Annotated in this window: 109 protein-coding genes, 2 tRNA genes and 1 riboswitch (1 of these 112 running past the window's edge); of the genes, 85 read left to right on the top strand and 26 right to left on the bottom strand. The window is 38.0% G+C overall.

Annotation, left to right across the window (positions count from 1 at the left end):
* Positions 1-1,762 carry the start of a PAS domain-containing hybrid sensor histidine kinase/response regulator gene (locus N7931_RS05105; RefSeq protein WP_262792409.1) on the bottom strand. Its footprint begins 2,150 nt before the window's first position, so only the first 1,762 of its 3,912 coding nucleotides appear in the window; its start codon is at positions 1,760-1,762; its stop codon lies beyond the left edge, outside the window.
* A gap of 316 nt (positions 1,763-2,078) precedes the next feature.
* On the opposite strand from N7931_RS05105, the gene gshA reads away from it, so the two are divergent.
* The 3 genes from gshA to N7931_RS05090 all read left to right on the top strand — a co-directional run bounded on the left by gshA (position 2,079) and on the right by N7931_RS05090 (position 5,115).
* Positions 2,079-3,641: a glutamate--cysteine ligase gene (gshA, locus tag N7931_RS05100; RefSeq protein WP_262792408.1), complete on the top strand. Its 1,563-nt coding sequence runs from the start codon at positions 2,079-2,081 to the stop codon at positions 3,639-3,641.
* Between the two features lie 11 nt (positions 3,642-3,652).
* Positions 3,653-4,267, top strand: a complete 615-nt coding sequence (locus N7931_RS05095; protein ID WP_262792407.1) for a hypothetical protein — start codon at positions 3,653-3,655, stop codon at positions 4,265-4,267.
* A 404-nt stretch (positions 4,268-4,671) separates the two neighbouring features.
* Positions 4,672-5,115 (top strand): hypothetical protein, encoded by a 444-nt coding sequence (locus N7931_RS05090; RefSeq protein WP_262792406.1) that lies wholly within the window; start codon positions 4,672-4,674, stop codon positions 5,113-5,115.
* Positions 5,116-5,146: 31 nt separating this feature from the next.
* Here N7931_RS05090 and N7931_RS05085 read toward each other — a convergent pair whose 3' ends face one another.
* Positions 5,147-6,796, bottom strand: a complete 1,650-nt coding sequence (locus N7931_RS05085) for a response regulator (RefSeq protein ID WP_262792405.1) — start codon at positions 6,794-6,796, stop codon at positions 5,147-5,149.
* 271 nt (positions 6,797-7,067) lie between these two features.
* A riboswitch (TPP riboswitch) is annotated at positions 7,068-7,167 on the top strand.
* 260 nt (positions 7,168-7,427) lie between these two features.
* On the opposite strand from N7931_RS05085, the gene thiC reads away from it, so the two are divergent.
* The 34 genes from thiC (at position 7,428) to N7931_RS04915 (ending at position 40,848) form a co-directional block, all read left to right on the top strand.
* Positions 7,428-9,347 carry a phosphomethylpyrimidine synthase ThiC gene (gene thiC / locus N7931_RS05080; protein WP_262792404.1) on the top strand — a complete coding sequence of 640 codons (1,920 nt, stop codon included), beginning with the start codon at positions 7,428-7,430 and terminating at the stop codon, positions 9,345-9,347.
* A gap of 139 nt (positions 9,348-9,486) precedes the next feature.
* Positions 9,487-10,575 (top strand): FAD-dependent oxidoreductase, encoded by a 1,089-nt coding sequence (locus N7931_RS05075; protein ID WP_262792402.1) that lies wholly within the window; start codon positions 9,487-9,489, stop codon positions 10,573-10,575.
* Between the two features lie 15 nt (positions 10,576-10,590).
* Positions 10,591-10,788, top strand: a complete 198-nt coding sequence (gene thiS / locus N7931_RS05070) for a sulfur carrier protein ThiS (protein ID WP_262792401.1) — start codon at positions 10,591-10,593, stop codon at positions 10,786-10,788.
* Position 10,789: 1 nt separating this feature from the next.
* Positions 10,790-11,587: a thiazole synthase gene (locus N7931_RS05065; RefSeq protein ID WP_262792399.1), complete on the top strand. Its 798-nt coding sequence runs from the start codon at positions 10,790-10,792 to the stop codon at positions 11,585-11,587.
* 68 nt (positions 11,588-11,655) lie between these two features.
* Positions 11,656-13,206: a thiamine phosphate synthase gene (thiE, locus tag N7931_RS05060; RefSeq protein ID WP_262792397.1), complete on the top strand. Its 1,551-nt coding sequence runs from the start codon at positions 11,656-11,658 to the stop codon at positions 13,204-13,206.
* Between the two features lie 75 nt (positions 13,207-13,281).
* A complete protein-coding gene (locus N7931_RS05055; RefSeq protein WP_262792395.1) occupies positions 13,282-14,037 on the top strand; it encodes a HesA/MoeB/ThiF family protein in 756 nt (251 codons plus the stop codon).
* A gap of 120 nt (positions 14,038-14,157) precedes the next feature.
* Positions 14,158-14,234 (top strand) — tRNA-Trp (locus N7931_RS05050).
* Between the two features lie 30 nt (positions 14,235-14,264).
* Entirely contained in the window at positions 14,265-15,071 is an 807-nt protein-coding gene (locus N7931_RS05045) for a hypothetical protein (protein ID WP_262792394.1), read from the top strand.
* Between the two features lie 16 nt (positions 15,072-15,087).
* On the top strand, positions 15,088-15,537 hold the full coding sequence (rimI, locus tag N7931_RS05040; protein WP_262792392.1) for a ribosomal protein S18-alanine N-acetyltransferase: 450 nt from the start codon (positions 15,088-15,090) through the stop codon (positions 15,535-15,537).
* A 102-nt stretch (positions 15,538-15,639) separates the two neighbouring features.
* Positions 15,640-17,613, top strand: a complete 1,974-nt coding sequence (locus tag N7931_RS05035; protein ID WP_262792390.1) for a CASTOR/POLLUX-related putative ion channel — start codon at positions 15,640-15,642, stop codon at positions 17,611-17,613.
* 206 nt (positions 17,614-17,819) lie between these two features.
* Complete coding sequence (gene prfC / locus N7931_RS05030; RefSeq protein ID WP_262792389.1) at positions 17,820-19,400, top strand: peptide chain release factor 3; 1,581 nt, start codon at positions 17,820-17,822, stop codon at positions 19,398-19,400.
* Positions 19,401-19,425: 25 nt separating this feature from the next.
* Positions 19,426-21,165, top strand: coding sequence for an arginine--tRNA ligase (argS, locus tag N7931_RS05025; protein WP_262792387.1), 1,740 nt, complete (start codon positions 19,426-19,428; stop codon positions 21,163-21,165).
* A gap of 485 nt (positions 21,166-21,650) precedes the next feature.
* Positions 21,651-22,412 carry a DUF3450 domain-containing protein gene (locus N7931_RS05020; RefSeq protein WP_262792385.1) on the top strand — a complete coding sequence of 254 codons (762 nt, stop codon included), beginning with the start codon at positions 21,651-21,653 and terminating at the stop codon, positions 22,410-22,412.
* On the top strand, positions 22,412-23,773 hold the full coding sequence (locus N7931_RS05015; protein WP_262792384.1) for a MotA/TolQ/ExbB proton channel family protein: 1,362 nt from the start codon (positions 22,412-22,414) through the stop codon (positions 23,771-23,773). The genes N7931_RS05020 and N7931_RS05015 overlap by 1 nt, the downstream gene beginning before the upstream one ends.
* Position 23,774: 1 nt before the next feature.
* Positions 23,775-24,299, top strand: coding sequence for a MotA/TolQ/ExbB proton channel family protein (locus N7931_RS05010; protein ID WP_262792383.1), 525 nt, complete (start codon positions 23,775-23,777; stop codon positions 24,297-24,299).
* A 12-nt stretch (positions 24,300-24,311) separates the two neighbouring features.
* Positions 24,312-24,710 carry an ExbD/TolR family protein gene (locus tag N7931_RS05005; protein ID WP_262792382.1) on the top strand — a complete coding sequence of 133 codons (399 nt, stop codon included), beginning with the start codon at positions 24,312-24,314 and terminating at the stop codon, positions 24,708-24,710.
* A gap of 1 nt (position 24,711) precedes the next feature.
* Positions 24,712-25,329: an energy transducer TonB gene (locus N7931_RS05000; RefSeq protein WP_262792380.1), complete on the top strand. Its 618-nt coding sequence runs from the start codon at positions 24,712-24,714 to the stop codon at positions 25,327-25,329.
* An 84-nt stretch (positions 25,330-25,413) separates the two neighbouring features.
* Positions 25,414-26,697 (top strand): tetratricopeptide repeat protein, encoded by a 1,284-nt coding sequence (locus N7931_RS04995; protein WP_262792378.1) that lies wholly within the window; start codon positions 25,414-25,416, stop codon positions 26,695-26,697.
* 145 nt (positions 26,698-26,842) lie between these two features.
* Positions 26,843-27,166 carry a hypothetical protein gene (locus N7931_RS04990; RefSeq protein WP_262792376.1) on the top strand — a complete coding sequence of 108 codons (324 nt, stop codon included), beginning with the start codon at positions 26,843-26,845 and terminating at the stop codon, positions 27,164-27,166.
* Between the two features lie 71 nt (positions 27,167-27,237).
* Positions 27,238-28,080 carry a DUF692 domain-containing protein gene (locus N7931_RS04985; RefSeq protein WP_262792375.1) on the top strand — a complete coding sequence of 281 codons (843 nt, stop codon included), beginning with the start codon at positions 27,238-27,240 and terminating at the stop codon, positions 28,078-28,080.
* Entirely contained in the window at positions 28,067-28,816 is a 750-nt protein-coding gene (locus N7931_RS04980; protein ID WP_262792373.1) for a DUF2063 domain-containing protein, read from the top strand. The genes N7931_RS04985 and N7931_RS04980 overlap by 14 nt, the downstream gene beginning before the upstream one ends.
* Positions 28,817-28,872: 56 nt before the next feature.
* Positions 28,873-29,004 carry a hypothetical protein gene (locus N7931_RS04975; RefSeq protein WP_262792371.1) on the top strand — a complete coding sequence of 44 codons (132 nt, stop codon included), beginning with the start codon at positions 28,873-28,875 and terminating at the stop codon, positions 29,002-29,004.
* A gap of 187 nt (positions 29,005-29,191) precedes the next feature.
* Positions 29,192-29,560, top strand: coding sequence for a response regulator (locus N7931_RS04970; protein WP_262792370.1), 369 nt, complete (start codon positions 29,192-29,194; stop codon positions 29,558-29,560).
* A 93-nt stretch (positions 29,561-29,653) separates the two neighbouring features.
* Positions 29,654-30,202, top strand: a complete 549-nt coding sequence (gene apt / locus N7931_RS04965; protein ID WP_262792368.1) for an adenine phosphoribosyltransferase — start codon at positions 29,654-29,656, stop codon at positions 30,200-30,202.
* A 9-nt stretch (positions 30,203-30,211) separates the two neighbouring features.
* Positions 30,212-32,917 (top strand): DNA polymerase III subunit gamma/tau, encoded by a 2,706-nt coding sequence (gene dnaX / locus N7931_RS04960; RefSeq protein ID WP_262792367.1) that lies wholly within the window; start codon positions 30,212-30,214, stop codon positions 32,915-32,917.
* Between the two features lie 39 nt (positions 32,918-32,956).
* A complete protein-coding gene (locus N7931_RS04955) occupies positions 32,957-33,289 on the top strand; it encodes a YbaB/EbfC family nucleoid-associated protein (RefSeq protein ID WP_262792365.1) in 333 nt (110 codons plus the stop codon).
* A gap of 67 nt (positions 33,290-33,356) precedes the next feature.
* Positions 33,357-33,959 carry a recombination mediator RecR gene (recR, locus tag N7931_RS04950; RefSeq protein WP_262792363.1) on the top strand — a complete coding sequence of 201 codons (603 nt, stop codon included), beginning with the start codon at positions 33,357-33,359 and terminating at the stop codon, positions 33,957-33,959.
* A gap of 255 nt (positions 33,960-34,214) precedes the next feature.
* Positions 34,215-36,134, top strand: a complete 1,920-nt coding sequence (gene htpG, locus N7931_RS04945; protein WP_262792362.1) for a molecular chaperone HtpG — start codon at positions 34,215-34,217, stop codon at positions 36,132-36,134.
* 167 nt (positions 36,135-36,301) lie between these two features.
* Entirely contained in the window at positions 36,302-36,946 is a 645-nt protein-coding gene (gene adk, locus N7931_RS04940) for an adenylate kinase (protein WP_262792360.1), read from the top strand.
* 149 nt (positions 36,947-37,095) lie between these two features.
* Positions 37,096-37,425 (top strand): DUF1904 domain-containing protein, encoded by a 330-nt coding sequence (locus N7931_RS04935; protein ID WP_262792359.1) that lies wholly within the window; start codon positions 37,096-37,098, stop codon positions 37,423-37,425.
* A gap of 93 nt (positions 37,426-37,518) precedes the next feature.
* Complete coding sequence (locus tag N7931_RS04930; RefSeq protein WP_262792358.1) at positions 37,519-38,439, top strand: MipA/OmpV family protein; 921 nt, start codon at positions 37,519-37,521, stop codon at positions 38,437-38,439.
* A gap of 67 nt (positions 38,440-38,506) precedes the next feature.
* Positions 38,507-38,863, top strand: a complete 357-nt coding sequence (locus tag N7931_RS04925) for a DUF3019 domain-containing protein (protein ID WP_262792357.1) — start codon at positions 38,507-38,509, stop codon at positions 38,861-38,863.
* Entirely contained in the window at positions 38,863-39,558 is a 696-nt protein-coding gene (locus tag N7931_RS04920; protein ID WP_262792355.1) for a response regulator, read from the top strand. Before N7931_RS04925 ends, N7931_RS04920 begins: the two co-directional genes overlap by 1 nt.
* A gap of 6 nt (positions 39,559-39,564) precedes the next feature.
* On the top strand, positions 39,565-40,848 hold the full coding sequence (locus tag N7931_RS04915; RefSeq protein WP_262792354.1) for an ATP-binding protein: 1,284 nt from the start codon (positions 39,565-39,567) through the stop codon (positions 40,846-40,848).
* Position 40,849: 1 nt separating this feature from the next.
* Here N7931_RS04915 and N7931_RS04910 read toward each other — a convergent pair whose 3' ends face one another.
* On the bottom strand, positions 40,850-41,179 hold the full coding sequence (locus N7931_RS04910; RefSeq protein ID WP_262792353.1) for a DUF6170 family protein: 330 nt from the start codon (positions 41,177-41,179) through the stop codon (positions 40,850-40,852).
* Between the two features lie 99 nt (positions 41,180-41,278).
* Between N7931_RS04910 and pdxH the strand changes: the two genes are divergently transcribed.
* From pdxH to ung, 8 genes are all read left to right on the top strand, one after another.
* Complete coding sequence (gene pdxH, locus N7931_RS04905) at positions 41,279-41,920, top strand: pyridoxamine 5'-phosphate oxidase (RefSeq protein WP_262792352.1); 642 nt, start codon at positions 41,279-41,281, stop codon at positions 41,918-41,920.
* A 179-nt stretch (positions 41,921-42,099) separates the two neighbouring features.
* Positions 42,100-42,465 (top strand): response regulator, encoded by a 366-nt coding sequence (locus N7931_RS04900; protein ID WP_262792350.1) that lies wholly within the window; start codon positions 42,100-42,102, stop codon positions 42,463-42,465.
* Positions 42,462-43,076, top strand: coding sequence for a chemotaxis protein (locus N7931_RS04895; protein ID WP_262792348.1), 615 nt, complete (start codon positions 42,462-42,464; stop codon positions 43,074-43,076). The genes N7931_RS04900 and N7931_RS04895 overlap by 4 nt, the downstream gene beginning before the upstream one ends.
* A gap of 20 nt (positions 43,077-43,096) precedes the next feature.
* Positions 43,097-44,029 (top strand): diguanylate cyclase, encoded by a 933-nt coding sequence (locus N7931_RS04890; protein WP_262792346.1) that lies wholly within the window; start codon positions 43,097-43,099, stop codon positions 44,027-44,029.
* Positions 44,030-44,306: 277 nt separating this feature from the next.
* Entirely contained in the window at positions 44,307-46,766 is a 2,460-nt protein-coding gene (gene thrA / locus N7931_RS04885) for a bifunctional aspartate kinase/homoserine dehydrogenase I (protein WP_262792344.1), read from the top strand.
* Position 46,767: 1 nt separating this feature from the next.
* The gene (gene thrB / locus N7931_RS04880) at positions 46,768-47,721 is read left to right on the top strand and encodes a homoserine kinase (RefSeq protein WP_262792343.1); all 954 of its coding nucleotides are present in this window, start codon (positions 46,768-46,770) and stop codon (positions 47,719-47,721) included.
* On the top strand, positions 47,722-49,008 hold the full coding sequence (gene thrC / locus N7931_RS04875) for a threonine synthase (protein ID WP_262792341.1): 1,287 nt from the start codon (positions 47,722-47,724) through the stop codon (positions 49,006-49,008). It abuts the gene before it with no gap.
* Positions 49,009-49,090: 82 nt separating this feature from the next.
* A complete protein-coding gene (gene ung / locus N7931_RS04870; RefSeq protein WP_262792339.1) occupies positions 49,091-49,750 on the top strand; it encodes a uracil-DNA glycosylase in 660 nt (219 codons plus the stop codon).
* Between the two features lie 50 nt (positions 49,751-49,800).
* Here the strand turns inward: ung and N7931_RS04865 are convergent, their stop codons facing one another.
* A complete protein-coding gene (locus tag N7931_RS04865) occupies positions 49,801-49,971 on the bottom strand; it encodes a DUF3545 family protein (protein ID WP_262792337.1) in 171 nt (56 codons plus the stop codon).
* A gap of 241 nt (positions 49,972-50,212) precedes the next feature.
* On the opposite strand from N7931_RS04865, the gene mpl reads away from it, so the two are divergent.
* From mpl to msrA, 8 genes are all read left to right on the top strand, one after another.
* The gene (mpl, locus tag N7931_RS04860; RefSeq protein ID WP_262792336.1) at positions 50,213-51,568 is read left to right on the top strand and encodes a UDP-N-acetylmuramate:L-alanyl-gamma-D-glutamyl-meso-diaminopimelate ligase; all 1,356 of its coding nucleotides are present in this window, start codon (positions 50,213-50,215) and stop codon (positions 51,566-51,568) included.
* A gap of 57 nt (positions 51,569-51,625) precedes the next feature.
* Positions 51,626-52,252 (top strand): flavin prenyltransferase UbiX, encoded by a 627-nt coding sequence (locus N7931_RS04855; RefSeq protein WP_262792335.1) that lies wholly within the window; start codon positions 51,626-51,628, stop codon positions 52,250-52,252.
* 16 nt (positions 52,253-52,268) lie between these two features.
* Entirely contained in the window at positions 52,269-53,183 is a 915-nt protein-coding gene (locus tag N7931_RS04850; protein ID WP_262792334.1) for an ABC transporter ATP-binding protein, read from the top strand.
* A 1-nt stretch (position 53,184) separates the two neighbouring features.
* Positions 53,185-53,955, top strand: coding sequence for an ABC transporter permease (locus tag N7931_RS04845; protein WP_262792333.1), 771 nt, complete (start codon positions 53,185-53,187; stop codon positions 53,953-53,955).
* A complete protein-coding gene (locus N7931_RS04840; protein ID WP_262792332.1) occupies positions 53,955-54,614 on the top strand; it encodes a tRNA (guanine(46)-N(7))-methyltransferase TrmB in 660 nt (219 codons plus the stop codon). The genes N7931_RS04845 and N7931_RS04840 overlap by 1 nt, the downstream gene beginning before the upstream one ends.
* Before the next feature lie 72 nt (positions 54,615-54,686).
* Positions 54,687-55,478 (top strand): substrate-binding periplasmic protein, encoded by a 792-nt coding sequence (locus N7931_RS04835; RefSeq protein WP_262792330.1) that lies wholly within the window; start codon positions 54,687-54,689, stop codon positions 55,476-55,478.
* 35 nt (positions 55,479-55,513) lie between these two features.
* The gene (locus N7931_RS04830; protein ID WP_262792329.1) at positions 55,514-57,130 is read left to right on the top strand and encodes a methyl-accepting chemotaxis protein; all 1,617 of its coding nucleotides are present in this window, start codon (positions 55,514-55,516) and stop codon (positions 57,128-57,130) included.
* Positions 57,131-57,153: 23 nt separating this feature from the next.
* Entirely contained in the window at positions 57,154-57,687 is a 534-nt protein-coding gene (gene msrA / locus N7931_RS04825) for a peptide-methionine (S)-S-oxide reductase MsrA (RefSeq protein ID WP_262792327.1), read from the top strand.
* A 213-nt stretch (positions 57,688-57,900) separates the two neighbouring features.
* On the opposite strand, the gene N7931_RS04820 is transcribed toward msrA, so the two are convergent.
* From N7931_RS04820 to N7931_RS04810, 3 genes are all read right to left on the bottom strand, one after another.
* Complete coding sequence (locus tag N7931_RS04820) at positions 57,901-58,890, bottom strand: pentapeptide repeat-containing protein (RefSeq protein ID WP_262792325.1); 990 nt, start codon at positions 58,888-58,890, stop codon at positions 57,901-57,903.
* 44 nt (positions 58,891-58,934) lie between these two features.
* Complete coding sequence (locus N7931_RS04815; RefSeq protein WP_262792324.1) at positions 58,935-60,602, bottom strand: response regulator; 1,668 nt, start codon at positions 60,600-60,602, stop codon at positions 58,935-58,937.
* Positions 60,603-60,756: 154 nt separating this feature from the next.
* Positions 60,757-60,841, bottom strand: a tRNA-Tyr gene (locus N7931_RS04810).
* Between the two features lie 118 nt (positions 60,842-60,959).
* On the opposite strand from N7931_RS04810, the gene N7931_RS04805 reads away from it, so the two are divergent.
* The 14 genes from N7931_RS04805 to N7931_RS04740 all read left to right on the top strand — a co-directional run bounded on the left by N7931_RS04805 (position 60,960) and on the right by N7931_RS04740 (position 75,496).
* Positions 60,960-61,451 (top strand): VC2046/SO_2500 family protein, encoded by a 492-nt coding sequence (locus tag N7931_RS04805; protein WP_262792322.1) that lies wholly within the window; start codon positions 60,960-60,962, stop codon positions 61,449-61,451.
* A 117-nt stretch (positions 61,452-61,568) separates the two neighbouring features.
* Positions 61,569-63,716 carry a flagellar biosynthesis protein FlhA gene (gene flhA / locus N7931_RS04800; protein ID WP_262792321.1) on the top strand — a complete coding sequence of 716 codons (2,148 nt, stop codon included), beginning with the start codon at positions 61,569-61,571 and terminating at the stop codon, positions 63,714-63,716.
* A gap of 50 nt (positions 63,717-63,766) precedes the next feature.
* On the top strand, positions 63,767-65,182 hold the full coding sequence (gene flhF / locus N7931_RS04795) for a flagellar biosynthesis protein FlhF (RefSeq protein ID WP_262792319.1): 1,416 nt from the start codon (positions 63,767-63,769) through the stop codon (positions 65,180-65,182).
* Positions 65,183-65,186: 4 nt separating this feature from the next.
* Positions 65,187-66,056, top strand: a complete 870-nt coding sequence (locus N7931_RS04790; RefSeq protein ID WP_316250565.1) for a MinD/ParA family protein — start codon at positions 65,187-65,189, stop codon at positions 66,054-66,056.
* 3 nt (positions 66,057-66,059) lie between these two features.
* Positions 66,060-66,785, top strand: coding sequence for an RNA polymerase sigma factor FliA (locus tag N7931_RS04785; protein WP_262792429.1), 726 nt, complete (start codon positions 66,060-66,062; stop codon positions 66,783-66,785).
* A 42-nt stretch (positions 66,786-66,827) separates the two neighbouring features.
* Entirely contained in the window at positions 66,828-67,211 is a 384-nt protein-coding gene (cheY, locus tag N7931_RS04780; protein WP_262792318.1) for a chemotaxis response regulator CheY, read from the top strand.
* Between the two features lie 24 nt (positions 67,212-67,235).
* A complete protein-coding gene (locus tag N7931_RS04775) occupies positions 67,236-67,979 on the top strand; it encodes a protein phosphatase CheZ (RefSeq protein ID WP_262792317.1) in 744 nt (247 codons plus the stop codon).
* Between the two features lie 15 nt (positions 67,980-67,994).
* Positions 67,995-70,271 carry a chemotaxis protein CheA gene (locus tag N7931_RS04770; RefSeq protein ID WP_262792316.1) on the top strand — a complete coding sequence of 759 codons (2,277 nt, stop codon included), beginning with the start codon at positions 67,995-67,997 and terminating at the stop codon, positions 70,269-70,271.
* A 20-nt stretch (positions 70,272-70,291) separates the two neighbouring features.
* Positions 70,292-71,449: a chemotaxis response regulator protein-glutamate methylesterase gene (locus tag N7931_RS04765; RefSeq protein ID WP_262792314.1), complete on the top strand. Its 1,158-nt coding sequence runs from the start codon at positions 70,292-70,294 to the stop codon at positions 71,447-71,449.
* Between the two features lie 13 nt (positions 71,450-71,462).
* On the top strand, positions 71,463-72,236 hold the full coding sequence (locus tag N7931_RS04760) for a ParA family protein (RefSeq protein WP_262792313.1): 774 nt from the start codon (positions 71,463-71,465) through the stop codon (positions 72,234-72,236).
* Positions 72,237-72,238: 2 nt separating this feature from the next.
* Positions 72,239-73,078, top strand: a complete 840-nt coding sequence (locus N7931_RS04755) for a chemotaxis protein CheW (RefSeq protein ID WP_262792312.1) — start codon at positions 72,239-72,241, stop codon at positions 73,076-73,078.
* A 26-nt stretch (positions 73,079-73,104) separates the two neighbouring features.
* Entirely contained in the window at positions 73,105-73,596 is a 492-nt protein-coding gene (locus tag N7931_RS04750; protein WP_262792310.1) for a chemotaxis protein CheW, read from the top strand.
* A gap of 105 nt (positions 73,597-73,701) precedes the next feature.
* Positions 73,702-74,004: a DUF2802 domain-containing protein gene (locus N7931_RS04745; RefSeq protein WP_262792309.1), complete on the top strand. Its 303-nt coding sequence runs from the start codon at positions 73,702-73,704 to the stop codon at positions 74,002-74,004.
* A 61-nt stretch (positions 74,005-74,065) separates the two neighbouring features.
* Positions 74,066-75,496 carry a PQQ-dependent sugar dehydrogenase gene (locus N7931_RS04740; RefSeq protein ID WP_262792307.1) on the top strand — a complete coding sequence of 477 codons (1,431 nt, stop codon included), beginning with the start codon at positions 74,066-74,068 and terminating at the stop codon, positions 75,494-75,496.
* Positions 75,497-75,615: 119 nt separating this feature from the next.
* Here N7931_RS04740 and N7931_RS04735 read toward each other — a convergent pair whose 3' ends face one another.
* The 3 genes from N7931_RS04735 to nadK form a co-directional block, all read right to left on the bottom strand.
* Positions 75,616-76,608 (bottom strand): two-component system response regulator, encoded by a 993-nt coding sequence (locus N7931_RS04735; protein ID WP_262792306.1) that lies wholly within the window; start codon positions 76,606-76,608, stop codon positions 75,616-75,618.
* The gene (locus N7931_RS04730; protein WP_262792304.1) at positions 76,608-79,922 is read right to left on the bottom strand and encodes an MHYT domain-containing protein; all 3,315 of its coding nucleotides are present in this window, start codon (positions 79,920-79,922) and stop codon (positions 76,608-76,610) included. The genes N7931_RS04735 and N7931_RS04730 overlap by 1 nt, the downstream gene beginning before the upstream one ends.
* Before the next feature lie 126 nt (positions 79,923-80,048).
* Positions 80,049-80,930, bottom strand: a complete 882-nt coding sequence (gene nadK / locus N7931_RS04725) for an NAD(+) kinase (protein WP_262792303.1) — start codon at positions 80,928-80,930, stop codon at positions 80,049-80,051.
* 131 nt (positions 80,931-81,061) lie between these two features.
* Here nadK and hrcA point away from each other — a divergent pair, with 131 nt between their 5' ends.
* Both hrcA and grpE read left to right on the top strand, forming a co-directional pair.
* Positions 81,062-82,105 (top strand): heat-inducible transcriptional repressor HrcA, encoded by a 1,044-nt coding sequence (gene hrcA / locus N7931_RS04720; RefSeq protein ID WP_262792301.1) that lies wholly within the window; start codon positions 81,062-81,064, stop codon positions 82,103-82,105.
* A 53-nt stretch (positions 82,106-82,158) separates the two neighbouring features.
* Entirely contained in the window at positions 82,159-82,761 is a 603-nt protein-coding gene (gene grpE / locus N7931_RS04715; RefSeq protein WP_262792300.1) for a nucleotide exchange factor GrpE, read from the top strand.
* A gap of 69 nt (positions 82,762-82,830) precedes the next feature.
* Here the strand turns inward: grpE and N7931_RS04710 are convergent, their stop codons facing one another.
* Both N7931_RS04710 and ettA read right to left on the bottom strand, forming a co-directional pair.
* Positions 82,831-83,211, bottom strand: coding sequence for a PilZ domain-containing protein (locus tag N7931_RS04710; RefSeq protein ID WP_262792299.1), 381 nt, complete (start codon positions 83,209-83,211; stop codon positions 82,831-82,833).
* 161 nt (positions 83,212-83,372) lie between these two features.
* A complete protein-coding gene (gene ettA / locus N7931_RS04705) occupies positions 83,373-85,040 on the bottom strand; it encodes an energy-dependent translational throttle protein EttA (protein ID WP_262792297.1) in 1,668 nt (555 codons plus the stop codon).
* Positions 85,041-85,502: 462 nt separating this feature from the next.
* Here ettA and N7931_RS04700 point away from each other — a divergent pair, with 462 nt between their 5' ends.
* On the top strand, positions 85,503-88,505 hold the full coding sequence (locus tag N7931_RS04700) for an EAL domain-containing protein (protein WP_262792295.1): 3,003 nt from the start codon (positions 85,503-85,505) through the stop codon (positions 88,503-88,505).
* A 92-nt stretch (positions 88,506-88,597) separates the two neighbouring features.
* On the opposite strand, the gene N7931_RS04695 is transcribed toward N7931_RS04700, so the two are convergent.
* From N7931_RS04695 to N7931_RS04650, 10 genes are all read right to left on the bottom strand, one after another.
* Positions 88,598-89,926, bottom strand: a complete 1,329-nt coding sequence (locus N7931_RS04695; protein ID WP_262792294.1) for an ATP-binding protein — start codon at positions 89,924-89,926, stop codon at positions 88,598-88,600.
* The gene (locus tag N7931_RS04690) at positions 89,926-90,597 is read right to left on the bottom strand and encodes a response regulator transcription factor (protein WP_262792293.1); all 672 of its coding nucleotides are present in this window, start codon (positions 90,595-90,597) and stop codon (positions 89,926-89,928) included. Before N7931_RS04690 ends, N7931_RS04695 begins: the two co-directional genes overlap by 1 nt.
* A 2-nt stretch (positions 90,598-90,599) precedes the next feature.
* Complete coding sequence (locus tag N7931_RS04685) at positions 90,600-90,869, bottom strand: PepSY domain-containing protein (protein ID WP_262792291.1); 270 nt, start codon at positions 90,867-90,869, stop codon at positions 90,600-90,602.
* Positions 90,870-90,954: 85 nt separating this feature from the next.
* Positions 90,955-91,590, bottom strand: a complete 636-nt coding sequence (locus tag N7931_RS04680) for a glycine zipper 2TM domain-containing protein (RefSeq protein ID WP_262792290.1) — start codon at positions 91,588-91,590, stop codon at positions 90,955-90,957.
* A gap of 387 nt (positions 91,591-91,977) precedes the next feature.
* The gene (locus N7931_RS04675) at positions 91,978-92,862 is read right to left on the bottom strand and encodes a carbon-nitrogen hydrolase (RefSeq protein WP_262792288.1); all 885 of its coding nucleotides are present in this window, start codon (positions 92,860-92,862) and stop codon (positions 91,978-91,980) included.
* A gap of 22 nt (positions 92,863-92,884) precedes the next feature.
* Positions 92,885-93,937, bottom strand: coding sequence for an agmatine/peptidylarginine deiminase (locus tag N7931_RS04670; RefSeq protein ID WP_262792286.1), 1,053 nt, complete (start codon positions 93,935-93,937; stop codon positions 92,885-92,887).
* Positions 93,938-93,958: 21 nt separating this feature from the next.
* Positions 93,959-94,555: a PilZ domain-containing protein gene (locus N7931_RS04665; protein WP_262792285.1), complete on the bottom strand. Its 597-nt coding sequence runs from the start codon at positions 94,553-94,555 to the stop codon at positions 93,959-93,961.
* Positions 94,556-94,578: 23 nt separating this feature from the next.
* Complete coding sequence (locus tag N7931_RS04660; RefSeq protein WP_262792284.1) at positions 94,579-95,601, bottom strand: hypothetical protein; 1,023 nt, start codon at positions 95,599-95,601, stop codon at positions 94,579-94,581.
* Between the two features lie 55 nt (positions 95,602-95,656).
* Positions 95,657-96,490 carry a CZB domain-containing protein gene (locus N7931_RS04655; protein ID WP_262792283.1) on the bottom strand — a complete coding sequence of 278 codons (834 nt, stop codon included), beginning with the start codon at positions 96,488-96,490 and terminating at the stop codon, positions 95,657-95,659.
* A 129-nt stretch (positions 96,491-96,619) separates the two neighbouring features.
* Entirely contained in the window at positions 96,620-97,960 is a 1,341-nt protein-coding gene (locus N7931_RS04650) for an alkaline phosphatase (protein ID WP_262792282.1), read from the bottom strand.
* Positions 97,961-98,359: 399 nt separating this feature from the next.
* Here N7931_RS04650 and N7931_RS04645 point away from each other — a divergent pair, with 399 nt between their 5' ends.
* Complete coding sequence (locus N7931_RS04645) at positions 98,360-98,491, top strand: hypothetical protein (protein WP_262792280.1); 132 nt, start codon at positions 98,360-98,362, stop codon at positions 98,489-98,491.
* A gap of 242 nt (positions 98,492-98,733) precedes the next feature.
* Here the strand turns inward: N7931_RS04645 and N7931_RS04640 are convergent, their stop codons facing one another.
* The 4 genes from N7931_RS04640 to N7931_RS04625 are packed head-to-tail and all read right to left on the bottom strand — an operon-like array spanning position 98,734 to position 102,232.
* Positions 98,734-100,038 (bottom strand): AmpG family muropeptide MFS transporter, encoded by a 1,305-nt coding sequence (locus N7931_RS04640; RefSeq protein ID WP_262792278.1) that lies wholly within the window; start codon positions 100,036-100,038, stop codon positions 98,734-98,736.
* 47 nt (positions 100,039-100,085) lie between these two features.
* Entirely contained in the window at positions 100,086-100,409 is a 324-nt protein-coding gene (locus N7931_RS04635; RefSeq protein ID WP_262792276.1) for a hypothetical protein, read from the bottom strand.
* A gap of 45 nt (positions 100,410-100,454) precedes the next feature.
* Positions 100,455-101,051, bottom strand: coding sequence for a peptidylprolyl isomerase (locus tag N7931_RS04630; RefSeq protein ID WP_262792274.1), 597 nt, complete (start codon positions 101,049-101,051; stop codon positions 100,455-100,457).
* 50 nt (positions 101,052-101,101) lie between these two features.
* The gene (locus tag N7931_RS04625; protein ID WP_262792272.1) at positions 101,102-102,232 is read right to left on the bottom strand and encodes a methyltransferase; all 1,131 of its coding nucleotides are present in this window, start codon (positions 102,230-102,232) and stop codon (positions 101,102-101,104) included.
* A gap of 150 nt (positions 102,233-102,382) precedes the next feature.
* Here N7931_RS04625 and N7931_RS04620 point away from each other — a divergent pair, with 150 nt between their 5' ends.
* From N7931_RS04620 to nqrM, 14 genes are all read left to right on the top strand, one after another.
* Positions 102,383-103,000 (top strand): alpha-ketoglutarate-dependent dioxygenase AlkB family protein, encoded by a 618-nt coding sequence (locus N7931_RS04620; RefSeq protein ID WP_262792271.1) that lies wholly within the window; start codon positions 102,383-102,385, stop codon positions 102,998-103,000.
* A 27-nt stretch (positions 103,001-103,027) separates the two neighbouring features.
* On the top strand, positions 103,028-103,351 hold the full coding sequence (locus N7931_RS04615) for a BolA family protein (RefSeq protein WP_262792270.1): 324 nt from the start codon (positions 103,028-103,030) through the stop codon (positions 103,349-103,351).
* Positions 103,352-103,369: 18 nt separating this feature from the next.
* On the top strand, positions 103,370-103,900 hold the full coding sequence (locus N7931_RS04610; protein ID WP_262792268.1) for a TRAP transporter small permease subunit: 531 nt from the start codon (positions 103,370-103,372) through the stop codon (positions 103,898-103,900).
* Positions 103,900-105,270 carry a TRAP transporter large permease subunit gene (locus N7931_RS04605; RefSeq protein WP_262792266.1) on the top strand — a complete coding sequence of 457 codons (1,371 nt, stop codon included), beginning with the start codon at positions 103,900-103,902 and terminating at the stop codon, positions 105,268-105,270. Before N7931_RS04610 ends, N7931_RS04605 begins: the two co-directional genes overlap by 1 nt.
* A gap of 33 nt (positions 105,271-105,303) precedes the next feature.
* Positions 105,304-106,419 carry a TRAP transporter substrate-binding protein gene (locus N7931_RS04600; RefSeq protein ID WP_262792264.1) on the top strand — a complete coding sequence of 372 codons (1,116 nt, stop codon included), beginning with the start codon at positions 105,304-105,306 and terminating at the stop codon, positions 106,417-106,419.
* Between the two features lie 62 nt (positions 106,420-106,481).
* On the top strand, positions 106,482-107,666 hold the full coding sequence (gene fabV, locus N7931_RS04595) for an enoyl-ACP reductase FabV (protein WP_262792262.1): 1,185 nt from the start codon (positions 106,482-106,484) through the stop codon (positions 107,664-107,666).
* A gap of 327 nt (positions 107,667-107,993) precedes the next feature.
* A complete protein-coding gene (locus N7931_RS04590) occupies positions 107,994-109,328 on the top strand; it encodes a Na(+)-translocating NADH-quinone reductase subunit A (RefSeq protein ID WP_262792261.1) in 1,335 nt (444 codons plus the stop codon).
* Position 109,329: 1 nt separating this feature from the next.
* Entirely contained in the window at positions 109,330-110,535 is a 1,206-nt protein-coding gene (locus N7931_RS04585) for an NADH:ubiquinone reductase (Na(+)-transporting) subunit B (protein ID WP_262792259.1), read from the top strand.
* Complete coding sequence (locus N7931_RS04580) at positions 110,528-111,307, top strand: Na(+)-translocating NADH-quinone reductase subunit C (protein WP_262792257.1); 780 nt, start codon at positions 110,528-110,530, stop codon at positions 111,305-111,307. Before N7931_RS04585 ends, N7931_RS04580 begins: the two co-directional genes overlap by 8 nt.
* A 2-nt stretch (positions 111,308-111,309) precedes the next feature.
* Positions 111,310-111,936, top strand: a complete 627-nt coding sequence (locus N7931_RS04575) for an NADH:ubiquinone reductase (Na(+)-transporting) subunit D (RefSeq protein ID WP_262792256.1) — start codon at positions 111,310-111,312, stop codon at positions 111,934-111,936.
* 9 nt (positions 111,937-111,945) lie between these two features.
* Positions 111,946-112,554 carry an NADH:ubiquinone reductase (Na(+)-transporting) subunit E gene (nqrE, locus tag N7931_RS04570; RefSeq protein WP_262792254.1) on the top strand — a complete coding sequence of 203 codons (609 nt, stop codon included), beginning with the start codon at positions 111,946-111,948 and terminating at the stop codon, positions 112,552-112,554.
* Between the two features lie 26 nt (positions 112,555-112,580).
* On the top strand, positions 112,581-113,807 hold the full coding sequence (nqrF, locus tag N7931_RS04565) for an NADH:ubiquinone reductase (Na(+)-transporting) subunit F (protein WP_262792253.1): 1,227 nt from the start codon (positions 112,581-112,583) through the stop codon (positions 113,805-113,807).
* Positions 113,808-113,818: 11 nt separating this feature from the next.
* A complete protein-coding gene (locus N7931_RS04560) occupies positions 113,819-114,835 on the top strand; it encodes an FAD:protein FMN transferase (RefSeq protein WP_410369333.1) in 1,017 nt (338 codons plus the stop codon).
* An 8-nt stretch (positions 114,836-114,843) separates the two neighbouring features.
* Positions 114,844-115,068 carry a (Na+)-NQR maturation NqrM gene (gene nqrM / locus N7931_RS04555; protein WP_262792252.1) on the top strand — a complete coding sequence of 75 codons (225 nt, stop codon included), beginning with the start codon at positions 114,844-114,846 and terminating at the stop codon, positions 115,066-115,068.
* Positions 115,069-115,343: the final 275 nt, after the last annotated feature.

Genomic DNA, 115,343 nt, shown 5'->3' with positions numbered 1-115,343 from the left:
TCATATTCGCTAAAAATTCACTTTTTATGCGGTTTGCTTCCTCCGCTTTATCTTTTTCGAGTATTAAAGCTGTATTACTTTGTTTTAGCTGCTCTGTACGTTTGTCTACTCTTTGCTCTAGGTCTTCATTAAGTTGTCTGAGTTTTTGCTCTGTAAGCTTACGTTTGGTTATATCTGTATTTGAACCAATTATTCTAAGTGGTGCACCATGGATATCATAAGAAACTACTTTTGCTCGGCTAAGAACCCAAATAAAATTTCCACTTTTGTGTTTCATTCTGAACTCTTCAATAAACTCAGAACGTTCTCCATTCATAATAAATTCTAATAGCTGACGCAGCTCTGCCATATCTGGTTCATAAACCATAGCTTGAACACTGGCTAATTCATTACTGACTTCATTTTCTTTATAACCAAGCATTTCACACCATCTAGGGCTTAAATAGACTTGATTATTTGGAATATCCCAATCCCATAAGCCATCATTGGTTGCTTCTTGAGCATAAGCTAAACGCTCTAAACTCAAGGCTAAGCTTTGCTGGGTTTGTTTTAAGTCCGTAATATCATTAAAACAACCTAAAATAATATTTGGATCATTCGGTAATTTTTCTAAACGAATATATAAATACTTTTTTTGATTGTTTTGAGTTAAAAAAACACAATCGAAAAATTCTGTAGCGGAATTGGTTTTAGCTGTGATGAGTTTATTTAAAGCATCAGTTGCAAAGCTGGCATAAGTAGGTTCAAGTTTACTGAATAGCTCTTGAATTTGAGGTTTGTCTGTCAATTCAAGAATATCGAGTAAAGCATCAGTACAGTATAGTTTGAGGGTATTACAATGTAGCTCGAACGTTCCTATTTTAGCAATATTTTGTGCTCTATCGATTTGTTGTTTCTGATTATCTATTAAGTGTTTTTTTCTGGCTAGACGCTTGGCGATAAAATAAAGTGTTTTATTTAAAACCGTTAAGCTTGCCGGTAAGTTTTTTGGACCGGAGTTTAATTCTGGTAATGAATTAGTAAACTCGCTTTTTGTCAGAATGAGTGCATGCTTGGTAACTTGCTTAATTGCAATAAAATATCGGAATACACAATACAAAAGAATCAGAATAAAAGTTGCAAATACTAAAATGATAGATTGAATCGTCTCAGTATGGATTAACAACTCCTCATAGGCTTCAATTAGGTCTGGACTGGCAGCAAAATACCAACCATTTAGTTCGTCATTGAATAATGCAAGTTTAATTTCAGGTTGCATTGGGTATTTTAAGTTAGGTGGGTAAATTTGGTCGTGTTGTTGATTAAATAGGTAAATACCGTCCTTTAAATAATTATCCAGCCATTGTTTATTGAGTACTAAATATAAATAGGTTGTGTCAGGTTGTACTTTTGAACTGATTAATATCTGGCTTGTTTGAATTTCAATAAAATGATTATCATCGAGAGCTGAAAATTGTAATGAGCTGGAATTTAAAAAGCTGATAATGGGTTGTTTTTTATCAACTAAAACAAGGTCAATAAAGTTTTTTGGATATTGAGCTTGAAAAACTTCGGCGATAGCTTGAAATTGAGCAACTGAAGCATCATTGTAAGGAGATTGGATAATGGCCCGAGTGGTTGGTTGTTGAATTAAATAATTTAAATTTTGAGTAATATTTTTAGTTTGAGTCAAAAGTTTTTGTTGTTGGCGTTCAAGTTGACTATTAATTTGCTTTGTTAATGTTGAATTGGCCGATTGAATGATAAACGGCAGGCAGGCCACAAACAAAATAATGCTAATAAAAATAATTATTTTAATTACAAGTTTCCATTTTGCCCCGAGCAACATCTGTGATTTATTCCTATGATTCTTATTGGTTATTTGGTTTTTTGTGATTTGAGTATAGCGCTAATTCGCCTTAAAATACGAGTTAAACTCAAATTATCCACTTAGTGTCTAAATCATGTAAATTAGCAATACTTTTGCTACTCATCGCATTGATTGTTTTTATTATTGTAGTTAATAAGACAAGATTGCAATTTAAAATAATAACTGCTGGTCTGTTAGAGCTTAGCGGATGTTATAAGGAAACTTTTAGGTGAATGTAAATACTAACCTGTTTAACTTTTTGAAAAGCCAACCTGCTGCATATTTTAGCCAATTTAGCCGAGGCATAGAAAAAGAAGCATTAAGAATTCAAGCGAGTGGCAAGCTTGCTAAAACGTCTCATCCTAAAGGTTTAGGCTCTGCTTTGACTCATGAATTTATTACAACGGATTATGCTGAAAGCCTGCTAGAGTTTATTACACCAGTTGAGCAAAGTGTTGAAAAAAGCGTTAGACAATTATTAGATTTACATAAATTTGCTTATCAGAAGCAAGGAGATGAATTGCTTTGGCCGATGAGTATGCCTTGTTTTGTTGGGTGTGAAGATGATATTGAAATTGCCAAGTATGGTTGTTCCAATATAGGCAAAATGAAAACTTTATACCGTCAGGGATTAAAAAACCGTTACGGTAGCTATATGCAGGCGATTTCTGGAGTTCACTTTAACTTTTCTTTTCCTGAAAGTTTTTGGCAAGCGTGGGCTGAAAGCCACAATACCGAATTTAATCAAGCCGCTATTTCAGCTGGCTATTTAGCTTTATTACGTAACTTAAAACGTAATTTATGGTTGTTAGCTTATTTATTTGGGGCATCACCTGCATTATGTAGCTCATTTTTAAATGGCAAACCAACTAAATACCCAATGCAAAAAGTAGGTAAAGGTACACTTTACTTGCCTTATGCTACCGCGCTTAGATTAAGTGATTTAGGCTATACCAATAAAGCCCAAGCCGCATTAAATATTCGATATAACTGTCTACACGATTATATTGCCGGGCTTCGCCGCGCAATTAAAATGCCGTCGGCTGATTTTGCACATATTCCGGCTGGTGAAAATGGTGAATATCAGCAATTAAATAAAAATGTTTTACAGATAGAAAATGAATATTATTCGCCAGTTCGCCCAAAAAGAGTGACTCAGTCAGGCGAAAAGCCAACCGATGCATTGGAGCGTGGTGGTATTCAGTATATTGAATTAAGAGCTTTGGATATCGATCCGTTTGCTGCCGCTGGCATATCAGAAGAACAGGTTAGATTTTTAGATTTATTTATTACTTGGTGTGCAATCACTGATTCACCCAAAATTGAGTGTGAAGATGAAGCTGAACTTGGCGATAATTTACAGCAAGTGATTTTATACGGACGTAAACCTGAATTAAGTTTAAACAAACAAGGCGTTAAGGTTAGTTTAAAAACTTGGGCAAGCGATATTATTAAATCGCTGGGGGAATTAGCTAGGTTATTTGATAATGAAACCGGCACTAACTTGTATCAACAAGCGCTAGCCGCCCAGCAGGCAAAGGTAGATGATTCCGATTTAACGCCATCGGCTAAAATTCTAAACTATTTATTGGAACATAATTTAGATAATGGCGCGTTTGGTTTAGAACTGGCTAAACAGTATCGACAAGCCAGTTTTGAACGTGACTTTTATCAATTTGGTGAGCAGGCTTTAAATGAAGAAAGTCAAGCCAGTATAAAACGTCAGCAAAGTGTAGAACAAAATGATAAAGTGGACTTTACAGCGTTTTTGAATCAGTATTTTTCCAGTTAAATAAAGATGTTATGAAAAAAAGTATCCTCACTGTTTTAGTTTGTATTTTATCGCTATCGGGTTGTGCAACTCCGCCACCTCAGCGTCCTGATAATTTGTGTGAAATCTTTTTTGAACACAGAGATTGGTATGATGATGCGAAAGATGCAGAAGAAAGATGGGGAACGCCGATTCATGTTTCTATGGCAATTATGTATCAGGAAAGCTCATTTAAACATGATGCAGCGCCGCCAATGGAATATTTTTTATGGATTATTCCAATTGGCCGTGCCAGCTCCGCGTATGGTTATTCGCAAGCTAAAACGCCTACTTGGGATGATTATATGCGTGAAACCGACAGTTATGGCGCTGACAGAGATGACTTTGATGATGCTATCGACTTTATGGCATGGTTTATTTATAAAACCAATAAAGTGAATAAGATCTCTAAGTGGGATGCTTACAATCAATACTTAAATTACCATGAAGGTTGGGGCGGTTTTCGTAAAAAAACCTACAATAAAAAAGCATGGCTAAAAAAAGTAGCGGCTAAAGTACAGCGCCGAGCCGAAATTTACGGTGCTCAGCTAAAAGGTTGTGAAGAAGAATTGAGCCATGGGTGGTTGTGGCGATTATTTTTTGGTTAAGCTTGTAATTTTAATTTTGGCTATTTTTAAAGCTTGTTTTAGCTGGCTAATTTGAGTTAAAACAAGCGGTTTATTTTAAATGACTTTTACTCACTTATAATACTCTAACGGATATACCTCTAAAATTTAAATTTTTATATTCTATTTTGTTATACATATATTCCTCAATTTTCTTCTTAATTTAAACTATTCATGTTTTAAGCGTATCTATTTACTTATGAATTTTTAGTTACGTTCTTTCTGCTTTAAAGTGGCTGTTGGTCATTTAAAGCGTTTGGTTTATAAGCCCTTATGTAGCTTATTTTTTATTCTATACTTGAGTGAACTTAGCCTTATAAGGTTGGGTGATGAGCAATAAATAACCTCAAATTTTAATGGTATGTTTTGAGGGATCCGGGGGAATTATGTTTAAAGCTCAAGCTATGTGTGAAAAACATTTGATGATTAAAACATTAAACGGACATTTTTTATCTGTTCTGAGAGGGCAGATAGGGCTTACCAAAAACTTTAGTAACGAAGATGTTCTTTGGCAGTTTAAGCCGACTAAAGAGATAGGTCGATTTTATATTGAGCATGTGAAAAGTGGAGAGCGTTTGGTTGATGAGGTTAATGGCGGCTATGACAGTTGGAGTGTAGAAGAAGAATATACTGGGTGTTTTGCATTTATAAGCCAAGGTGGTCTATATCGTCATTTTGATTACTTGTTAGAGCATAACGCAGATAAATCCATAGCAGAAATAGGACTTAATTATTTAAAAAATAAATCTAATCGCAAACCCCGTCAACTCAATAATGCCTCATCCCCCAAAAAACTGGCAGAGTATTACTATTGGTTAATTGAATCGTAATAGTTTGTAGATGTTTGAGTTAAATTTTCCGTTAAGCTGTATGTTGATTTTTTTGGCTATCATACAACTCACTTCGTGCTATTAGGCTTTCATAACGAGTTTGTTGCTGATTATCAAGGCTTTGCTCGGTAATCACCTGGATTGATTTCCAATACAAAGTTTCCTGGTAATCAGATAATTCATTTTTATGTTTTTGTTCAACTAATGCCTGTAATAAGTTAAGCGCAATCCGCACATTTTTCGGCATTAATTTTAGTGAATCGCCAAAAGCTTGCATTGCGGGTTCAATTTGTTTTTGATTATACAGTTGTACCGCAATATTATTAAGTTGTCTTGGTGAAAACGGAATATCTCGTTTTTCCTGCTTCTCTTGAGCAATAAATCTGTTCAAAATTTTTTCACCGACTTCATCAGATTCAAAGGTGTAAGGTATATCTTCTAACAGTCCAACAGCTTTATCCTGAAAACCCAGCTCATGAAACGCTTTAGCTCGGTCTAAATAATCTTCAAAATTATTCGCTTCGTATTGATCAAATTTCAGAGATTCAATAAGTTGCTTGGCTTTATCTTGTTCGTCTTTAATATAATGCAGGCGTGCTTGGACAATAGCTATTTTGTTTTTTGATTCGGCTGATGGATTAAATTCGCGGCGCAAAGTATTGAGGTATTTTTCCGTTTGTCTGGCAATAGAGACTGATTCTTGCTCTGTTAGTGTTAAAGCATAATCTATACTAGCCCGCGCGACAGTTAGGTATAAATCTTCATTATCGTGTAATGAATGTTTTGCGACCCGTAACATGGTTTTTGCGGCTTCATATTGCCCACCATGGTCATGTAGCATTCTAGCTAAATTAATCACACATTGGTGTCGCTTGATATTACGCGGAGATAGTGCTTTAGCGTCTTTAAATTGCTGGTAAGCTAAATCAAATTCATCATGATTAATGTAATATTGAGCTAATAAATCGAGTGCTGCTAAACGAGTTTCAGGCTTCTTGACTAATTTATCTAAGATTGCTTTGCCTGCATCTTCTTTATTTAAACCTAAATAAGCTTTGGCTAAACCTATCATTGCCCAAGTAAATTTTTGCACATTTATAATGTCAAAATAAAATCTTGCGGCAGTACTATAATCTTTTTGTAATAATAAAATATCGCCTTTAAGGCGCATTATTAAAGGGTATAAACTTGCTTGTTTTGGATTAGCTAGCATGTCATCTAGTTGTTTTAGTGCGTTATTTAAATCTTTATTTTCAAGTGCTTGATAAACTTTTTTAAGTTTTTGTTTGCGTTTTAAAACTTTAACTAGTCGTTCACTTAACTCTCTTGCAGTGAAAGGTTTTGCTAGAAAATCATCAGGCTGTAGTTCAATAACACTGTTAACTAAAGCTGCGTCTGTTTCTGCACTGGTAAAAATAAAAGTGGTATCTAAACGAACCGCGCCTTTATTTTTTAGTTCTTCAAATAAGTGATACCCATCTCTGTCACGGCTGAGGTTAAATGAACAAATAATTAAATCAAAACTACGTTCTTCAGTTAAACGTAGGGCATGTTTAGCACTTTCAGCAATTTGAATTATTTCAAAGCCAATTTTTTCAAGCGATTGTTTTAAGAATGCCTGAGCAAGAGCTTGATCATCAATTATCAGTACTTTTGAATATTTTACAAAATCTTGAATCATATAACAGGCTATGAGGTTGGTTGCATTTCGACTTATTCTTAGATTTGATTATTGATTTAAATTTCCTGAATTACAAGTCCGGCTAAGCTTTGGGGGGATTTTAGTTAGCATAAAAATGGAATATGAAACGTCAATAAATTTTAGATAACTTGTTTTTTAAGATATAGGTGGTTTAACTTTTTATGTTTAATATTCAATGGGTTATTGTTTTTAATAAGATGATCAATAAAATTTAGTTTTAAAATTTTTTCTAATCAGTATAATCAGCTTTGAAAACTTGTCGGAGTGCCTGTAAGGCTGAGATCGCGTAAGTGGGATCCGTCGAACCTGATCTGGTTAACACCAGCGTAGGGAACAAGAGTAAACGTCTTTTTATACTCTCCACTATAGATCCATTCGATAATCTTCAATTTTGTGTTATTTACGCAGTGTATTGTTATGCCTGTTGCAAATTGAATTTTATAGTTTGGTTTATACATTTAACTTTATTTAAGCAAAACCGTGCTGTTTTAAAGTTAAATGGTTGATAATTAATGATTATCAACTTGGGTATAGCATTTTTATATCTTGTCCAGATTTGCATTCCGTCTTTACTTTAGTGAAATTTTAACCACAGAGATAAAGGCATTTTATGGCTATTAGCAACAGAAGAGAAAACCGGGCTGCCGCTCAGGAATTTATTAATAATTTAACCGGTCAACCTTACCCAAATTCAGAAAAAGTTTACATAGAAGGGTCAGACCCAAGCATTAAAGTTGGGATGCGTGAAATTAGTTTAGCTGACACATTTGTTGGCGGAACCAAAGAAAACCCTGAGTATGAAAAAAACGAATCAATCCGTGTATACGATACATCCGGCCCTTATACCGACCCTAATATTTCAATTGATGTGCACAAAGGCTTACCTAAATTACGCGAAAGCTGGATTGAGCAGCGTGGCGATACCGAATCTTTAGATTCGGTGACTTCACGCTTTAGCCAGAAAAGATTAGCGGATGAAGGTTTAGATCATATTCGGTTTGAACATTTGCCTAAAATTCGCCGGGCAAAAGCGGGTAAAAATGTGACGCAAATGCATTATGCCCGTCAGGGAATTATTACCCCTGAGATGGAATATATTGCGATCCGTGAAAATATGCAGCGTGCTCAAGCCGAGATATTAACTCAGCAGCATAAAGGGCAAGCGTGGGGCGCTAAAATTCCGCAACAAATCACCGCTGAATTTGTCCGTCAGGAAGTAGCCGAAGGTCGTGCGATTATTCCTAATAATATTAATCACCCTGAATCAGAGCCAATGATTATTGGCCGTAACTTTTTAGTTAAAGTAAACGCAAATATTGGTAACTCTGCGGTGACTTCATCTATTGAAGAAGAAGTTGAAAAACTGGTTTGGTCAACACGTTGGGGCGGTGATACCGTGATGGATTTATCGACCGGACGTTATATTCATGAAACCCGTGAGTGGATTATTCGTAATTCGCCAGTGCCAATCGGGACTGTGCCAATTTATCAGGCGCTTGAAAAAGTAAATGGCGTGGCAGAAGATTTAACTTGGGAAATTTTCCGCGATACGTTAATTGAACAAGCCGAGCAAGGGGTCGATTATTTTACCATTCATGCCGGGGTGCTATTACGTTATGTGCCACTTACAGCTAAACGCTTAACCGGTATTGTTTCGCGCGGTGGTTCAATTATGGCGAAATGGTGTTTAGCACATCATAAAGAAAACTTTTTATATACTCACTTTGAAGATATTTGTGAGATTTTAAAACAGTATGATGTTGCGTTTTCTTTAGGTGATGGTTTACGCCCAGGCTCAATTGCCGATGCAAATGACGAAGCTCAATTTAGCGAATTACGAACTTTGGGTGAGCTGACTAAAATTGCTTGGAAGCACGATGTTCAAGTTATGATTGAAGGACCGGGGCATGTACCTATGCACATGATCCACGAAAATATGACCGAGCAGTTAAAACATTGTGATGAAGCGCCATTTTATACTTTAGGCCCATTAACTACAGATATTGCGCCGGGATATGATCATATCACTTCAGGGATTGGGGCGGCTCAAATTGGTTGGTATGGTTGTGCAATGCTTTGTTATGTAACACCAAAAGAGCATTTAGGTTTACCGAATAAAGAAGACGTAAAAGAAGGTTTAATTACCTACAAAATTGCAGCACATGCAGCTGATTTAGCCAAAGGACATCCGGGTGCGCAAATTCGCGACAATGCACTGTCTAAAGCGCGTTTTGAATTCAGGTGGCATGATCAGTTTAATCTTGGTTTAGATCCACAGCGTGCCCGTGAATATCATGATGAAACCTTGCCACAAGAATCTGGCAAGGTTGCTCATTTTTGCTCTATGTGCGGTCCTAAATTCTGCTCAATGAAAATCACTCAAGAAGTTCGTGATTATGCGGCTGATTTAGAAGCGAAAAAAATAGAAATAGGTGCACTTGAACCGCAATTAAATCCTGACCAAGGCATGGCAGAAAAATCAGCTGAGTTCAGAGAAAAAGGTTCTGAGATTTATCATCAGGCTAAATAACCTGATCAACTCAAGCTAAATAGCTTAAATCAGCCAACTGCTGATTTAAGTTAAACTAAACCGTTTATCATTTTTGTATTGAGTGGTAGGCGGTTTGCTTCTGTCTTGAATTTCCTCGGATATTATTGTGGTAGCCTAAATGAAAATAGCGGTTGTGGGGGCAGGTCTAGTTGGTCGGTTATTAGCCGTTCAGTTAGCCAAACATTATCAAATTACCTTGTATGATAAAGATTTTAACTCGGCGCAATATAGCGCCGGTAAAATCGCTGCGGCTATGTTAGCGCCGGTGGCTGAATCTGTAGTCGCCAGCCCTTTAGTGGTTGGGTTGGGTGAATTGTCGGTTCAACTTTGGCCAAAGTTGCTTAGCCAACTGAATCAAACCGTCTTTTACCAGCAAGCGGGTAGCTTAATTTTGGCTCATGCTCAGGATAAAGGTGATTTAGCCAGTTTTTATCAAAGGCTCAAATTAAAGTCTGGTATTCAGGCCGTTAACCGGCAACAAATTGCAGAATTAGAACCCGAAATTGGGGGTAAATTTCATCAAGGGTTGTGGCTTGAAAATGAAGCTCAATTGGATAACCGTGCTTTATATCTTGCCTTATTTGCAGAGTTGATTCAGGCAAAAGTGAATTTAGTCGCAACCGATGATGCAAACATTGAGTCGGATTGGGTATTGGCAAATGGTGATAAAACGCGTTTTGACTGGATATTTGACTGCCGTGGTTTAGGTGCTTTACCGGATTTAACTCAATTACGGGGTGTTCGCGGTGAGGTTATTCGGGTATATGCGCCTGAGGTGAACTTAAACCGGCCGGTACGGTTATTACATCCAAGATATCCAATTTATATTGTGCCTAAGCCAAATCATGAGTATGTGATTGGTGCAACTGAAATTGAATCTCAAAGTGATCACCCGATGACTGTGCGCTCAGCGCTGGAGTTATTATCCGCCGCTTATAGTGTTCATTCCGGATTTGCTGAAGCTCAAATTACTCAGCTCGATGTGGGGCTGCGGCCAACGTTACCGGATAACGAACCAGCGATTGTGCAAGATAATCGCTGTATTCGGATTAATGGCTTGTATCGGCATGGTTATTTATTAGCGCCCGCAGTAATAGCGCATGCGCTTAATTTATTTAACCGTGTGAGTGAACAAGAAAATACTTATTTTTATCAGTATAGTGAATTATCAGACAACCATTTTAATTTGCTTTATCGTCAGGTTTAAAGGTGTTTTTTATAAATGAAAATTACAGTTAACGGACAAGCTATAGAATTAACACAAGCTCAGCCGTTGTTAAAAGTAGTTGAAGATTTTGGTGCGCTTGCGCCTTTTGCTTTAGCTGTTAATGGCCAGTTTGTGCCAAAAAGCCAGCATCAAGCATTTGTGTTAAACGAGGGTGATATGATTGATATTTTATCACCAGTGCAAGGGGGATAAAATGCAAAATCAGGCAGATAAATGGAACGTTTATGGGACAGAATTATCCAGTCGTTTATTAATTGGTAGTGCGCTTTATCCGTCCCCAGCGATTATGCAAGAATCTATTCGTCAGTCAGATGCTGAAATCGTTACTGTTTCTCTTCGTCGTCAATCGCCAGAGCAGGCCGGTGGGCAGGCATTTTGGCAACAAATTCAGTCGCTGGGCAAAAAGATTTTACCCAATACTGCAGGCTGTCATTCGATTAGTGAAGCGGTCACTTTGGCGCAAATGTCACGTGAAATTTTTGAAACCGACTGGATTAAATTGGAATTAGTGGGTGATGAATATAATTTGCAACCCGACCCGATTGATTTGGTTAAAGCAACCGAAATTTTATTAAATGACGGTTTTAAAGTATTGCCTTATTGCACCGATGATTTAGTCATTTGCCGCCATTTAGTTGAGTTAGGTTGTGAAGTGTTAATGCCTTGGGGTTCACCGATTGGCACAGGTAAAGGCCTGTTAAATCCGTATGCGTTATCGGCAATTCGTCATCGTTTTCCAAATATCAGCTTAGTGGTGGATGCTGGAATTGGCTTACCTTCTCATGCGACTCAGGCGCTAGAATTGGGTTATGATGCCGTATTATTAAACTCGGCGATTGCTCAGGCGCAAGATCCGGTTTTAATGGCGCGAGCATTTAAAGCTGCGATAGAGGCAGGTAGACAGGGGTACCTTGCCGGAAGAATGCCGGAAAAAGATACAGCAAACCCGAGTACACCAACATTAGGCATGCCATTTTGGCATCAGCTGTAAGCTAAACGTTATATCGTTTAAAATTGCGAATAAGCATTAATAATAAATAAACAAAATTAGAGAATTTCATGCTCGAAGAAAATAAACGCGCAATAGTTTGGACGATTGCTGGATCTGACTGTAGCGGTGGTGCTGGTATTCAGGCCGATTTAAAAACCATGCACAATTTAGACTGCGAGGTTTGCACTGTTATTACCGCTAATACCGCACAAAATAGTTTAGGTGTGGATGAAATTAATGCGGTCAATGAAGACGTTTTGTGGTCCCAATTAAAAGCGTTGCATCAGGATAAACCGGCCAAAGTGATTAAAATTGGTTTGCTCGCTAATAAACGACAAGTCGATTTAATTGCTGACTGGATCATGCGTTGCCAGCGGGATTGGCCACAACCACCTATAGTAGTTTACGATCCCGTTGCGATTGCCAGTGCGGGTGGCGATTTAGTTGAAGAAGATATTTTACCAATCATTAAACAAAAGTTATTTCCGCTGGTGGATGTATTAACCCCAAATGCAGACGAAGCGCAAAGATTATCCGGCGTTTATATTATTAATTGGCAAAGTATGTTAGATGTAAGTGCTAGCTTACAACAAATGGGGATTGGTGCTGTTGTTGTCAAAGGTGGTCACATTGATATCGACGGCCGTTATTGTGTTGATTTAGCCGATAATGGGGTTAATCAATACTGGCTAGCGTCAGACAAAATAGAAACGGAACATAGTCATGGCAGCGGTTGTACTTTTGCTTCCGCTGTGGCCGCTTGTTTAGCTCAAGGATATTTATTACGCGATGCGGTGACAGTGGCTAAAGCTTATATTAACCAAGGCTTAACTCGCTCGGCTGAATTCGATGGCATTTATGGCCCAATTTGGCAGGGGCCATGGCCGTTGAAGTTACAACAATATCCAAAAATTATTCAGCCAAATTCGCCTTTAGCAAATGAATTAGACTGGCAAATTGATGGTTTTGAGCAAACCAGTTGGGCTGATGATTTTGCATCTTGCGATACTCAACATTTAGGTTTGTATCCGGTTGTTGGCTCGGTTGAGTGGATTGAGTTTTTATTAAAACAAGGCATCAAAACACTGCAGCTAAGAATCAAAAATAAATCTTGTGATGAAGTGGAAGCAGATATTGTTAGCGCGATTGAACTGGGCAAACAGTATCAGGCTAGATTATTTATTAATGATTATTGGCAATTAGCTGTTAAACATGGCGCTTATGGCGTGCATTTGGGGCAAGAAGATGTACAAAGTGCTGATTTAAATTTAATTAAACAAGCCGGTTTAAGGTTAGGTATTAGCACTCATGGTGAATATGAATTTTTAGCTGCGATGCAGCTTAAACCGAGTTATATTGCGGTTGGTGCGATTTACCCGACTAAAACAAAAGATATGAGCGGACAAATACAGGGCATAAAACGGCTTAATCATTATTTACGTTTAAATGCTCAAAATACTCAGCCGTTTCCTATGGTGGCTATTGGTGGTATTAATTTAGAGCGGGCAGAAAAAGTATGGCAAACTGGAGTAGGCTCAGTGGCTGTAGTAACCGCTATTACAGAAGCTGATGAACCCGAAAAAGCAATTGCGCAATTATCTCGTAATTTCGCAATGTAAGTTAGTTAAGTTAAGTTAAATTAAGTTAAATTAAATCTCAAATCTGTTTATATATTAATAAAATAAGGTGATTTAATGCAGTTAAGTTCGCAAGAGCAGTTGAGGTACAGTCGTCATTTATTGTTGGATAAAATTGGCGAAGCTGGTCAGTTAAAACTTAAAAAATCGCATGTTGTTATTGTTGGATGCGGCGGTTTAGGTTGTCCGGCTGCTTTGTATTTGGCTGCAAGCGGAGTAGGTGAATTAACTTTAATTGATGCAGATAATATTGAGCTTTCTAATTTACAAAGGCAAATTTTATATAAAACCAATCACTTAAAGCGCAGTAAAGTACAAACTGCGGCGAATCAGTTACAAGCGTTGAACCCTGAAATTAAACTGAATACGATTGAAAACACTGTCGAAAATGCCGACTTTTCGGCTTTGATTAACACGGCTGATATCGTCTTAGATTGTACTGATAATGCCGCTAGCCGTTATTTTATTAACCGGGCTTGCTGGCAACAGCAAGTTGCGCTGGTATCTGGTGCAGCCATAAGGGGTGAGGGTCAGCTTATGGTCTTTAATTTTAGTGAACAAAGTTCACCTTGTTATCAGTGTGTTTATCCGGATTTAAGTGAAGAGAATTTAAATTGCTCAAATGCGGGTGTTGTTTCACCGGTTTTAGGTATTATCGGCAGTATGCAAGCTTTAGAAGCGATTAAATTGTTAGTGGACAAGAAAAGCAGTCAACAAAATAAATTATTATGTTTTGATGCATGGCAAATGAGTTTTCATCAATTTAATTTAATCGCTGATGAACATTGCAAAATTTGTGGTAAAAATGAATGATTGAGTTATTTTTGACTGAAAAATGGTCTATTTGCGGGTAAAATAAGCAAACAGTAAAAAGGAGTGAAATATTTGCTTTACACAGATAAAAGCCTCTGTATAATCCGGTCTCAATTCGCTAGGGGTGTAGTTCCAATTGGTAGAACAGCGGTCTCCAAAACCGATGGTTACGGGTTCGAGTCCTGTCACCCCTGCCATTTCTCTTCTTATTTTACAAGAAATCTGAAATGACCCAATCTCTCAGTTTATATCAGCAAGCCATTCTGGCTGAACTTAATATTCCGGTTTTTCAGCATAAATCAAATTCGGTAACGTCTGTATTGTCGTGCGAGCAAGTTTCTGAATATGTGCCTGAATCTTTAGCGCCAAATTCAAACTCAGCTAATTTAACGGATGCTAATTTTACTAAGAGTGATCAAAACTCATCCTCTGAAAATATTGCAGCAGAAAATAATCAATCAGCAAGTGTTAGCAGTGCGGAATCTGTTAGCGTAAAAAGCCCTGATTTAATTGAGCAAGATACAAATTCTGTCATGCATGCTGCCACTCAAGCTGAACCGTCCGAATTAAATCAGTCAAACCATAATCAAGACTTTCATGTTACATCAGATACTTTGTCTGATGAGCAACCTGTGGTTAAGGCCGAAACTCAGCAGCAGCCAAATAAAACCAATGTTCAGTTAACGGACGAGCAAAAATCTCAGCTTGAACGCGATAAAACCATTGCCGATAAAACCCGAATGATTAATCAGCTTGCAGCGATTTTACCTAGCCAATCTAGTGTTGATGAATCAGCCGAAACTGAACAAAATAATGCATCAGTTGAATTAAATATCACAGCTTTGGATAGTCAAGATTTAGCCGCTTTGCAAACTTGGGCTTTAAATAATAGTTGGTCATTTGAGCAAAATGAGCAGTTAATAAGTGCGACACATCCAAATTTAGCTGAAAATAAGTCTTTTAATTTAGCGACAGCGACTGACAAAAAAGCTTTCTGGTTGTTTGTATTATCTTTACTTGATAAAACGTCTTAAAGCCTCTCAAAAATTAATGACTTTTTCGATTAGACCTTTTACCCAAGATGATATTGAGCCAGCATTGGCAATTGAGTTAGAGTCTCAGCCCGATCCTTGGAGTGCAGCCGTTTTTCAATCTTGCTTAAATCAACGTTATATCAACTTAGCATTAGTTAACGAGCAAAATCAGCTGATTGGCTTTTTAATCAGTGATAATGTTGTTGGTGAAATCAGCTTAATGAATATATGTATTGCTACTCAGTATCGCCGGCAGGGATTAGCAAAGTTATTATTAAATGCTTTAATTGAACAAGCTAATTTAATTAAAGCAGCAGTGATTTGGCTTGAGGTTAGGCAATCTAATTTAGCGGCTCAAAATTTATATTTTCAACTTGGTTTTAATCAAATCGCAATCCGTCAAAAGTATTATTCATCACCTATTGGCTCTGAACATGCTTTGGTGATGAGCCTTAATTTGTTCTAGTATTATTAAATCACAGAGCTAAAGCGCAAAATAAGCTTTAATTGCTTGTTAAATATAAAAATTACGTGTATATCCAGTCTAAATTTATTTTTGGGAAAAGCTATGTCACTAAAATTTACCCATTTACAGCCAATTGATAGATTAAAATATTTTGTTGAGCGCCAATTAGTAAAAGGCGCGGGTTATCAACTATTTGTGATTGTAGCTTGTATTGCTTTTATATCGCTGGCGGGTGGTTTGTTAATTTCACCGATTAATTTTGATGGCCGAGCCTTATCGGAAGACGTGTGGTGGGCTTTTTTACGCTTAACTGACCCTGGATATTTAGGTGATGATGAAGGTGCATGGCGACGAATTGTTTCTACTGTATTAACCATTTGTGGTTATGTTTTATTTATGGGTACTTTGGTTGCCATTATGACCCGCTGGTTAATTGCTTTTATGGAAAAACTGGAGCAGGGGTTAACGCCGGTGAGTGTTAAAAACCATGTGGTTGTACTGGGCGAAACCAGCCGGACTGTACCGATTATTCATGAATTATTGGGTAATGAAGATAACCGAAATTATTTTAAAAAATTAAATCACGATAAAGACTTATCCATTATTTTATTGGCCGAAACGGTTAATGCGATTATTCATCAGCAATTATTAGCTGAGCTGAATATGCCGTTAAAGTTAAGCAAACGTTTGGTATTAAGATCCGGCAAAGCGCTTCAGTTAGAAGCATTGCACAGAGCGGCTTGCACCAGAGCTTCGGCTATTATTTTACCCAGCCAATATCAAAGATCTGATTCACCAATAACCTCAGATGTTGAAACAATTAAATCTTTATTGTCATTAGATGTATTAGCTGACAGTACAGGTTTAAAACCCAGAGTGGTTGTTGAATTAGATGATGCCCGCCATGCTAAATTGGCTCGAAAGTCTTATCAAGGCGGATTAAGTACCATAGCAACGGATGAAACCATTAGCCGTTTAATTGCGCAGTGCGCAGTCGTACCGAGTTTACTCAAAGTGTACAGTTATTTGATGACCTCAGCAGATGGTGCTCAATTTTATTTTAAAACGGCAGAGCCGTTTTCTGGCATGTCAATAATGCATGTAAAACAACTGCACCAGCAAGCTATTTTGGTTGGTTATATTAATATGCAATCTAATGTATTTGAGCTTTCGGTTGGTGAATCTGCATTTCATAAACTATCCGGCAGCGATATTCTGGTGTTTATTAGTAAAAACTTTCAGCAAATAGAGCAGGTTACAGAGTTAAGTAAATTAACCGAAAATAAATTAGTTAAACCTGTCGCCCATAAAGCGCCAACAGTTAAATCTGCACCTAAGCGAATGCTGTTATTAGGTTGGAATAGACGTGTTCCGGCCATTATTGCTGAGCTGGATAGTTATATAGATGAGAGTTTTGATGTTACTTTGGTATCTAGCTTAGCAAAAGAGCGTAGGCAAACCGAAATTGAAAAATTGGGCGCTTTAAGCAGCCGAACTATAGTGAGTTACCAAGAAGCTGATTATATGGTTGAGAGCGAAGTGAAAGCGCTTACACCTGAAGATTATGACATAGTTATGTTGTTATACAGTGATAGATTAGACTCGGCTGAAGAAGCTGACGCTAGAGTATTGGTAGGATCTATGGTGCTGGATGAAGTATTATCCAATGCCCAAAAACAACCTCATGTTTTAATTGAATTAAGTGACCCGTCTAACGAAAGCTTTTTAGATGATTCAGACTGGGACACTTTTATTACGCCATTAATTATGAGTCACATGCTGTCACAAGTTGCGTTAATGCCTCAAAGCCAAATTTTATTTGATAGTTTAATGAAGGCCGGTGGTATTCAAATTAGGTTACATCCACTTAGCTATTACACAGATAAAGAAATGCTAAAACTTGAACAGCTTACTGCATTAGCTGAACAGCAGGGAGAATTGGTGATTGGGGTGATTAGAGAAGAAAATGGAGCTGATCAGGTCAAACTTAATTTGGATAAATCAGCCCGTTTTTCACGTTTAGCCGGCGATCAGGTTGTGGTTATCGGCAATGAAATTAATAGCCGTAAAACTTAACTTGTCATTTCTTATTATCTTGCGGGTTATTTTTTATATTTAACCCGTAAGTTGCTTTGCTAATCATTAAGCTTCGCCTGTTTCACTCGGTTATCGTAAGATAAACCTTATATTTCCAAACCACTTGAGTATAATACGCGCCATTATGCTGTTTGGGGATAATTGCCTTTCCCTGTTCTGCCAAGTGTTTTTAACAAGGTTTATTTATGTCATTAGTAGAAGAAGTCAATCGACGACGCACATTTGCTATCATTTCTCACCCGGATGCCGGTAAAACAACCATAACTGAAAAAGTTTTATTATTCGGAAAGGCGCTGCAAAAAGCGGGTACAGTTAAAGGCCGTGGTTCAAACCAGCATGCTAAATCTGATTGGATGGAAATGGAAAAAGAGCGTGGTATCTCGGTGACTACTTCGGTGATGCAGTTTCCTTATAATGATGCTTTGGTTAATTTATTAGACACCCCGGGTCACGAAGATTTCTCTGAAGATACTTATCGTACTTTAACCGCTGTTGATTCATGTTTGATGGTGATCGATGCGGCTAAAGGTGTAGAAGACAGAACCAGAAAACTAATGGAAGTCACTCGATTGCGTGATACGCCGATTGTGACATTTATGAATAAACTGGATCGTGATATTCGTGATCCTATGGAATTGCTGGATGAAGTTGAAAACGAGCTGAATATAGCTTGTGCTCCTGTGAGTTGGCCAATTGGCTGCGGTAAAGAGTTTAAAGGTGTATACCATATTCATCGTGACGAAACGATTTTATATCAATCAGGTCAGGGCCATACCATTCAGGAAACTCGAATTATCAAAGGCTTAGATAATCCAGATTTAGATAAAGCGATTGGTAGTGAGTTAGCTGAAACTTTACGTGATGAATTAGAGTTAGTGATTGGTGCTTCTCACGAGTTTGATTTAGAGTTATTTTTGAGCGGTGATTTAACACCTGTCTTTTTTGGTACCGCGTTAGGTAACTTTGGTGTTGACCATATGCTAGATGGTTTAACCAAATGGGCTCCGGCACCACTTGCACGTAAAACTGACGACAGAGAAGTTGCGGCAACTGAAAATAACTTTACCGGCTTTGTATTTAAAATTCAGGCTAATATGGATCCTAAACACAGAGACAGAATTGCATTTATGCGGATTGTTTCTGGACAATATACTCAAGGCATGAAAATGAATCATGTCAGGTTAGGTAAAAACATTAGTATTTCTGATGCGGTCACTTTTATGGCAGGCGACCGTGAAAGAGCGGATGATGCGTATGCTGGTGATATTATTGGTTTACACAATCACGGTACGATTCAAATTGGTGATACTTTTACTCAGGGCGAAAATTTAAAATTCACGGGCATTCCAAACTTTGCGCCTGAACTCTTTAGGCGTATTCGTTTAAAAGATCCGCTTAAACAAAAGCAGTTATTAAAAGGTCTGGTTCAATTATCAGAAGAGGGTGCGGTACAGGTGTTCCGTCCACTCATTAATAACGATTTAATTGTTGGAGCGGTTGGTGTATTGCAGTTTGATGTAGTAGTTGCTCGTCTAAAAGCTGAATATAAAGTTGAGGCGATTTACGAAGCTATTAATGTTGCCACTGCACGTTGGGTGGAATGTGACGATGTTAAGAAATTTGAAGAGTTTAAACGTAAAGCTGAGCCAAATTTAGCTTTAGATGGCGGCGATAACTTAACATATATCGCACCTACTATGGTGAATTTGAATTTAGCACAAGAGCGTTACCCTGACGTTAAATTCCGCCAGACCCGTGAACACTAAAGATTAAATAAAAGCGTAACTGATTATGAAATTAAGACAATTATTAACAGATAAAGTCCAGCAGGCTATGTTGGCGGCTGATATTCCGGCTGAGTTTGCGCCACATATTGCATTAAGCAAACAAGTTCAGTTTGGTGATTATCAAGCAAACGGTATTCTAGGCGCTGCAAAAGCATTAAAAACGAATCCAAGAGCGTTAGCTGAGCAAGTGATTGCAAAGCTAGATTTAAGTGATATTGCAGATAAAGTTGAAGTGGCCGGTCCGGGTTTTATTAATATCTTTTTAGCTGAAAACTGGTTATCTGCTCAGCTTAATCAGAATTTACATGATTCAAGAAGTGGGGTTGAAACTACGGCTCAGGCTGAGATTTGTGTGGTTGATTATTCGTCGCCAAACTTAGCCAAAGAAATGCATGTCGGGCATTTACGTTCAACAATTATTGGTGATGCGGTTGTGCGTGCGCTTGAATTTCAAGGGCACAAAGTGATTCGCCAAAACCACATGGGCGACTGGGGCACCCAATTTGGGATGTTAATTGCGTTTTTGGAAGAAAAGCTAGCGGGTAACTCTGTGGCTGAAGTTGCATTGGCTGATTTAGAAAATTTTTATCGCGAAGCCAAAAAACGATTTGATGACGATGCAGATTTTGCCGCTAAAGCCCGAGACTATGTTGTTAAATTGCAAAGTGGTGATAAACGTTGTTTAGAGCTATGGCAAGAGTTTATTGATATTTCGGTTTCGCATAGTGAAGCTGTTTATAAAAAATTGAATGTTACTTTAAGCCGTGATGATATTAAGCCAGAAAGTGCATATAACGATAAACTTGCTTGGGTTATTAGCGAATTACAGCATAAAGGTTTAGCGGTTGAAGATCAGGGTGCACAAGTTGTATTTTTAGAAGAGCTTGCGAATAAAGACGGTGAACCATCAGTAGCCATTGTGCAAAAATCGGGTGGTGGTTATTTATATGCAACAACGGATTTAGCAGCCCTTGAATATAGAAGTCAGACATTAAATGCTGATCGCTGCTTATATTTTATTGATGCACGCCAATCTTTACACATGCAGCAGGTATTTACTATTGCACGTAAAGCTGGGTTTGTTAAACCGGATATCAGTTTAGAGCACCATGCCTTTGGCACTATGATGGGTGAAGATGGTAAACCATTTAAAACCCGTTCTGGCGATACGGTTAAGTTAACTGAGTTGTTAGATGAGTCTGTTGCTCGCGCTCAGGCTTTAATTGCTGAAAGAGCTGTTGATATTAGCGAGCAAGAGCAAACACAAATTGCCAGAAAAGTAGGAATTGGCGCGGTTAAATTTGCCGATTTATCTAAGCATAGAACCAGTGATTATATTTTCTCATGGAAAACTATGCTGAGTTTTGAAGGCGCTACAGCACCTTATTTACAATATGCTTATACTCGGGTTCGCTCTATTTTTGCAAAAGCGGGCATTACGCCTGATGCGTTAACAGCACAGATACAAGTCGCTCAACCTCAGGAAAGAGCTTTGGCAATTAAATTATTGCAGTTTGAAGATATTTTGGAGCAAGTGACTAAAGAAGCTCACCCGCATGTTTTATGTGCATACTTGTATGAACTTGCAAGTTTGTTTATGAGTTTTTATGAAGCGTGTCCAATTTTAAAATCTGATGTAACTGATGCAGATAAGCAGAGCCGGTTAGGTTTAAGTTTATGGACTTCGCAGACATTACAACTAGGTTTGGATGTGTTAGGCATTGAAACCATGGAAAGAATGTAGCTATCTTTTTAGTCAGCTTATTTATAATAAAATAAGCTGACTAATTATCACTTATATTTATTATTACTATAAATGAATTTGTTAAAATCCTGATTTTATTCCTTTCTTATAAATAAGCCTACACCCAGCTTTTATTAACATTTGATTAAATTTAAAGCAAAAAATGCTGAATATGTAAATTTAATCAAAAAAAAACAAAAAATATTGTCTATTTATATAAAAATCTTTGCAATCTAGTATCCAGATTCGCTAAGATTCATCTGCGTCTATTAGAAGAAAGTTGGTTAATAAAATCTTCAGTGCTGGATTTTGACTTAACGAACATCTTCATTTAAGTAAATGGCCCGGTTGACAGAAAGACTCAATTGGTAGATATTTGTTGCAGTTTTATTTAAAACTATAACAAATATCTATAATGGAGCTAGTCTGAGTCAGCCAGCTAGAAAGTTCCATACAATTATTAATTATTGGGAATCGTGTCAAAGATGATTAAAAGCAAAAAACTCGCTTCTGCATTAGCTGTAGCATGTGCAATGTCACTGTCTTCAGCTGCGTATGCAGACCCAGTGGAAAATCTGCACAAAGAAGAGCATGCTATTCATGATGCAGCTGTAAAGTCTCAAAAACGTGTTGATGCAATGTTTGAGCAGTCAATTGACTTGCTTTCAGAGTATCGTCAAGTAGTTGATGAAACTGATAATTTAAACATGTATAACGACCATGTTCAAAAGTTGGTTAATAATCAACAAAAATTAATTGATTCTCTACAAGGTCAAATTAATGGTATTGAAGATACTAAGAAAGGTGTAATTCCTTTAATGTATCGTATGCTTGATTCTTTAGAGAAATTTATTGCGTTAGATATTCCAATTGAAGTTGAACAGCGTACAGCTCGCGTTGAACGTATTCGTGAATTAATGAGCGATCCTAATATCACAACTTCTGAACGCTTCCGTTTGGTTCTTGAAGCATACCAAATTGAAAATGATTATGGTTCAGCTATCTCGGCTTATCAAGGCAAATTAAATGACATCACTGTAGATATGGTTCATATCGGTCGTGTGGCTTTATTAGCTCAATCTTTAGATCTTAAGCATGCTTGGGTTTGGGATAATGATGCGCGTAATTGGGTAGAGTTAGGTGATGAATACTTAAAACCAGTTACCAAAGTAATTCGTATGGCTAAAAATCAGGTTGCTCCTGATTTAATTCAAGTGCCAGTGTTTGCAGCGGAGAGTGCAGAATAATGAAATCGATTAAAACAATTCTAACTGCTTCAGCAATCGCTCTAACAAGTATGACTTTTGGTGCATATGCAGATTCAAGTGCGCTAGATAAGTTACTGCAAGACGTTAAAGCTAATCGTGTTTCTGAAGCAAAATTAAACAAAGAGCGTGAAGCGGAGTTCCGTGCTGCTCGCGATCAAAAGCAAGCTTTATTAAATAAAGCTAAAAATGAGTTGACTGCTGCTCAAAATCGTCAAAAGCAATTACAACAAGCTTTTGCCGATAATGAAAAACGCATTACTGAAAAAACAGCAGAGCTTGATGCTGCAAAAGGCACATTAGGTGAGATGTTTGGTGTGGTTCGTCAGGCCGCTGGTGATACAGTTGGTCGTGTTGCAACATCAATCATTAGTGCTCAACCAGAATATTCAGACCGTACTGAATTATTAGCTAAATTAGCTGAAGCGAAAGAGCTTCCTAAATTAAGTGAGTTAGAAGAATTATGGTTTGCGTTGCAAACAGAAATGACAGAATCTTCTAAAGTTGTGAAATTTGAAGCTAATGTGGTTGGTTTAGATGGCTCTGAATCAATGCAGACAGTTACTCGAGTTGGTTCATTCAACTTATTAGCTAATGATCACTATTTAAAATTTAACTCAGATAGTAATCAAATTGAGCCTTTAGGTCGTCAACCTGAAAGCCATATGGTTGCATCTGTTGCTGAATTTAACGATACAACATCTGGTTACACAGGTTTATACCTTGACCCTTCACGTGGTGCAATTCTTGATATATTCAAGCAAAAAGCAACTATGATGGAGCGTTATCATCAAGGTGGTTTACCTGGTTATGTAATTACAGTTGTATTATTAATTGGTATGTTAATTTCTCTTGAACGTTTTATCACGCTAAACGTGGTTGGTGCTAAGATTAAGAGTCAATTAAAAGACGTTAATAATCCTAAGAGTAATAACCCATTAGGTCGTATTTTAAGTGTTTATCAATCTAACAAAAAAGTAGATACAGAAACCTTAGAACTTAAACTTGATGAAGCTATCCTACGTGAAACACCGAGCATTGAACGTGGTGTGAACGTAATTAAGATTTTAGCAGCTATTGCACCTTTATTAGGTCTTTTAGGTACAGTTACCGGTATGATTGGTACTTTCCAGTCAATCACATTATTCGGTACCGGTGACCCTAAAATCATGGCTGGTGATATCTCAATGGCACTTGTAACTACAGCTCAAGGTCTAATTGCAGCATTACCATTAATTTTCTTACATAGTATTACTGCAGCTAAGAGCAAGTCTATTGTTCATGTCTTAGAAGAGCAAAGCGCGGGTATCGTAGCAGCTCACGCGGAGCAGGAGCGAGCATAAGATGTTATACCTGATAGAACTTTGGGAAACTGTCAGGGGATTTATATCAACCGGGGGCGATGTATTATGGATCGTCTTCGGGGTGCTAGCTGTTATGTGGATCTTAATGATTGAAAGATATTGGTTTATGTTAGTGGAATTTCCAAAACATAAAAAAACCATTATCCAACGTTGGGATTCGCGTGAAGATACGACATCTTGGTATGCGCACAGAGTGCGTGAAGCTTGGATATCGGAAGCATCAGAATTACTGAATGCCAGAATTCTATTGATTAAAACCCTAGTGGCGGTATGTCCTTTAATTGGATTGTTCGGTACGGTAACAGGTATGATTTCAGTATTTGAAACCATGGCAGTATCCGGTACTGGTAACCCTCGCTTGATGGCATCAGGTATTTCCATGGCAACGATTCCAACTATGGCTGGTATGGTTGCAGCGCTTTCTGGGGTTTTCTTTAGCTCTAGAATAGAAACACGCGTAAGAATGGAAGTAGAAAAGTTAGTGGACAGTTTGCCACATCATTAGAGAGATTCATTTATGGCACGTAGACATCGCCGAGAAGAGGAAGATGCAGCAATCGATATGACACCGATGCTAGACATCGTATTCATCATGCTGATCTTCTTTATCGTAACAACCTCTTTTGTTAAAGAGGCAGGTATTGAAGTAATTAAACCAGAAGCAAATCAAGCTGAAGCTAAGCCGAAGGCCAATATCTTTATTGCAATTAGTAATAATGGTGATATTTGGATGGATAAGCGTATGGTTGACGTAGAACGTGTTCAAGCTAACCTTGAAAAAATGTTAGCAGAGCAAGCTACAGATACTGTAATTATTCAAGCTGATGAAGAAGCTAAACATGGTAGAGTAGTGAAGGTCATGGACCAAATCAAGGCTGCTGGTATTGATAAAATCGTAGTTGCGGGGAAAAAGTAATATGATCCGCCTACTGTTATCCATACCAATAGGCATAGCGATAACATTCGGCCTTTTTGTTTTGATGGCACAATTAATTGCCAATAATCAACGAGGCCCAGACGCTTCCGAAGAAGCGCCTAGGATTGATATCGTGATGCAAAAGCCGTCAGACTCAGTACAAGAAAGATCGAGAACGCCGCCGCCACCGCCGCCACCACCTCAGGCTCCACCACCGCCAGAGGCGGCTGAGCCAGAAACTACGGACGCAAATGCGGGAGGTATCAACTTGGATATGCCTGCAGTAAGTACCGGTGGTGTGGATGCTGGCATAGGTGATATTAGTGGTGCACTTATGAAAGATGGTGATGCAACACCAATCGTTCGAATTGAACCACGTTATCCTGCTCAAGCAGCAAGAGATGGTATTGAAGGCTGGGTAGAGCTGAGTTTCACTATTGATGAAGTTGGTGGTGTAATCGATGTTGATGTTATCGATGCAGAACCTAAACGTATTTTTGACCGTGAGGCTAAAAAAGCGTTATCAAAGTGGAAATACAAACCAAAAATTGTTGATGGTAAGCCGGTTAAGCAACCAGGTCTGACAGTTCGACTAGACTTTAGTTTGGCTGCGAACTAAGTTTGGATTTTAAGCTTAATTGAGGAAGGTTAGCTTTAATTCTTATTAAATTAAATAAGTTTTGAGGCTAACCCTGGAGATAGTATGAAATTCTCACGATTGATATTGACAGCGGTTTTGTTTGGTGCAACTACATCGGCTACACTCGTGCCAATGCAAGCTGCAGCAGCCTCACAATCGCTGGAAGAAAAGAAAAAGGCACGGCCTGTAGAGGTAATGTCTGAAAAAGTTGGTAAAAAAGTAGCAGAAGCGGTTGAGCTTTTAACGCCTAACGAAGAGGAAGGCAGAAATGAGGCTGATCCAAAAGGTGCTATTAAGTTACTGGAAGAGTTAGAACCCAAGAAAGAGTTTGATAAAGCTTATCTAGCTCAATTGATTGGTAAATTATATGCTCAAGAAGGTGACTATAAAAAAGCCATTGAAAAAATCACTTATGCAGCGAACTTAGATGTACTAAGCTGGGATGATCAGGCTGGTGTATATAAGTTACTTGCTATCTTGAATCTTCAAGAGGAAAATTATCAAGGTTCTATTGATGCATATGACAAATGGTATGCTTTTACTGAAGAGCATGATCCAACTGTATATTCTCATAAAGCCTTGGCGTATTATCAGTTGAAAAAATTTGATCAAACGCATAAGAATGCTGACTTAGCTATTAAATATGCAAAAGAGCCTAAGCCAGATCCTTATCAATTAAAGATGTCTGCTTATGTAGATCAGAAAAATTATAAGGGTGCGATTGAGATTACAACTGCTGCGATTAAAGTTTTTCCGAGTGATAAGAAATGGTGGATACCACTTGCACAGTTCTATTTGATGACTGAAAATTATGCTTATTCTTTATCTACTTTTGAGTTAGCTGAAGAACAAGGATTTTTAGATAAAGCATCACACTATAAAACTTTAGCTCAACTTTATTCTATGAATGGTATCTTTTATAAAGCTGCTACAACAATGGAATCTAAAATTAAGTCTGGCTTAATTGAGAAAGATGCTAAAAATTTAAGTGCAATGGCTAATTATTACCATCAAGCTTCAGAATATAAAAAAGCAGCTGAATCATACCTTGCTGCAGCTAAAGTGGATAATGATGCTAACTTTTATCAAAAAGCAGGCGATTTATTCTCTGTGGCTGAACAGTATAAAAGTTCAATTGCCGCTTTTGAAAAGGCACTTGAGTTAGGTAGTGAAAAGGCCGGTGCAATTAAAATCGCATTGACTGAAGTAAACTATAATATGGGCAATTACAAAACAGCTTATAAGTATGCTAATGAAAGTCTTGAATATGCACAGCAAAAGCGTGCAGCTAAAGGTTGGATTAGTTATATAAAAGGTGCTGCTGAGCGTAAAAACATAGCTCTATAAGTGTCTATATTTATTGAGAATTAAAAAGCAGCTTCGGCTGCTTTTTTTATATCTAGAATTTAATGATCAGTTTTTATTAATCTCTTTGAAATTTATATAAGGTATATCTGGTCTAATAAGCAAGCATTATCATTAAGGAGCAAACATGAAAACGTTAAATAATTCAAAGCTTAATTTGGCACTGGGTGCGGTTGTGTTAGGTGGTTTATCCGGTACTGTTCAGGCTGAAGGCTTTTCAGTTGAACAACTTTCAGGTGGATATGAGCAGCTAGTGCATCAAGCCAAAGCTGACAAAGAAGCGAAATGCGGTGAAGGCAAGTGTGGTGCTAAAGCAGAAAAAGAAGCGAAATGCGGTGAAGGCAAGTGTGGTGCTAAAGCAGAAAAAGAAGCGAAATGCGGTGAAAGCAAGTGCGGTGCTAAAGCAGAAAAAGAAGCGAAATGTGGTGAAGGCAAGTGCGGTGCTAAGTAAAGAATGCTAATCCTTTCTGCAACAGGCAGTTTAGAGTTTAATCGCTTTCTAAAGAAGTCATAATTTATTGAATGTTAAATAATAAACACACAGTTTCAGGTGCAGGTTTAGGGCTTAGGCGAGACTTTATTGAAGCCTTATCTGCTAATTTTCCACAGCAGGTTGATTTTTTAGAGGTCGCACCTGAAAACTGGCTAAAACAGTCAGGTAAAGCCGTTAAGTTGTTTGAGTCGTTAACTGCTGAACATAATTTTGTTTGCCACGGCTTATCTTTATCCATTGGTAGTCCGGATCCGCTAGATATTGAGTATATCAAGCAAATAAAAGCGTTTTTAGATAAGTATGAGATTCTACATTATTCGGAGCATCTGAGCTTTTGCTCTGCTAATGGACATTTATATGATCTGATGCCTATTCCATTCACCACAGACGCGGTAGATTATGTGGTTGATCGTATTAGCCAAGTACAGGATATAATCCAGCGGCCACTCGTATTAGAAAATGTCTCTTATTACACCCCATTATCGACTGAACTAACAGAATTAGAATTTACGAATCAAATTTTAAAAAAATCGGGTGCTCAGTTATTGCTAGATGTTAATAATGTTTATGTAAATTCTATCAATCATGGTTATGATGCCAGAATGTTTATACAAGCGCTGCCAAGTGAAAAAATCATTTATGGGCATGTTGCCGGACATTATAACGAGGCTGAAAATTTAATTATTGATTCACATGGCGCAGATGTGATTGAGCAGGTTTGGGATTTATTGGCTTTTGCTTATCAATGTCATGGAGTGTATCCAACGTTACTCGAGCGAGATTTTAATATTCCATCACTTAATTCATTGTTAACAGAGGTTGAATATATTCATCGGTTACAACAATTGGCTAAGCAAAATGACAGGTTTTAAAGATTTACAATATGCATTTGCTGAGCTGATTAGAAATCCGGATAAACAATCAGATTTAGCTATTGATAAAACCAGACTTAATATTTATCAATCCCTTATTTTTAATACAGTATCAGGTTTTATTAATACGGCTTTTCCTGTGCTCAAAAGCCTATATTCAGAGCAAGACTGGCATCGTCTACAAACTTTATTTCTTCGCCAGCATAAAAGTCAGCAACCTCTTTTTTGTCAAATAGCTCAAGAATTTATCGAATTTTTAGCTAATGAATATCAAGTTGCAGCGCAAGATCCTATCTTTTTAAAAGAACTGGCACATTATGAATGGTTAGAATTAGACCTATCATTAAGAAGCCGAAATCAAACTGCACAACAAATTGAAGATGTAACGCAGGATAACTTTTATTTTTCTGATTTGGCCGAGTTAGTTTCTTATCCTTTTGCGGTACATCAAATTAGTTTGGATAATCAACCCGTAGAGCCGAATAAAGTACCGACTTATTTAGTGCTATATCGTAATCACAATGAACAAGTTGATTTTGTTGTGATCAATACACTATCAGCTTATTTATTAGAGCTAATTAAAAATAACTTAGCCAATAATTATCAGTCTTTATATCAACTTATGGTTAAAGAATTAACTGAAATTAACGCCACTCAACTTGAACAGGGGCTAATTTTAAGCCTACAGCAATTTGCTGAACGGAGTATTTTGTTAAAAAATAAATTTGGAATTTAATCGGTAATTGTCTAATATAGCGGCCGATTTTATTAGCTAGTTTAGGGTAACTATTTATGGGTCATCACGATACATCAGGCGAAATGGATACTTCCAACGCTTTACACTTACATATTGCCACTATTGCAGCGATTGCGTTGCCATTATTACCAGCTGTTTTAGCTTGGATTTTAATTTTAAGCAAATAATCAGCTCTATAATTGCTGCTCAGTGAAAACCGTATGATAAACGCTTTTTGAGCAGCTTTTATACTACACCGTTTTACTTCGATTTTTTATCAGTAAAGCCAAATGGATATAATTCGTAAAAATGAAACTTTTCTAAGTTATATTAGCTCTAATGTAAAAACTTAGAAGATCGCAGGGATACTGTAGTATGAACGTATTGATTGTCGACGACAATACTAGTGTTTTAAACGCACTTGAAAAAAAACTCATTTCAAATAAGCACCAGGTTACTTGTGCTGAAAATGGTCTGGCCGCTTTATCTTTAGTGCAAGATACTCAGTTCGATTTTATTATCACAGATTATAAAATGCCGTTTATGGACGGAATTAAATTAATCGAAAATCTATTAGCTGATATCAATATTCAACCACATCAAATTTTATTGCTTTCAACAGATACCAGTCAGGCGCTGGAATTTAAAGTTAATCAACTCAATGTGCAATGTTTAGCAAAGCCAGTTTCAGCGGAAAAAGTAGTTGAGAGCATGGTGCATTCTTATACATTTCAAGCAGCTTAAACTTTAATTTTAAGGTAAGATTTACTGCGTTAGAGTTGCAATTTAGCTCTATTTTGCTTTAATGCAACGATAATTTAGTAAAGGCCTTACCTAATGATTAACGAACAAACACTTGCGCAACTAAAAAACAGTATCAAAGCGATTCCTGATTATCCAAAGCCGGGGATTATTTTCCGAGATGTGACCAGTTTAGTTGAAGATGGTGCTGCATTTAAAAAAGCAGTTGAATGTTTAGCTCAACCTTATTTAAATAAAGGTATTACTAAAGTAGTTGGTACTGAAGCTCGAGGGTTTATTTTTGGTTCGGCTGTCGCCAATATTTTAAATACAGGTTTTGTTTTGGCTAGAAAACCGAATAAATTACCGCGTGAAACCATTAGCCAAACCTATCAATTAGAGTATGGTGAAGATGAATTACATATTCATAAAGACTCTTTAAATCCAACAGATACGGTTTTATTGGTGGATGATTTAATTGCAACTGGCGGAACAATTGAAGCAACAGTTAAACTGGTTCGCCAGCTTGGCGCTCAAGTGGAAGATGCAGCTTTTGTTATTGCGTTACCTGCTTTAGGTGGTGAGCAGAAACTACGTAACTTAGGTGTTGAGCCATATAGTTTAGTTGCGTTTGACGGAGAATAATTTAATTTCATGAGTTATCAAGCTTTAGCGCGTAAATGGCGGCCACAAATGTTTGCCCAGTTAATGGGGCAAGAGCATGTAGTAACGGCTTTAAGTAATGCATTAAGTAACGACAGACTACATCACGCTTATTTATTTACTGGCACCCGAGGTGTGGGAAAAACCACAATTGCCCGTATTTTTGCTAAAAGTTTAAACTGCGAAAATGGAGTAACGGCTGAGCCGTGTGGTCAGTGTCAGCATTGTGTTGCAATTGAAGAAGGACGTTTTGTTGACTTGGTGGAAGTGGACGCAGCCTCACGCACTAAAGTTGAAGATACCCGTGAAATTTTAGATAACGTTCAATATAAACCGACTCAGGGGCGTTATAAAGTTTATCTGATTGACGAAGTTCACATGCTATCCCGTCATTCATTTAATGCCTTATTAAAAACGCTGGAAGAGCCACCTCCGCACATTAAATTTTTATTGGCAACGACTGATCCACAAAAACTACCGGTTACTATTTTATCGCGTTGTTTGCAATTTAGTTTAAAAGCAATGACTTTAAGCCAAATTGAAACTCAGTTAGATAAAATATTAAATGCTGAGAACATTGCTTTTGAGCAACCAGCGTTAGCCTTATTAGCCAAAGCGGCTAATGGTAGTATGCGCGATTCATTGAGCTTAACTGATCAGGCCGTTGCTCAGGGTAACGGCCAGTTAAAAGAAGCTAATGTACGTAACATGCTTGGTTTATTAGACGAGCAGCATACTGCAAAACTGGTGAGCGCAATTGTAGACAATGATTTTGCCAGTGCCATGCAAGCAATTGAAGATCTTTCACAAGCAGCGGTAGATGCAGAGCAAGTGTTAGTTGAACTGATGAATGCTTTCCATCAAATTGCCTTAATTCAAAGTTTACCTGATTACGCCAAGTTAAATGAAAAGCTGGCTGATATATTAACTTTAGCCGCAAATAACTTACCGGACGAGCAAGTTCAGCTTTATTATCAGATTTGTTTGCGAGGTCGCCGCGATCTACCTTATGCAGCACATCCAAGAGCTGGTCTTGAAATGACCATGATGCGTTTATTTGCCTTTAATCCGGTGTCAATTGACAGAGCAGAGGTATTTTCTGCAAAAAAGCAGTTAAACAAGTCGGATAATCCGGCATCATCCAATTCGCTTTTAACTGAGCAATCAGAGGGTAAAACCGCTTTAGATAAGGCAGATTTGACAGAACAATCACAGCAAGCTGCTGTTTCAGTGCAAAATGTAGAGCAAGTCGCAGAGCAAATTGAGACTGAATTAGAATCCAAATCAGAGGCTATTTCAGAGTTTCGACATGGAGAAACAGCAGACTCTACTTCGCAAGTAGAAGCAGAACCTGCTCATATTGATTCTGATACTTTGCCGACTACACAACCAGATAGCTCGATAGAAGCTGCTAACTCAAGCTCTGCAGATTTAGCTTCAACAGATGAGCCTGACTCAGTCGATTCAAAGCCACTTGATTTAGACGTAGAGCAAACAAGCGAGCAATTGGTTGAATTAAATGCGCAGCAGGCACAAATTTTATCTTTAGCTGAAAGCCAGTTAAAACCAAACTCTGAAACTCAGACCTTATCTGAATCTGCACCTCATATTGAAATTGAACAGGTCTCAGTAGATATAGAAACGACTGATATTAGCACTGAACCGGCCATTGATTCTGTTGCTGACTCAATTGAATTGGCAACGCAAGAAAATAATATTGCTGTGCAAAATAATTCAGCCGATGAATTTTCTGTACCGGCTGATTATCAAGCTTATGAACAGCAGAACAGTCAATATGATGACTCTGATTATGCAGATTATCAGAATTTTGCCGCCGGTTATGATCCAGAGCAAACAACAGAAACTCAGCATTTAACTCATCAAACTATAGCTGAACAAAATGATGAGCCAATTAGTGCTGATATTTCTGATATGCTCAGTTCTATTCGGCAAACTAAAGCCGGTAAAAAAGAAGAGCAAAATAAAACGATTCAAACCGATGAGTTTGATCCTAACATTGTGCACGCTTTAGCTCAGCAAGCTTCTGAGCTGGTTGTTGAACATAAAGCCGAAAACTCTCAACAAAACTATCAACCAGACCATACGCAAAGCCTTGAACAAGATACACCGCCGTGGCATGCAGAACAACAAACTGAGCAAACCAATAACCAGTTAAATCCGGCGGAGCAGGCACAAACATTAACTGAATGGCAAGCAACGGCTGAACAAGCACAGTTAGATCGTCAGGCAAGGCAAAATTCAACTGAGTTTGCAAATTTAAATATTAACCAAAAAGTGCATCAAGGGATCCGTAAAGCACATCAATTTGACGACTGGGCTGAATTAATTGAGCAGCTAGAATTATCCGGATTGCAGCGGCAATTCGCTTTACATTCTACTTATCAGCTTAATAATAATCAGGTGAACTTACGTTTGAGTGAGAGTCAAAAACATTTAAATACGCAGCATAATTGCCAAATTTTAAAACAAAAATTGGCTGCAGTATTAAATCAAAATATTGAAATTAATGTCGAAATAGCAGATAAACTTGAGGCTACGCCTTATCAAATTCAGCAAGAAATTGAAGATTGTCGCTTAGTTTATGCAAATGAACTGATTGACTCTGATACGCAAGTTAACGCATTATTGGCGCAATTTGACGGGCAAATTGTGTCCGGTTCAATTAAAGCTGTGTAACAAATTTAAATTTAGTAATAGTGTAAAAGGTAAAAAATTATGTTTAAAGGTGGTGGCGGTCTTGGCAATATGATGAAGCAAGCTCAGCAAATGCAAGAGCGTATGCAAAAAGCCCAAGAAGAAATCGCAAAAATGGAAGTAACGGGTGAAGCAGGTGCCGGTCTGGTTAAAGTCACTATGGCAGGCAATCATGGCGTTCGCCGAGTTAATATTGATCAATCTTTATTAGAAGAAGATAAAGAAATGCTGGAAGATTTAATTGCCGCAGCTTGTAATGACGCGGTACGCAGAGTTGAAAAGCAAAATCAGGAAAAAATGGCAGAAGTAACAGGCGGTATGCAATTACCTCCGGGCTTTAAAATGCCGTTTTAATTATTATTGAAAATGCAGCGCAACTCGCTGCATTTTTATTTAGCCTTAACCAAAACAGTTGTATTAAATGAAGTTTACGCCGTTAATTGAAGAATTGATTGAGTCATTAAAAATATTACCCGGAGTTGGTCCTAAATCGGCTCAGCGCATTGCTTTTGGTTTGCTGGAACGCCAGCAAAAAGGCGCAAGGCGTTTATCATCTGCAATTAATTCAGCTTTGCAGGGCGTTTGCCGTTGTCAGTTATGCCGAAATTTTTCAGAGCATGAAGTTTGTGATATTTGCCATTCTGAATTTAGGCAAGAATCGGCACAAATTTGTGTTGTTGCTTCGCCAATGGATTTATTGGCTATTGAAGACACAGGACATTACAAAGGGCGTTATTTTGTTTTAATGGGGTTATTATCGCCGATTGATGGCATTGGGCCGCAAGAGTTAGGGCTTAATTTACTTGAAAAACAATTAATGGAACAAAATATTGAGGAGCTTATTTTAGCGACTTCTCCGAGTGTTGAAGGTGAGGCAACAGCTTATTATATTTCTGAAATCGCAGCGCAATATCAAATTAAAGTGACTCGTTTAGCTCAAGGTTTACCATCTGGCGGTGAGTTAGCTTCAATCGACGGTAAAACCTTAGGTCATGCGTTTAGCGGCCGAAAATCCTTAGCTTAATTCTGGCGACTATAGCGCTAACAATTAGTTCTACCTTACGTATTTTTCTCCGGCTGAAATCAAACATCTTGAGGCAGCACGGGGAAATCAATAATTAATCTTATAGTTTAATTATTTTTTCCCTTGAAAAACTATCCCTAACCCCCATTTTTGATAACACTGCCAAGGCTAGCTCTAGTCTGGCAACCTTATTTTATCGCAAGTTTTTTGCAGTTAGTTTTATCAGATTTAACCGAATATAGCGGAGACTTATTCATGAGCGAAGTTGCACATAAAGAAACACATGGTTTTCAAACCGAGGTAAAACAGTTATTACAACTGATGATCCACTCACTTTATTCAAATAAAGAAATCTTTTTACGTGAGTTAATTTCTAACGCATCAGATGCGGCCGACAAACTCAGATTTAAAGCTTTAGAAAATAATGCCTTGTTTGAAAACGATGGTGAATTGCGTGTTCGTGTTGCTGTCGATAAAACCGCTAATACCATTACCATTAGCGATAATGGTATTGGGATGACTCGTGACGAAGTGATTGAACATTTAGGCACAATTGCTAAGTCGGGCACTAAAGAGTTTTTTGGTAACTTAACCGGTGATCAAGCAAAAGATTCTAAATTAATCGGTCAGTTTGGGGTTGGTTTTTATTCTGCATTTATTGTTGCAGATAATGTAACAGTACGTACCCGTGCGGCTGGTCAAAGTGCAGATCGTGGCGTTGAGTGGCAGTCAGCCGGCGAGGGTGAGTTCTCTATTGCTGATATTGAAAAAGCTGATCGTGGTACTGAAGTTATTTTACACCTTCGAGAAGAAGAAAAAGAATTTTTAGATGAGTGGAAAGTTCGCTCAACAATTACCCGTTATTCTGATCATATTGGTATTCCGGTTGAAATGTATCAAGAAGGAACACCTGAGCAGGAAGTGGAAGATGGTGATAATATTCCAGCAACAGAAGGTGGTTGGGAAGCCATTAACAAAGGTACTGCACTTTGGACTCGAGATAAATCTGAAATCACTGATGAAGAATATAAAGAATTTTATAAATCTGTTGCGCATGATTTTGATGAGCCGCTTAAATGGGCACATAACAAGGTTGAAGGTAAAACTGAATATACCAGCTTGTTATATATTCCAAAACGCGCACCATTTGATTTGTGGAACCGCGATGTAAAACACGGCGTTAAACTGTATGTACAACGTGTTTTTATTATGGATGATGCCGAAAAATTCTTACCAAGCTACTTACGATTTGTGAAAGGTTTAGTTGATTCTAACGATTTGCCACTTAACGTATCGCGTGAAATTTTACAGGACAATAAAGTCACTCAAGCCATTCGTAATGGTAACGTAAAACGAGTTTTACAAATTTTAACTCGCATGGCAGAAAACAACCCAGAAGATTATAAAACATTCTGGAAAGAGTTTGGTAATGTGTTGAAAGAAGGTCCAGCAGAAGATTTTTCTAATAAAGAAAAAATTGCCAAGTTATTCCGCTTTGCTTCAACTCATAATGATACCGCAGAACAAAGTGTGTCATTAGATGATTATCTTGGCCGAATGAAAGAAGGTCAGGATAAAATTTATTACATTACTGCAGATACTTTTGCGGCGGCTAAAAACAGCCCGCATCTTGAAGTTTTCCGTAAAAAAGGCATTGAAGTCTTATTAATGGCTGAACGTGTTGATGAATGGATGATGAGCCATATTACTGAATATAGCGAAAAACAATTCCAGCATGTTGCTAAAGCCAATATTGATTTGTCTGATATGGATGACGAAGAAACTAAAAAAGCACATGAAGAAACAGAAAAAGAATTCAAGAGCTTTGTTGAGCGTGCTAAAACTGCTTTAGGCGATAAAGTTAAAGATGTGAAAGTGACTCATAAATTAACTGACTCGCCGGCAGTGATTACAACAGATGAATTTGATATGAATACTCAAATGCAAAAACTGTTAGAAGCAGCTGGTCAGGCAATGCCAGAAACCAAATACATTTTTGAAGTAAATCCGGATCACTCATTGGTTAAACGCATTGCGGATGAAGCAGATGAAGCTGCATTTAAAGAGTGGGTTGAAGTATTACTTGATCAAGCCACTTTAGCTGAGCGTGGTTCATTAGAAAATCCGGCAGAGTTTGTCAGCAGGCTGAATAAATTATTGCTTAAAGTTGCTTAATACTGGCTACTTAGCTGCATAATTATTTAATTAAAGGGGATAAATATCCCCTTTTTTATTTGTCAAAAATAAGCAAAAACGGCTCAAATCGGGATTAAAACTTGTATATTTGGTGCCTTTTGTGTATTGTTCGCCGCAGTTTATTTTTAGTTTTTTCAGAGGTCGTTATGCGAATCATCTTATTAGGTGCGCCGGGCGCAGGTAAAGGCACTCAAGCGCAATACTTAATGCAAGAGTTTGGCATTCCACAAATCTCAACTGGTGATATGTTACGTGCTGCCATTAAAGCGGGTACACCACTTGGATTGGAAGCAAAAAAAGTTATTGATGCAGGTCAGTTGGTTTCTGATGAAATCATTATTGGTTTAGTAAAAGAGCGTATTGCACAAGCGGATTGTGAAAATGGCTTTTTATTAGATGGTTTCCCAAGAACAATTCCACAAGCTGATGCTATGGTTGAAAGCAACATCGACATTGATTATGTTTTAGAATTTGATGTACCAGATCAAGTCATTGTTGAGCGTATGAGTGGCCGCCGTGTTCACCAAGCTTCGGGTCGTGTTTATCACCTTGTTTATAATCCACCAAAAGTGGAAGGTAAAGATGATGTAACGGGCGAGGATTTAGTGATCCGTGCAGATGATGAAGCTGAAACCGTTAAAAAACGTTTAGATATTTATCATGAGCAAACTGAGCCATTAGTTGCTTATTATCAAAATTTAGCAGAGCAAGGTAAAACCAAATATTGTAAATTAGATGGTACTTTGCAAGTTGAGCAAGTGAGCCAACAATTAAAAACCTTATTAGGTTAATTTATTTTAGTCAGCTTGCTAGGCTGGCTTATTTAAGCTAAATTATCTATCTTTAAAGCTCGTTACGAAAGTAACGAGCTTTTTTTATGCGCTTTTTTCAATTGGTTTAATTTTTTTAGCGTGATATATCAACTATTTTAGGAGAATTTATGCCACACTTAAGGCTATATGCGGTAAGTGAAGCAGTTGCAGAAACATTAAGTGAAACCTTACTCCCAGAGCTTGCTCAACTAACCCAATCTCCGTTAGAAGATTATAATATTCAGCTCATTCAGAGCCAGTTTTATCAAGCAGGTCAAAAAAGCCAAGGTAATCCGCAAGTAGAAGTATTGTGGTTTGAACGGGCTTTACATATTCAAAATAAATGTGCGAAAGCAATTACCAATGCGTTATTACCTTATTATGAAAATACAGATATTCAAGTTGCTTTTACCGTGATTGGTCATAAACAATATTACATTAATGGCGAGCATTTTTAGATAATTGTTATTAAGTGTAACCTTTACTGGTATTCTTTGATTTAGTTGATAAATTTAGCCATATTTAGCGGTAAATTAATTTAGAGAAATCACTTGTTAAAACCAGCGTCACTTATTTTCAGTTTAGGGTGTTTATTTACTTTTAATACTGCATTGGCCGATTCTCAAGCTTATCCGGCTGATTCTGGCAGTTATGCTAAGGTAGACTCGTGGCATTTTTCAGTCTCTTTAGGGGTTGGTAATAAATCTAATCCTTTAGTGCAAGGTGATGATTTTCCGTTGTATATTTTGCCGTCGGTATATTATTACGGTGAAAATGTATTTTTTGAAAATGGCGACTTAGGTTATACCTTTGTCGAAACTCCGAATTATGCATTAAGCGCTATTAGCCGATTAAATGAAGAAGTGGTTCACTTTGTTGACTGGCACCCAGCTAATATTTTGATGACTCAATTTGTTAATTCAGACTCTAAAGAGCCGACATTAGATACCAAATTAACAGCAGAATGGTCTAACAATAATCAAAATCAAATCTCTCCACAAAGTGCCCATCTCGATTATCGTCAATTAGCTAAACGTAAATGGTCGCTTGATGCAGGTGTTCAACTCGACTGGTTTATTAATGATACAAGTGCTTTTCGACTCAGTGTGTTAACGGATGTCAGTCAAGTTCATTATGGAGAAAATATCAACCTTGAATTTAGGCAAGTTGTTAATTATACCAACCACTGGCAGCTAAACTGGGGGATTGGCACAGACTGGCTAAGTAAAGAGCTCAGCCGTTATTATTATGGGGTATCACAGCGAGATAATGTAGACTCGGTGTATTATTATCAGCCAGATTCTGCTTTATTACCTTATATAAAATTAAGTCCAAGTTATCGTTTTAACTCAAATTGGCGTTTAGTTGGCTTGTTTAAATATCAGCATTTACCCAGTGAAATAACAGATAGTCCAATTGTTGAAAAAAATAACAGAACAACTTGGTTTGTTGGGGTTAACTATGCCTTTTAAACCAAAAACTTTAAATGTTTTAAAGTTTTTGGGGCAGCTAAGCTGTTTAATTACGGGGTGTTTTTTAGTGCATTTTGCTACAGCACAAGACAACATAGTTAGCTTTAACATTCAGCCAAACCGCTGTGTATTGGCACAAAACGAGCCAGTTTGCCAATTTTCTGCGCGTTTTGCATGGCAAGCAAATCAGGTAATTCAGCAGGTTTGTTTATGGCAATCAACAGAGTTAATTAAATGCTGGTCACAATTATCCGGCGGTGAAATAAAACCTGAATTAAACTTACAGCAAACCACCCCTTTTTATTTAACTTTAAGCAATACATTCAATCCAGACTTAATTATTGCCGAGCAATCTATTCAGATATTAAATCAACAAACTGGAGAATATAGACGGCGCTTACATTCACAGTGGAGTTTATTTTAATGCAACATATTGTATTGGTTGAAGACGATGACAGGCTGGCGAGTTTAATCGAAAAATTTCTGAATAAAAATGGTTACAAGGTAAGCCGGATAAGTGACGGACGAAGTGCAGTTCAATTTATTTTGAGCCACAAGCCGGATTTAGTGTTGCTGGATATTAACTTGCCGGATTTAGATGGATTTGCGGTTTGCCGCCAAATTAGACATCAATTTAATCAACCCATTTTATTTTTAACTGCAAAAGACAGTGATTATGATCATGTTAGCGGGCTAGAAATGGGGGCGGATGATTATTTAATTAAACCGATTGAACCCCATGTATTATTGGCCCGAATTCATAATGCATTTCGTCGTTGTCAGACGAATATGATTAGCCAGCAAAAACTAACCTTTGGTCAACTGAGCATTGAAAAAAGCTCACGAATTGTCACTTTAGCAGAGCAACCTATTGAGTTAACGACACATGAATTTGAATTGTTGTGGTTACTTGCCAGCCATGCTGGACAAGTGCAAAGTCGTGAATTTGTTCATCAGCAAATGATTGGGCGAGAATATGATGGGCTTGATCGCAGCGTAGATGTCAGAATTTCCAGATTACGTAAAAAATTGCAGGATAACCTTAAAAAACCTTACCGGATTATTACGGTTTGGGGGAAAGGGTATTTATTTAGTGCAACTGCATGGGAACAAAGCTGATTCATCATGACGCGTTTATTTATCAGCTTATATTTAATTATTGTCTGCGGATTATTTTTAATTGGCTGGGGGGCAGAACAAACATGGAAAATGTTAACCCAACAAACGACAACAGAATCTGAAGTTACGGATAACCTTAATTTAAAATTATTGCCTTTGGCGATAACAAAATTTGAGTCAGAGCAAGCGCTTTCTCAGGCTTTAGCTAATGCACTAAATACTCAGGTTAGGGTAATTGAAACGCAAGATATTTTATTGCCTCAAGCCCAGTTTTCGGCTTTAAAACAAGGGCAAAGTATTCCAACCTATACCCAACAAAATGCGTTAATTATTTATCATTATTGGCCTTTAAAACATAAAGTCATTGAAATCGGGCCGCTGACACTTTCGCAAAATAACCAAACTTTAAACTGGTTATTACGCAGTTTAAGTTATTTGGTCTTAGCTTTGGTGATTGCCGCTTGGGTTTGGCCTTTGTGGCGAGATTTAAATGCCTTACAAACCGCCTCGAAAGCTTATGCAAAAGGGCAATTTGAATTTTCACCTGAGGTTAAAAAAACATCAGCTATTTATCCGTTAGCCAGTAGTTTTGAGAAGATGGCTGCTCAGATTAGTCAATTAATTGATGAACAAAAACAATTGGTTAATGCGGTGAGTCATGACCTAAGAACACCGCTTTCACGAATTAAATTTTCATTGAATATGTTGCCTCAAACGACATTAACTCAGTTGCCAGATGTGCAGCAGGATTTAGCTGAGCTTGAAAAGTTAATTGAAGAGTTATTAAGTTATGCCAGGCTTGAAAATCAATCACAAGGCTTAAATTTAGATTATGTAGATTTAAATGAGCTAATTTGCCATCAGGCCGATAAGTTTAATCAATTTACTGACAAAAAGATTATAACTGAAATTAATCAAACGCTTATATGGTTATGTGATGGCTGGTTAATTGAGCGCTGCCTTGATAATTTATTATCCAATGCTGTGCGATATGCAAAAAACACGATTATAGTGCAGGCTCAAATTGTTAATAAACAACTCATTATTCGTGTTGAAGATGATGGCGAAGGGATTGACCCTTTGCAATATCAACAAATATTTAAGCCCTTTACACGGTTAGAAACCAGCCGCAATAAACAATCAGCCGGTTTTGGTTTAGGCTTAGCCATTGTCGATAAAATTTGCCAGTGGCATCAAGGCCAGTGTTGTGTTTCGGCCAGTTCAGCGGGCGGAGCTAAATTTACCCTTTATTTAGCTGATTTAACTGACAGCTCTAATTTAACGCCTTAAATCAGGCGTTTTCCTCTTGTAAACTCGCTTGTTCTGCCTGATAAACTTTAAGTGCCTGTGGCAGATATTTTTTGGCTAAATTTAATTGAATCGGATTGGTAATTAATGGGTAACAAATGCCAACTATTATCATAGGAATGAGCATCCACCATTGTTCGAATCTGGCGACCATAACAAAAATCGGCGATAACACGATAAGTTTAGCAATGTTTAAAATAAATTTATCCGGTACGGTAAAATAAGCTTGAGCCTGAGTAATGATCCGCGCACGTTGAGTAAAAGTATAAGGTTTAAGCTCAGGTATTTGTGAAGATTTAAAATAAAATGCCATAGGGTTTCTAAAATTGTATCTAATAAAATGCTAAACTGACTGCAAGCAAGTTTAGCATTTTATTGGTTTAGTAAACATCTTTAATTCTATTGAGGCAGCATGTCGATTTTTTATCAGGTTAGAAGAGAATATGATTTAAGTCATTTAACCGAAGCCGAGTTAACAGATAATCCATTTGAGTTATTTGAAATTTGGCTTGAGCAGGTTATGAAAATTGATGCGATTAAAGACCCAACAGCGATGATTTTAGCAACGGTTAATGAGCAAGGTATTCCTTCGCAAAGAACGGTTTTAATGAAATCGGTTGATTCTTCCGGTCTCGTTTTTTATACCAATAAAAACAGCAGAAAAGGGCAGGATTTAGCCGCTAATCAGCAAGTTAGTGTGTTGTTTCCTTGGTTAGTGGCTGAGCGACAAGTTATTTTTAGCGGCCAAGTTGAAGCTTTGGCTGAATCTGAAAACGATGAATATTTTTCATCACGGCCACTAACGAGTCAGGTAGCAGCTTTAGTTTCCGAGCAAAGTAAACCAATTGCCTCACGAGATCTGCTTGAGCAAAAATATCATCAAAGTTTGGCAGAGCATCAAGCTCAACCGGTTCAGCGTCCGCCACATTGGGGTGGGTTTAAAATTAAGGTACAAAGAGTTGAATTTTGGCAAGGTGGTGAACACAGATTACACGACCGATTTTGTTACCAAAAAGATAAAGATAAATGGATAATCGAGCGGCTTCAGCCATAATAATTAATAGGTTAACTAGTATGATTTTTTAGCATATTGTTTAAAAAATGTTTTAGTTGGTTGGAATTTATGCTATTTTGGCGCTGTTTCAAGCGTAATATAATTAAAACTTGTATTTTGTGGTCTGATCAGTCATAAATAGACCAGTCCAAAAAGCAAGAATCAGAGAATAATAATAAATGACCTTATCAGTCTTAATTTGTGACGACTCGGCATTAGCCCGTAAACAAGTTAAAAAAAGCTTTCCGGAAAATTGGAATGTAGATGTTCGCTTAGCATCAAATGGCTTAGAAGCCATTAACATGATGCGCGAAAAAATAGCGGATGTTTTATTTCTGGATCTGACCATGCCTGAGTTAGATGGTATTTCGGTCTTAGAGCTTTTAAAACTTAAAAAGCTTGCTAATTATGTCATCGTTATTTCAGCAGATATCCAACCTGAAATGCAAAAACGGGTGACAGAACTTGGTGCTCTTGCTTTTATCCAGAAGCCTGTAAATTCCGAAAAGTTAAGCCAAATATTAGAAGAATATGGATTGTTATGATTGAAATTACGATTACGGAAGAACAAAGAGACTGTTTACAAGAGCTGATTAATGTTGCTATGGGTCGTGCTAGCGATAAACTTGCGCGTTATTTAGAAACCTTTGTACATTTGCAAGTCCCGCATATAGAACTAGTATCTTCGTCTGAATTACCACAAGCTTTTGCTGAAACTTATGGTGATGATAGTGTGACATTATTAAGTCAGGGGTTTTATGGACAGGATGGTATTACAGGTGAAACACTTTTAATTTATCGAGCAGATCATACCAAAAATATAGCTAACATATTAGGCTATGAGCCTGATGAAGTTTCAGAAATGGAACAGTTAACTGATATCAGCTCTATTTTAACAACTACTTTCTTAAATGGTCTAGCTGAGCAAATTGATAATCAAATTGCTTATAGCGCGCCTAGAGTAATTTCTTCGTCTGAAACTTCAATTGAAAAGCATTTACAAGACTTGTCTTTTAATTGGGAACTGGCTTTAAAAGTTGCGATTAGCTATCAAGTTACAGATTATGAGTTTAACTGTGATATGGTGTTATTAATACCGGGTGTTGCAATTGAAAATATCCAACAAGTGTTAGATCAAATATTAGAAGAATATTAACAGTACACTAGGTTATATATATGCATTCTTTAGTTGTAGAGTCACTCAACACTGGCGTTATTCTTGTTGATGCCGATTATAACCTTGTTTATTTCAATCATTTTATGCAATCTCACCCGGCCTTAAAATCCCCTGATATCTTAGGGAAAAATTTATTTTCCGTTTTTCCTGAGTTACCTAAAAGTTGGATGACTCGTAAATTACAAAGTGTTGTTATGCTCGACTCTCCAGCATTTAGCTCGTGGGAGCAGCGTCAGTATCTTTTTAAAATGCAGCATACCCGGCCAATTACAACCAGTAATGAATTTATGGCGCAGAATATATCTATGTTGCCTATAAAATCTGATAAAACAAAAAATGAAGTCGATCATATTTGTATTACCGTTGAAGATGCAACGGATGTATGTTTTTATCAGGAAAAACTTAAACTGACCTTAGCTGAACTAGAGCGTTCTAATCGAACAGATGGTTTAACACAAATTGCGAACCGCCGTTATTGGGAAGAAAGGTTTAATACCGCATTTTTATCAGCGGTGCGATATAATGAAGAACTCAGTTTAATTTTATTCGATCTGGATAAATTTAAGATTATTAATGACAAGTTTGGTCACCAAGCTGGAGATAAAGTATTAATTGAATCAGCTGCTCTTATCCAATCTATGTTGAGGCAGCATGATGTCTTTGGACGTTATGGCGGTGAAGAATTTGCTATTTTATTACCCAACACTGGTTTGCGCGGTGCCTACGAATTAGCTGAGCGTATTCGAGTTGCGTTTGAGAATCAGATAGTTGAGTACAAGTCATTTAATATAGCTGCTACATTAAGTCTTGGGGTTGTGAGCTATCATTCAGGTATAAGAAACTATGATGACATGTTAACTCGGGCTGATATGGCTTTGTATGAGTCTAAACGCTCTGGCAGAAATAAAACGACAGTTTATCAGGCTAGTTAACATATTTATTCCTTTTGTTAGTCTATATTTTTCTTTTTCGCTTGAGCTTAATGATTTAGCAGCAGATATAACCAAATAGTCATTGACAGATTGAGTCAGATCAGGCACAGTTTCGCCCCATGAAATACAGCGCATATATTACCATTACCCAAATTATTACCATTACCTTAATTTAAGGAGTGGTCACTGGCTAATGCGCTCAAATAACTAATTTTTTGCAAAGCCCGTGACTGTTAAAAGTCGCGGGCTTTTTTGTCTGAGAAATAGGAAAAGATTGATGCAAGTTTTAAAATTTGGTGGGTCTTCTTTAGCAGATGCACAACGCTATCAAATGGTCAGAGACATTGTTTTAGCTAAACAAGCTGACGAATCAACAGCTGTCGTTTTATCTGCGCCAAAAGGAGTAACTAATAATTTAGTTGCTTTAGTTGATGCAGCGGTAACAGGGCAGGATACTCAAGAATTACTCAACCAATTAGAAACTACCATTCATTCAATTATTAATGACTTATCTGCTCAGTACGAAAATTATAATAAAGCGGGTGTTGTTGACGTTGTTGAACAAAAACTAAGCTTTTTGAAAACCAGATTGGAAGGCATCCAATTATTAGGCGAATGTCCTGATTCAGTTAACGCTGCAATTATTTGTTTAGGTGAATTTGTTAGTGTTGAAATTTTTGCTGAGTTAGTTCGTGCCAGTGGTCAACAGTCAGATATTATTGATCCAACTAAACTCGTGATTGCGCATGGTAACTTTCTAGAATCTCAGGCAGATATTGAAGCTAGTCGTCAATTATTTGCACATGCTGAATTACCACAAAACAGCGTTTGGGTTATGCCGGGTTTTTGTGCCCGTAATGCTCAGGGTGAGTTAGTGACATTAGGCCGAAATGGTTCTGATTATAGCGCTGCTATTTTAGCTGCTTGTATTGATGCATCTGTTTGTGAAATTTGGACTGATGTAGATGGGGTTTATAATGCGGATCCCAATAAAGTTTACAATGCACAATTAGTTGACCAGCTATCTTATCAAGAAGCGATGGAGCTTTCTTATTTTGGTGCTAAAGTTTTACACCCTAAAACCATTGGTCCTATCGCTCAATATCATATTCCTTGTCGTATCCGTAATACCTTAAACCCTGCAGCACCTGGCACATTAATCTCAAAAGAGAGCATTGATGCAAATCATGTTGTTAAAGGTATTTCTACTTTAAATGATGTGACTATGGTGAATGTTGCCGGCCCAGGTATGAAAGGCATGGTGGGTATGGCGAGTCGAATTTTTGATGCTATTTCGCGCGCCAAAGTGTCTGTATTATTAATTACTCAGTCATCTAGTGAATATAGTATTAGCTTTTGTATCCATTCGAGCGATTCAGAACGAGTGCAAAGCATTTTAGAGCAAGAGTTTGAACTAGAGCTGAGCAACCAATTATTAGAGCCAATTGAATTACGTGACCATTTGTCAGTTATTTCAATTGTGGGCGATGGAATGCGAATGCAGCAAGGCATTGCTGCTAAGTTTTTTGCATCATTAAGTCAAACTAAAGTGAATATTGTAGCAATTGCACAAGGCTCATCTGAGCGTTCAATTTCAGCTGTGATTGAAGGCACTAAGAGTCAGGATGCGATCAAAGTAACTCATCAGAATTTCTTTACTAACCTGCATGTCATTGACGCCTTTATGGTTGGCTGTGGCACAGTGGGTAAAGCGCTGTTAAAACAATTAGAAAAACAACAACCAATTTTAAAAGAGCGTAATATCAGTTTACAGGTGTATGGTTTGGCCAATAGCCGCCAAATGGCTTTAGCTGATCAGGGTATTAATTTGTCTGAATGGGAATCTGTTTTAGCACAAGGCGAAAGCAAATTTACACTTGAGAATTTACAAAAGTTTGTAACAGATAATCACTTAATTAACCCTGTGATTATTGATTGTACTAGTAACGATCAAATTGCATCTCAGTATGTTGACTTTTTATCGGCTGGTTTCCATGTCGTTACGCCAAATAAAAAAGCCAATACCAGCAGCATGAGATTTTATCATGAGCTTCGCCAAGCTGCGGCTCAAACGAACCGTCGCTTTTTATACGAAACTAACGTAGGCGCAGGTTTACCGGTTATTGACACTTTGCAAAATTTATTAAGTGCAGGGGATGAATTAATTGGTTTCCAAGGTATTTTATCTGGCTCGTTGTCTTTCATCTTTGGTAAATTAGACGAAGGAATGACCTTATCTGAAGCGACAGAAATTGCACGTACCAATGGCTTTACCGAACCAGATCCGCGTGACGATTTAAGCGGAATGGATGTTGCCCGTAAGCTATTAATTATGGCGCGTGAAGCCGGTATGGAAATGGAATTGGATGATATTAATATCCAGTCTGTTTTACCACCTGAGTTTGACGCTAGCGGCTCAATTGATGAGTTTATGCAAAACTTGCCAAAAGCGGATGCTTATTATCAGCAAATAGCTGAAACAGCAAAAGCCGAAGGCAAAGTATTACGCTATGTTGGCATTATTGAAAACGGTAAATGCCGTTGTAGCATTCAGGCTGTTGGTGCAGATCATCCATTATTTGTGATTAAAGATGGTGAAAACGCATTAGCAATTGAAAGTTTATATTATCAGCCAATTCCACTTGTTATCCGAGGTTATGGTGCAGGTGCAGATGTAACAGCTGCAGGTGTTTTCTCTGATTTAATGCGCACTATGCCGTGGAAGCGTGAGGTTTAAAATGGCTGTAACTGCTTATGCTCCGGCATCAACCGGTAATGTTAGTTTAGGGTTTGATATTTTAGGATTGGCGCTTGCGCCAATTGATGGCAGTTTGTTAGGTGACAGAGTTTCAGTAATTGCTGAAGCGGATGAATTTAGTTTAGAAAACGCCGGTTATTTTGCGCATAAATTACCGGACGATCCTAAACAGAATATCGTTTACGACTGCTTTTTAGGTTTTCAGGCTGCAATGGCTGAGCTGGGCATTGATGTTAAACCTGTGCAGATGAAACTTGAGAAAAACTTGCCAATTGGCAGTGGTTTAGGTTCATCGGCTAGTTCAATTGTCGCCGCTTTAGCTGCGTTAAATGGCTTTTATGGTAACCCTCTTAATGCTGAAGCTTTGCTGAGATTAATGGGAAAACTAGAAGGTCAAATTAGTGGCAGTATTCATTATGATAATGTCGCACCTTGTTATTTAGGTGGCCTACAACTTATGCTGGAAAGCGATACGCAGATCAGTTTAAGTTTGCCAGTTTTTGATGACTGGTATTGGGTAATTTGTTATTCGGGCGCAAGTGTTTCAACTGCTGCAGCTCGTGAAATTTTACCTAAGCAATATGATAAAGCGACCACCATTGAGTTTGGTCGTCAATTGGCTGTATTTGTTGATGCATTGCATCGTGGTGACAGAGTATTGGCCGCCAGCATGATGAAAGATGTGATTGCAGAACCTTACCGTAAATCTTTGCTTAATAACTTTGATGCCGGGCGTGAATACGCTGAGCAACAAGGCGCATTAGCTTTTGGTATTTCGGGTTCTGGTCCAACTGTGTTTGCGGCGGTAGATGATTTACAGGCAGCCGAAAAAATTAAAAGCTGGTTAGAGCAAAATTATATTCAAAACGAAAACGGGTTTGCTCATATTTGCAAAGTAGATGCCCGTGGAACCCAAGTCTTAGAGGACGAATAAGTGGAATTAGTTAATTTAAAAGATTCTTCAGAAGTTGTAAGTTTTAGCCAAGCGGTTAAACAAGGTTTAGGTCGTAACCAAGGTTTATTTTTTCCTACCTCATTACCTAAATTAGATAATGTAGATGCGTTATTAGAAATGCCGTTTCAACAACGCAGTGCTTATATCTTAAACACATTAATTGGCGATGAGTTTGGTGAAGAAACTGTAACCGAAATGGTGAATAATGCCTTTCAGTTTACAGCACCTTTAGCCCATGTTGCTGACAATGTATACAGCTTAGAGCTGTACCACGGCCCAACGTTAGCTTTTAAAGATTTTGGCGCTCGTTTTATGGCGCAATGTTTAGCACAAGTAACAGGCGATAACCCTGTGACTATTTTAACCGCAACGTCTGGTGATACCGGTGCTGCTGTTGCTCATGCATTTCATGGTTTAGATAACATTCAGGTTGTGATTTTATATCCTAAAGGCATGGTGAGTGTATTGCAGGAAAAACAATTTTCTACATTAGGTGACAATATTCACTCAGTAGAAATTGAAGGTGCATTTGATGATTGTCAGGCTTTGGTTAAACAAGCGTTTGATGATGAACAAATTAAAACAGAATTGCACTTAAACTCTGCTAACTCAATTAACATTGCGCGTTTAATGGCACAGGTTTGTTATTATTTTGAAGCGGTTGCGCAATTACCGGCTGAAAAACGTGCAGAGGCTGTTATCTCTGTACCAAGCGGTAACTTTGGTAACTTAGCTGCAGCTATGATAGCCAAGGTGATGGGCTTACCAATTAAACGTTTTATTGCGTCTACCAACGTTAACGATACTGTACCACGCTATTTATTAAGTGGTTTATGGGAGCCTAAAAAGACGGTTGCGACTATTTCAAATGCAATGGATATTAGCTCTCCTAACAACTGGCCACGTATCGAAGCTATGTTTGAGCAAGGTTTAGTAGATAAAGCCTTATTAACGGCTGAAAGTGTTGATGAAGATTACACGCAAATTGGGGTACGCCAGTTAAATGATTTAGGTTATTTAAGTGAGCCTCATGCAGCGGTTGCTTATAAAGCATTAAAACGCACATTAGCAGATGATGAAACGGGTATTTTCTTAGGTACTGCACATCCGGCTAAATTTAAAGAAACAGTTGAAAACATTTTAGGTACACCAGTTGCTTTACCTAAAGCGTTAAGTGATGTAGCAAATAAAGAGTTATTATCAGACAGCTTACCGGCTGATTTTGACGCCTTAAAAAGCTATATGTTTACTACATTAAAAGCTTAATGGCTGTTAATTTAAAATAATCGTTTAAACGCCCTGATTTCAGGGCGTTTTTGTTTTAGCTTATCAATCAAGGGGCAGAATAATGGCAACCTGGAAAGATGTATTAGCAGATGAAAAAACGCAGCCGTATTTTCAGCAAATTCTCAATTTTGTTAAAACGGAGCGGGAAGCTGGCAAAATTATTTATCCGCCTCAAGAGCAAGTTTTTTCAGCTTTTGCCTCAACCGAACTAGATAAAGTTAAAGTTGTAATTTTAGGGCAAGATCCTTATCACGGCCCAAATCAGGCACATGGTTTATGTTTTTCTGTGCAGCCTGGTGTGAAAATTCCGCCGTCACTGGTCAATATTTACAAAGAGCTAGCTAATGATATTACTGGCTTTCAAATACCGAATCATGGCTATTTACAACCTTGGGCTGAGCAAGGTGTCCTGATGTTAAATACGGTATTAACGGTTGAGCAAGGACAAGCGCACTCTCATGCTAAATGTGGTTGGGAGCAGTTTACTGATGTGGTTATGCAAAAAATTAATGATCACTGTGAAGGCGTTGTTTTTTTATTATGGGGTTCACATGCACATAAAAAAGCTCGGGTGATCAATCCAAATAAACACTTTATTTTAAAAAGCGTTCATCCGTCCCCTTTATCTGCGCACAGAGGCTTTTTAGGCTGCCAACATTTTAGTCGAACCAATCAAATACTGGTGGAGCAAGGTAAAGCCCCAATCAACTGGCAGGTTTGAGTTGCAATAAAAAAGCCCGTTTAAAAACGGGCTTCTTGTTTAAAATCTGGTTAGTTAAAAGGCATTTCCAGCTCTTCTAATTGTTCAAATTCGTCTATTTCTCTCAATTCGTTATATAGGCTGCGTTCTTCTAAAATTGCTTCAATTTCTCGCCACTTACGTTTTTTATTGCATTTTGCTTTTTTTACTGGTGTTGCAAATAAATCGTTATAAGTATCCATATTATGCTCCATCAAACAAAATTGAAAACTAACATCATTAAAGCTGAAACAGCCCTTGGCTGACAGTCGAAGAGTAATCTGCTTAGATGACTGATTTATTAACCTAATATGACTTTTTTAATAAACTAAATTGGATAAACAAAAACGATATTTTGTCCGCGTTTTATTAAACTAAACCCCATTTTTAACCGTAAACTGTTATCATACTTACATTATTAATTTAACTGCTGTGTTTGAATTTATGCATATTCATATTTTAGGTATTTGTGGCACTTTTATGGGTGGATTGGCTGTATTAGCTAAAGAGTTAGGATACAAAGTGACAGGCTCAGATGCCAATGTATATCCGCCAATGAGCGACCAATTAAGCGCATTGGGTATTGAATTAATGCAAGGCTACAGCGCAGATAACTTAAAAGATGAACCGGATGTTGTTGTGATTGGCAATGCATTATCGCGTGGTAATCCGGAAGTTGAAGCTGTGCTGGAAAAAAACCTTTATTATGTTTCTGGCCCGCAGTGGTTATTTGATCATGTTTTAAAAGACAAGTGGGTGATTGCTGCCTCTGGTACACATGGTAAAACCACAACGAGTAGTATGCTCGCTTGGATTTTGGAAGATACCGGCTGCAAACCCGGATTTTTAATTGGGGGGGTTGCTAATAATTTTGGCATTTCGGCAAGGTTGGGCGATTCTATCTTTTTTGTGATTGAAGCAGATGAATACGACAGCGCATTTTTTGATAAACGCAGTAAATTTGTACATTATCATCCGCGAACCTTAATTATTAATAATTTAGAGTTTGATCATGCTGATATATTTGAAGATTTAGCCGCTATTCAAAAGCAGTTTCACCATTTAATTCGCACTGTTCCGGGTTCTGGGTTAGTGATTTCTCCCGATACCCCAGAAATTAATCAGGTATTAGAAAAAGGCTGTTGGAGTCAAACAGCCTTACTGGCTCACAATAAAGCTTGGCATTTTGAGCCAATCAAATCTGATTTTAGCCAGTTAACGATTTTTCAAAATGGTACACAAGTTGGCCAACTCAACTGGAACTTATTAGGCGAGCATAATGCGCATAATGCCACTATGGCGATAGCTGCGGCTTATCACGCTGGGGTGAGGCCAGAAGATTCAATTGCTGCGTTAAGTCGCTTTGAAAATGTGAAACGGCGGTTAGAACTAAAAGGGCAGGTGAATCAAGTTAACGTTTATGATGATTTTGCGCATCACCCAACAGCGATAAAAACAACCCTAGCTGGGCTTGCTAATCATATTCAGGCGGGTCGTATTATTGCGGTATTAGAGCCTAGATCCAATACCATGAAAATGGGTATTCATAAAACAGAGTTAGCTGAATCTTTAGCCGAGGCCGATAAAGTCTTTTTGCTCCAACCGGATAATATTAACTGGAGTTTGGATGAAATAATGCAGGCATCTAAGCTGAACTATCAGGTATTGGATAAGCTGGATGATTTGGTGCAACAAATTATTGAATATGCCGAGCCACAAGATCACATTTTAGTCATGAGCAATGGTGGTTTTGGTGGCATTCATCAAAAAATATTAAATGGCTTAAAGCCACAAACTTAACCATTATTAATAAAGTAACAATAAAGTAAAACAGTAGAGCAAACAATAGAGTAAGTTATGAGTCAGACAATAACTGAGTTTAACGGCGAAATCAGCTTAGCATTAACCGGTGCATCTGGAATGCCTTATGCGGTTAATTTATTAAAAGCGCTGGTTGAAGCAAACTATAAAATTCATTTATTGATATCTTCTGCCGCGTTGGTGGTTTTAAAAACCGAAAGCAACTTAAATGTACCGGCTAAACCTGAATCAGCAGCTAAGTTTTTTACCCAACTAACCAATGCCAAAGCAGAACAAATTCAGTGTTATGGTAAAGATGAATGGTTTTCACCGGTCGCATCCGGCTCTTCAGCCCCTAAAAAAATGGTGATATGCCCAGCCAGTATGGGAACCGTTTCGGCAATTGTAACAGGTGCTAGTGATAATTTAATTGAGCGCGCGGCGGATGTTATCATTAAAGAGAAAGGTCAGTTGATTATTTTACCCAGAGAAATGCCGTTTTCAGCGATTCATTTGGATAATCTGGCAAAACTGGCACATTTAGGTGTGACTGTTATGCCAGCCAGTCCGGGATTTTATCATCAACCACAAAATATTGATGATTTGGTAAACTTTGTGGTAGCCAGAATTTTAGATCATTTAAATATTAAACAAACGCTAATGAGCCCTTGGGGTTATCAATAAAAGCAGTCAGGTTTATATGCACGCATTAGAAATTAAAGAGTTAAAAAAAGTTTATAAAGGCGGCGTTGAGGCGCTAAAAGGGATTGATTTAGTGGTTGAGCAAGGTGATTTTTTTGCATTGCTTGGGCCTAATGGTGCCGGTAAATCAACCACTATTGGCATTTTAAGTTCATTGGTCAATAAGACCAGCGGCTCGGTGAATATTTTTGGTCACAATTTAGATACTGAGCTTGAGTTAGCTAAAGCGCAAATTGGGTTAGTGCCGCAAGAGTTTAACTTTAATCAGTTTGAAACGGTTCAGCAAATTGTTGTTAACCAAGCAGGCTATTATGGGGTTAGGCGCGGTGAAGCCATTGCCCGCAGTGAAGTTTATCTTAAACAAACTGAGCTATGGGAAAAACGCGATACGCCAGCACGCAATTTATCTGGTGGGATGAAACGCAGGTTAATGATCGCCCGAGCTATGATGCATCAGCCTAAGTTGTTAATTTTAGATGAACCAACAGCCGGTGTTGATATAGAAATCCGCCGTTCAATGTGGCAGTTTTTACGCCAGATAAACGAGCAAGGTGTCACTATTATTTTAACGACCCATTATTTAGAAGAAGCGGAAAGTTTATGTCGTAATATTGCGATTATCGATAAAGGAAAAATTATCGAAAATACCAGTATGAAAGCTTTATTAAGTAAACTGAATGTGGAAACTTTTATTTTGGATTTAGCCCAAGACTATCCAAACATTGCGCTTGAAAATACTCAATATGAGCAAATTGATGGCCATACTTTGCAAATTGAAGTGAATAAAGAAGATTCATTAAATCAGGTATTTGAGCAACTGAGCAAACAAGGGATCGAAGTTAAAAGTATGAGAAATAAAGCCAACCGGTTAGAAGAGTTATTTGTCAGATTAGTTGAGGCAGGTCGAGCTTAATATGAATGCTAATTATTTAATTGCGCTAAACAGTATTTTATATAAAGAATGTAATCGTTTTTTACGTATTTGGGTGCAAACTTTAGTGCCGCCAGCCATTACTATGACACTTTATTTTGTGGTTTTTGGTAGTTTAATTGGCTCCAGAGTGGGTGAAGTGAATGGCTTTAGCTATGTTGAATTTATGATGCCGGGGCTGATTATGCTGGCGGTTATCAATAATGCTTATGCCAATGTATCTTCCTCGTTTTTTAGTGCTAAATTTCAGCGCAATGTTGAAGAGTTATTAGTTGCGCCCGTGCCAACTTTTGTGATTGTTGCCGGTTATGTATTAGGTGGTGTTGCCAGAGCGATTATTGTTGGTGTACTGGTGACGATAGTTGCCTTATTTTTTGTTGATATTCAGGTACATAACTGGTTTGTTGTATTTACTACGTTATTATTAACTGCAACTTTATTTGCTTTAGGTGGTTTGATTAATGCGGTTTATGCAAAAACATTTGATGATGTTAGCATTATTCCGACGTTTGTATTATCTCCCCTGACTTATTTAGGTGGCGTGTTTTTTTCAGTCTCTATGTTACCTGGATTTTGGCAAGGGGTGAGCCAATTAAATCCAATTCTATATATGGTTAATGCATTTCGATTTGGATTTTTAGGCAGTAGTGATGTGAGCTTAATTGCCGCTTATTCAGTGCTAATTGGGGTAACTGCTGCGCTATTTTTATTAGCGATGAGACTGCTTAATAAAGGTGTGGGGATTCGTCATTAATGTCAGGCAATTCCAGAGCAATACAAAGTAACCAAAGTGGATTACACCAAGATTTAGATAAAATAGTAAAACGTCATCTAAACAGCACTTTTTTAAAGCCTGTTTCAGAGCATACCCAAATTGCGTTTGAGCAGGTAATGGAATTTACTCAGAGTCGTGATTGTCCGGTGATACTGGATGCCTGTTGCGGGGTGGGTGATAGCAGCCGTAATTTAGCTGAGTTATATCCCGACCATACAATTATCGGGGTTGATAAATCGGATGATAGAATCACCAGACAAAGAACCGAAACGGCCGATAATATTATTTTAGTTCGGGCCGATCTGAATGATTTTTACCGTTTGCTAGCGGCTAAAGTCAATGCCCAGCAAGTTAAAATTGAGCAGCATAAAATTTTTTATCCTAATCCTTGGCCAAAAGCCACTCATATTAAACGTCGCTGGCATGGCGCGCCGGTTTTCCCTGATTTAGTGAGTGTCTGCAATCATATTGAGCTACGTTCAAACTGGTTAATTTATTTACAAGAGTTTCAGTATGCTTTAAAACTAGCTGGTTTAAACAGCAAAATAGAATCTATTCAAGTTAAACATCCCATCACGCCATTTGAAGCCAAATATAATGCAAGTGGACAAACCATTTATCAGTTAAAAACTTGCTAAACTAAGCTTATGTTTTATAAGTAATGGTAGGCACGTGCAAAGTTGCACAGAAAAACGGTTGCGGAGATTATTTTGTCATATATTTTTCGGTTAAGTTTACTGATTGCAGTCCTTGGGATTCATTCTGTGAGTGCAAATCAGGAGTTACAAATATTGACAGTTAATGAGCCGCCGGCAAATTATCTTGATGAAGACGGAGAGTTAACTGGATACGTTACTGATATAGTGAAGGCATTGCAAACTGAGATGGGGGATAATACTCAGATTAAATTAGTGCCAGAAGCCAGAGCAATTTATATTGGTTATAAGCAAGCTAATGTGATGATGTATAGCTTTTCACGTATTCCTGAACGAGAAGCTGATTTTCATTGGGTGATGCCTGTTATGAAAAAAACGTGGTCTATGGTTTTTTTAGCTGAAACACCAGTGAAAAATAAATCTTTGGAATCACTCAAAAGCTTACCTGGAATTGGAGTCGTTCGAGGCGATGTTAGAGAAAATTGGTTAATTTTACGAGGATTTGATAATTTAAAACCAGTAACTACTCATGAACAAAATTTTAAGCGATTATTAGCCAATAGAGTTCAGGCTATAGCTTATGAACAATGTGCGATTAACCAAGTTGCAGAATCACTAGAAGTTGACTCTGGTTTATTTAAATCATTTCCATTTCATCAATCTATACTATATTTAATTATGTCAAAGCCGGGTACTGACCCAGAGTTGTTAGCAAAGTGGAGTCATGCCGTCAGTCGTTTACAGGTATCTGGAAAATTAGATCAAATCACTCATAAGTGGAAGCATTATCTAGAGCAAAATTTATCTATATTGAGTCAAGTCGAAGATGGTATTTTGGTACTTTAGTCTTTATTGTTTACAGTTAATTTAAGAGAACTTATATGAACTTTCATCGCATCAGAGTTAAAAGCTCCTTGCCTATTATGTTGTTAGCAATAGCTTTGCTAATTATCTTTTTTACTTTTTCTCATTTACTGAAATTACAGGATGAAGCTTTAGAAGCCCAATCAGAAAAGTTTTTAACTGCTATTTCAGTTGTTTTGAATGCAGATAGAGATTTATATCAGGCACAACTTGCTCAAACACTTTTACTAGCTAAATCAGTCGACACTGATATAGCCCAAAACGATATTCAGGAAAATGCAGAACAGGTTAAAAACAGGTTTAATCAATATCGTAAATATTTATCCGAGTATCCAGATGTAGTAGGTAAATTTAGCCATTTTGATCAATCTTTTAAAGATTGGTTAAATGCATCAAATAAGTTAGTACAACAAAGTCTTAGTTCTAATCAAAACCTTGAGCAAGCTTTACAACAAGCCGAAGAGAAATTTAATAATTTAAGAAATGTATTGGATCAAGCGGGAGAAGCTGCTGAGCTTAAGTCAGTTGAAGTTCAATCCCAGCTTGAACAAGAGATATCAGCATTTAAGAATACAGCGATTATTTTTATTTTGATTGTTTTAGTTATTGCTGGCTGGTTTAGCTATAAAATACCTAAAGTTTTAACTGAACAAATTAATTATCTTACTTTTAGAATTCATGAAATAGCATCAGGTGAAGGTGATTTAACTGCAAGAATTAATGTTACAACTAATGATGAATTTGGGGAGTTGGCAACCGAGTTTAACCGGTTTGTAGAAAGTTTACGTGAATTGATTATGACCATTTTAGATCAAGCATCTGATTTAACTAATCTAACAGCGACATTAACTGAATCATCGGAACAAACGCGCAGTATTACAACAACAATTAATCAGGCATCAGATTCAATAGTTAGTGCTGTACACGAGATGAACTTATCGAATAAACAAATGGCTGAAGTGGCTAGTGGGACTGCTACTGAAGCTGATACTTCAAGCCAAATGGCTAAGCAAGGGATTAATGTTGTAGAGCAGTCTAGTAAATCTATTAGCCATTTATCTAAAAATATGGATACGGCTTTACATAGCTCAAATGAATTACAAAAAAGCTCAGAGAATATCGCTTCGGTACTGGATGTAATACAAGGCATCGCCGAACAAACTAATTTATTAGCACTTAATGCAGCAATTGAAGCTGCACGTGCTGGTGAGCAAGGTCGTGGTTTTGCTGTAGTTGCAGATGAGGTACGGACACTAGCAACCCGAACTCAAGAAAGCACAAACCATATTCAGTCAATGATTGAGCAGCTTAAAGCTAGTGTTAATGAATCTTCTCAGTCAATAGCTCAGGGCAAACAAAATGCAGATCAAACTGTGGAGATATTTCAGCAAGCTAATGAAGTATTCAATACATTACTATCATCGTCTGTACGCTTGAATGATATGTCTACCCAGACAGCACAAGCAACAGAAGAGCAATCTGCAGTTTCCGATGAGATTAGTCAAAATTTATTCTCATTAAATGAACAAACTACTTCAGCAACGAATATAGCCGAATCTAGTGAAAGGCTAGCTAGTCAAATTAGAGACCTTGCCAATAACCTCTCTGATTTAGTTGGCCGTTTTAAGGTGTAGTTCTATTTTTCGAGAAAAGATGAATGACTAAACAAACTGCAATTTTAGCTGCTGGCTGTTTTTGGTGTATTGAGTCGGCATTTAATCTAGTGAAAGGGGTTATCAGCGCAACTTCCGGTTATTGTGGGGGAGACGCTGCTGATGCAAACTATAAAATGGTGTGTAGTGGACTGACTGAGCATGCTGAGGCGGTATTAGTTGAGTTTGATGATGAGGTGATCAGTTATACCGAAATATTAGAAATATTCTTCTTTTTGCATGATCCAACACAATTAAACCGCCAAGGTAATGATATTGGCAGACAATACCGAAGTGCCATTTTTTATTTATCTGAGCTGCAAAAACAGCAAGCCGAAAGCTTAATTATGCAATTAACTCAGCAAGCTATATTTGCTGGGCCAATTATTACCCAAGTGGTTGAAGCTATGCCGTTTTATCCTGCTGAAGATTATCATCAGGGTTATTATAACGAGAATCCAAACCAAGGGTATTGTCAGTTTATTATTGCACCAAAAATGGCTAAATTTGCAGATAAATTTAGCCATTTAATTGCTTAACCGGATAATTTTCCAATCTTAGATAACCTGAGGTGCGTATAAGAAATGTTGAGGTAAGTTTCTCAACTATTAGATTAAATAATGCCAAATCAAGCTTATTTTACGTTCCTACGATGAGAGGCGGAAAAATAGTCCGTTGCAAATTTTCTTATATACCGCTCAGGTTAGATACCCCAGCTTTTAAATTAAAAGCTTTAATAGCCGCAAAGAGATTTAGCGGCTCATCTTTTTAACAAATACCAGCACAAACAGCGCCATGATAAAACTGCCTAAAAATGCTTGTAACGAGGTTACTACTTTACTCCAGCCTATCGGGGTTAAGTTATCAAACCCTAAGGTGGTAAATGCCAGAAAACTATAATAAAGAGACAATAAAAAATGGTGAAAGTTATCAGCAAAACTCAATTGGCTATTAAATTGAATTAAATAAATGCCTTGATAAAAGCCAAATAAAAAATAAGCCAGTGCACAGCTAAAAATGAGGATTAATGAACAGGCGATAATATTCAGCGGTTTTTCTCCGTAACCACAAAATAAATCTAATATTTTTGAGCTAATTCTGTCTTTAGAAAACCACGCCATCTGTTTGCGGCGCATAGTGATTTCTTTATACATACACTGGCTGGCTAATTCAAAAATCCCCTGATTTTCAGCCGCGCGTCTAATATCCCGATAAATTTGTTCCGCTTGTAAATAAAGCTCGTTTGCTTTGTGGGTATCTTTTTGTTTGGCTAAAGTCGCGGCTAGCTCTTCTTGATTAATATGTTTACCAAGCTGAATATTATCAATTTTGGTATTGTTGAGTTTGATACCTAATAAATTAGCTTGCTCAAGTTGAGCGCAATGCAAATTGGCTTCATTAAAATTGGCTTTCATTAAATTAGCATGATTCAATTTTATACTGAATAAATGAGCGTGGGAGAGGTCGGCTCGATAAAAGTTAGAGTGGGAAAAATCATAGCCTGTATTACTGTTTTTTTTAACTAGATTAATACCGGATAAATTTGCATATTTTAGCTGTAATCCTTGGGTTATACCACCTTTTGCAACATAGCGCTCCAGCTTGTCAGCTAAATCCATACCTTTTTTATCAAAATTGGGATCATGCCAAAAGCAAAATCCATTTCCCATATCTATTTCACTACAATATTGGCCTGTATTTGAACAAAATTGACAGTTAGCCTGTTTTTCGCTTTCTTGCATAAGTAAGCTACACCCTATTGTATTAAGTAGTTTAAGTATAGGTGTTATTTTTTTCTTTGCTTACCATCTTTATCTGTCATTAGCTTTTGATATTGCTCGTATAATTCTTCATATCTCTGTTGCTGAACTTGTGGCAAGCAAACGCCTTGTAAAGTGTGGAAAGCTTTTTTTAAGCGAGTGATCAAGTCTTCCGGATACTTTTCTGTTTTTGTTAGTAGCTGTATTATAGCTAAAATCAAATTGAGTGAGCCACCGGTATTCATCGGGGCGCTTTTGAGGGCGTCATCAAATCGTTGTACGGCTAACCTATAATCGCCTTCTTTATAGGCATAAATCCCTTCTCGATTTAACTCAGTAAAGGTTTTTCGTTTTTCTTGATGTAAAGTTTTTAAATGCTCAAGGCTATCTTTAACAAATTGGTTGTCTGAAGATTCGTAATCTGGGCTTTGTAAAATTTGCTCGGCAGTTTCAAATTCACCTATGTTATACATAATCGATACTGCATCAAAAGCCAGCTCGTTAGGAATAAATGCTTGTTCTGACTCTTTAATTTTATTATGTAGCTCATAAAACTGCTTTTTAGCAGTTAGCAACTTATTATCTAATACTTCAATTTGAGCACGGCATAAATCCTCAAAGAGGTTGTAGTGGAGTTTTAGCTCTTTAATATCATCGTGGCGACCTCGTTGCAGTGCGAGCGAAGCTTCTTGTTTGAGTTTATTTCTTTCGTGTTTATCTTCGGCATGTTGAGCGGCTGTAATAGTTGCCCGAATATAATTAAAAAAGTGTACTGGATCTTGATAAACCGATTTACGGCTCATTTCTAAAATAGCTATGCAAGCATCTTTAACTATATCGTACATACCATTTTTTCTGGCAATGTCACATAACCTGTATTGGCGCTCAATTGAAAACGGTGATAGCTCGACTGCTTTTATTGCCATCTCTAGCGCATTAGGTAATCTTTCCATACCAACTAGCGCTTGCGCAGATAAGTCGTAGGCGTCAATTATCAACGGGCTTTGTAACATCACCTGATGAGCCAGTTTAGCGGCTAAAGGGTAACGCTTTTGGTGTAGATAGGTACGAGAAAGCTGAATTTGTCCCCAAGTATAGGGTTTGATAGCGAGTAGTTTTTCTAATAAATATTCGGCTTGCTCGAACTTTCCGGCGGCACATAAAAGCTCAGCTAAAAGGTTATTACAGACATTTTTATAACGGCTATCATCTGCAATTAAAGTTTTACATTCAGTAATGGCACGGCCGATATCGCCTTTGTGCATTGCAGAAAATACAAATCTTAACGCCTGACGCTTTTTATAAGCTTTATCTAGCCGCAGTTTTAATACATTTTGTGAGAATGGCTTCATCACATAATCGTCTGGTTGAAGCTCAATTGCACCCAATACCATAGGTCTGTGGCTTTCACCTGTAACCATAACGGTTACGCATGCGGGTTTAAGTAACTTTTTTTGTTTGAGTTCTTCAATTAATTGGCGGCCGTTTTTTCTGTGTCCGCCGAGGTTATAGTCAATCAAAACAAAGTCAAAATCTTTACTTTTACAAGCTTGTACAGCAGCTTCGCCTGTGGTGACTAGATGAATTTGCCGTATGCCTAAATTAACCAGTATACCCTTTAACATAAGTTGAAAAGGTCTTTGATCATCGACAATCAGAAAGTTTTTATCCGAATAATTTAAACTGGCAGACATAGCTATTTTTTTAATCTAATCAATAAGATTAGTATTTACTGAAATTTAACTGAGTACAAGCTTTTAAAAGTGGATAAATTTATTTGGGCGAAGAAAATGAAGTTTTTAGGCTCAGAAAGCAAAAAACCGCCTAAAAGGCGGTTTTTCTAAATAATGGTGGAGGGAGCTGGATTCGAACCAGCGAAGGCGGAGCCGTCAGATTTACAGTCTGATCCCTTTGGCCACTCGGGAACCCCTCCGGAAGTGGGGCGCATATTACCAAACAAATTTAATCTGTAAAGTGTTTTTCTAAAAAAATTAAAGTTATTTTTTATTTTGCCGATTAAACGAATAATCTTTGTTCAATTTGAGTTAAATATGCACATTCAGCTGAATCAGCCGTTAAATGAAGCCAGTTTTGATGGCCAGTTAAATCAGGCAGTTAATGCTCAGCTTAGATCTGATTTTGCTTTTATGCTGGCATGTCAAACACCAAATGTGGCAGAACACGCTCAATTTCAGTTAGCTAAAAATCAAGATTATCAACAAAATAACGATGAAGCTCAGTTAAAAGTAAGTTTAGGGGTTTATACTTATCTTAAATTGGCAGCGGATGATGCGGCTTTTACAAGTGCGGTAGCAACCTCTGTTGAGCTACATCAAAATGGTTTGGCTCAAGCTAAATTACAAAGTTACTTACAGGCTCAAGCTTTATCGCAATTCAACGATACTCAAAAATTAGATGATCAATTGCTTGCCAATTTAGATCGCCACACACTTTATCGTTTGAATCAGCGTGAGGAGAATCCGCAAACCGAAGCGGATGCAACTCAATTATACGATATTCTCAATCAAATCAACCAAGCTTAATTTATCTTAACCTACTGTATTTTAAATTAATTATAACTCTGTATTATTCTTTTATAAAATTGGTCTGAGCCTTGCATTAAGACTTCCAGTCACTTTATATGCTGGATTTTTGACGATATGCAAGTCGCCGATGTACTGCAAAGATTTAATTTAAATAAAGATAGTTTTTCCCAAATCACCGGACTTGGGGTTGCCGTATTTGTATTGGCAGTCTTGGCGATGGTGGTTTTGCCTATTCCACCATTAATGTTGGATATTTTATTCTCGTTTAACATTGCTTTGTCTATGGTGGTGTTGCTGGTGGTTGTTTACACCTTAAAACCACTTGAGTTCGGCTCTTTCCCCAGCGTTATTCTAATTGCAACGGTTTTTCGTCTTGCGCTTAATATTGCTTCCACCCGGGTGGTATTACTTGAAGGCCATAATGGCGGTGATGCCGCCGGTGATGTTATTGCCTCTTTTGGTGAAGTTGTCATTGGTGGTAATTACGCGGTTGGCTTAGTGGTTTTTGCCATTTTAATGATTATTAACTTTAAAGTAGTAACCGCAGGTGCTGGGCGTATTTCTGAGGTGACCGCACGATTTACATTAGACAGTTTACCCGGTAAACAAATGGCAATTGATGCCGACTTAAATGCAGGTTTTATTACTCAGGAAGAAGCGATTGACCGCCGTAAAGAGATCACTGAAGAAGCTGATTTTTATGGCTCTATGGATGGTGCGAGTAAATTTGTAAAAGGGGATGCGATTGCGGGTTTGCTCATTATGATCATTAATATTGTGGGCGGTCTGATTATTGGTATGGCTCAGCATGGTTTAGGTTTTAGTGACGCAATTGAAATTTATACCATGTTAACCATAGGTGATGGCCTAGTTGCGCAAATCCCTTCACTATTATTATCTGTTGCAACTGCAATTGTGGTTACCCGCGAAAATAACTCTGTTCAGTTAGGCGATCAACTGAGTAGCCAACTTGGTAATTCTAAAGCTTTATATATTGCGGCCAGCATTTTATTTGTGATGGGCATTGTACCTGGCATGCCGCATGTTGCCTTTTTATCATTAGCCGCTGCTTTAGTTGGGCTTGGTTATTATATGTCGCAAGGGCGGGCTGACAAAAAAGCAAAATCTGGTAGCTTAATGCCAAAATCTAATAAAAAATCGGCTGCCAATTCACCGGCAGGTGGCGCTAAACCATTACCTGCTAATAACTTACCAGAGCAAAAAGAAATTAGCTGGGACGATGTACAACCTATGGATGTAATTGGGTTGGAAGTGGGTTACCGATTGATCCCACTGGTTGATAAATCTCAAGGTGGTGAATTACTTTCCAGAATTAAAGGCGTACGTAAAAAGCTGTCGCAGGATATGGGCTTTTTGGTACCGGCGGTGCATATTCGTGACAATTTAGATTTATCACCCAATATTTACCGGATTTCATTAATGGGTGTCGTAATTGGTGAAGCTGAAATTTATCACGACAGAGAAATGGCGATTAACCCAGGGCAAGTATTTGGTAAATTACAAGGGATTAATACAGTGGATCCGGCCTTTGGTTTAGAAGCCGTTTGGATTACTCCTGAGCAGCGTGAGCAAGCACAAACTTTGGGTTATACCGTGGTTGATTCGGCAACTGTGGTAGCAACTCATTTAAGCCAGCTATTAACCAATAATGCATGGCAGCTAATTGGTCATGAAGAAGTTCAAAACTTATTAGATATGTTGGCGAAATCTTATCCTAAATTGGTGGAAGGTTTAGTACCAGACATGCTGAACTTATCTACTGTGGTTAAAGTATTCCAAAACTTACTGTATGAAGGTGTGGTAATTCGGGATATGCGAACCATAGTTCAAACCTTGGTTGAATATGCTCCTAAGAGCCAAGACCCTGATGTATTAACGGCTGCGGTTAGAATTTCACTACGCAGATTGATAGTTCAGGAACTGTCAAACGGGCTAGATGAATTACCTGTCATAACTTTGGCGCCAGAGTTGGAGCAGATCTTGCATCAGTCAATGCAAGCCGGTGGTTCAGAAGGTGGTGGTATCGAGCCGGGCTTGGCAGAACGCATTCAAACTGCGCTCACTCAAGCCTCTGAACAGCAAGAAATGAACGGCGAGCCTGCGGTATTATTGACTTCAGGGATCTTACGTTCAGTTTTAGCTCGTTTTACCAAACACACGGTTTCTGGGCTGCATGTATTGTCTTATCAAGAAATACCGGATGACAAACAAATCCGGATAGTGAATTCGATAGGTCAGTAGTCAAAATTTTGTCTGGGTAAGAAACTTATAGCTTGCTCTTTGGAGGAAAGATGAAAATTAAACGTTTTGTTGCAAAAGATATCAGAGCTGCAATGCAGGAAATTAAAGCCACGTTAGGGCCTGATGCTGTTATTATGTCTAATACTAAAATTGCAGACGGGGTTGAAGTAGTTGCGGCGATTGATGAACCAGCGCCAGCCAAACCTAAGCAACAAATTGAAAATGCAGCAAAACCTGCTTCTTTCCAGCGTAAGCCTATTAAAACCCCAAATTTTGATCCAACCACTGAAGAAGATGTGCAAGTAGCAGACAGCTTACAATCTTTATTGATGCGTCAAACTCCGCCTTCGTTTCAACAATCTCAACAGGCGCAAAAAAGACACGCAGCCGCTCGTGCTCAAAAAATAGTTCAGGCAGTCGAATCTACAGAGCTTGAAGATGAATCTAATATGGACGTATGGTCGTTTAATGAACAAAAAACACAAAAAAACAGCAAGCAAACACCAGCTAACTCTTTAAATACTGGGCAAAATACTGAACGCGAGCTACAATCGATTAAAACCGAAATGGCTGAGTTACGACATTTATTAAAGCATCAGGTATCCGGTTTGATGTGGCAGGAAATGGCTCGCAGTGAACCGACCCGCGCCTATATTGTTGACAGACTGACTCAAATGGGGATTGCTGGCCAAGTTGCTGAGCAGGTTGCTCACTTTATGCCAGAAGATATTGCTGATCATCAGGCATGGGATAGCGCCTTAGAATTATTATCTGGTCAAATTAATGTGACCAATAATGATATTATGCGCCGCGGTGGTGTAGTTGCATTAGTTGGGCCTACCGGTGTTGGTAAAACAACTACAGTGGCAAAATTAGCCGCCCACTTTGCTAAAAAACACGGAGCAGATTCAGTTGCGTTAGTCACAACCGATAGCTATCGTATTGGCGCGCATGAGCAGCTTCAAACTTATGCGCGTATTATTGGTTGCCCTTGTAAAGTGGTACGGCACGAAGATGAGTTGGCAGAAACACTACACCAACTTAGAAACCGTAAATTAATTTTGATTGATACCGCAGGTGTTGGTCAAAGAGATATTAGATTAGCAGAGCAATTAGATGGTTTAATGAAATCGGCTCATGTTAAAATTCGCAGTTATCTGGTGCTTCAGGCAACCGCGCAGCAAAGAGTATTAATGGAAACCGTGCAGCAATTTAAACGAACGAATTTAGCCGGATGCATTTTTACTAAATTAGATGAATGCATGAGTTTGGGTGAAATTATTAGTGTAGCCATTCAAAATGCATTACCAATAGGGTATCTTACGGATGGGCAACGCGTGCCAGAAGATATTAAAGCTGCAACTGCACAATATTTAATCGAAAAAGCAGCAGCTTTAATGGATGAAAATGAATTTTCTCATCCTCACTGGTTTACAGAAAGCACAAGACAACCTATATATAAATAAATTTATGATACTAAATAACCAGTTAGGTGATCAGGCGAGTGGCCTTAGAAAAATGAACCAAACAGCTAACAAAATAAAAGTTATCGCAGTTACAGGCGGCAAAGGCGGCGTTGGTAAAAGTAATGTCTCGCTGAATATGGCGGTTTCTATGGCTCAACAAGGTAAACGAGTATTAGTGTTTGATGCCGATTTAGGGTTAGCTAACGTTGATGTGATGTTAGGCCTTAGAGTAGAAAAAAACCTGTCTCATCTATTAGCCGGTGAATGTGAATTAGAAGATATTTTAGTGACCGGGCCGCACGGTATAAAAATTGTGCCGGCTACCTCAGGTACCCGCAACATGGTTGAGTTAACTCAGCAGGAACACGCCGGATTAATTCGCTCGTTTAGTGAATTAAAAGAAGAGTTTGATGTATTAATTGTAGATACAGCAGCCGGTATTTCCGATATGGTGCTAAGCTTTTCCCGCGCAGCACAAGATGTCGTGGTCGTTGTCTGTGATGAACCTTCGTCAATTACAGATGCTTACGCATTGATAAAAGTGTTAAATCGTGATTACAATGTTTTTCGGTTTAAAATAGTTGCCAATATGGTTCGCTCAATGCGTGAAGGTCAGGAATTATTTGCTAAACTCTCCAAAGTAGCAGACAGATTTTTAGATGTAGCACTCGATCTGGTTGCGATTATTCCATTTGATGAAAACGTGCGCAAAGCGGTACGTCGTCAAAAAACCATAGTTGAAGCATTTCCTAAATCGCCTGCGTCAATGGCCTTTAAAACACTCGCTAGTCGAGCCGGAAAGTGGCCAGTACCGGAAAATGCAACTGGTCATTTAGAGTTTTTTATAGAGCAATTAGTCTCACCAGGAGCTTAGTTAATTGTGAATAAAGTGGCGGCTTATCAAACAGTTGATCAAAAGCAAGCATTTGTTGAAATGCATGCTGGGTTGGTGAAGCGGATCGCCCATCATATGATGGTAAGATTACCACCGAGCGTTCAGGTTGATGACCTGATTCAAGCAGGCATGATAGGTTTACTTGAAGCAGCTAAAAATTTTGATGGTAGTAAAGGCGCCAGTTTTGAAACATTTGCCGGAATTAGAATTCGTGGCGCTATGTTGGATGAAATTCGCCGTGGCGACTGGGTACCAAGGTCGGTTCATCGCAATAGCCGTTTGATTGCTCAAGCCATTAGTGAAGTTGAAAACGAAACCGGACGTGACGCCAAAGATTCAGATGTGGCAGAAAAGCTGCAAATGAGTTTAACTGAATATCATCAGATACTGAATGATGTTAATAGTGGGAAAATTATCGGTATCGAAGATTTAGGTGTTACTGAAGATGTAATTGGCAGCTCAGAAGATAATTATATTAATGAACCTTTTGAAGATATTGCACATGGCGCATTTCAGGGGGCTTTGGTTCAAGCTATCGAAACGTTACCAGAAAGAGAAGCATTAGTGCTCTCTTTGTATTATGATGAAGAATTAAATTTAAAAGAAATTGGTGCAGTGCTTGACGTAAGTGAGTCTAGAGTGAGTCAAATTCATAGTCAGGCAATGCATAGGTTAAAAGCTAAATTGAATAGCTGGCAACAGATATAAAAATTAATATTCCACGAGATAGTCTCAGAGGCGGAGGAAGCTTTGGATACGAATATGAAGGTTTTGGTTGTAGACGACTTTTCAACCATGAGAAGAATTATTAAAAATTTGCTAAGAGATTTAGGGTTTACCAATGTTTCCGAAGCGGATGATGGCGCAACAGCTTTGCCTATGTTACAAAATGGTGATTATGAGTTTGTTGTAACAGACTGGAATATGCCGGGTATGCAAGGTATTGATTTGCTTAAAGCGATTCGTGCAGACGAAAGGCTAAAAAATATTCCTGTACTGATGGTAACTGCTGAAGCTAAAAAAGAACAAATTATCGCCGCAGCACAAGCTGGTGTGAATGGTTATATTGTGAAGCCTTTCACCGCAGCAACACTGAAAGAAAAATTAGATAAAATTTTTGAGCGTCTAGCTTAATTTTAGGTCGATAGGAGAACTCAATTGTTACCTAACGAGCCTTTAATCAGTATTGAGAATGCCAAAAAGTTAGTTAGTTTGTTAGAGCAAGGTGATAACCAAGCCGCAAATCAAATTTTGCAGCAAGTGAATCAAGCTACTTCTGAAGAGTTATTTGCTCAAGTAGGTAAATTAACCCGCCAGCTACACGATTCTTTAGGTAGTTTTCAGTTAGATATGCGTATCGCAGATTTAGCGACTGAAGATATTCCTGATGCTAAAAATCGTCTCGCTTATGTAATGGATATGACAGAGCAGGCCGCTAACAAAACAATGGATGCGGTAGAAGCTTGTCTGCCTATCGCGTCTGATTTAAACCAAAATATACAGGAAATTATCCCAACCTGGGATAAGTTAATGAATCGTCAAATTGAATTGGATGAATTTAAAGCGCTATGTCATAGCGTAAATAAAATTTTACGTCAATCAGAGTTGGATTCTGAAAATTTACAGATTCGATTAAATGAAGTATTGATGGCTCAAGACTTTCAGGATTTAACCGGACAGGTGATTCGCCGAGTCATTGAACTGGTTAAAGAAGTCGAAGATAATTTGATTCATTTATTAACTGTATTTGGTACACCACAAAAAGAACAACAATCTCAACAAACCACAGAACAAACAAAAATGAATGGTGTTGAAGGGCCGATTATTGATGCAGTAGATCGCGAAGATGCTGTAGCTAGCCAAGATGAAGTTGATGATTTGTTATCCAGTTTAGGTTTTTAATAGGGGACGAGTTCCATGAGCTTTGATGTAGATGAAGATATACTGCAAGATTTTTTAGTTGAAGCAGCAGAAATTTTAGAGCAGTTATCAGAGCAGCTAGTGGAGCTTGAGAATAATCCTGAAGATGCGGATTTACTCAATGCTATTTTCCGTGGGTTTCATACTGTAAAAGGTGGAGCTGGCTTTTTAGCTATGACAGCCTTAGTTGATGCCTGCCATGGTGCAGAAAACGTATTTGATATTTTACGCAAAGGGCAGCGCAAAGTAACGCCTGAGTTAATGGACGTTATTTTACAATCTTTGGATTGTATTAACTTAATGTTTTCTCAAATTCAAAATCGAGAAGAGCCAGAACCAGCCTCGCAAGAACTATTGGAGGCGCTTCATCAACTCAGTGAACCCGAAATTGAAGGGGAGCAAATTCAACTACCCGAAACAACTAGCACTGTCGATGAAACTGATTTTGTTTTAGATGATTTTGATGATGCAGTTACACAGCATCAAGCTAGTGTAGGTGTTGTCCAAAATGATAACTCAAACTCGATAGATGAAATCACTGATGATGAATTTGAAAAGCTATTAGATCAACTACACGGTGCAAATAAAGGCCCAAGTTCTTCAACAAAAATCGAATCGGCAACCTCAACTGGGCAGCTTGAGAAAAAAACAACCTCATCTGGATCAGGTGACGAAATTACTGATGATGAATTTGAAGCTCTGTTAGATGAATTACATGGTAAAGGTCAATTCTCTGGTAACGCAAATCCAACCCCAGCAGCACAACCTGAACCAGCCAAACCGGCTGCGCAGCCAAGTTCTGCTAAATCAACTGATGCCGATGAGATCAGTGATGATGAATTTGAAGCTTTATTAGATGAATTACACGGTAAAGGTAAAGCGCCGGGGGAATTAGCTGCCTCTGCCAAACCAGCCGCAGCTAAACCAGCAGTAACGAATGACAAACCCGCAACATCACAACCCAAACCAGCTCAAGCCGCAGCAAGTTCTAACGCTAAAGCTGCACCTAGCCCAGCAAAAGCAGCTGCTTCAGCACCAGCTAAATCTGCCGCTAAACCAGAAAGCGCGGTTAAAAAGCCACCACCGGCAGCACCGGCTGCTGAAACAACCGTTCGGGTAGATACAAAACGACTTGACCAGATCATGAATATGGTGGGTGAGTTAGTCTTGGTTAGAAACCGTTTGGTGAGTTTGGGTGTTAATGTAAATGATGAGATAATGTCTAAAGCTATTGCAAACTTAGATGTTGTCACCGGTGATTTACAAGGCGCAGTGATGAAAACCCGAATGCAGCCAATTAAAAAAGTATTTGGCCGTTTCCCTCGGGTTGTGCGAGATTTAGCCCGATCTTTAAATAAAGAAATTACGCTTGAATTAGAAGGTGAAGAAACAGATTTAGATAAAAATCTGGTTGAAGCTTTAGCAGATCCTTTAGTGCATTTAGTTCGTAACTCTGTTGACCACGGGATTGAAATGCCGGATGAACGGGTTGCAAATGGTAAACCACGTTGTGGTACTGTGCGCTTATCTGCATCGCAAGAAGGCGATCATATTTTATTAACCATCACAGACGATGGTGCAGGGATGGATCCTGAAAAACTAAAAAGCATTGCTATTCGTAACGGGATTTTAGACTCAGACACAGCAGCCAGAATGTCTGACAGTGAAGCTTATAATCTAATTTTTGCACCGGGGTTTTCAACTAAAGATAAAATATCTGATATCTCAGGCCGCGGGGTTGGGATGGACGTTGTAAAAACCAAAATCACTCAGTTAAACGGCTCGGTTGTGATTCGCTCTGAAAAAGGCTACGGCACAGAGTTAGAAATCAAAGTTCCGTTAACTCTGGCTATTTTACCGACTTTAATGGTGATTGTTTCTGGACAAACATTTGCTTTGCCACTGGCGGGCGTTAATGAGATTATCAATTTAGATTTAAAGAAAACCAATACAGTTGATAATCAACTGACTATGATTGTGCGTCAAAAAGCCATTCCGTTATTTTATTTGCAGGATTGGTTAACCCGACCTAATGCTCAGCATAAACGGAGTGGTCGCAAAGAAGGCCATGTGGTTGTGGTTCAGTTAAGCACTCATAAACAAGTTGGTTTTGTGGTTGATTCATTAATTGGTCAGGAAGAAGTTGTCATTAAACCATTAGATGCTTTATTACAAGGTACTCCGGGCATGGCAGGTGCAACTATTACAAGTGACGGCGGTATCGCATTAATTTTAGATGTACCCGGCTTATTAAAAAAATATGCCAGACGTTAGATCATAATTAGGAAATTTTAATGCCAATAAATGTGCTGGTGGTAGATGACTCTAGTTTTTTTAGACGCAGAGTCTCTGAAATTATTGAACAAGACCCAGACTTGGCTGTAATTGATACTGCCGTTAACGGTAAAGAAGCAGTAGAAAAAGCAAAAATCTTAAAACCAGATGTGATCACTATGGATATAGAAATGCCAGTCTTGGATGGTATTTCTGCTGTACGGGAGATCATGCAAACCCAGCCAATTCCTATTTTAATGTTTTCATCATTAACACATGATGGTGCTCAAGCAACACTTGAAGCATTAGAAGCTGGTGCTTTAGACTTTTTACCTAAAAAATTTGAAGATATTGCCCGTAACCGAGAAGAAGCAACTGCTCAATTATTATCCAGAATTAAACAAATAGCCAAACGACGTTTATTCAGACGATTAGCAACTTCAACTCAACAAAATACAGTAAGTCAACCAATTGAAAGGCCTCGTCCAGTTAGCCTTAAAACCAATCATTCCACTTCGGGTGTAACTAAACCGGCAGATATTCATAAAAGTATAGTTGATTCACCTCGCGATAAGGTGATTAAACCAAGCAGACCGGCGGGTAGTTATAAACTAGTTGCAATTGGCACTTCTACTGGTGGCCCAGTTGCTTTACAAACCATTTTAACTCGTTTGCCTGCCCATTTCCCGGTGCCAATTATATTAATTCAGCACATGCCAGCGGCATTTACGCCTGCGTTTGCGGCCAGATTAAACGGCATGTGTAAAATTGAAGTAAAAGAAGCACAACATGGTGATATTTTAAAGCCTGGCTGTGCATATTTAGCACCCGGTGGCAAACAAATGATGATTGAACCACATTCGGCAGGTAGCAAGTTGGTCATCAAAGATGATGATTCAGACCGGCTAACCTATAAGCCAAGTGTCGATTTAACATTTGCCTCAGCAGCCAAAGCATATCGAAATTCAGTATTAGCTGTTGTTTTAACCGGAATGGGCGCAGATGGCAGAGAGGGGGCCAGAATGCTGAAAAATTTAGGTTCAGTGGTTTGGGCACAAGATGAAGCTTCATGTGTGGTATATGGTATGCCTCAGGCTGTTGCCTCCGCAGGCATTGCAACTCAAAGTATTTCACTTGAGCAAATGGCAGATCGAATTCAAACCGAGATTATCGGTTAGTTAAGGATGTACTGTGATTGTTTGGACAATAGCTAATCAAAAAGGTGGAGTTGGAAAAACTACAACCACTGTTACTTTAGCAGGCATATTGGCTGAACAAGGTAAGCGTGTATTGTTAATTGATACAGATCCACATGCATCATTAACCTATTATTTTGGCATTGATTCAGAAGATTTAGATAACAGCGTTTTTGATTTATTTGTTCATCGGCAAAATTTAACCAAAGAGCAGCTTTTGCAAACTTTGTGTCCGACCTCAATGGATAATCTGGATATATTGCCGGCAACTATGGCTTTAGCAACTTTAGACAGACGCATGGGCAATCAAAGTGGTATGGGATTAGTTTTAAAAAAATCTCTAAACCTATTAGCTGATGAATATGATTACGCTTTAATTGATTGTCCGCCAGTGTTAGGGGTATTAATGGTAAACGCGTTGGCGGCATGCAACCGGATTTTAATTCCTGTTCAAACCGAATTTTTAGCACTAAAAGGGTTAGACAGAATGATGCGAACGCTTTATTTAATGGGGCGCTCACAAAAAAAAGAATACAAGTATACGATTATTCCTACCATGTTTGATAAGCGAACCAAAGCCTCGTTAGAAGCCTACAAAGAACTAAAAAAACTTTATGTGGATAAAGTTTGGTCGAATGTAATTCCGGTTGATACTAAGTTTAGAGACGCGAGTTTGGCCCAGTCTGTCCCTTCGGTATATACCCCAAAATCGCGAGGGGTATTCGCTTATCAGAATTTACTCACGTTTTTATCTCAGGCGGGGAGCTAGCTATGACAAAAGGCAGCTTTGCAAATGAAGAGATCATGGAAGAATATCTGGATGCATTATTATCTGAAGATGAAGTTGTTTCAACTCAGAGCAAACCGACTATAGAAACATCAAAGCCTGTGTTAACAACGCAAGATAACCCAGTAGAAAGATTATTAGATCAGGTTAAACCAGAAGTATTTAAAGAACAGGCAACCAAACCTGTTACAGATATTATTGAAAAAACAGTACCTACTGTACAGGCCGAAGTGACAGAAACGCACGCGGTTAAGCTAAATATCTCGCAAGAAGCAGTCTATTCAACCGCTGATTTATCCACTCAAATTAAAGCGGATAAAAAATCGGCTGAATCTACCCCCGGGTCTATCATCGAGAGCGCAGCTAAAGGGTATCAGCAGGGGGAATTTCAAGCATTATTTTTTGAGGTAGCTGGATTACTTTTGGCAGTGCCGCTAACCGAGCTTGGTGGTATTCATAACTTAACTGAAACTTCGCCATTGTTTGGTAAACCCAACTGGTTTAAAGGGGTTATGCTTAATCGAGACGAAAAAATTAACGTAGTTGATTCGGCACAATGGGTGATGCCAGAAAAGTGTCAACCAGAATTAGTTAACACTCTGAGTTATAAATATATTATTATGTTAGGAGAAAGTAACTGGGGTTTAGCTTGTGAAAAATTAGTGAATACAGTTACACTTAAACAAGAAGATATTAAATGGCGAGCAGCTGCGGGTAAACGCCCTTGGTTAGCTGGTTTAGTAAAAGAAAAAATGTGTGCTTTATTGGATGTTGAGCAACTGATTACCCTTTTGAATAAAGGTCTCGATAGCCAAGACAGCTAACAAGTTAACTCTGGCGGAGCATATTTATGAGCAATTCTGATAGAAACATTGCAGCAGATGCAGCAGACAGCGAAGTATTACAATGGGTGACCTTTAAATTAGACGAAGAAACCTATGGTATTAATGTAATGCAAGTACAAGAAGTATTGCGTTACAGCGAAATTGCACCTGTGCCGGGTGCACCAAGTTATGTACTGGGGATTATTAATCTACGTGGTAATGTAGTGACAGTAATTGATACTCGTTCACGTTTTGGTTTAGAGCCTAGCACTGTAACGGATAATTCAAGAATCGTCATTATTGAAGCTGAAAAGCAAGTGATTGGTATTTTGGTGGATAGCGTTGCTGAAGTGGTTTATTTAAAATCTTCTGAAATAGATAGCACGCCTAACGTGGGTACAGAAGAAAGCGCTCGTTTTATTCAAGGCGTTTCCAACCGAGATGGCGAGTTACTGATTTTAGTTGACCTAAACAAACTATTAAGTGACGAAGAGTGGGACGAGCTTAACTCGTTTTAATTAACTATGTTTGAAATTTCATGGATTGCATTTGGCTTAGCTTGCTTGGCTTGTTGCTTATGTATTTTTATTATTGTCCGGCAAAGAAAAATATTAAACCAGACAATGAATTCTTCAGAAGAAAATCATAACCGGCTTAATCAGGATATTAAGTTATTAAAAAATGAAATCGATGAAATTCGCTCAGGTTCTATTGGTATTGGGCAAAAATTAAAACAATTACAAAATAGTTTTTTTGACTTAGAAGAGCGTCTAGCTGAACTGTCTTTGCAAGATCCTGAATCTAAACTTTATTCCCGGGCGGCTAAAATGGCTGCCAAAGGCGCAAGTGCAGAAGAAATTGCGCAGGATTGTGAAATTCCAATAGTCGAAGCCGAGTTAATTGTTTCACTCAGAAAGCATGCTTAACAAAAATAAAAAAGCCGACTTAGTCGGTTTTTTTATTTTAATAGCAATCTACGGAGATTTTATGAAATTTAAAATGCCTTTTTTATTTACCATATTGGCCTTTAATTGCCACACTACATTTGCAGCAGGTAATGTGAGTGAGGTATTTAAACAAAATTGTGCCAGTTGTCATGGTGAGTCTTTACAGGGTGGGTTGGCTAAAAGTTTAGTTGATAATCAGTGGCAGTATGGCTCATCAGATAAAGACATTTTAGCGACAATCCGAAACGGGGTTGCCGAAGCTGGAATGCCAGCATGGAAAGCTTTGTTATCAGAAGAAGAAATGCGCGGCTTAGTGGTTTATATTAGGGAGCAAGCTTACCAAGCTCAGCAACAGCAAGCTTCGCCTACTGCGGATAATCAAAACAATGAGCTGTTCAAAACACAGGGTTACCAGCTATCGCTTGATACTGTAATGAGTTTTGATGGTGCATTATGGGCCGCTGCGTATTTACCTAACGGTGATATTTTGGCAACTGAAAAGCGTGGCAAATTATGGCTTATTCAAAATACAGACGGTCAATATATTAAAACCGAAATTAAAGGTATTCCGGATGTTTGGTACCATTCGCAAGCAGGTTTATTAGATGTCGCTGTACACCCAAATTACCCAAGGCAACCTTGGATATATATTAGTTATTCAGAGCCAACTTCGGCTAAAGGTAAAAATAGCAAAGGCGGTATGACAGCCATTGCCAGAGGCCAAATTATGGATGGTAAATGGCAGCAGCATCAACAAATTTATTCGGCGGATGTTAAATTTCATACCGCTGCTGGTGTGCATTTTGGTAGTCGGATTGTATTAAATAACGGCTATGTTTTCTTTTCTATTGGTGATCGTGGAAAAATGGATTTAGCTCAGGATTTAACCCAACCGAATGGAAAAATCCATCGTCTTTATTATGATGGACGAATTCCTCAAAATAACCCTTTTATAAAAGACAAACAAGCGCTTGCTTCAATTTGGAGCTATGGTCATAGAAATCCTCAAGGGTTGGCACTACATCCAGTTACAGAAGCTATATGGGAAACAGAACATGGACCTCGTGGTGGTGATGAAGTTAATTTAATTGAAAAAAATAAAAATTATGGCTGGCCAGTTATTACCTATGGTATTAATTATAATGGGCAGCCAATTACAGATAAAACTGAACAAGAAGGCATGGAACAGCCCAAACATTATTGGATTCCATCCATAGCTACGGGTGGTATTGAGTTTTATAGAGGAAAAACCTTTGCTAAATGGAACAATAATTTATTAGTAACTGGAATGGCTAAGCAGGAACTGAGACGGCTGGTGATTGAAGAGGAAAAAGTCGTCATAGACGAAGTTTTAGTCAAAAACCAAGGTAGGGTGCGTGATGTTGCAGTATCCCCTAGTGGTGAGATTTTAGTTGTAATTAACTCTTTGGATCAAGGGGCTGGGCGGTTAGTTATATTAAAGTCATTATAAACTAATTAAAACTGTTATAAGAAAGTGTAACTAATTAAACGATTTCCGTCTATCCGGCATTTTTCTGTACCTAATCGCATGATTTACTTGTAAGAAAAATAACGAAGAAAGACGGAAAATTATTCCTGCCACTTATGATAAACTTCTAAGATTTTATCTATTTCTTGATTCAGTAAATCCACCAAAACAGGATCAAAATGAGCTCCTTTTTGAGAGTGGATGAAATCGAGAGTTTTCTCAATACTCCATGCTTCTTTGTATGGGCGTTTACTGGTTAGTGCATCAAATACATCCGCAAGTGCGACAATTCGTCCTTCTATGGGGATATCATCTCCTTTTAGATTATTGGGATAACCAGTACCATCCCACTTTTCATGGTGTGTTAAAGCAATTGTTCGAGCGAGTTTGAGCAAATCAGAGTCACCGTCTCCTAAAATATCAGCGCCAATTTGCGGGTGTGTACGCATAATGTTCATTTCCTCATCAGTTAAACGAGCAGGCTTTAACATTATACTATCAGGAATACCTATTTTACCGACATCGTGCATTGGTGCTGCATGCAAAAGTAAATCCGCCTGATTTTCTGTGAAACCTAAAGCTAGAGCAATTATTTTGGAGTAGTGACTCATACGGATTACATGCATGCCTGTTTCATTATCTTTATACTCTGATGCACGCCCAAGCACTTGAATAACTTGCAATTGGGTTCGTTTTAACTCTTCCGCTTGAACTAATGATAAATGATTTTTTACTCTTGCTTTTACAATTGTGGCTGAAACAGGTTTAGTTATATAGTCTACTGCACCTAGCTCAAATCCGGCAGCTTCATCAATTTCTTCAGAAAGGGCTGAAACAAAAATGATAGGAATATTTTTGGTAGAGGTATCAGCTTTGAGTTTCTTACAGACATCAAAGCCGGAAATGTCAGGCATCATTATATCTAGTAAGATCAAGTTAGGTCTATCTTTAGCTACCAGCTTGATTGCATCTTCGCCATTCTTTGCGAAAATCAATCTATAGTCAGTTTGCAAAATATTTTTCAGAACCCGTAAATTTGCGGGTTCATCATCGACTATTAATACTTTTTCTTTATTTTCAATATGCTGGGACATTAATTTTCCTGCTCTATTGCTTTTTTCAACTGCTTCAATTCAGTTAATGCAAGTTCAAACTCAAAATCATTCACATAGTTCACAATTAATTCAATTTGATCTTTAACATTGGCTTTTGAGCCGCCTAATAAATTATCCAGTAGATCATCATCGACCTCACTGTTTTCTAATAAATTAATTAATTCATTTATAAGGTTTAGTTGTGACTGATTTGAATTGCCAGTAATCTGTTCAGACTTTTCATCTTGCTGTTCAAAATATGAGTTCGTGTACTGTAAAACTTGTTTAATTTGGTGATTTATTTTATCTAAAATTAATTTTATTTCTTCAATTTCTTGTTTTTGAAGACTCTTTTCTATTTTTTCAAAATTATTCATTAATGGGAGCAAAGCTAAGTTACCAGATAACCCTTTTAGATTATGGACAAGTTGCTTTAATCCATTCCAATCTTGATTATCTATAAAATGGTAACAATCATTGGTTGTTGATAAATGATTTTGCACAAAGCGCTTTAACTCTTGCAAATAACTTTGTTCGTCGCCCCAAAGTTGACATCCTTTTTTGAGGTTGATTAGGGTTAAATCTTGATGGCGAGTACCTTCTACTATTGGCATTAGGTCTAAGTTTAATACTTTTGCCATTTCCTGATTTAATAAATCTAGATCTACCGGCTTGTTGGCAAAACCATTCATACCTGCTTGTTTAGCTTCAAATTTATCATTTTCCATAACACTTGCCGTTAGGGCAATAATAGGAATAACTTTTAGATTATTCTGTAATTCAAACTCGCGTCGACTTCTTGCTGCAGTTAACCCATCCATGACAGGCATTTGAATATCCATAAGGACGATATCAATATCTGGGTTTTTCTCCATGCGTAATAAGGCTTGTACGCCATCTCTAGCAGTCAATACTTGATGACCTTGACGTTTTAGCATAACTGTCAACAAATCAATATTTTGTTGAATATCATCGACAATTAATACTTTTAAATTTGGTAGTGATATATTCTGTTGTGGTAAATGTTTAAGTTTACATCTATCGCTAATAGGTAATGGAAGGATAACTGTAAAAATACTTCCTCGATTAAGTTCACTTTCAACTTTAATTTGGCCATTCATTAGCTCTACTAGTTTATGGCTAATTGTTGTGCCAAGGCCGGTGCCTCCAAACCTTCTGCTAATAGAGGAATCAGCTTGAGCGTAAGCATTAAAGATATTGTTAACTTGAGCCTGGCTCATGCCAATACCTGTATCTTTAATAATAACTTCTATCAAGTTATTATTACTCTGTACTTTTACTGATACATTGCCTTTAGGGGTAAATTTAATTGCATTACCTATTAAATTAGTGAGAACTTGACGGATTCTATCTGGATCTCCCAAATAACAATTGGAAAGTGTGGGAGATAATTCAGTTGTTAATTGAATTCCTTTCTTTTTAGCTTCAATGTATAGAGTTGAAACAACGGCATCTACTTCTTCAACTAAATCAAAGTCTCTTATATCCAGTTCAAATTTACCTTTCTCTAATTTGGCACTGTCTAAAATATCATTTAATAAATGAAGTAATGATTTGGCTGATTGATTAATAGTTTGAAGGTGTTTGAATTGTTCTTTATTTAGCTCTGTATCCAATAAAATATCGCTAAAACCGATAATGGCATTCATCGGTGTTCTGATTTCATGACTCATGTTGGCTGTAAAAGCGGCACGAGCTGAAGCTGCCTGTTCTGCAATTTCTTTAGCTTCCCTCAATTCATCTTCCATAATCTTTCGGTCGGTGATATCCATGATAAAGCCATCTAAACAGGTTTTTGAACTAATTAAAGGGTCATCAATTTGACTACCGTATTCTAGCATCCAACGAATTGCACCATCTTTCGTAAAAATTCGGTATTCAAGTGTATAACTTCTTCCTTGATCGTGATATACCATCACATTATCAATGTCTGCAGGGTGGATAAGTTCTTTAAAAGAGCGTATGGGGTTGGGGAGTTGAAAATCGTCGGCCGAGTAGCCTGTAATTGTTTCGACAGCGTTGCTGATATATACCATTGGCCAGTTATCTTCATCAATACAACGAAATGCAATACCGGGTATATTCGTAATAAGAGATCTGAATTTACTTTCATTTTCGCGTACTGCCGCTTCCATTTTTATACGGTCAGTTAGATCTGAAGCAATAGCCACAAATAAGGTTTCACTACCCAGTATCACTTTGCCAACTGCGATGCGCACATCAACCATATGCCCTTGCTTATGCTTGACTCTGATATCTCGGCTTTTACCAACAAATTGATTGTCACCTGTAGTTAGCTGATGTTCAAATTCTTGTTGCAACTCTTCAGGAAGTAAATGTGCAATGTTTTTCCCTTTGAGCTTTTCTTCATCCCAGCCAAATAAATTTTTTGTTGCCTGATTTGCACTCAAGATAATGCCATATTTATCCATTGTTAAAATACCATCTATGGCAGTGTCCATAATAGCCTTAATCCGGCTCTCATTATTACTTGCTTGTCGAGTTAAATCTCTATATCTGAAAATATAATTAACGGCTAAAACCAAACTGATTATTACCATTGTAAGGCTGCCAATGCCAATGCCTAAATAAAGAGATATTTCATCAGGTTGGCCCGATAGCTCCATGCCTGGAGGTAGGACAAAGCGAGCTGCAGCCATTCCTGTATAGTGCATTCCTGATATAGCACAGCCCATAACAATACTGGCCAGTAAATTCACAGTTAAATTAGAAAATTGACGTCGCTTAGAGTTATTTAATGCAAATTTAATCCAGAGTGACAAAATGGCTAGTACAACAGCAACTACAATTGATAATGCAAATAAACTTAGGTCATATCTTAACAAAGGGGCCATTTGCATGGCAGCCATGCCTAGATAATGCATAGTACCTATGCCAGCGCCAACTAAAATCCCTCCGATTAACAACTTACATTTGTTAATCTGGTTCTCACTGATAATTCTTAATGCAATTTTAGAGGCTAGGATAGAAGGAATGATTGATGCAAGAGTGATCCCCCAATCATAGTGTATTTCTGTACATAAGCTAAAAGCGAGCATACCAATAAAGTGCATTGACCATACTCCACCACCTAATGCTAAAGCTCCACTTAATAAAGATACATGTTTACGTAATTGAGTCCGCGCATTAGCTGCAAGTTCGGAAACCTGTAGGCCAATATGAGAAGATAATACAGCAACAAAAACCGACAGAATGACCAGCCAAATATTATAGCTGCCGTCAGTTAATAAACTGTTTTGAGGAATAAAAAACAGGTTTTGGATATAGTTCATGGCATACTGCTCAAAGTGTCACTGCTAGCAAATTCATCCTGATTGAATAGGCACTTTATCTGCCTCCCTGTTTAATATTATGTAGCGGGTAACTGATTTTAATTTATATTATATACTGCAAATAAACTAATATAGTTTACTGCCCCAATTTAATTTTCTTCTTAATACACTAAAATAACTATAGTCTTTAGGGTGAATTAATTTTAGCAAATGAGGCGATTTTTTAATTCTGACTTCATCACCTTGTAAAACCGGTAAAGTCACATGACCATCACAAGTAACCCCCAATTGCGCCTGTGCTTTATTAGAAACGACCAAGCGTAAATCCGAATTTGCATCTACCACTAAAGGCCGGTTAGCTAATGAATGCGGAAACATAGGCAATAAACAAATAGCATTTAAATTTGGGGTTAAAATGGGGCCGCCGCCAGATAACGAATAAGCAGTTGAGCCAGTCGGTGTACTCATAATTAAACCATCGGCACGTTGGCTAAATACAAATTTATCATTTATATACACTTCAAACTCAATCATGTGAGCAACTTTATCCGAGTGCAAAACGGCTTCGTTAACTGCACTGTTAGTCGCTTTTACCTGATCATGCCGATGTACTTCAACTTCGAGTAAAAATCTTTCTTCGGTTGAAAACTCACCTTTTAATACTTGGCTAAGCACAGCTTCGCAAGCATCGGGATGAATATCTGTTAAAAAGCCAAGGTTGCCGCGGTTAATGCCAATAACTGCAGTATCAAATCTGGACAATACACGGGCAGCACCAAGCATATTCCCATCACCACCGACCACAATGACTAAATCACAAAACTCGCCAAGCTCAACTAAATTAAGCGCTTTGATCGCATTATTTTGCTCATTAATGGCCACTCTTTGCTCAATATAAACTTCACAGCCTTGCTCGGTTAAAAAGCGATGCAGCACTTCAACGGTTTGCTGGGTTTCTGGATGATTAGCTTTACCGACAATGCCAATTTTGTTAAATATTTTAGCCATCTGAGTGGGGTAATCCTTAGCTTTAAATATATTTTGGCGATAAGTTTATCAATAAATAATTGAAATTTATCTAATACGCCTCATATAAATTAAATAAATTTATAAAAAATTTGAGTAATTGGTGAGTAATAATGACCAATGTAAATTTAAATTCAAGAGCACTACAAGTTTTACGCGTATTAATTGAGCAATATTTAACTCAAGGTCAGCCGGTTTCATCTAAGCATTTGGCCGAAGTGGAATCTATTTCGGCAAGCTCGGCAACTGTCAGAAATGTCATGATGACACTGGAAAAAGCCGGACTGTTAAAATCGCCGCATACTTCGGCTGGCCGAATCCCAACCGCACTTGGCTTACGCTTATTTGTTGATGAGTTATTAACCGCACAATCATTTGAGCAGTTTATCAAACAAAATCAATTGCCGGATTTTGAAAAAGTGTTATTGCAAACCCAGTTATCGACAGCACAGGTTTGTCAGCAAGCGTCCAAATTATTATCCGAAGTAACTCATTTAACCAGTTTAGTTTCTGTGCCTCAGCAAGCGGAACAAGCAATTGAAAAAATTGAATTTGTTCATTTAGGCGCAAAACGCTTAATGGCAATTATTGTATTACAAAATGGTGAGATTCAAAACAAAGTGCTGGATTTACCAGTTGCAATAGATAGCAATACCTTAAACAAAATGTCGGTATTGATGAATATGGTTTTATCTGGCAAAACGTTGAGTCAGGGTTATAAACAAATTAAAGAGCTTGCCAAAAATGATGCGCAATTAAATTATTTAACCGATTTAACTTTAACTGCAGAGCAGCATACCCAAGCAAATAATAACCATGTAGTGGTTGCCGGACAAAACCATTTATTAAACGAAAATATCAGCCCACAATTAACTAAAATTAAAGCGGTATTTGAGGCGATTTCAGAAAAAAATCTGGTTGTAGATATTATGCAAAGGTGCCGTGATGAAAAAGGTATTAAAATTTTTATTGGGGAAGAAACAGGGATTGAAACGCTATCAGAATGTAGTTTAATTAGTGCACCTTATCATGCAAATGGAAAGATTGTTGGTAGCCTTGCGGTGATTGGGCCAACACGGATGGACTATCAAAAAGTGATCCCAATTGTTGATATGACTTCTAAATTATTAACATCAGCCTTGAATCAGTTAAGATAGTCCCCATAATTGAGGAAATTCGTTAAGTGAAACCGTTTTGGAGTTTTAAAAAGATGAGTAATGAACCACAAGATACTCAAGTAGAAGAGCAGGTTGAAGCAGCTCAAGAAGCACAACAGGCATCAACTGAAAATACAGAAACAGTAAACGAACAAGAGCAGAAAATAGCTGAACTAGAAGCTAAACTGGCACAAGCTGAAGCCAAAGTGACAGAACAACAGGATTCTGTAGTTCGTGCTAAAGCAGAAGTTGAAAATATTCGTCGCCGTAGTGCGCAGGATGTTGAAAAAGCTCATAAATTTGCGTTAGAAAAATTTGCCGGTGAGTTATTACCAATTGTTGATAATTTACAACGCGCATTAGATGCAGCAGATAAATCAAATGAAGCGCTAGTGCCTATGATTGAGGGCATTGAATTAACGCAAAAGAGTTTTGATTCAACTTTAGCTAAGTTTGGTATTGAAATTGTCGCTCCAGCGCAGGGAGATGCGTTAAATCCAGAGCTTCATCAAGCTATGTCTATGATCCCAAATCCAGATGTTGCACCAAATGCAATTATTGATTGCTTGCAAAAAGGTTACACCATTAATGGTCGTTTATTACGCCCGGCTATGGTGATTGTCTCTGCGGCTGGCGGGGTTGATACTCAGGCTTAATTGCTCAGTAGCTTATTTAATTTATATTTTAAAAACAGAGGCTTGCCTCTGTTTTTTATTGTTCAATTCTTATATTTGCCTATCTTCTATTAAATGCTGTAACTCACGTTGTAACAAGGTTTGATCGGCCAAGTTTAACTCAACAATTCTGCGTAAATGAGTGGCACTTTCAATATCCATTTGCTGACATTGTAGCCCCAAAACACTGGGTTCAATATGCACTATATTCACTGTCATTGATATTTCAATATCAGCATTGTCCGTTAATGAAAAACTTAATTTAAATGTATCCTGATGATTAAGTTGCGACGGCAGGGCATTTTCAGGGTAACTAACCAAAGCACCATTTAATGATAAGTCAATTAAATCGACATACCAGTCGTCATGGTCATGACTTAAAACAGCCTGTTTGGCGAAAAAAAATCGGGTAAAGTGTCTGCGCTCGTTCATATTATTTTTTATTGATAAATAAAACTTAAAGATAGCGCATATAAAAAAAAGCAGCAATGGCTTGCTGCTTTTAAGTGGTGATAATGAGAACTTGGTTAAGCTTAATTTGGTTTAACCAAGTTTTACTCTAGCTTGGATTTAACCAAGAGTGAGTAAAACCGTTAAGATATTTTTTTGTATTTAATCCGATGCGGATTCAATACAGCATCTTCACCTAAAGTTTGTTTTAACCAAGCTTCATAATCTGTGTAGTTACCTTCGTAGAAGTTAACTTGTCCTTCGTCACGGTAATCCAGAATATGGGTCGCAATTCGGTCAAGGAACCAACGGTCATGCGAAATCACCATAGCACAGCCCGGAAAATCTAATAAAGCGTTTTCCAATGCACGCAGGGTTTCAACGTCTAAATCGTTAGTTGGTTCATCCAGTAGTAAAACGTTACCGCCTGCTTTTAATAATTTAGCTAAATGTACACGGTTGCGTTCACCACCAGATAATTCGCCAATGCGTTTTTGTTGATCAGAGCCTTTAAAGTTAAAGCGGCTTACATAAGCACGGCTGTTAATTTCAAAGCTGCCGATTTGAATCACATCCTGACCGTCGGAAATTTCTTGCCAAACCGTATTGTTATCATTCATATCATCGCGGAACTGCTCAACACTTGATAATTTTACAGTGTCACCCACAATCACTTCACCACCGTCAGCTTGTTCTTTGCCGGATAACATTCTGAATAATGTTGATTTACCTGCACCATTAGGGCCGATAATGCCAACAATCGCACCTTTTGGCATGCTAAAGCTTAAATCATCAATTAATACTCTGTCGCCGTAAGATTTTTTAAGGTTTTTAACTTCAATAACCTTATCGCCTAAACGTTCACCCGGTGGAATATAGAGTTCGTTGGTTTCGTTACGGCGTTGGAAGTCTTGGTTATTAAGCTCTTCAAAACGAGCCATACGTGCTTTGCTTTTTGCCTGACGACCTTTCGGGTTATTACGCACCCATTCAAGCTCTTGTTTAATTGAACGCTGGCGTGCATTTTCGGCTTTTTCTTCTTGCTCTAAACGAGCATCTTTTTGCTCAAGCCAAGAAGAGTAGTTACCTTCCCACGGAATCCCCTGACCACGGTCAAGTTCTAAAATCCAACCGGCAACATTATCTAAGAAATATCTATCGTGGGTAATAGCAACTACTGTACCTTCGTAATCGTGTAAGAAGCGCTCTAACCATGCAACCGATTCTGCATCCAAGTGGTTAGTTGGTTCGTCCAGTAATAACATATCTGGTTTTTCGAGTAATAAACGGCATAAAGCGACTCGGCGTCTTTCACCACCGGATAATTTATTAACATCGGCATCCCAAGGTGGTAGACGAAGTGCATCGGCGGCACGCTCTAGCATGTTTTCAATATTATGGCCGTCAGTTGCCTGAATAATGGCTTCTAACTCGCCTTGCTCTTTGGCTAACGCATCAAAATCAGCATCTGGTTCAGCGTATTCTGCATAAACTTGATCTAATCTGGCAATTGCATTTTTGACGACAGAAACAGCTTCTTCAATGTTTTCTCTAACATTTTTGGTTGGATCAAGTTGCGGCTCTTGTGGCAGGTAACCAATTTTAATACCTGGCTGAGCACGCGCTTCACCTTCAATTTCGGTATCAATCCCAGCCATAATTCTAAGCAAGGTTGACTTACCCGCCCCGTTTAAACCTAAAACCCCAATTTTTGCACCGGGGAAAAAACACAGGTTGATATTTTTTAAGATTTCACGTTTCGGCGGAACAATTTTTCCAACCCGAGACATGGTATAAACATATTGCGCCATGGATAAATTCCTAATTATTATTTGATTAAATCAAGATAGATTTATTTTAACTGCACAAAGCTCAGATAGAAACACATCGGATAAATATTTCGTTAACTCAAATCGCACATAAAGATAATTAACCTGAGCTGCACATCAGAAAATAGTCCGTTGGAACGTAAAATAAACTTGGTTTGGCATTATTTAATCCAATTGTTGAGAAACTTACTTCAACATTTCTTATGCACACCTCAGGTTAGTGAGTTTAAAAAAATTTGCATTTATAGGATAAATAGCGCTTTAATAGGCGGGTGGTCAGTGAGCTAATATAATAAAGGACTGGCTTTTATCTCCCAATACTAGGCAAAATGATTTTGAGGAGTGAAGTAAACTATAAACAAATTTACTTTGTGTTGCTTTGGTTAGGTAGATATTTCGATAATAATTAAAATGATAAATATTCGAACGGGGTTCAGTCATTAAATGCAGTGGCTTAAAACAAAAATAATTCATTCTATTTCAATTAAAGCAAGTATAGCGATCTTCTTTTCCTGCGTTATTATTGGTGTATTTGGTGTTTACTTTTTTACACAGGCACAAGATAAATATGTTGAGTATATTTTAAGTTCAGACCTAGACAATTCAGCAAAACAGAGTGCTCAGTCTATCTCCCGATATTTAGATGGTTTAGTCACAGTTGGGAGCTTAGCAAATATTCAAATCACTCATTCTTTAAATAAAGCTCAAAATAAAGTACCAAATACAAAAACTGTTTTTACCCAGCACAAAGACTCCAGTTACAGGGCTCATTATAATCAAGTTGGGTTATTTTTAGCCGCAAATCAAAATTTTTCGGAACAAATTGTCACTGAAGCATTGGCCATCGCAGAAATTTTACCTGAAATTGGCCCTAAATTAAGGCAATTATTTTCAGCAGCTTATTTTATTTCGAAGGATGGTTTAGCCGTTGTCCAACCAGCACAGATTATTGATACTTTACCCGCAGTATATGATTTCAATCGCGATTTATTCTATAAATTAGGAACTCCCGAGTTTAATCCTACCGGTCAACCTATATGGACACCTGTTTATTACGATGATACTCAAAGTAAATGGATGACCACACTGGTTATCCCTGTGTATACCAATAAAGTATTTAGAGGAATTACCGGTTATGATTTTTTAATCGATAGTTTGGATAAAATTATGTTGGAGTGGTTGCCTAATAAGGCTGATAGGAATGTATTTATTTTTGATAGCAAAAGTAATTTAATTTTTCACCCTGAACACCTCAATTTATTTAATCAAATTGTTTCTGAACAATTTGTTGAGCTAAATAACCAGAAAAATATCCCTCAAGACGTATATCAAGTTATCTTAACCAGTTTAAAGAATACAACTAATTTAGAAGCTAAAAGTTTTACCTTGAATAAAGAAAGCCGATTGGTTTCTGTATCTCAAGTACCAGAATTAGGTTGGTACTTAGCTATGTCTGATTCACTTAAAACGCGGGAATTTTACTTACAAAAATTTAAGAAATATATGTTACTGGGCTCACTAATTGTGGCGTTTTTGCTGTCTGTGTTGATTTATTGGTTTTTAAATCGTTATGTTCTATCTCGTTTAAGATATTTTGCAAAAGCTTTGACTGAGCATAAACAAGGCCAATTAAAGCTTGGAAAATTAACCGAAAGCTCCGATGAAGTTGGTACTATGGCTCGAACTATGGAGGAAATGTCGAGCGAAATCCATCATTTAATCGAAGGATTAAATGAAAAAATACAGGAAAAAGAAGTCGCTGAATTGTCAGCCCTTAAATTATCTAATGCGGTTAAACATAGCGAAACGGCCATTGCTATTTTAAACGAGTGGTTTGAAATTGAATTCGTGAATCCTAAATTTGTTGAACTTTGCGGCAGGCAAGAATTTGAGCTGATAGGTATCAAAATAGAAGAAGTTATTGATGAACAAATGCGTTGGTTGCTTGAAGGTGCCTACGAGAAATTGGCGTTAGGACATGCTTGGAAAGGCGAGTTAATTTTTGAGCGACCGGGTACGGAAGGTATATGGGTTTCACAAACTTTATCGCCAATGACCCAAGATAAACAAGGTGCAGTGCATTTTGTATCGGCGACTCAGGATATTAGCTTTATTAAGCAAAGCCAGAGGAAAATGGAAAATTTGGCTTATCATGATCCTTTAACTCAGCTCTATAACCGTACTTTTTTTAAGGCTCAACTGACCAAGTCTTTGGAAATGACTAAGCGCGGGCATTTTGCTTTCTGTTTATTGTATTTCGATTTGGATAATTTTAAACGAGTTAATGATGATTTGGGTCATGAAGCAGGAGATCAATTATTAATTGAAATTGCTAAGAAACTGACTAAACGACTGCGAGCTGAAGATACTATCGCGAGATTAGGAGGTGATGAATTTGCTGTAATTATTAGTGGTGTCGCTAATGTTGAAAAAGCTGCTGCGCTAGCTCATGATATTCAGAACATTATTAACCAACCAGTAAAGTTGCCTAGTGCAGAGGTATTAGTAACGGCAAGTATTGGGATTACGATTTCACCTAAAGATGCGCAAAATATAGAAGATCTATTACGTAATGCTGATTTAGCTATGTATAAAGCAAAAGCCGCTGGACGTAATACTTTTTATTTTTACAGTGATGAACTTAATAAAGCTTTGCAAGAGACTGTGTTACTAGAAAGTGAGCTTAGAGTTGCATTGAAAGAACAGCAGTTTGAGCTATATTATCAACCGCAGATTAATCTAAAAAGTGGAGAGTTATTCGGTTTTGAAGCGTTATTACGCTGGCAACATCCAACTCGGGGAATGGTTTCACCCAACATCTTTATCCCTGTCGCAGAGCAATCTGGTTTAATTGTTCAGTTAGGAGAGTGGGTATTAGCTGAAGCGAGTTTATTTATTGCTAGGATAAACCAAAAATATAACAAAGCTTTTATGGTTGCGGTCAATTTATCTGCCCGTCAGTTTAAAGATAAAAATGTTGCAAATGTCATTAAGCAAAGCATAGTTAATGCCAGCATAAAACCGGCTTGGTTAGACATTGAATTAACTGAATCTATGCTAATGGGAGATATTAACGAAGCAATCCGTCAGATGGATGAAATCAAATCACTAGGTGTACAGCTTTCAATTGATGATTTTGGCACAGGTTATTCTTCCTTGAGTTATTTAAAACGCTTTCCGGTAGATACTTTAAAAGTGGATCGTGCTTTTATTAAAGATATTCCAGATGATAAAGATGATATGGCGATAGCTGATGCCATTATTGCAATGGCACATAAACTCAATATGAAAGTGATTGCCGAAGGTGTTGAAAACAATGCGCATGTTCAGTTTTTAAGAGAAAAAAGCTGCCAGATAGGGCAGGGATATTTATTTAGTCCGCCTGTTACCGAACAAAAAATTGAAGTATTTTTAGAACAAAAATATGATTTTATGAGTGGTGTTTAATCTAGCTTAGATAATTCAATTTAATGTTTTTTCAGGGCACTCTGGTTGCCTAAATAATGTAGATAATTAAGCCAATATATTTTAGTAACAATCTAAAACCCAAATTCAATTATAAATTGTGCACCGCCTAATTCACTTTTAGGGATAACTGAGAGTTTAGCTTGATAGCTTTGAACTAAGTCTTGTACAATTGCTAATCCAATACCGTGGCCTGCTTGATAGGTATCAGCTCTGTGACCTCGTTTTAAAATATCTTGTGTTTGTTGTGGTGCTAGCCCTTTGCCATCGTCTGATACTTTTATAACTAACACATTGGTTGAACTGACTTGTAATTTTACTTGTTGCTGGCAGGCTTTACAGGCGTTATCGAGCAGGTTGCCGAGCAATTCGTATAAATCAGCTTCTGCGCCATAAAAAATGGCGCTTTCATCGATTTCTGCAATAAATTCGATTTGTTTTTGATGATATATCTTTTCTAAACTGGTGATAATGGCTTTGGTAATTGGCGCTATTTTACAGCCTTGCTGCCAACTGGTTTGGCCGCTTTGTGCTTTTTTTAGCTGGTGGCTGATAATATTATCAATTTTGTTTAGTTCGGGTTTGATGTCATCCGGTAATTTCGGATGATTGACGATAACTGCCAATGGCGTTTTTAAGCTGTGTGCTAAATCTGCCAGCGTATTTTTATATCTTTGTCTTTGTTGTTGTTCGGTTTGAATCAAGCGGTTTAAATTTTGGTTAAATCTTGAGATTTCAACCGGATAGTTATCCGATATTTGTGTTTTTTCACCTTGTTCGATTAAGCTAATTTCTGCTGATAATTGTTTTAATGGTTTTTCAAACCAGATCAGCCATAAAAATTGTAGGCAAATAAAAATAAAGCCGATAATGGCTAACCATTGCCAAAGGTTGCGGGTAAATGTATCTAACTGGCTTTGGTAATCTTGTTTGCTTTTTATAATATGAAAAGTGTATGGGTAGATTTGTCCATTTTGTTCAAACTCTACTTTGAGTTGCCAGTTAAAATGGGGTTTGTGATTAACCGATATTTGATTAAATTGGCTGTTGCCAACTTTAGAATCCTGCCATTGAATTTGTGTGCCCGGCAGAATAAATGAAGCCGAGTGCCAGACAATGGTTTGCTTATTGCGGATAAGTGCATATAAACCAGAATCTGGCAGGCTAAATCCGGGGGCATCTAACTCACCAGTAAAAGTAAGCTGATTATTATTAATTTCACTGGCGGCCAATAAATTATAACTATAGGCTTTAAGCGCTTGTTCTTCGGTTAATTTGGCTTGAGCTTCAAATGCTTTATATAAACTAAAACCAAATAAAGGCAAAATAATCAAGGTGATAAGTAAATTACAAATTATCAGCCGGTGTTTAAAGCTAAGGCGGGCAAGCGCTGGCATTGTCATTACTGCTGACCGTTAAAGCGGTAACCTTGACCACGAATGGTTTGAATAAAAAAATCACTTTGTTGCGGGCTGATTTTTTGTCGCAGGCGTTTAACAAATACTTCAATTACATTGGAGTCACGGTCAAAATCCTGCTGATATAAATGCTCGGTTAATTCCGTTTTAGAAATCAGCTTATTAGGATTTCTAACAAAATATTCCAGCACTTTATATTCAAATGCGGTCAGGCTAACTGGCTCGTTATCGAGATAAACTAAAGATAAACTGGTATCAATGGTTAAATTGGCAAATACTAATACTGGATTGCTTTGACCACTGCTACGGCGGATTAACGCTTTTAAGCGGGCAAATAATTCTTCGGCCTGAAACGGCTTCGCTAGGTAGTCATCTGCACCGGCGTTGAGGCCGGCTACTTTGTCTTGCCAGTGATCTCTGGCAGTGAGCAGCAATATTGGAAATGTTTTATCTTGTCTTATCCGGCTTACTAACTCTAATCCGTCGATTTTAGGTAAACCAATATCAATCACTGCAATATCATAATCAATTTCTAAAGCGTTAAATAAGCCATCCTCGCCATCGGTAGAGGAATCTACAGCATAACCTTGTGCAGTAAGTGCTTTGGTTAATTGCTGATTTAATGTTATTTCGTCTTCAACCAGTAATAATCGCACTGTTATTCCTTTTTCATTTGACCTGAGTGAGCGTTGACCAAGACACTAATCACACGGCCTGATGGGGTTAATAATTTGACTCGGTAATAAGTTTGTTGGTTGATACGGGTTTCGTATGCTTTTAATAATTTGCCCTGATAAGTTTTTTGCACTGTATTAACCGCGTGGCGCATGGTCATTGTTTGGGCTTGAGGCTGCGCCTGTATTTGTCCACTGAGCGTTAAACTCATTAGGCTAAAAATGATTAATAATGTACGAAAAAAACTTAACATAAACCCACACAAATAAAAGAAATTGCTGACTTATCATACCAAACATAGCTGGCCTTGAGCTATGTTTGGTGAATTTTATCCTGCATTATTCCAGCGGTGTAATATTAACTGCCAAATCAATAAATTTACCCGGATGATTACGAGTATGAGTATAATAAATTTGGCCTTTATAGCGATAACTCACGTCATAACCGGTTAATTCTTGTCTGTATTCAACTCTGTTGTGGTTTATATCACAGACCTTTCGCTGTTTTTTATAGTGTTTATGATCGTTATATCTGTCATTGTAGCGATTATTATGTCGGTCGTGATATTTTACCGGTTGATTAGCCGCAGCCTCATTGGCTAATGCGCCGCCAATCACCGCACCGGCAATGGTTGCAACGGGTTTACCTTTGCCTTTACCAAATTGATTACCAATTACCCCACCAATAACCGCGCCTATAATAGGAGCTGCGGCATCATTATGTTGGTTACGGGTTTGGCTATGCGAGCGGTATCGATTTTCAGAATAATAAGCTGGCTGTGAATAGGAGGTTTCAATCCAACATTCTTTTTGTGGTTGATGAATACGTACGCTTTCATAAGTTGGGGTTACACTAATGACTTTCGCGCGGGTAATATTATCTCTTTGATTATGGCCGTGTTTTGCATAAGCCGGAGTGATTAATAAACTGCTTAATGCTAAGCCAATGGCATAATATTTAGTTTGAGTTTTCATGACAGTCTCCTTCAATACTCGGCCATTATGACCAGATAGGAGTAGTCTATAAAAAGTAAACTGAATATAAGCTGAATAACCTGAACTGCGCATAATAAAAATTTGCCCAACGGGCTATTTTTCCGTCTCTCATCGTTATTTTTCTGACTAATAGCTCGTTATTAGGTACAGGAAAATGCCTTGATAGATAAAAAACTATCCTCGTTGGAACGTAAAATAAGGTCGGTTTTTTATTGTTTAATCTAATTATTGAAAAATTTACTTCAACATTTCTTATACGCAGTTCAGGTTGAATAGGGTGGTTAAACGGGATTAATTTTGTGAGCGGGTTAAAAATTTGCCCGATAACACGGGCAAATTTAGCAAGTTTTATTGATAAATTGAGCTTTAATCACGGTAAATTTTTAATAAATCAGCGTAGTGATCAATTCTGCGATCTCTTAGATAAGGCCAAATCCGGCGAACATCTTCCCCTCGGGCTAAATCTATTTCCGCCATTAAAATTTCTTCTTCATCTTCACTGGCATGCGCTAAAATTTCACCTTGTGGGCCGGTAATAAAGCTATTACCCCAGAATAAAATGCCTTTGCTTTGACCACTTGGATCGGCCTCATGGCCGGTGCGATTACAGCTTAATACCGGTACACCGTTAGCAACGGCGTGTGCTCTTTGTGAAATAACCCAAGCGTCTAACTGTCTTTGTTGTTCGGCTTGTTCATCACGAGGATCCCAACCAATTGCAGTTGGATAAATTAATACTTGAGCGCCCGCCATTGCCATTAATCTAGCGGCTTCAGGAAACCATTGATCCCAACACACTAAAATACCTAATTTACCTACTTGAGTTTGAATCGGCTCAAATCCTAAATCGCCAGGGGTAAAGTAAAATTTTTCGTAAAACCCCGGATCGTCCGGAATATGCATTTTACGATATTTACCGGCTATGCAGCCATCTGCGTCTAATACTACGGCTGTATTGTGGTAAACCCCGGCTGCACGTTTTTCAAATAACGAGGCAACAATCACAACCCCCAAAGCTTTTGCTTCGTCAGCTAAAGCGTTACTGGTTGGGCCGGGAATCGGCTCGGCTAAATCAAAATGGTCAACATCTTCTGTTTGGCAAAAATAAAGAGAGCGGTGAAGCTCCTGCAATACAATTAATTTAGCGCCTTTGGCTGCGGCTTCGCGAATGCCGGATATGCTTTTTTGCAGGTTATGTTCAAGGTTAGCGCTATTGGTATGCTGAATTAATGCGGCGTTTAACTGACTCATTGTTTACAGGTTCCAAATTCAATTAATTTAAATAATGGCTTAAAAAGCCTTGCGGTAGTTGCATGGTAATGCAATGTAAACTGCCATATTGTTCAATAATCGGGCGGCAGTTTATACCAATAATCTGATGTTGCGGAAAGGCAACTTGCATTTGCTCTAAAGCAATTTGGTCTTGTTTAACCCCATAGATGGGTACTAATACAGCCTGATTTATAACTAAAAAATTAGCGTAAGTGGCAGGTAAACGGTCACCTTCTGCTGAAAATTGAGCATCTGGCCAAGGTAATTCAACTAATTTGAATGCCTGATTATCCAGATTCGTAAAAGTTTGTAATTGGGTTTTCATTGCATTGAGTGAAGCAAAATGGCTGTCATTTTGATCTGTACAAGCTTGATACACAATGCAATTATCTGGGGCAAAACGCGCTAATGTATCAATATGGGCATCGGTATCGTCACCGTCTAAAGCGCCATGTTCAAGCCACAATATTTTTTGTAAGCCAAAACGGGTGAGCAATAATGTTTCCAGTTCTGCTTGGCTAAAATCCGGATTGCGGTTAGGGTTAAGCAGGCATTCTGTTGTTGCCATTAAACAACCGTTACCATCGCTTTCAATACCACCGCCTTCCAATACCAGATTAATAGTATGCTGATCTTTAATATTAAGCTGATTAAATAACGCCTGATTAATTTTATTATCTAAGCTTGCTTCAAATTTATTGCCCCAACCGTTAAAAGTAAAATCTAAGGCTTGTACTTGTTTGCCTTTGACTAAACTCACCGGCCCATGATCGCGTGCCCAAGTATCGTTAGTTGGGGTAATTACCCAAAAAATGCGGTTTGCATCTATTTGCTGAGCTGCTAACAGCGCTTTTATATGTTGTTTTAATGCTTCATTGTCACACACTAAAACCAGCGACTGAAACTGGCTAATAGTTTTAACCAATTCAACATAAATCGGTTCAACTTGGGGTAAAATCGCCTGCCAGTCAGTTTGTGCATGTGGCCAGGTTAACATAACGGCATCTTGCGGATACCACTCGGCAGGTAAACAAAATGATTGATTCACTGTCATTTTTACTCGTTTAATTAAAGCTTATTCTGATGACTGCTGAGCTTTTTGTTGGGCAAGCTGCCTTAACTGTTTGCTCTGCTGATGAAGTGCCGTGCGAACTAATATTTCTCTGTCTTCTTCGCGTATTCTGCGATAAACCAGTTTATATAAATAGCCTTGTTCGGTTTCACTTACATCAATAATTTCCGCATAGCAGTATACTGCACTTGATTCATCAGGTATAAATATTTTTAGCCTGAAAACCTGCTCTAATCCCCATTTTGTCTGACTTTTAACCGTTAAACCGCCAGCGCCAAAATCAAGGCTTTGAAAGCGCGCTGAGGTATCATCTTCTTGCATTAAGATATACGACATAATCAAGTCGAGCTTTTTAGATTGCAGGTTTAAAAAATTAACTAATTCGTCAGCTTGTTTACCTAAATGGCGAATACTGCGTAAAGATTCGGCTTCCAGCGAATTAACCTGAGTCGCTAGTTTAAACGGAAATGGCATTTCTTCGATAAATCCGTTTTCATCCGGTATTGGCTCATCCGGTAAAAATGCGACCAGATTAAGGTTTAAACTTAATGGAATGGTAAAAAATTCTGAGTATAAGGCTTGTTTTTCGGTTAAGTTCATAAAACAACTCTGGCAATAAAAGGTTATGCTTCGGTGTAACCGCTATGTTCTTCCAAATGATATTTAATTTGCTCATTTAGAGATTGGGCTAGAGTATCAGACTCAGAAAATTCAACCGGATATTCCTCACTGACATTTTTAAGCTTTTGTTTAGCTGGCTCAAATTGATAAGCATTCGCTAATTTAAGCCATGCGATCGCTTTAATTATATTTTTTTCTATACCTTCAGCTGTAAAGTAACTACGAGCTAAGGCTCCCATAGCTTTATTGCTACCTAACATTGCAGCCTGTTCAAAGAGTTCAAATGCAATTTTAAACTCTTTTTGCTCTCGTGCTTGGAAGGCAGAATCCAACAATGCTTCTATTTGCCAATCAACACTGATATGTGGGCAATGTGTTTCTATTTCGTAGTTGGAAGTGAGAGCTGTGGTTACATCCTCAGCCTCTGGTTGATGGGGTAAAACTGAAGTACTTTGAACAGAGCTATCAGCTCGATTATTATGGTGAAGTGCTAAAATGATTGCGTCATATCTAGTATTAAGTTGTTCAAGTGACTTTTGTTGTGACACATTTTGATTTTGGTAAAATTCTATTTCTTTTTCTAATCTTAAAATATTACGTTTTAATAATTTAATTTGTTCATTATGTGATTGTTTTAAATTATTAATTTGATGTTGATAATTTTCTTCTAACTCAAAAATCCGAGTTTCATACTGATGCTTTAATTCTTGTTTACTTTCATCCTGTGAGCGCTCAATTTTTTTTTGCATACTATTTAAACTGCTTTCGTAGGTTCTACGCAGCTCATCAAACCATCGGAATAGAGTACCAGGAATCTTGTCTTTATTTATTGGATTTGCAGAAGAAGAAAAGAGAGCTAATATTTGTGATTTATCCACAAATATAGTTCCATTTTCGATTTTTGAGGTTAACGCTTCAGGCTTATTTTGGTACTTTCTAATTGCATCTTGAATAATCGCAACTGAAGCCCCAGTCATTTCGGATGCATGTTCAATTGTTATCCAGTTAATTTTGAGCTCTGACATGAATGTATTTTTGTTTAGCGTCGATTGATTGAATCCTACCAGTTTATATCAGGTTTCAGCAAATACTATTCGTAGGTATAAATGCTTTAGAACTTAATAACAAGCTATTATATTTTTTGCCTGATAATAAACCTTTGATCATCGATTTTACTCTATGGTCGATATTACCGGTATATTGAACGATATCGGTTAAAGGTTTAATTTGTTCATTGTTAACAGTTAAAGAGTCTTCTACTTTATCGACAACAAAACCTAGTGCAGGTTTAAGTCCATCAATAGTGGTATAAACAGTTACAGGCTTATATGCCAGTTCGAGTTGCTCTCGGGTTATTGCAAATAATCTTTGTAAACTTGCAAATGTGGTTTTTTTCTCTTGTTCAATTAATTTTATGGCTTGCTCTTGTTGTTTGTTTTCTAGCAAAGTGAGCGCTTTATCTGCAATTAAATGGAGCCTGGTATGTGGCGGTTCAAATCTTGAAAATAGCTCAGCCAAATCTTCACTTTGAGTTTTAACACTTTGTAGCCATTGAGTTAACTCGCATTTGTTGATATCTCTGGCTTGGGTAAATGTTTGGTTTTTATTGATACTTTGGGTTAATGCGTCAAACCAAACTTGGTGTTCTTCTTCTTTTTTATTAAGTAACGTAATTAAATCTGTATTTTGGGTTTGAGTTGATTTTTTATTCATTGCTAACCCTAAATCATAAATTGGGGTTGGGGTGCCCATAAAGTTTTTAACCCCTAAAAAGGCAGAATCTTCTGTAGGTACAGAGGTTTGGTCATTGGTAAATTTTTCAGTTAATAAAATTTCAAGAATATTAAAGGCGACCAAATAATTACCGACTCTAAAATTAACAACTTCCATAGGTTTAGCTTGTTTGATTTTCAATGTTTTAACTCTAGCCAGAGTTAAATTATTTACAAGCAAAAATTGAGGTTTTTTAAGAATTTAAATGGTTTTAACTTCACTATACATAACTTAAAGTAGGATGCGCTGAGCGCCGCATCCTAGCTAACTTTATGGTTTGATTAATTTGTGTAATCTTTCGGCAATATCCGTATTATTTTGAAAGCCATTAAATAGCTCAGCCTGAACTCCATGTGCTAACACTGGAACATCTAACCCAGTATGTCCGCTCGATGTCCAGCCAGTAAAACTACGCTGGTTAATAATTACTTTGATTTGGGTTGTTAACTGAGTGATTAACTCCGCTTGAGTAAGCTCTTTATTATGTTTTATTTGCTGAAGCTGGGCAATTTCAGCATTGGTTAAATCAAACTCAATATGCTTTAACCAACTGGCTGAAATAGAACTGTGATCTGCTTGGCTAGCTGCGATTGTTTTGGCTATTTCAATACTGGATGAATGCACTTTCGCAATCACATCCGGTAACCATTGATATTGTCCATCCGCTCCTAAAGACATACCGCCGGTTTCATGATCAGCGGTGACAACAACTAAAGTATCTGGATTATTTTTAATAAAATTCAAAACCACTTTTAGCGCATTTTCAAAATCTGTCATTTCAGCCATAGCACAGGCAACATCGTTGGCGTGACCGCACCAGTCAATTTGGCTGCCTTCAATTAACAAAACAAACCCTTTGTTGTTATTGCTAGATAATAAATCTAACGCTTTGCTGGTCATCTCGGCTAAACGGGTTTGAGTTGAATCAATTGCAGAGGGGAAACCTCTTTTGTAAAACACCCCAACAGCCGGTAGCTGAGTGAGTTTATCTAGCTGTTTAAATTCAGTAATTCCTTGATAACCAAGCTGATTAAGCTCAGTCACAATATTCCTGTCATCCCGAATTAAATCTTCTTGTCCGCCACCTAAAAGTAAATCCATGACAGGCTTATTATTTATTTGGTTATCAACAATCTGATCGGCTATTTGTGGATATTCTTTGCGATATTTTTGATGTGCATAAAAGCTTGCCGGTGTGGCATGCGTGACTTCAGAGGTTACAACTAGACCGGTTTTTTTATCCGCAGATTTTGCCGCTTCCATTAAGGTGTAAAGTGACTGGTGTTCATGATCAACCGAAATTGCCCCGTTATAGCTTTTATGAGTGGTTGCCAGTGCAGTTGCAGCAGCAGCTGAGTCAGTTACAAAAGTGTTATCTGCCGGATAGGTCATTGCAGTGCCGCGCCAAATTTTATCAAACTCGGTATTTTTTACAGTTTGATTTGGCGTCTGCATTTTAAAATAACGATAAGCACTTAAATAATTTACACCCATACCATCGCCAATCATGTAAATAATATTTTTTGGAGCTGTGTCAGCAAATGCAAATGAACTGACAGTCAGTAAAAAAATACCTGAAATACAGGCTTTTGCAGGGGTTAATAGCGACATATCTAGCCTAATGTGAATGTTAAATAATGGATAAGTCTAAAGTTTATGATGCTTTTATGACAGAATTATTTACAGTGTAAATTAACTTTGTATTCCAAAATATTCTTTAACCGTATGAAAAATAAAACTTTATCATTTTTTATTTTTAATTGTGGATTAAAAATAGACTTGGTAGTGGATAGTTTACTTTAAAAAAATCTATAAATATTAAACGACTAGGCTTGTTGGCGGTTAAATATTCGGCTAGTATATCTAGCATTCACAGAATGAATGCTAATTTGTTATGTGGATAAATATGTAATTATTGGGAACTATTTCACAAGAGTATGGCCTAATGCATTACATTAAGCAGAAAATAATAACAATAAGCGTGTTTTAAAAATTGGGTGTAAAATATAGATGAATAAAGCTGGTGGTATTAAATTAACGACAGTTGCTTTGGCGGTGTTTATTATGGCTGTATCGGCCCTGATTAATACTTCGGTTGCTGATGACCAAAAAGCCAAACCGCAAGCTGAAGTTAAAAAGTGATGTAATTAAAAAGCCTCATTAACCTGAGGCTTTTTAATATCAAAATTGCGAAGTTCTTATGCTTTGTGGCCTGTTATTCCACTTTGGTTACAAAGTACATTAAGGTAAAAAATCCCAGTACCACAACATTAATAATAAAAATTATTTTAAAGCCTTTCATTCCTTGCTTAATTGTCCAACCGTTATGATATAAATAAAGCCACCATAAGCCGAATGTAATTAAAGGTAAAAGCGCGAAGAGTCTAATCATTTGGCACCTGTTTTGTTATATTTTTGTTTGCAAGCATTATTATCAAGATTAAAGCTGGTATACCTAATAAACTGGTTCCGATAAAAAATACGGTATAGTTAAAAGCATCCACTGCAAAGCCGGAAAAACCGGCAACAAATTTAGGCAATAACAACATGCTTGAACTAAAGATAGCATATTGTGTTGCAGAATATGATTTATTCGTTAATCCACTCAAAAACGCAATAAAAGCTGCGGTGGCAATACCGGCGCTTAAATTATCAATTGCGATAACTGCGGTTAACCATGAAATATCCGGCCCTTTTAACGATAAAGTCACAAATAATAAATTGGTGGCTGCGGCTAATAAACCACCTAAAAATAAAGTAAATAAGGTGCCTTTTTGTTTTAAGATAATACCGCCTAAAGCTGCACCTACCAAAGTCATAATAACCCCGTATACTTTAGCAATTGAGGCGATTTCAACTTTACTAAAACCAATGTCGATATAAAAGGGATTCGCCATAACGCCCATGACTACGTCAGAGAGCCGGTAAACTGATATTAATGCAAGTAATAAAAATGCAGTTTGGCCATAACGATAGAAAAAATCTTTAACTGGCGACCAAAATGCTTGTATACACTTATTGGTAAATGATTGTTTGTCGGCCGTTTCGGTTTGTAGTGCTAGCTTAGGTTCTTGTACCCATAAGGTCGTTAAAATACCGGGCAATACTAACAAGGCCATGACCATGTAAGTGGATTGCCACGCCAAATTGCTAAACTGGGTTTCATTGGGGGCAAACCAAGCGGCCAATACTAAACTGCCCGCGCCGGAAACTATCATCGCGATACGGTATCCAGCCAAATAAGTGGCAGCCATTGCGGCTTGAAGTTCTTGAGGGGCTGAATCGATTCTAAACGCATCAATTACAATATCTTGAGTTGCCGAGCTAAATGCAACCGCCAGTGCCAGAATACAAAATAACCATAATAAAGTTTGTGGATTAGCCAGTGACATGGCCAGCAAACTTAGCATAATCGCCAATTGAGAAACCAGCATCCAACTTCGTCGGCGACCAAGCCGTTTGCTTAATAGCGGAATCGGGTATTTATCAATTAAGGGTGACCAAATCCATTTTATGGCGTAAGCAAGTGCTACCCAGCTCAGCATGCCAATGCTGGCTCTGTCTATGCCAGCTTCGCGTAACCAAAAAGAGAGCGTAGAAAAAACTAATAATAGCGGTAATCCAGATGAAAAACCTAAAAAGAAAAGGGCAATGACACGTTTATCTTTATATGGCGCTAACCAGTCCATTGAAATCCTGAGCAATTAAATTTTAATGATTTGGTTAGCTTACCAGATTAAGGACGAATGCCAATGCAATCCATTGGAAAACATCCTTGATCACAAATATAGTCAGAGCAAATATTAAGTTCGTCATTTAATAATGAGTCAGTTAACAAAGTATCTTTTGGCCAAAAACTAAGTTGATGAATTAAATGCCAAAAAACTCGCTCTTTGGCTGAGTATGGGTCATTTTTAGAAACAGTAACCTGAGTCCACTCTTCAAAAGTATCCCAGATGAACATATCTAGCTCAGCGTACTCAATTGTTCGGGATAAAAAACCGCGGACATAAAAAGTTAGCTGCTTCGATTTGAGTTCGATAAATTGATTTACTCTCACAGCGAAATCCGTTTATGAAGTCGTATTAATAAGTATAGCCAGCAATTAGGGACGTGGTAGTAAACTGACCTTATTTATTACAATTTGTTGAACAGGGACATCTGACGCACCAAAGGTTTCGTTATATTTTGTTTCCACCTGAGCAATCTGATCAATCACAGCTTCGCCTTCAACAACATAGCCAAATACACAATAACCCCAGTCACGACCCGGATCTAAATTTTTATTATCCGCTAAATTAAAATAAAACTGACGGGTTGCTGAGTGCGGGTCATTCATTCTTGCCATGGCAATAGTTAATCTGTCATTAGCTAAGCCGTTACCACTTTCATTAAAAATAGGTTTGCCGACAGGGCGCTCTTCATAATTTTTATCATAACCGCCAGATTGGGCAACAAAACCATCAATGACCCGATGAAATACGACGCCGTCATATTCACCTTTTACTGCATAATCAATGAAATTAGCTACGGTAATTGGGGCTTTTTTACGATTTAGCTCAACAACAATATCACCCATGCTGGTGCTAATTTTAACCATAGGGTAAAGGTTAGAATCTTGAGTATCCGGTTTAGCAAAAACCTGAGTAGAGAGTGCCAATAAAAAAACAAATGCACTAAAACGGCGAAATAAGCTGATCATGATATCCTCTGTTTAATTTTATTTTCAAGCAACTTGGGGTGCTTAATTGATTATTTTATCGCTTTTATAATAACAAACTTTGCGTTAGATGCGATAACTGAACATTGGCCAAATAAATTAGATAAAAGTTGGTGATAACCTAAATGACGGTTACCAACAATATAAAGTTCCCCAGCTGGTTTTAAAACCCGATGCGCATCACTAAACATTTGTTTAGCGATATGATCGGTAATGGTATGTTGCTGATGAAACGGCGGATTACAAATAATAATATCTGCACTTTGAGCTGTTTGTTCTGTTAAACAGTCCTGCCAAGCAAATTGTGTTAATCCGCTTAAATCTGGAAAATTTTGTTCTACATTTATTTTGGCCGACTGAATTGCTTGATAACAATCGTCTGAAAATATCATGCTTTGTGGATGTTGAGTTAATAAATGAACCCCTAAAACTCCGTTGCCACAGGCTAAATCTATTACTTGTTTACCACTTACATTGGGTAAATGCTCCAGCATAAACGCTGCGCCTATATCTAAACTGCTGCGCGAAAAAACATTAGCGGCATTGCTAAAGGTTAAACCAGACGGGGCTTGCCACTGTTGTAATGGATTGAATGAAGAATAAGGCGATTTTTGTTTGATTGATGCACTGATGGTGCGGGATTTTTTTTCAGCGAGACTGACATCCACCTGGCTAAAATAACGGTTGAACAGTTTTACGACCGACTTATTAATATGATTGGCTTTAGCACTGGCAATCAGCTTGAGATCATCGGCAGCATTGGAATGTAAATGTGCCAGAATGGCTTCCAGATAATCTAAATTTTTTGGGATCTTAATTAAATAAACGGCTTGATTAACGACTTGATTTAACTGACTGGTAAATTGATCTGCTTGAATTGGCAAGCCGTTAAGTGAAAAGTTAGCTAAAGTCGCCAATTGGCTTACTTTTGAATCTTGGTAAATTAATGGCGTAAATTCCGCTAACTGGCAGCTAATTGCGCCAAACTGGTCGTTAATAATTGCAGGGCTGGTAGTTAATGGGGATTGCTCGATAAACTTTTTAGCTAATAAAACATCTGCGCTGTCCCACGCTTGCAATGCTGAATCTACAGCTTGCTGAGGATACCGCCATAAAGTGAGTGAGGTTTGATTTGGTAAATTCAGTAGATGATTATTTTGCATATTAACAGACGGTTACTCTAGCTGTGAGGTTAAATTAAGCTTGGTATTTTATCAGATGCAACTGGCTGGCAGTAGTTTTTAAATTTTTATTTGAGTTTTCAAACTGGCTCTTTACAATTTATTTAATGTTTAGTTTTACGACCAGAGTGAATGTTTAATCAATCCGTATTACCGCAAGCTTTACCTTTAAAAAATGCTCAAATTTATTATTTTGAAAATTTATTAAATGAGCAAATGGCTGGGCTGTGGTATCAGGCATTAAAAAACACACTGAGCTGGCAGCAAGAAAAACTGGTTGTATACGGACAAGAACATGCTATTCCAAGGTTGCAGGCTTTATACGGTGATAAAGGGTTAAGTTATCAATATTCAAAAAAACGATTTGAAGTGACCCCTTGGCTGGATAATTTATTACAGCTAAAAATGTTGGCAGAGCAAGTCAGTCAGGCTCAATTTAACTGTGTACTGGCTAATTTTTACCGTAATGGGCAAGACTGTATGGGCTGGCATGCAGACGATGAAGCTGAGTTAGGCAAGTCACCTGTCATTGCATCTTTTAGTTTTGGTGCTCAGCGCACTTTTAAACTCAAACATAGGTTAACTCAGGAAACCTACGATTTAGAACTGGCCTCCGGCAGTTTATTGATAATGGCAGGCACAACGCAGGAATTCTGGTATCATTCGCTGCCAAAAAGAGCAAAGGTAACGGAAGGGCGGATTAACTTAACTTTCAGGTATCTTTATGCGGATAAAATATTTCCGGTTTAACTTAACTCAATTTCAGAAAATAAAATTATGAATATTACCCACCAAACTATCATCAGCAAATTAAAGCAAGACTTAGCACCGGTTGTGTTAGATGTGCAAAATGAAAGCCACATGCATAGTGGGCCGGCGCAAGATTCGCACTTTAAGGTGATTATTGTCAGTGATGAATTTAATGATAAACGATTAATTGCTCGTCATCGTATGGTGAATGCTTGTTTAGCTGACGAATTAGCTGGTGCTGTGCATGCTTTAGCCATTCATACTTACACTCAAGATGAGTGGCAAACTGAACAACATAATGTGCCTGTATCACCTAATTGTATGGGTGGCAGTAAAACCAATAACATTTAATGAGCAGACTTTTTCGCTATGTTTTTAAAAAAATTAATCAACCAGATTGATAAATTTGCTGAATGTACAGGCAAATTAATGGGTTGGCTGTCTATTATAGTGGTATTGTTAATGGCTGCCATTGTGGTGTTAAGGTATGCCTTTAACATTGGCTCTATTGCGCTACAAGAATCTGTCATTTATTTTCATTCTGCGGTGTTTTTATTGGGCTCGGCTTATACGCTTAAACATAATGAGCATGTTAGAGTTGATTTATTTTATGCCAAGTTTTCAGCGCGTGGTAAAGCTTGGGTTAATTTACTCGGTAGCTTGTTATTATTATTGCCCGTTTCAGTCTTTATTTTAGTGATGAGTTGGTCGTTTGTATTGGATAGCTGGCAAATTATGGAAGCATCAAACGAAGCCGGTGGCTTGCCTTTTATTTATATTCTAAAAAGTTTTATTCCATTATTTTGCCTGTTTTTGATTATTCAAGCTGTCGCCGAAGCGGGTAAAGCATGGCTGATTATTAAAGCAGGCCCCTCACCAATTAACGGAGATAAGTTGTAATGGAATATTTATCTCTGGTGATGTTTGTGGTTGCTTGCCTAGTGTTATTAACTGGTTATCCGGTCGCTTTTGCATTAGCGGGCAGTGCGTTAGTTTTTGCTTTAATTGGGTTTAGTTTAGGTATTTTTGAAGCTGCATTTTTATACGCTTTGCCCAGTCGTATTTTTGGCATTTTAAATAATCAAACTTTATTGGCTGTGCCTTTATTTGTTTTTATGGGGATCACACTTGAGCGCTCAAAAATAGCCGAAGAGCTGCTTGAGTCTATCTCGCTTTTATTCAGTCGTTTTCGTGGCGGTTTAGCTATCGCAGTTATTTTAGTTGGCGCTTTATTAGCAGCTAGTACAGGGATTGTTGGGGCAACTGTAGTGACTATGGGGCTGTTATCTTTACCTGCGATGCTCAAGCAAAATTATTCGGCTAAATTAGCTTGCGGCACTATTTGTGCGGTGGGCACTTTGGGGCAAATTATTCCGCCGTCAATTGCATTGGTTTTATTGGGGGATGTGATTTCAAATGCGTATCAACAGGCGCAATTAAGACAAGGGATATTTTCACCCGAAACCTTAGCCGTGGGTGATTTGTTTGTTGGTGCAATTGTGCCGGGGATGATTCTGGTTTTGCTGTACCTGTTATATATTTTATGGGTTGCAGGGTACAAACCGCAATCGATGCCAAAAGTTGAGCTAGAAACAGATAAGATGCCAGCTGTCGGCCAATTATTAATGTCGCTGTTTGCTCCTCTTGCATTAATTGTGGTTGTACTGGGATCAATTTTAATGGGGTTTGCTACTCCAACCGAAGCTGCCGGAATTGGCGCTTTTGGTGCACTCATTTTAGCGGCGGTTAAAAAACGGTTGTTTTCGCAGCTAAAGATAATTGGTCAGGCCAGTGTAAAAGTGACCAGCATGGTATTCTTAATTTTAATTGGTGCGTCTGTTTTTTCACTTGTGTTCAGAGGCTTAGGTGGTGAAGAGTTAATTCACTCATTATTTGAAAGCCTGCCCGGTGGGGTTTTTACGGCTTGTTTGGTTGTCATGCTGGTGATTTTTTTATTAGGTTTTATTCTTGATTTTATCGAAATTACCTTTGTGGTTGTGCCAATTGTTGCACCGGTTTTATTGGCAATGGGGCTTGACCCAATTTGGTTAGGCATTATGATTGCGCTCAATTTGCAAACCTCGTTTTTAACGCCGCCATTTGGTTTTGCATTATTTTATTTACGGGGAGTGGCGCCAGATACAGTAAAAACAACGGAGATTTATAAAGGGGTTGTGCCTTTTATTATTATTCAGTTAGTTGTTTTAATTGCGTTGGCGATTTGGCCTGAGTTAGCAACTTGGTTGCCGCAAACTGTTTATCAACCATAACTCATAAAACGATACTAAAGAGTAGGGAATAGCATGAAACGCATTTTACCTTTATTAACCGCCGGATTATTGGTTTTAGGGCTAGCCGGATGTGGCAAAGACAGCGAATCCCAAGCTGGTACTGAATCAGCTGAATCAGGATTTAAACCTGTTACTTGGAAAATGGTCACAACCTGGCCCAAAAACTTTCCGGGTTTAGGCACTGTCCCTGAGCAGTTTGCTAAAGATGTGGAAGTCATGTCTGGTGGTCGCTTAAAAATAAAAGTGTATGGTGCAGGTGAAATGGTGCCCGCGCTACAAACTTTTGATACGGTAAAAAGTGGGGCGGCTCAAATTGGGCATGGTGCAGCTTATTATTGGAAAGGCAAAGTTCCAGCAGCTCAAATTTTTACTGCGCTACCTTTTGGGATGAATGCTCAAGAGATTAACTCGTGGTTTTATTATGGCGGCGGGTTAGAATTATGGCAGCAAGCTTATCAACCATTTGGGTTAATTCCTTTACCTGGCGGAAATACCGGGGTGCAAATGGCGGGTTGGTTTAGAAAAGAAATTAATTCAGTTGAAGATTTTAACGGTTTAAAAATGCGTATTCCGGGTTTAGCCGGTGAAGTGATTACAGAGTTAGGTGCAATTCCGGTATCTTTGCCGGGTGGTGAAATATTCAGTTCAATGCAAAGCGGTGCGATTGATGCGACCGATTGGGTTGGCCCATATAATGATCAGGCGTTTGGTTTATATAAAGTGGCACCTTATTATTATGTAACAGGTTGGCAAGAAGCTGGCGCGGCAATGGAGTTTATTATTAATGAAGCTGCATTTAACGGCTTACCAGAAGACTTACAGCGAATTGTTGAGGTCGCAGCTGAAAAAACCAATGCAAATATGTTAGCGCTTTATACCTCTGAAAATAATAAAGCGTTGCAAAGTTTAATTAATGAGCACGGGGTGCAAATTAAACAATTTCCGCCAGAAGTCGTCAGCGCACTGCAAACGGCTAGTAAAAAAGTGATTGCTGAGATGGTTGCATCCGATCCGCAAACCGCTAAAATTTACCAATCTTACAAAACATTTTTAAGCCGTGTCACTCAGTATCATGAATTAACTGAGCTGAATTATTATCAAAATCGTCAGGGAGTAGAGTTGCCTTAATATGGCGCTCTGCTTTTTTAGAAAATAGATATTATTATCAATAATTAAATAGGACTTAGATTATGGTCATTAAGCCGAAAGTTCGTGGCTTTATTTGTACAAATGCCCACCCAAAAGGTTGTGCTGCTAATGTTCAACGTCAAATTGAATATGTAAAACAACAACCTAAGTTAGACAATGCGCCTAAAAATGTATTGGTGATTGGCTCATCTACTGGTTATGGTTTAGCTTCACGTATTATGGCGGCCTTTAATGGCGGTGCTAGCACTTTAGGTGTATTTTTTGAAAAGCCAGCTAGTGAGAAAAAAACTGGTTCAGCGGGTTGGTACAATTCAGCCGCTTTCCAACATGCTGCTGAAGCCGAAGGTTTATGGTCTAAAAATATTAATGGTGATGCGTTTTCTGATGAATGCAAACAGCAAACCATTGATCTAATTAAAGCTGAAATGGGTAAAATTGATTTAGTGGTTTATAGCCTTGCTTCTCCACGTCGTAAACACCCTAAAACCGGCGAATTAATTTCTTCAACGTTAAAGCCAATTGAACAGGCTTACACAGCTAAAAACTTAAATACAGATAAATTACTGATTGAAGATGTCACTATTGAACCGGCTAATCAGGAAGAGATCGACAGTACAGTTGCGGTTATGGGCGGTGAAGACTGGGAAATGTGGATTGATGCGTTAAAAGACGCTGACGTATTAGCGGATGGCGTTAAAACTGTTGCTTACACTTATATTGGCGATAAGTTAACTTGGCCAATTTATGGTGATGCAACTATTGGTAAAGCCAAAGAGCATTTATATCAAACCAGCCTTAAATTAAATGAAACTTTAGCAGATAAAGGCGGCGAAGCCTCTATTGGTGTATTAAAAGCGTTAGTGACACAGGCGAGTTCTGCCATTCCAATTATGCCGTTATACATTTCATTATTATATAAAGTGATGAAGGAAGAAGGCACACACGAAGGCTGTATTGAACAAGCATATCGTTTATTTGCACAAGGTTTATACACTAATGAGCCATTAAAAGATCCAGAAGGGCGTTACCGTATGGATTTACCTGAGTTAAAACCAGAGACTCAGGCTAAGGTTGAAGCTTTATGGCCACAAGTCACTAGCGAGAATATTTTTGAGCTAACTGACTATAAATCTTATAACGAAGATTTCTTAAAACTGTTTGGTTTTGGCTTTGAAGAAGTCGATTATGATGAAGATGTCAGCCCTGTGGTTGAATTAGATGCATAATGCATAGTTAATCAAAAAGCCGACATTAAATGTCGGCTTTTTATTATCATTTTTTTAACCTTCAATCATTGATGATTGAAAATTGAACAAAAAAATATCAATTAAACTCACAGTTTTGTCATCGGCAGGATTTTTTTGATCTAAACTGGTTCATTTATCGATTTTTCGTGGATACCAAGCATAAAACAATGTTAAAATCTTCGGGTTTTATATAAGTGTGGTGAATACGAACTATTTTTTCATTTTTTGTGAATATATATGCACAAAGAGTGAGCTTAACTTTCTTTATTTTTTTCGTTTTAAACCTTAAAACTAAGTGCAATGAGTATGATAACTATCAAGAAAGGCTTGGATGTTCCAATCTCTGGAGCACCACAACAAGCAATATCTAGCGGCAAAGCCGTAACTAAAGTTGCTATCCTTGGTGAAGAATACATCGGCATGCGCCCAACTATGCACGTTCGTGTAGACGACGTTGTTAAAAAAGGGCAGGTTCTTTTTGAAGACAAAAAGAATCCCGGTGTTAAATTTACTGCACCAGCTGCGGGGGTAGTTAAAGAAGTCAACCGTGGGGCTAAGCGTGTATTACAATCAGTTGTGATTGAAGTACAAGGCAATGAGAGTGTTAGCTTTAAGCAGTTTTCGTCTGCTGAGCTTGCTAATTTATCTCGTGAAGACGTTGTTGAAAATCTGGTTGAATCAGGTTTATGGACAGCACTTCGTACCCGTCCTTTCAGTAAAATTCCAGCTATCGAATCAATCCCATCTTCAATTTTTGTCACTGCTATCGATACTAATCCGTTAGCGGCCAATCCTGAAGTTGTGATCGCTGAGCAAGAACAAGCATTTAAAGACGGTTTAACGCTACTTTCTAAGTTAGCGGGTAAAGTGTTTTTATGTAAAGCGCCGGGTGCAAAAGTACCTGAAGCCGCTAATGTTCAGGTTGAAGAATTCGCTGGCGGTCATCCTGCTGGTTTAGTTGGCACACACATCCATTTCTTAGATCCGGTCAGCATGAGCAAAGCTGTATGGCATATTGGTTATCAAGATGTCATTGCGTTTGGTCAGTTATTTACTACCGGTGAATTAGCAAATGAACGTGTTGTAGCATTAGCCGGCCCAGGTGTTAAAACGCCTCGTTTAGTTAAAACTTTAGTTGGTGCGTCAATTGAAGAATTAACAGCTGGTGAGTTAGCAGATGGCGAGCAACGTATTATTTCTGGTTCTGTATTAGCAGGCGTTAAAGCAAGTGGACCACATGCTTATTTAGGTCGTTATGCAAATCAGGTTTCTGTGTTAGCAGAAGGCCGAGAAAAAGAATTATTTGGCTGGGTATTACCGGGCTCAGATATGTTCTCTGTAACACGTGCTTATTTATCGCATTTAAGCCCTAAGAAGTTATTTAACTTCACAACCACAACTCGTGGTTCAGATCGCGCTATGGTTCCAATCGGAAACTATGAGCGAGTCATGCCGTTAGATGTGTTACCGACTTTATTATTACGTGATTTAATTGCGGGTGATTTAGATTCGGCGCAGGCATTAGGGTGTCTGGAATTAGACGAAGAAGACTTAGCATTATGTACTTTCGTTTGTCCGGGTAAATACGATTTTGGTTCGATCTTGCGTGAACGTTTAACGCAAATCGAGAAGGAGGGCTAATATGAGCTTGAAGTCCTATTTAGAAAAAATTGAACCTAATTTTGAGCCGGGTGGTAAATACGAAAAGTGGTATGCGCTATATGAAGCGGCTGCAACTATTTTTTATACACCGGGTTTAGTAACCAAAGGTACAACTCACGTACGTGATAGTATCGATTTAAAACGTATCATGATTTTAGTTTGGATGATGACTTTTCCAGCTATGTTTTATGGTATGTATAACGTTGGTTTACAAGCCGATTTAGCTTTAGGCGCTGGTGGTCAGTTAGCTGAAGGCTGGAGAACAGATTTATTCCAATTATTAGGTGGTCAGTTAGGTGCTGAAACAACAGGCTGGGGCAGTATGATGCTCTACGGCGCAATGTTTTTTGTACCAATTTACGCTGTAACCTTTATTGTTGGTGGTTTCTGGGAAGTTTTATTTGCTTCTATCCGTAAACACGAAGTAAACGAAGGCTTCTTCGTAACATCTGTATTATTCGCACTTATCATGCCGGCGACTATTCCTTTATGGCAAGTTGCATTAGGTATCACATTTGGTGTGGTAATTGGTAAAGAAGTATTTGGTGGTACTGGCCGTAACTTCTTAAACCCAGCGTTAGCAGGTCGTGCATTTTTATTCTTTGCTTACCCTGCTCAAATTTCAGGTGATGCGGTTTGGGTTGCTGCTGATGGTTTCTCTGGCGCAACTTTATTAAGCCAAGCTGCCCAAGGTAGCTTAGATTATGCTGTTACTGCGCAATGGTGGGATGCTTTCTACGGTAATATTGCTGGTTCAATCGGTGAAGTTTCTACATTAATGATTTTAATTGGTGGTTTAGCACTGATTTATTTCCGTATTGCTTCGTGGAGAATCGTAGGTGGTACATTAGCTGGTATGATTATTTTCAGCTTTATGTTTAACCTAATTGGCAGCGAAACTAACCCATTATTTGCAATGCCTTGGTACTGGCATTTAGTTATTGGTGGCTTTGCATTTGGTATGATGTTTATGGCAACTGATCCTGTATCAGCGTCATTCACAAACCAAGGTAAATGGGCATACGGTATCTTAATTGGCTTTATGGTGGTAATGGTTCGTGTCGTTAACCCTGCATACCCAGAGGGTATGATGCTTGCGATTTTATTTGCCAACGTATTTGCACCTTTATTTGACCATTTTGTTGTGCAAGCAAACATTAAGCGGAGGTTAGCACGTAATGTCTAAAGGAAATGATTCAATCAGCAAAACGCTGACGGTTGTTATTTCATTATGTTTAGTGTGCGCGGTTATCGTAGCGGGTTCTGCGGTAGCATTAAAACCTAAACAAGAGCAAAACCGAGTTTTAGATAAACAAAAAAATATCTTAATTGCAGCTAATTTATTGCCTGAAACGGTTACTGCTCAAAGTATCCAGCAAGCGTATAAAACGCATATTACGGCTAAAATTGTTGATTTAGATTCTGGCGAATATGTTGAAGGTGTTGATGCCGCTAACTTTGACCAAAGAGCGAGTGCTAAAAACCCTGAAACATCGATTAATTTAACGGGTGCGCAAGACGTTGCCAGTATTAAACGTCGTTCAAATCAAGCAGTTGTTTATTTAGCAAAAGACGATTCAGGTAAATTTTTAAGCTACATTTTACCTGTACATGGTTATGGCTTATGGTCAACTATGTATGCGTTTGTTGCGGTTAAACCTGATGCAAACACCATTATCAACCTTAACTACTATGAGCAAGGTGAAACGCCGGGCTTAGGTGCTGAAATTGAAAATCCTAAGTGGAAATCAATTTGGGTTGGTAAAAAAATCTATAATGACGATGGTGAAATGGCAATTAGTATTGTTAAAGGTGAAGCGCCTAAAGAGTCTGAGCATAAAATTGATGGCTTATCAGGTGCAACATTAACCGGTAACGGTGTGCAATATACATTTGATTTCTGGATGGGTGAGTTAGGCTTTAAAACTTACCTTGAAAAACAGCGTCAAGGAGCATAATCATGGCCCTTTCTAAAGAAACTAAACAAGTCTTATTTGGCCCGATTTTGGCGAACAACCCGATTGCTTTGCAAATCTTAGGTGTTTGTTCTGCCTTAGCGGTAACCAGTAAAATGGAAACGACTGTGGTAATGTGTTTAGCATTAACCGTAGTAACTGCGTTTTCTAGTTTATTTATTTCAATTATTCGTAACCACATTCCTTCAAGCGTTCGTATTATCGTTCAAATGACGATTATCGCGTCTTTAGTAATCGTGGTAGACCAAATCTTAAAAGCGTATGCATACGATATCGCGAAACAGTTATCTGTATTCGTTGGTTTGATCATTACAAACTGTATTGTAATGGGTCGTGCAGAAGCTTATGCGATGAAGAGTCCTCCATTTATGAGCTTTTTAGATGGTATTGGTAACGGTTTAGGCTACAGCTTTGTACTATTAACCGTTGGTATCATCCGTGAGTTATTTGGTTCTGGTAGCTTATTTGGCGTTGAAATTTTACCACTGGTTGCTAACGGTGGTTGGTATCAACCTATGGGCTTATTATTAATGCCACCAAGTGCATTCTTTATTATTGGTATGTTTATCTGGGTTTTACGTACTTTCCGTAAAGAACAGGTAGAGAAGTAAGAGGACGTTATGGAACATTATATTAGTTTATTTGTCCGTGCGGTTTTTATTGAAAACTTAGCATTATCTTTCTTCTTAGGTATGTGTACCTTCTTGGCGGTATCTAAGAAAGTAACAACAGCATTTGGTTTAGGTGTTGCGGTAATTGTGGTTTTAGGTATTTCTGTACCGGTAAACCAAGTTGTATACGCTAACTTATTAGCGCCGGGCGCGTTAGCTTGGGCTGGTTTTCCAGATGCTGATTTAAGCTTCTTAAAATTCTTAACCTTTATCGGTGTAATTGCAGCTTTAGTACAAATTTTGGAAATGTCTTTAGATAAATACTTTCCAGCTTTGTATAACGCATTAGGTATTTTCTTACCATTAATCACAGTAAACTGTGCGATTTTTGGTGGTGTAGCCTTTATGGTTGAGAAAAACTATAACTTTAGCGAAAGTGTTGTATTTGGTATTGGTAGTGGTGTTGGTTGGGCACTAGCAATTACTGCACTTGCAGCTGTTCGTGAAAAGTTAAAGTATGCTGATATTCCACATGGCTTACGTGGTTTAGGTATTACCTTTATCTCAGTTGGCCTGATTGGTTTAGGCTTTATGTCATTCTCTGGCGTGTCTTTATAATTCCAGAGCAAATAGAGGAATAAACCGTGCAAGAAATTATTTTAGGCGTAGGTATGTTTACCGCAATGGTGTTAGCACTTGTTGCTATCATCTTGTTTGCCAAATCAAAATTAGTCAGTAGTGGCGATGTCACTATTTTGATCAATGATGATCCGGATAAAGCAATTACAGCTAAACCTGGCGATAAGTTGTTAGGTGCATTAGCAAATGCTGGTATTTTCGTTTCTTCTGCTTGTGGTGGCGGTGGCTCATGTGGTCAGTGTCGTGTCCATGTTAAAGATGGCGGTGGCGAAATTTTACCAACAGAAAAAGACCATATTTCTAAAGGTGAAGCTCGTGAAGGTTGTCGTTTATCTTGTCAGGTGGCAATTAAAAACGACATGAAAATTGAGCTTGAAGAAGAAATCTTTGGTATTAAAAAATGGGAATGTACTGTTATCTCTAACGATAACAAAGCAACCTTCATTAAAGAACTTAAACTTCAAATACCTGATGGCGAATCTGTACCTTTCCGTGCAGGTGGTTATATTCAGATCGAAGCACCAGCTCACCATGTTAAATATGCTGACTTTGATATTCCTGAAAAATTCCGTCCGGATTGGGAACGTTTTGGTTTCTTCAAGTTAGAATCTAAAGTAGACGAAGAAACAATTCGTGCGTATTCAATGGCTAACTATCCTGAAGAAGAGGGTATTATCATGCTTAACGTACGTATTGCGACTCCGCCGCCAAACAACCTTTCTTTACCTTGTGGTAAAATGTCTTCATTCATTTGGAGCTTAAAAGAAGGTGATAAAGTAACTATTTCTGGTCCATTTGGTGAATTCTTCGCGAAAGACACTGATGCAGAAATGGTATTTGTTGGTGGTGGTGCTGGTATGGCGCCAATGCGTTCGCATATCTTTGACCAATTACGCCGCTTAAAATCTAAGCGTAAAATGTCGTTCTGGTATGGTGCACGTTCTAGCCGCGAAATGTTCTATGTTGAAGATTTTGACATGCTAGCTGCAGAAAACGATAACTTTGAATGGCACGTTGCATTAAGTGATCCACAACCAGAAGATAACTGGGAAGGTTACACAGGCTTTATCCATAACGTGTTATATGAAAACTACCTAAAAGATCACGAAGCTCCGGAAGATTGTGAGTTCTATATGTGTGGTCCACCTATGATGAACGCGGCTGTAATTGGCTTGCTGAAAGACTTAGGTGTTGAAGATGAAAACATCTTACTTGATGACTTTGGTGGTTAATCAGCTTTAACATGAAAATGTTTAATAAAATATGGCTAGCGCTTGTAGCGCTGGCCTTTTTTGTTTCTTGTGCGAAGCAAAATGAACTCGACACGCTTGCATTGCAAGGTCGTACTATGGGTACGACATATCACCTCACATTGGTTGCTAAACCTGACCTGCTAGACCAACAAAAACTGCAAACTGAAATTGATGCGATTTTAGAAGACGTCAACGATAAAATGTCAACTTATCGCCCAAACTCAGAATTAAGTTTATTCAATCAAAATCAAACGACTGATCCAATTGGTTTATCTGCTGATACCAGCACAGTTATAGCTAAAGCAATTGAATTAGGCCAGTTAACCAATGGTGCGCTAGATGTAACCGTTGGCCCATTAGTCAATTTATGGGGATTTGGCCCAGATGGCAGACCAAATCGTGTGCCGGATGAAGCTCAAATAGAGGCTATTAAAACCCATGTTGGCTTAGATAAAATTAGCCTTGAAGATAACTTAATCAGCAAAGCTGATCCGAAAGTGTATGTTGATTTATCTTCAATCGCTAAAGGCTTTGGCGTAGATAAAGTTGCCCAATATTTAGAGTCTGTAGGTATTAATCATTATTTGGTTGAGATTGGCGGTGAAATGCGGTTAAACGGCAAAAAAGCAGATGGCTCAAGCTGGCGGATTGCTATTGAAAAGCCAGTTACTTTTGACCGTGCAGTTCAGCAAGTGATCGAGCCGGGCGATGCTGCTTTAGCAACTTCTGGCGATTATCGTAACTATTTTGAACAGGATGGCGTGCGTTTTTCTCATACCATTGATCCAATTACCTTTAAGCCGATTAATCATAAATTGGTATCGGTTTCTGTGATTAGTAAAGATTGTATGACTGCTGATGGAATGGCAACTGCACTGAACGTAATGGGACCGGAAAAAGCTTTTGATTTTGCAAAAAAACATGATCTTGCAGTTTACCTAGTGGTAAAATCTGAGTCAGGCTTTGATGTTAAATACACAGAGCAATTTAAACCTTATATGAAGTGAGCTTTATCATGACAACCATTTTATTAGCATTCGGTATCTTTTTAATTGTTGTTGTTGCCATGTCTGTTGGTTTTATCATTCAGAAAAAATCAATCTCGGGTAGCTGTGGCGGATTAGGTGCAATTGGCGTTGAAAAAGCCTGCGATTGTGATAATCCTTGCGATAAGCGCAAAGCTAAAATGGAAAAAGAAGCTCAGCGTGAAAAAATGCTGAATGAGAATCGCATTATCTAACTTGAACAATTTAGGTTAACCAAATCTCTTAAAAGGCTTATTGAATATCCAATAAGCCTTTATTTTATCTGCTATAAAACTAATTTTAGTTTTTAGCTAACTTCTTATTTAACCTGAGGTGCGTATAAGAAATGTTGAAGTAAAATCCTCAACAATTGGATTAAATAATGCTAAACCAAACTTATTTTACGTTCCAACGAGGATAGTTTTTCGTCTATCAAGGCATTTTTCTGTACCTAATAGCGAGCTATTAGTCAGAAAAATAACGATGAGAG

Source organism: Catenovulum sp. 2E275 (assembly GCF_025515275.1).
Lineage (GTDB): Bacteria > Pseudomonadota > Gammaproteobacteria > Enterobacterales > Alteromonadaceae > Catenovulum.
This window is presented reverse-complemented; position numbering and strand designations above follow the sequence as displayed.

What these genes read in the sequence shown, in the direction of transcription:
- N7931_RS04970 (WP_262792370.1), top strand. Translation starts at nt 29,192, where the DNA reads ATGAACGTATTGATTGTCGACGACAATACTAGTGTTTTAAACGCACTT.
- thiS (WP_262792401.1), top strand. Translation starts at nt 10,591, where the DNA reads ATGAAAATTACAGTTAACGGACAAGCTATAGAATTAACACAAGCTCAG.
- N7931_RS04680 (WP_262792290.1), bottom strand. Translation starts at nt 91,590, where the DNA reads ATGAAAACTCAAACTAAATATTATGCCATTGGCTTAGCATTAAGCAGT.
- N7931_RS04740 (WP_262792307.1), top strand. Translation starts at nt 74,066, where the DNA reads ATGAAATTTAAAATGCCTTTTTTATTTACCATATTGGCCTTTAATTGC.
- N7931_RS04920 (WP_262792355.1), top strand. Translation starts at nt 38,863, where the DNA reads ATGCAACATATTGTATTGGTTGAAGACGATGACAGGCTGGCGAGTTTA.
- N7931_RS04735 (WP_262792306.1), bottom strand. Translation starts at nt 76,608, where the DNA reads ATGTCCCAGCATATTGAAAATAAAGAAAAAGTATTAATAGTCGATGAT.
- N7931_RS05045 (WP_262792394.1), top strand. Translation starts at nt 14,265, where the DNA reads ATGACCCAATCTCTCAGTTTATATCAGCAAGCCATTCTGGCTGAACTT.
- N7931_RS04745 (WP_262792309.1), top strand. Translation starts at nt 73,702, where the DNA reads ATGAATTCTTCAGAAGAAAATCATAACCGGCTTAATCAGGATATTAAG.
- N7931_RS04615 (WP_262792270.1), top strand. Translation starts at nt 103,028, where the DNA reads ATGAATATTACCCACCAAACTATCATCAGCAAATTAAAGCAAGACTTA.
- N7931_RS04700 (WP_262792295.1), top strand. Translation starts at nt 85,503, where the DNA reads ATGCAGTGGCTTAAAACAAAAATAATTCATTCTATTTCAATTAAAGCA.
- N7931_RS04620 (WP_262792271.1), top strand. Translation starts at nt 102,383, where the DNA reads ATGTTTAATCAATCCGTATTACCGCAAGCTTTACCTTTAAAAAATGCT.
- N7931_RS04630 (WP_262792274.1), bottom strand. Translation starts at nt 101,051, where the DNA reads ATGATCAGCTTATTTCGCCGTTTTAGTGCATTTGTTTTTTTATTGGCA.
- ung (WP_262792339.1), top strand. Translation starts at nt 49,091, where the DNA reads ATGGCAACCTGGAAAGATGTATTAGCAGATGAAAAAACGCAGCCGTAT.
- N7931_RS04730 (WP_262792304.1), bottom strand. Translation starts at nt 79,922, where the DNA reads ATGAACTATATCCAAAACCTGTTTTTTATTCCTCAAAACAGTTTATTA.
- hrcA (WP_262792301.1), top strand. Translation starts at nt 81,062, where the DNA reads ATGACCAATGTAAATTTAAATTCAAGAGCACTACAAGTTTTACGCGTA.
- thrB (WP_262792343.1), top strand. Translation starts at nt 46,768, where the DNA reads ATGGCTGTAACTGCTTATGCTCCGGCATCAACCGGTAATGTTAGTTTA.
- N7931_RS05095 (WP_262792407.1), top strand. Translation starts at nt 3,653, where the DNA reads ATGAAAAAAAGTATCCTCACTGTTTTAGTTTGTATTTTATCGCTATCG.
- N7931_RS05020 (WP_262792385.1), top strand. Translation starts at nt 21,651, where the DNA reads ATGATTAAAAGCAAAAAACTCGCTTCTGCATTAGCTGTAGCATGTGCA.
- N7931_RS05055 (WP_262792395.1), top strand. Translation starts at nt 13,282, where the DNA reads ATGCAGTTAAGTTCGCAAGAGCAGTTGAGGTACAGTCGTCATTTATTG.
- N7931_RS04625 (WP_262792272.1), bottom strand. Translation starts at nt 102,232, where the DNA reads ATGCAAAATAATCATCTACTGAATTTACCAAATCAAACCTCACTCACT.
- N7931_RS04830 (WP_262792329.1), top strand. Translation starts at nt 55,514, where the DNA reads ATGAACTTTCATCGCATCAGAGTTAAAAGCTCCTTGCCTATTATGTTG.
- N7931_RS04955 (WP_262792365.1), top strand. Translation starts at nt 32,957, where the DNA reads ATGTTTAAAGGTGGTGGCGGTCTTGGCAATATGATGAAGCAAGCTCAG.
- dnaX (WP_262792367.1), top strand. Translation starts at nt 30,212, where the DNA reads ATGAGTTATCAAGCTTTAGCGCGTAAATGGCGGCCACAAATGTTTGCC.
- msrA (WP_262792327.1), top strand. Translation starts at nt 57,154, where the DNA reads ATGACTAAACAAACTGCAATTTTAGCTGCTGGCTGTTTTTGGTGTATT.
- N7931_RS04895 (WP_262792348.1), top strand. Translation starts at nt 42,462, where the DNA reads ATGATTGAAATTACGATTACGGAAGAACAAAGAGACTGTTTACAAGAG.
- N7931_RS04685 (WP_262792291.1), bottom strand. Translation starts at nt 90,869, where the DNA reads ATGTTAAGTTTTTTTCGTACATTATTAATCATTTTTAGCCTAATGAGT.
- N7931_RS04975 (WP_262792371.1), top strand. Translation starts at nt 28,873, where the DNA reads ATGGGTCATCACGATACATCAGGCGAAATGGATACTTCCAACGCTTTA.
- thrA (WP_262792344.1), top strand. Translation starts at nt 44,307, where the DNA reads ATGCAAGTTTTAAAATTTGGTGGGTCTTCTTTAGCAGATGCACAACGC.
- N7931_RS04935 (WP_262792359.1), top strand. Translation starts at nt 37,096, where the DNA reads ATGCCACACTTAAGGCTATATGCGGTAAGTGAAGCAGTTGCAGAAACA.
- N7931_RS04765 (WP_262792314.1), top strand. Translation starts at nt 70,292, where the DNA reads ATGCCAATAAATGTGCTGGTGGTAGATGACTCTAGTTTTTTTAGACGC.
- htpG (WP_262792362.1), top strand. Translation starts at nt 34,215, where the DNA reads ATGAGCGAAGTTGCACATAAAGAAACACATGGTTTTCAAACCGAGGTA.
- N7931_RS04900 (WP_262792350.1), top strand. Translation starts at nt 42,100, where the DNA reads ATGACCTTATCAGTCTTAATTTGTGACGACTCGGCATTAGCCCGTAAA.
- grpE (WP_262792300.1), top strand. Translation starts at nt 82,159, where the DNA reads ATGAGTAATGAACCACAAGATACTCAAGTAGAAGAGCAGGTTGAAGCA.
- N7931_RS04600 (WP_262792264.1), top strand. Translation starts at nt 105,304, where the DNA reads ATGAAACGCATTTTACCTTTATTAACCGCCGGATTATTGGTTTTAGGG.
- N7931_RS04840 (WP_262792332.1), top strand. Translation starts at nt 53,955, where the DNA reads ATGTCAGGCAATTCCAGAGCAATACAAAGTAACCAAAGTGGATTACAC.
- N7931_RS04605 (WP_262792266.1), top strand. Translation starts at nt 103,900, where the DNA reads ATGGAATATTTATCTCTGGTGATGTTTGTGGTTGCTTGCCTAGTGTTA.
- N7931_RS05085 (WP_262792405.1), bottom strand. Translation starts at nt 6,796, where the DNA reads ATGATTCAAGATTTTGTAAAATATTCAAAAGTACTGATAATTGATGAT.
- N7931_RS04915 (WP_262792354.1), top strand. Translation starts at nt 39,565, where the DNA reads ATGACGCGTTTATTTATCAGCTTATATTTAATTATTGTCTGCGGATTA.
- N7931_RS04590 (WP_262792261.1), top strand. Translation starts at nt 107,994, where the DNA reads ATGATAACTATCAAGAAAGGCTTGGATGTTCCAATCTCTGGAGCACCA.
- N7931_RS04980 (WP_262792373.1), top strand. Translation starts at nt 28,067, where the DNA reads ATGACAGGTTTTAAAGATTTACAATATGCATTTGCTGAGCTGATTAGA.
- N7931_RS04770 (WP_262792316.1), top strand. Translation starts at nt 67,995, where the DNA reads ATGAGCTTTGATGTAGATGAAGATATACTGCAAGATTTTTTAGTTGAA.
- N7931_RS04805 (WP_262792322.1), top strand. Translation starts at nt 60,960, where the DNA reads ATGCACATTCAGCTGAATCAGCCGTTAAATGAAGCCAGTTTTGATGGC.
- N7931_RS04675 (WP_262792288.1), bottom strand. Translation starts at nt 92,862, where the DNA reads ATGAGTCAGTTAAACGCCGCATTAATTCAGCATACCAATAGCGCTAAC.
- N7931_RS04695 (WP_262792294.1), bottom strand. Translation starts at nt 89,926, where the DNA reads ATGACAATGCCAGCGCTTGCCCGCCTTAGCTTTAAACACCGGCTGATA.
- N7931_RS05075 (WP_262792402.1), top strand. Translation starts at nt 9,487, where the DNA reads ATGAAAATAGCGGTTGTGGGGGCAGGTCTAGTTGGTCGGTTATTAGCC.
- N7931_RS04710 (WP_262792299.1), bottom strand. Translation starts at nt 83,211, where the DNA reads ATGAACGAGCGCAGACACTTTACCCGATTTTTTTTCGCCAAACAGGCT.
- N7931_RS04580 (WP_262792257.1), top strand. Translation starts at nt 110,528, where the DNA reads ATGTCTAAAGGAAATGATTCAATCAGCAAAACGCTGACGGTTGTTATT.
- adk (WP_262792360.1), top strand. Translation starts at nt 36,302, where the DNA reads ATGCGAATCATCTTATTAGGTGCGCCGGGCGCAGGTAAAGGCACTCAA.
- N7931_RS04665 (WP_262792285.1), bottom strand. Translation starts at nt 94,555, where the DNA reads ATGAACTTAACCGAAAAACAAGCCTTATACTCAGAATTTTTTACCATT.
- N7931_RS05000 (WP_262792380.1), top strand. Translation starts at nt 24,712, where the DNA reads ATGATCCGCCTACTGTTATCCATACCAATAGGCATAGCGATAACATTC.
- N7931_RS05065 (WP_262792399.1), top strand. Translation starts at nt 10,790, where the DNA reads ATGCAAAATCAGGCAGATAAATGGAACGTTTATGGGACAGAATTATCC.
- N7931_RS04645 (WP_262792280.1), top strand. Translation starts at nt 98,360, where the DNA reads ATGAATAAAGCTGGTGGTATTAAATTAACGACAGTTGCTTTGGCGGTG.
- N7931_RS04575 (WP_262792256.1), top strand. Translation starts at nt 111,310, where the DNA reads ATGGCCCTTTCTAAAGAAACTAAACAAGTCTTATTTGGCCCGATTTTG.
- N7931_RS04820 (WP_262792325.1), bottom strand. Translation starts at nt 58,890, where the DNA reads ATGCAAGAAAGCGAAAAACAGGCTAACTGTCAATTTTGTTCAAATACA.
- N7931_RS04995 (WP_262792378.1), top strand. Translation starts at nt 25,414, where the DNA reads ATGAAATTCTCACGATTGATATTGACAGCGGTTTTGTTTGGTGCAACT.
- N7931_RS04560 (WP_410369333.1), top strand. Translation starts at nt 113,819, where the DNA reads ATGAAAATGTTTAATAAAATATGGCTAGCGCTTGTAGCGCTGGCCTTT.
- flhF (WP_262792319.1), top strand. Translation starts at nt 63,767, where the DNA reads ATGAAAATTAAACGTTTTGTTGCAAAAGATATCAGAGCTGCAATGCAG.
- N7931_RS04790 (WP_316250565.1), top strand. Translation starts at nt 65,187, where the DNA reads ATGATACTAAATAACCAGTTAGGTGATCAGGCGAGTGGCCTTAGAAAA.
- nqrE (WP_262792254.1), top strand. Translation starts at nt 111,946, where the DNA reads ATGGAACATTATATTAGTTTATTTGTCCGTGCGGTTTTTATTGAAAAC.
- N7931_RS04750 (WP_262792310.1), top strand. Translation starts at nt 73,105, where the DNA reads ATGAGCAATTCTGATAGAAACATTGCAGCAGATGCAGCAGACAGCGAA.
- N7931_RS04640 (WP_262792278.1), bottom strand. Translation starts at nt 100,038, where the DNA reads ATGGACTGGTTAGCGCCATATAAAGATAAACGTGTCATTGCCCTTTTC.
- N7931_RS04650 (WP_262792282.1), bottom strand. Translation starts at nt 97,960, where the DNA reads ATGTCGCTATTAACCCCTGCAAAAGCCTGTATTTCAGGTATTTTTTTA.
- pdxH (WP_262792352.1), top strand. Translation starts at nt 41,279, where the DNA reads ATGTCGATTTTTTATCAGGTTAGAAGAGAATATGATTTAAGTCATTTA.
- N7931_RS04985 (WP_262792375.1), top strand. Translation starts at nt 27,238, where the DNA reads ATGTTAAATAATAAACACACAGTTTCAGGTGCAGGTTTAGGGCTTAGG.
- nqrM (WP_262792252.1), top strand. Translation starts at nt 114,844, where the DNA reads ATGACAACCATTTTATTAGCATTCGGTATCTTTTTAATTGTTGTTGTT.
- N7931_RS04890 (WP_262792346.1), top strand. Translation starts at nt 43,097, where the DNA reads ATGCATTCTTTAGTTGTAGAGTCACTCAACACTGGCGTTATTCTTGTT.
- ettA (WP_262792297.1), bottom strand. Translation starts at nt 85,040, where the DNA reads ATGGCGCAATATGTTTATACCATGTCTCGGGTTGGAAAAATTGTTCCG.
- N7931_RS04755 (WP_262792312.1), top strand. Translation starts at nt 72,239, where the DNA reads ATGACAAAAGGCAGCTTTGCAAATGAAGAGATCATGGAAGAATATCTG.
- flhA (WP_262792321.1), top strand. Translation starts at nt 61,569, where the DNA reads ATGCAAGTCGCCGATGTACTGCAAAGATTTAATTTAAATAAAGATAGT.
- N7931_RS05035 (WP_262792390.1), top strand. Translation starts at nt 15,640, where the DNA reads ATGTCACTAAAATTTACCCATTTACAGCCAATTGATAGATTAAAATAT.
- nadK (WP_262792303.1), bottom strand. Translation starts at nt 80,930, where the DNA reads ATGGCTAAAATATTTAACAAAATTGGCATTGTCGGTAAAGCTAATCAT.
- N7931_RS04660 (WP_262792284.1), bottom strand. Translation starts at nt 95,601, where the DNA reads ATGTCAGAGCTCAAAATTAACTGGATAACAATTGAACATGCATCCGAA.
- apt (WP_262792368.1), top strand. Translation starts at nt 29,654, where the DNA reads ATGATTAACGAACAAACACTTGCGCAACTAAAAAACAGTATCAAAGCG.
- N7931_RS04585 (WP_262792259.1), top strand. Translation starts at nt 109,330, where the DNA reads ATGAGCTTGAAGTCCTATTTAGAAAAAATTGAACCTAATTTTGAGCCG.
- N7931_RS04670 (WP_262792286.1), bottom strand. Translation starts at nt 93,937, where the DNA reads ATGACAGTGAATCAATCATTTTGTTTACCTGCCGAGTGGTATCCGCAA.
- N7931_RS04815 (WP_262792324.1), bottom strand. Translation starts at nt 60,602, where the DNA reads ATGTCTGCCAGTTTAAATTATTCGGATAAAAACTTTCTGATTGTCGAT.
- argS (WP_262792387.1), top strand. Translation starts at nt 19,426, where the DNA reads ATGAAATTAAGACAATTATTAACAGATAAAGTCCAGCAGGCTATGTTG.
- N7931_RS04865 (WP_262792337.1), bottom strand. Translation starts at nt 49,971, where the DNA reads ATGGATACTTATAACGATTTATTTGCAACACCAGTAAAAAAAGCAAAA.
- N7931_RS05090 (WP_262792406.1), top strand. Translation starts at nt 4,672, where the DNA reads ATGTTTAAAGCTCAAGCTATGTGTGAAAAACATTTGATGATTAAAACA.
- N7931_RS04845 (WP_262792333.1), top strand. Translation starts at nt 53,185, where the DNA reads ATGAATGCTAATTATTTAATTGCGCTAAACAGTATTTTATATAAAGAA.
- N7931_RS04990 (WP_262792376.1), top strand. Translation starts at nt 26,843, where the DNA reads ATGAAAACGTTAAATAATTCAAAGCTTAATTTGGCACTGGGTGCGGTT.
- N7931_RS04855 (WP_262792335.1), top strand. Translation starts at nt 51,626, where the DNA reads ATGAGTCAGACAATAACTGAGTTTAACGGCGAAATCAGCTTAGCATTA.
- N7931_RS05010 (WP_262792383.1), top strand. Translation starts at nt 23,775, where the DNA reads ATGTTATACCTGATAGAACTTTGGGAAACTGTCAGGGGATTTATATCA.
- N7931_RS04850 (WP_262792334.1), top strand. Translation starts at nt 52,269, where the DNA reads ATGCACGCATTAGAAATTAAAGAGTTAAAAAAAGTTTATAAAGGCGGC.
- N7931_RS05015 (WP_262792384.1), top strand. Translation starts at nt 22,412, where the DNA reads ATGAAATCGATTAAAACAATTCTAACTGCTTCAGCAATCGCTCTAACA.
- prfC (WP_262792389.1), top strand. Translation starts at nt 17,820, where the DNA reads ATGTCATTAGTAGAAGAAGTCAATCGACGACGCACATTTGCTATCATT.
- N7931_RS05005 (WP_262792382.1), top strand. Translation starts at nt 24,312, where the DNA reads ATGGCACGTAGACATCGCCGAGAAGAGGAAGATGCAGCAATCGATATG.
- N7931_RS04610 (WP_262792268.1), top strand. Translation starts at nt 103,370, where the DNA reads ATGTTTTTAAAAAAATTAATCAACCAGATTGATAAATTTGCTGAATGT.
- thiE (WP_262792397.1), top strand. Translation starts at nt 11,656, where the DNA reads ATGCTCGAAGAAAATAAACGCGCAATAGTTTGGACGATTGCTGGATCT.
- recR (WP_262792363.1), top strand. Translation starts at nt 33,357, where the DNA reads ATGAAGTTTACGCCGTTAATTGAAGAATTGATTGAGTCATTAAAAATA.
- fabV (WP_262792262.1), top strand. Translation starts at nt 106,482, where the DNA reads ATGGTCATTAAGCCGAAAGTTCGTGGCTTTATTTGTACAAATGCCCAC.
- rimI (WP_262792392.1), top strand. Translation starts at nt 15,088, where the DNA reads ATGACTTTTTCGATTAGACCTTTTACCCAAGATGATATTGAGCCAGCA.
- thiC (WP_262792404.1), top strand. Translation starts at nt 7,428, where the DNA reads ATGGCTATTAGCAACAGAAGAGAAAACCGGGCTGCCGCTCAGGAATTT.
- N7931_RS04910 (WP_262792353.1), bottom strand. Translation starts at nt 41,179, where the DNA reads ATGGCATTTTATTTTAAATCTTCACAAATACCTGAGCTTAAACCTTAT.
- mpl (WP_262792336.1), top strand. Translation starts at nt 50,213, where the DNA reads ATGCATATTCATATTTTAGGTATTTGTGGCACTTTTATGGGTGGATTG.